We start from the raw sequence: 106,611 nt of genomic DNA, 5'->3' as shown, positions 1-106,611 counted from the left end.
AGCCAACGTCAACGGCGCCATCGCCGATGCGCTGAAGGGTTTCGACGCGGCCGACCAAAAAGGCCTGGACGGCAAGCTGATCGCGCTGGACGGCACCCCGAACAAGGGCAAGCTCGGCGCCAATGCGCTGCTCGGCGTCTCCATGGCCGCAGCGCACGCGGTGGCCGCCTCGCGCGGCGAGCCGCTGTGGAAGTACCTCTGCGGCTTCAACAAGAATGGCGGCAAGCCGGGCAGCCTGCCGGTGCCGATGATGAACATCGTCAACGGCGGCGCGCATGCCGACAACAACGTCGACGTGCAGGAGTTCATGGTCCTGCCGGTGGGCGTGCCGAGCTTCGCCGAGGCGCTGCGCGCCGGCGCGGAGATCTTCCATGCGCTCAAGAGCGTGCTCAAGGGCAAGGGCCTGAACACCGCCGTAGGCGACGAGGGCGGCTTCGCGCCGAACCTGCGTTCCAACATCGAGGCGCTGGACACCATCCTGGAGGCGGTCGGCAAGGCCGGCTACAAGGTCGGCAGCGAGATCCTGCTGGGCCTGGACGTGGCCAGCTCCGAGTTCTTCAAGAACGGCAAGTACGACCTGGAAGGCGAGGGCAAGGCGTACGCGCCCGAGCAGTTCGTCGACCTGCTCGCCAGCTGGGCCAAGCAGTACCCGATCGTCACCATCGAGGACGGCATGGCCGAGGGCGACTGGGACGGCTGGAAGCTGCTCACCGACAGGATCGGCAAGGAGGTGCAGCTGGTCGGCGACGACCTGTTCGTCACCAATCCGGCGATCTTCCGCGAGGGCATCCAGAAGCACATCGCCAACGCGATCCTGATCAAGGTCAACCAGATCGGCACGCTGTCCGAGACGCTGGAAGCCATCGCGATGGCCGATGCGGCCAAGTACGCGGCGGTCGTGTCGCATCGCTCGGGCGAGACCGAGGACACCACGATTTCCGATATCGCCGTGGCGACGACCGCGACCCAGATCAAGACCGGCTCGCTCTGCCGTACCGACCGCGTGGCCAAGTACAACCAGCTGCTGCGCATCGAGGAACAGCTGGGCAGCGCCGCCCGCTACGCCGGCCGCGACGCCTTCCCCAACCTCGCCCGCCTGCCGGGCTGACCGGAGTCCGTCTCGCCCATGCTGCGCTGGATCGCCCTGATCCTCCTCGTGATCCTGATCGGCCTGCAGCTGAAGCTGTGGGCCGGCAGCGGCGGCATGCACGAAGTGCAGGCGTTGCGCACCGCGGTGCAGAAGCAGGCCGGCGAGAACGACCGGCTGGTCCAGCGCAACCAGGCGTTGGCAGCCGACGTCAGCGACCTCAAGCACGGCGAGCAGGCGGTCGAGGCGCGCGCCCGTGCGGAGCTGGGTCTGATCAAGCCGGGTGAGACGTTCTACCAGGTGGTCGAGCAGCCGGCCGGCGCCGCGAGTGCGCCAGCGCCGGGCAACGGCGGCGGGCACTGACATGACCGCGCTCTGGTGCGTGGTGCCGGCCGCCGGGCGCGGCACCCGGGTCGGCGGCGATTGTCCCAAGCAGTACCTGCCGCTGGCCGGGCGTCCCTTGATGCTGCACACGCTGGAGCGGCTGGCGGCGCATCCGCGCATTGCCGGCCTGCTGGTGGCGCTGGCGGCGGATGACGGGCGCTGGCCGGGCATCGGCACGCTGGGCGGCAAGCCGGTGCTCACCGCGGTGGGTGGCGGCGAACGGGCCGATTCGGTGCTCGCCGGCCTGCGTGCGCTGCCGTCCGGTGTGGGCGAGGACGAGTTCGTGCTGGTGCACGACGCCGCACGCCCCTGCGTGCGTTCGGGCGACATCGATCGGCTGATCGACGCCGCGCTCGCCGGCGACGGCGGCCTGCTCGGTGCGCCGTTGCGCGACACCCTGAAGCGCGCCGATGCGCACGGCCGCAGCACCCTCACCGAGCCGCGCGAGCAGCGCTGGCGCGCCTTCACGCCGCAGATGTTCCGGCGCGGGCAACTTGCGGCTGCGCTCGAGGCGGCCGCACGCGAGGGCGTTGCGGTCAGCGACGAGGCCATGGCGATGGAGCGGGCGGGGTTCGCGCCGCTGCTGGTGGAAGGCGCGGAGGACAATATAAAGGTGACCACGGCGGCGGACTTCGCGTTGGCGGAGTTCCTGCTGTCGAGGACGAAATAGAGTTTGTTCGTCATCCCCGCTCTCGCGGGACGACGTCAGCTGGGTTTGGATGATCAGGCGGCACCTATGCGCATAGGCCAGGGTTTCGACGTGCACGCATTCGGCGAGGGCGACTTCGTCGTGCTCGGCGGCGTGCGTGTTCCCCACCATCGCGGCGTAGTCGCGCACTCGGACGGCGACGTGGTGATCCACGCGCTGTGCGACGCCATCTTCGGCGCGCTGGCGCTGGGCGACATCGGCCGGCACTTCCCGCCTTCGGACGAGCGCTGGCGTGGCGCGGACAGCCGCCAGTTCCTGCGCCACGCAGCCATGTTGATGGCGCAGCACAACTACACGCTGGGCAACGCCGACGTCACGGTCATCTGCGAGGCGCCCAAGGTTGGCCCGTACGCCGAGGCGATGCGCGCGAACCTGGCCGAGGACCTCGCCTGCGAGGTCGGCCGCATCAGCGTCAAGGCCACCACGACCGAGAAACTCGGCTTCAGCGGCCGCGGCGAAGGCATCGCCGCGCAGGCCTGCGTCCTGCTGGAACGGGCGTGAGCGACGAGGCGCGCGGCGCGCACGGCTGCACGATCAAATGAAGGCCGCCACTGCGCTGCTGCAGCTTGCCGAAGAAGCCACGCCAGCGCGCCAGGCCGTGGCACTTGGCCTGGTGATGCCCGCGGCGATGATGCGAGCTGCCGGTGGCCGCCTTCGCGGGCATCGACTTCCCGATGCGTGAATTCCCGCTTCCGCGGGAATGACGTCCACACAGACAGACCCTCCGCCATGCATGAACTTCCCTACGCCCACGGCAACCCGCCGCTTACCGCCCGCCTGCGCGCCGCGCCGGAGGACTTCCTGGTCGAGGAAATCCTCGGCTACGACGCCGACGGCGCCGGCGAGCACGCCTTGTTGTGGGTCGAAAAGCGCGGCGCCAATACCGACTGGGTGGCGCGCGAGCTGGCGCGCTTCGCCGGAGTGCCGCCCGTGGCCGTGGGCTATGCCGGCCTGAAGGACCGCCACGCGGTCACCCGCCAGGCCTTCAGCGTGCAGCTGGCCGGCAAGCCGGACCCGGACTGGTCGGCATTCCCCCACGCGGAAGTAAAGGTGCTCGCCGCCACCCGGCACGGCCGCAAGCTCAAGCGCGGCGCGTTGCGCGGCAACCGCTTCGTGCTGGTGCTGCGCGAAGCGCAGGGCGACCGTGCCGCCGCCGAGCGGGTGCTCGCCGCCATCGCCGCGCGCGGCGTGCCCAACTACTTCGGCGAGCAGCGCTTCGGCCGCGAGGGCGGCAACGTGGCGCAGGCGCGGGCCATGTTCGGCGGCCGGCGCGTCGACCGCGACCAGCGATCCTTCCTGCTGTCGGCGGCCCGCTCGCATATCTTCAACGGCGTGCTCGCCGCGCGGGTGGAGCAGGGCGCCTGGGATACGCCGCTGGAGGGCGAGATCTGGTCGCTGGCCGGTTCTCGCTCGTGGTTTGGCCCGGAGCCTTTCGACGCTGCGCTGGCCGGCCGGCTGGCCAGCGGTGACATTCACCCGTCGGGCCCGCTGTGGGGCCAGGGCGAACCGCCCACCACCGCGGCGGCCGGCGCGCTGGAGCGTGAAGTCGCTGGCCGCGACAGGGACCTGGCCGACGGCCTGGCCGCCGCGCGCATGGACCAGGAACGCCGGCCCCTGCGCCTGCTTCCCGGCCGACTGGCCTGGCGCTGGCTGGCTGGCGACACGCTGGAACTGGCCTTCGAACTGCCGGCCGGCGCCTACGCCACCGTGGTGGTGCGCGAACTGGCGCAGACCTGACGCCTTCCCCCCCGCAAGCGCCCGCTCGCGGGTGATGCGCCGCCCTGATACCACTCCGGCCGCTGCCTCGTTAAAGTTCCCGCGGGAGTTCAGGGGAAACGGTGATGCTGCGCTATTACTTGGACCTGGCCTTGCGCAGTTGTCGGCGCAGCAGAGCCTTGACCATGCTCGTGGTCATGCTGATGGGCTTCGGCGTCGCCGCGTGCACGCTGAGCTATGCGGTACTGCGGGTGGCGGCCAAGGATCCGATCCCCGCCAAGTCCAGCCGCCTGTTCGTGCCGCAGATCGATAGCCTCGGGCCGGTCCACAACGGCAATGGCCAGCCGCCTGACCAGCTCGGCTACACCGATGCGATGGCCCTGCTGCACGCGGGCCGCGCGTTCCGGCAGACGCTGCTCTATCCGACGAACTTCGGGGTCGTGCCCGCAGATCCGGCGCGCCAGCCGTTCCCGCAGGTGGGCGAGGCGGTAACCGGCGATTTCTTCGCGATGTTCGACGTGCCGTTCCGCTACGGGCACGGCTGGGACGCCGCGGCGGACCAGAAGCGCGCGCCGGTCGCGGTGATCACCGATGCCCTGAACCGCAAGCTGTTCGGCGACATCGACAGCACCGGCCGCACGCTGACGCTGGACGGCCACGACTATCGCATCAGCGGCGTGCTCGGCGACTTCGACCCGTTGCCGCGCTACATCGACATCGCAAGCACGTGGAACGGCTTTGGCAAGCTGGCGCAAATCTATGTTCCGTTTGCACGCGCGGTGGACCAGCACAAGCCGCCGCTCACTGACTACTGCAGCAGCACGAGCGCGGCGCCCTACATGTCCGACTGGAACAGCTTCCTCAGCGGATGCGTCTGGATCGACGGCTGGGTCGAGCTGCCGGATGCCGCCAGCGCCGCCGGTTACCAGCGGTTTCTCGTCAATTACGCCACCGAACAGCAGCGGCTGGGACGGTTTGCGTGGCCGGCCAACGTGCGGCTGCCCAACCTGATGCAGATGCTCACCGACCATCGCGCGGTGCCGCGGGAATCGAAGCTGTCGGCGTGGGTGTCGCTCGGCTTTCTCATCGTGTGCCTGGTCAACGTGGTCGGCCTGCTGCTGGCGCGCTTCAGCCGCCGTGGTCTTGAGATCGGCGTGCGCCGCGCGCTCGGCGCACCACGGCGCGAGATCGTGCGCCAGTTCCTCGTCGAGGCGGCGGTCATCGGCACGGCGGGCGGCGCGCTGGGGGTATTGCTCACCGCACTGGGCATGATGGGCCTGGACCGGGTGTTCGTGCCGGAGATCGCACGCGCGGCGCGGCTGGATGGCGCTTTGATGTCGTTGACCCTGCTGGCGGCCGTGGCCGCAACGTTGGCCGCGGCGCTATGGCCCACCTGGCGCATCGCGCAGGTACGGCCTGCGTGGCAACTGGCCCAGGGATGAGGAGATGATGATGCAGCTCCGCCCGATTCTCGCCGCCTTGCGCCGGCACAAGGCAGCCACCGTGCTGATCGTGCTGCAGGTCGCCTTGACGCTCGCGGTGGTGAGCAACGCGTTGTTCGTGCTGCGCACGCGCCTGGTGCACCTGGCGCGACCGACCGGCACCGACGAGGCCAACCTGTTCGTGATCCGCAATGGCTGGCTGGGCCATCGCGACAGTGAACAGGTCGACGCGCGGATGCGCGCCGACCTGGCGACCCTGCGTGGCCTGCCTGGCGTGCGCGACGCGTTCGCGAGCGAGGCCTACCCGCTGCAGGGCGGCGGCGGCCTGCCGGTCCGTCTCAAGCGCGATCCGGCACAGACCACGCGCCCACCGTTGGCCATCAGCTATTTCGCTGACGAGCATGCGCTGGAAACGCTGGGCGTGCGGCTGCTCGCCGGGCGCAACTTCCACGCCGACGAGATCGCGCATGCGGGGTCGTTCGACAAGATCGCGCCGGCCTCGATCATCATCACCCGCGACCTGGCGCGGAAGCTCTTCCCGGATGGTTCGCCGGCACTGGGCCGCACCGTCTATCTCGATGGGCCGAGCGCGATCGTCGGCATCATCGACAGGCTGCAGGGGGCGTACGCCGGTAGCTCCGTGCGCAGCATCGACGAAGACACGGTGCTGATCCCGGCGCGGCTGGACGACCCGGATGGCACGGTCTATCTGGTTCGCGCGCGTCCCGGCCAGCGCGCGGCAGCCATGCGATCGTCGGTCGCCGCACTGCTGGCACAGGACCGCATGCGCCTGATCGACCCCGACGAAGGCGTGCTGGCGCTGACGCAGGCGCGCGAGCTCGGTTATGCGATCGATCGCGGCGCGGCTACCGCGATGGTGGTGCTCAGCCTGTTGCTGCTGCTGGCGACAGCAGGCGGGATCGTCGGCCTCAGCAGTTTCTGGGTCAGCCAGCGGCGTCGGCAGATCGGCATGCGCCGCGCGCTGGGCGCCACGCGGAGCGACATCCTTGCCTATTTCCGAACCGAGAATTTCCTCATTGTCGGCGCCGGCGTGATGCTTGGCGTGGTGCTCGCCATCGGCGCCAACCTGTGGCTGATGGAGCGCGGCGAGCTGCCGCGGATGCCGCCCTGGTTCGCACTGATCGGCGCCGCGGTGCTGTGGCTGCTCGGCCAGATCGCCGTACTGGGACCGGCGCGCCGCGCCGCCGCCGTGGCGCCAGTGGCCGCCATACGCGCCGACTGACCGGGCGCTACGCGCCCCTGAGCAGGACCACCACCGCCCCGGTGCCGCCCTGCGCGGGGCGCGCCGAGGCGTAGGCGATCACGTCGTCGCGACGGCGTAGCATGCGGTCGGTGAGTACCTTCAGGACCGGGCCGGCGGCCTTGGAGCGCAGGCCCTTGCCGTGCACGATGCGCACGCAGCGCAGGCCGTGCTGGCGGGCCTCGGCGAGGAAGCTGGCGATGCTCGATTGCGCGGCGGCGGCGTTCATGTGGTGCAGGTCCAGCTCGTCCTGGATGCTGAACTGGCCGCGCTTGAGCTGGCGCAGCAGGCGGGGCGGGTAGCCGTCGCGCAGATAGCTCAGTTCCTCGCCGATTTCCATCAGCGCCGGATCGAAGGCGAGCTCCAGCAGTTCGCTGGGCACGGCCGCTTCGTCCGCTTCGAGCATGTGCGCGCGTGGCTCGGGGCGCGGCGCGGGCGGCGGTGGCGCGTCGGCATGCAGTTCGCGCACCGGGCCGATGGCGTCGCGGAACAGGCGGATGTCGTCCTCGTCGGGCTCGGTGGGGGCGTGGCGCTTCTTCATTGGGGCATGCTAGCAAGGAGCGCGATGGGGTTTTCCGCGGGCCCGGCCCCTCACCCAACCCTCTCCCCAAAGGGCAGAGGGCTTCGGATCGCGTGGCCGTGAAAGCGGTGGGCCGCTCCGGTAGACTCGCATGGATCGGAGCGCGGCCTCTTGCAGTGCGCGCTCGTGCACTTCTTGATGGAATCCCATGCGAGTCCTGGTAAGCAACGATGACGGCGTGGATGCTCCCGGCATCCGCGTGTTGGCCGAATGTCTGGCGGCGGTGGGGCAGGTGACGGTGGTGGCGCCCGATCGCGACCGTTCCGGCGCCAGCAATTCGCTCACCCTCGACGCGCCGATCCGCGCACTGAAGATGGACGATGGCCGCTACCGGGTCGCCGGCACGCCGACCGACTGCGTGCACCTGGCGCTGGCCGGCCTGCTCGATCACGAGCCGGACATCGTGGTGTCGGGCATCAACAATTCGTCCAACCTCGGCGACGACGTGATCTATTCGGGCACGGTGTCGGCGGCGATGGAGGGGCGGTTCCTGGGCTTGCCGGCGATCGCGGTATCGCTGGTCAGCCGCGACCACAAGGGCGAGCACTACGCCTCGGCCGCGCAGGCGGTGCTGCTCCTGACGAAGCGGCTGCTGGTCGACCCGCTGCCGGCCGACACCATCCTCAACGTCAACGTGCCGGACCGGCCCTGGCATGAGATCCAGGGCTTCGAGGTGACCCGGCTGGGCAAGCGCCACCGCTCGGCGCCGTGCATCGCGCAGACCGACCCGCGCGGCAAGCCGATCTGGTGGATCGGCCCGGCCGGCGGCGCCGAGGACGACGGCCCCGGCACCGATTTCGACGCGGTGCGCCGCGGCTACGTGTCGGTGACGCCTATCCACGTCGATCTCACCCGTTACCAGGCGCTGGAGAAGATCAGCGGCTGGATGCAGGCGATGAGCGAGGCGATGGACGAGAAGGTGGCCTGACGCGATGACGATGAACATCCATCCGCTGCCGCCGTCCGCATTCAAGGGCGAGGGGATGACCTCGCAGCGCGCGCGCGACCGCCTGGCCGCCACGCTCAAGGAAAGCGGCATCCGCGACCCGCGCGTGATCGAGGTGATCCGCAATACGCCGCGCCACCATTTCATCGACCAGGCGCTGCACTCGCGCGCCTACGAGAACACCGCGCTGCCGATCGGCCACGGCCAGACCATCTCGCAGCCCTGGGTGGTGGCGCGCATGACCGAGGCGCTGCTGGAGCATTTCAACGGCGGCCTGCCGCAGAAGGTGCTGGAGATCGGCACCGGATCGGGCTACCAGGCGGTGGTGCTGGCCGCGCTGGTCGGCCAGGTGTTCACCGTCGAGCGCATCGAGGAGCTGCTGCGCCAGGCGCGCCGGCGCTTCCGGCAACTGGGTCTGGCCAACGTGCGCTCGCGCCACGACGACGGCAAGCTGGGCTGGCCGGACGAGGCGCCGTTCGACGCGATCATCCTCACCGCGGCCGGCGATGCGATTCCCAGCCAGGTGCTGGAGCAGCTCTCGCCCGCCGGCGTGCTGGTGGCGCCGGTGGGCTCGCCCAGCAGCCAGATGCTGCTGCGCATCCGCGGCGACGGCCAGGGCGACTTCATCCAGGAAGAGCTCGGCGCCGTCAGCTTCGTCCCCCTGCTCGGCGGCATCGGCTGATGCGCTGCCTCCCGCGAGAAGGAAACTCTTAAGATGCGGCTGTTCGGAACGCTTTACTCGCGTGCGATCACCTGGGCGCGCGATCCGCGGGCGCTCTACTACCTGTGCGGCTTGAGCTTCGTCGAGGCCTTCATCTTTCCGGTCATGCCGGAGGTGATGCTGGCGCCGATGATGCTGGGCAAGCGGCAGAAGGCTTTCTTCTACGCCAACCTCAGCCTGCTGTTCTCGCTGCTGGGCTCGCTGGTCGGTTATGCGCTGGGGCACTGGGCGTTCCAGGCCCTGCAGCCGCTGCTCGCCTCGCTGCACCTGCTCGCGCCGATCGAGCAGGGCGTGGCCAGCCTTCGCGCGCAGATGAACCAGCATTGGCTGGGCCTCCTGCTGGTGCTGACGCTGGCGGCGTTGCAACCGGTGGTGCCGATGAAGTTCGTGACCTGGGCGTCGGGCATCGTCGGCGTGCCGGTGGTCCCGTTCCTGATCTGCATGGCGGTCGGGCGTGGCAAGCGGGTGTGGCTGCTGGCGCTGTTGATCCGCCTGTTCGGCGAGCGTGCCGAGCGGGTGCTGCACAAGCACATCGAGCGCATCGGCTGGGCGGCGATCGTCGTGCTGGCGCTGCTGCTCGCATGGTGGATCTGGCTGCGTTGAACGGCATCGCGGCGCAGGGTGCCTTCGTGAAATTGCCGTGTCGGCTGGGTATGCTGGGCGGCATGATGAAATGGATGCGTCTTTCCGCGGCCCTGCTGGCCGTACTGCTCTTGAGTGCCTGCGGCGCAACGCGGCGTGCGGTGATCGTCCAGCCGAGCGACGGCGCCGTCCCGTCGCGGACGTCCGCGACGGCACCCGCCCATGCGTCCGGCAGCTACCACGTGGCGCGGGGAGACACGCTGTATTCGATCGCCTTTCGCCACGGCGTGGACTTCCGCGACCTGGCCGCTTGGAACCATATCGCTGCGCCGTACAGGATCTGGCCCGGCCAGACGTTGCGGCTGTCGGCCGCCGGAGGCAGGACCAGTGCCGTCGCGCGATCGAACACGCCCGTGGCGGCGGCCGGCCGCCATCCGGCGGCGGCGCCGGTCTTCGAGCAGGTGACACCCCAGGCACCCCCGCGCGCGCCGGCGCCCGTGGCCGAAACGGCCAAGTCGTCCAGTGCGACGTCGCCGGCGGCCACCGCCGCCGCGCCGGTGCCGCCCCGACCGGCCGTCGCCGCGGAGCCGTCACCCAAGGGCGCGACCCGGAACAGCGGCGGCGTGGACTGGCGCTGGCCGGCCGACGGTCCGCTTATCAAGCGCTTCCAGGCCGGCGACGCGATCCCGGGCATCGAGCTCGGCGGCAAGGCCGGCGATCCGGTGCGTGCCGCCGCCGATGGCGTGGTGGTCTACAGCGGCAACGGGCTGGTCGGCTACGGCGAACTGATCATCATCAAGCACAACGACAGTTTCCTGTCGGCCTATGGCCACAACCGCAAGCGCCTGGTGAAGGAGGGCCAGCGGGTCACCGCAGGCCAGCTGATCGCCGAAATGGGCGCGACCGGGGCCTCGCGCGACGAACTGCAGTTCCAGATCCGGCGGGATGGCAACCCGGTGGACCCGCTGGAGTACCTGCCGGCGCGCTGATGCGCCGAAGGAACGGGCGTCAGCCGGCCGCGGCGCGCGAGGGCGGCAGAATGAAGGCGGCCACCACGCGCCGGCCCTCGCCGGTCAGCAGGTCGTAGGTACGCGCGGCGGCGGCGTTGTCCATCACCTCGATGCCGACGCCGCGGCGCAGGAAGCCGGCCATGAACGCAGCGGCGGGAAAGCGTTGGCGGCTGCCGGTGCCGAGCAGCACCACTTCCGGCTGCAGCGCCAGCACGGCCTCGACGGCGCCCTCGTCGAGGGCGGCCACTTCCGCCACCGGCCAGTCCTCGACCAGCCGGTCCGGCGCCAGCAGGAAACTCGCGGACAATTCCCGATCGACCACGGTGATCGCCCCGTCGGCCACGCGACGGATGAACAGGTAGCCCTCGGGCCGTTCGAGCGAAAGGTCCATCAGCGTGGCAAGGCGAGTTTGGGCTCGTCCTCGTTGCGGCGGAACAAGGTCACCGTATGGCCGATCTGCTGCACGTTTTCCGCGCCGCTGCCTTCGGCCAGGTAGGCGATCTGCGCCTCGCGCTCTTCCTTGTCGCCGCCGGAGAGCTTGACCTTGACCAGCTCGTGGTGGCTGAGCGCCAGGTCCAGCTCCTTGAGCACGGCCGGCGTCGCGCCCTTGGCGCCCAGCAGGATCACCGGGTGCAGGTCGTGTGCGAGGCTGCGCAGGTAGCGGCGCTGGGAAGGGGAGATCGGCATGCGGGAAGGGTCCACGATTCGCGGTCAGGGAGCCGTAAAGGGTATCATGCGGCCGTCCGTCCCCATCGGTGGCCCCGCCGCATGTCCCGCAGCAAGAGCAGTTCCCGCTGGCTTCGGGAGCATTTCGACGACGTCTACGTGAAAAAGGCCCAGGCCGAGGGCCTGCGCTCGCGCGCCGTGTTCAAGCTGGAGGAACTGATCGAGCGCGACCGTCTGCTCAAGCCGGGCATGCGGGTGGTCGATCTGGGCGCGGCGCCGGGTGGCTGGTCGCAGCTGGTGCGCCAGCGGCTGGGCGACAGCGGCACGGTGATCGCCCTGGACATCCTGCCGATGCAGGGCATCGCGGGGGTCGATTTCATCGAGGGCGATTTCCGCGAGGAGGCCGTGCTGCGCCAACTGGAAGAGCGTCTGGGTGGTCAACCCGTCGATCTTGTACTGTCGGACATGGCCCCCAATATGAGCGGAGTGGCGCTGGCCGACCAGATCCGCGCGATGGACCTGGCCGAGTTGGCCCTGGATTTTTCCCGGCAATGGCTCAAGCCGGGCGGCGCGTTCCTGATCAAGCTTTTTCAGGGAGCCGGCTTCGACGAATATCTGCGCAACTTGCGCGCGCAGTTCGAGCGCGTAACCATGCGTAAACCCAAGGCCTCCCGCGCGCGTTCGCGCGAGGTGTATGCGCTCGCCACGGGCCGGAAACCCGGCGGCGGGCAAACGGACGAGAACCGCGCATGAACGAAATGGCGAAAAACCTGTTGCTGTGGCTGATCATCGCGGTGGTCCTGCTGACGGTGTTCCAGAGCTTCAACCCGCACGGCGGCTCCTCCTCCGACCTGCCGTACTCGAGCTTCGTGCAGAGCGTGGACAGCGGCAACGTCGCCAGCGCCACGATCAGCGCGGACAATCCGGCCACCATCAGCGGCAAGCTGAAGGACGGCAGCGCGTTCCGCACGGTGGCGCCGGTGCTGGGCTTCTCCACCAACGGCATCGTCAAGCAGATGCAGGACAAGAACGTGGTGGTGACCCAGGAGCCGTCCAACAACGGCTTCTCGCTGCTGGGCCTGCTGGTCAACTGGCTGCCGATCATCCTGATCGTGGGCGTGTTCATCTGGTTCATGCGCCAGATGCAGGCGGGTGCGGGCGGGCGCGGGGCGATGAGCTTCGGCCGCTCGCGCGCCAAGCTGCAGGGCGAGGACCAGGTCAAGGTCAACTTCAGCGACGTCGCCGGCTGCGACGAGGCCAAGGAGGAAGTCGGCGAACTGGTCGAGTTCCTGCGCGACCCGGGCAAGTTCCAGAAGCTGGGCGGCAAGATTCCGCGCGGCGTGCTGATGGTCGGCCCGCCCGGTACCGGCAAGACGCTGCTGGCCAAGGCCATCGCCGGCGAGGCCAAGGTGCCGTTCTTCTCGATCTCCGGCTCGGACTTCGTGGAGATGTTCGTGGGCGTGGGCGCCAGCCGCGTGCGCGACATGTTCGAACAGGCCAAGAAGCACGCGCCGTGCATCATCTTCATCGACGAGATCGACGCGGTCGGCCGCCATCGCGGCGCGGGCCTGGGCGGCGGCCACGACGAGCGCGAGCAGACGCTCAACCAGTTGCTGGTGGAGATGGACGGTTTCGAGGGCACCGAAGGCATCATCGTGATTGCGGCGACCAACCGCCCCGACGTGCTCGATCCGGCGCTGCTGCGTCCGGGCCGTTTCGATCGCCAGGTGGTGGTCGGCCTGCCCGACGTGAAGGGCAGGGAGCAGATCCTCAAGGTGCACCTGCGCAAGGTGCCGACCGCAAGCGACGTCAACTCGATGGTCATCGCTCGCGGTACGCCGGGTTTCTCGGGTGCGGACCTGGCCAACCTGGTCAACGAAGCGGCGCTGTTCGCCGCGCGCGAGAACGCGCGCGAAGTGCGCATGAGCCATCTGGACAAGGCGCGCGACAAGATCCTGATGGGCACCGAGCGCCGCTCGATGGCCATGAGCGAGGACGAAAAGCGCCTGACCGCCTACCACGAGGCCGGCCACGCCATCATCGGCCGCCTGGTGCCGGAGCACGACCCGGTCTACAAGGTCACCATCATCCCGCGCGGCCGCGCGCTGGGCGTGACCATGTACCTGCCGGAGGCCGACAAGTACTCGATCAACCGCGTGGCCATCCAGTCGCAACTGTGTTCGCTCTACGGCGGCCGCGTGGCCGAGGAGCTGATCTTCGGTGCGGACAAGGTCACCACGGGCGCTTCCAACGACATCGAGCGTGCCACCAAGATGGCACGCAACATGGTCACCAAGTGGGGCCTGTCCGACGAGCTGGGACCGGTCACCTACGGCGAAGACGAGGACGAGGTCTTCCTCGGCCGTTCCGTGACCCAGCACAAGAACGTTTCCAACGAGACGGCGCGCCGCATCGACGAGGTGGTGCGCGACATCCTCGACCGGGCCTACGCGCGCAGCAAGCAGCTGTTGACCGCCAACCTCGACAAGCTGCACGTGATGGCCGATGCGTTGCTGCAGTACGAAACCATCGATGCGCGCCAGATCGACGACATCATGGCCGGTCGCCAGCCGGGCGAGCCTGCCGACTGGTCCAAGCCGACTTCCGGCGGCTCCGTCCCGCCGAATCTGCCGCCGCGCGGAGATGCCGGTTCGACCAAGCTGGGCGACCCCGCCACGCAGCCGCACGGCTGAGCAGGGCGTTGGCGTGCTGTTCCGTTTGGACATCCAAACGCCAAGCTGCCCAGGGATGCGACCGACTTTCGCGACGAGAAAAGCGAAGAAATTTTGAAAAAGGTGTTGACGCCATCGCGTCCGTTCTGAATAATTCCGCTTCTTGCTTCGGCGCCCCTCACTCTGGTGAGGAATCGTCACGGCAAACCAGTTTCACCGCGCGCCCGTAGCTCAGTTGGATAGAGTACCAGGCTACGAACTTGGTGGTCGGGAGTTCGAATCTCTCCGGGCGCGCCATTACATCGCAAGGCATGTTGTTCGCACCATGACTTGTCCGTCTGCGCCAAAGCGTCGACGGGGCCGGAAAGGAAGCCGGTGCGCTGGATACGGATTGACGAGGTGAAGCGTCGCCCGTAGCATTCGAGGGCTTCGGTACGCGATAAGCGTCCTACAGGTTTGCTACGGGGTATAGCTCAGTCTGGTAGAGCGCCAGCTTTGGGAGCTGGATGTCGGGGGTTCGAATCCCTCTGCCCCGACCAGCAGGCGTTATGCTTTCGGACATGCGCCTGTAGCTCAACCGGATAGAGCATCGGCCTTCTAAGCCGACGGTTGCAGGTTCGATTCCTGTCGGGCGCGCCAGCTTCACACTGTTTTATGGTGGGCGTAGCTCAGCTGGTTAGAGTACCGGATTGTGATTCCGGTTGTCGTGGGTTCGAATCCCATCGTCCACCCCATTCAAAACAAGAAAAACGGGCCGTTAGCTCAGCTGGTAGAGCAGTTGACTCTTAATCAATTGGTCGTAGGTTCGAATCCTACACGGCCCACCAATACAGACAGGCGCTCGGGAAACCGGGCGCCTGTTTTCTTTTGAACCTGGCCTGTCCCCCCTCCAGGAAGAGGACAGGCTGAAGCAGAAGGATTGCAGGCGCCCCTGGATGTTCTCCACCCGCCGGCCTTTCATCCACGGCGGGAAACGGGGCGCGCCGCCCTGGCGGATGAGCGCCATCATCCAAAGGCCTGCTTGTGTTGCCCCGTCGCGCAACCGTAAAATGTGCCGCTTTGGCACAAGGGAATCATCGACTTAGCGGGCGGGCGCTGGCCGAATTCCGTTTGGAATCCGACGCGTCAGCTTCGCGGGCCCGACGCGAAAGTGGCGGAACTGGTAGACGCACTGGATTTAGGTTCCAGCGGTTCACACCGTGCGGGTTCGAGTCCCGCCTTTCGCACCATCCCTGTTCGTTTTTTTGCAAAGGCCGGCGAGCGCGCCAGCCACCACGAGAGTTACCAGGAGTCGTCATGCAGTTTTCGGTTGAGAACGTCGGCAAGCTCGAGCGCAAGCTTACGGTGCGGTTCCCGGCGGAGCGATTCGAGTCGCAGGTCAGCGCGCGCATCGCCGAGATGGGCCGTACGGTACGCCTGAAGGGTTTCCGCCCGGGCAAGGTGCCGGCTGCCGTGATCCAGCAGCGCTTCGGCTCCCAGGTGCGCGGCGAGGTGCTCTCCGACCTGATCGGCGCCACCCTCCGCGAGGCGTTCGAGAAGGAGAACCTGCGCCCTGTCGCCAACCCTTCGATCGACACCACCGGCAGGCCGGAGAACGGCGAGATCGCCTACACCGCCACCTTCGAGGTGATGCCGGAGTTCCCGGAGATCGACGTGGCCTCGTTGGAGATCTCCCGTCCCACCGCCGAGGTGACCGATGCCGACATCGAGAAGATGATCGAGACCCTGCGCCTGCAGCGCCGCAGCTTCGACCCGGTCGAGCGCGCCTCGGCCGAGGGCGATTTCGTCATGTTCGAATATGCCGCTACCGCCGGCGACTACCGCTTCCCGGCCGAGGGCCTGGAGCGCGCGGGCAGCGTGCTTGGCTCGGGCACGCTGTTCAAGGCGCTGGACGAGACGCTCGCCGGCCGCACCGCCGGCGACGAGTTCGACAGCGAGATCAGCTTCCCGGAAGACTTCGGCAACCCGCAACTGGCCGGCAAGACCGCCCAGGTCAGCTTCAAGATCGTGAAAGTGCAGGCGCCGCAACTGCCCGAGGTGAACGAGGAGTTCGCCAAGCTGTTCGGCATCACCGACGGCAACCTGGAAACCTTCCGCAAGGAAGTGCGCGCCAACCTCGAACGGGAGCTCAAGGCGACTCTGATGGGCCGTCTCAAAGGCGAGGTCGCCGAGAAGCTGGCCAATGCGCATCCCGACTTGGAAGTGCCCAACATGATGGTGCAGGCCGAGGCACACAACCTTGCCGCCGGCAGCGTGCCGCGCGGCCAGCAGCCGCCGCCGCAGCTCGTCGAAGCGGCTGCTCCGATGGCCCGCAAGCGGGTGATCGCGGGCCTGCTGATGGGCGAGATCGCCCGCAAGCAGGAACTCAAGATCGACCGCAAGCGCGTCGCCGAGCAACTGGCCGCCATCGCCTCGACCTACGAGGAGCCGGAGAAGGTCGTTGAACTCTACAATGCCGACCCCCAATTGATGTCTGGGCTGCAGAACCGCGTGATGGAAGACCAGGTGGCCGAGTGGGTGGCCGAGCACGCCAAGACCACCGAAAAGCACCTGGCTTTCGACGAAGTGATGCGCCCGGCCGGCGCCTGAGCGACACTGCCAGGCACCATCATCAGGCCCGCCTGACCGCGGGCCTCATCCGGAGAACAAGCACGCATGGCCATGGCCCCGATCCAGAACCTCAACCTGGTGCCGATCGTCGTCGAGCAGACCGCTCGCGGCGAGCGCTCCTACGACATCTACTCGCGCCTGCTGAAGGAGCGGGTGATCTTCCTGGTGGGCGAGGTCAACGACCAGGTCGCCAACGTGCTGATCGCGCAGATGCTGTTCCTCGAGTCGGAGAACCCCGACAAGGACATCCACCTGTACATCAACAGCCCCGGCGGTGCGGTCACCGCGGGCCTGGCGATCTACGACACCATGCAATTCATCAAGCCCGACGTCAGCACCATGTGCATCGGCCAGGCGTGCAGCGCCGGCTCGCTGCTCCTGATGGCAGGCGCCAAGGGCAAGCGCTTCTCGCTGCCCAACTCTCGCATCATGATCCACCAGCCTTCCGGTGGTGCGCAGGGCCAGGCCACCGACATCGAGATCCAGGCACGCGAGATCCTGTACATCCGCCAGCGCCTGAACCAGCTCTACGTCGACCACACCGGCCAGCCGCTGGAGAAGATCGAACGCGACATGGAGCGCGACCGCTTCATGAACCCGATCGAGGCCCGCGACTATGGCCTGATCGACCAGGTCCTCGACCGTCGCGGCGTCGAAACGGTCAAGTCGGCCTGATCCCCCGTCTGGTCCAGACCTACCTAATCCGCCAGAAAGCATGCTCTGCGCCGGCGCCAAGCAGGCGCGGAGCCCTGTGCTATTCTGACGGCGCAACCGAAACACAGCAGGACCTGATATGAGCGACGAGCGGCAGGGCCGTTCCAACGACAGCGGCAAGATTCTCTACTGCTCCTTCTGCGGCAAGAGCCAGCATGAAGTGCGCAAGCTGATCGCGGGTCCCTCCGTGTTCATCTGCGATGAGTGCGTAGAACTGTGCAACGACATCATCCGCGAGGAGCTGGAAGAGAAGGCAGCCTCCGGGCGCAGCCATCTGCCCAAGCCCCGCGAGATCATGGAAACCCTCGACCAGTACGTGGTCGGCCAGACCCGCGCCAAGAAGGCGCTGGCGGTGGCCGTATACAACCACTACAAGCGCATGGAATCGCGCCAGAAGAGCGATGAGGTCGAGCTCGGCAAGTCCAACATCCTCCTGATCGGTCCGACCGGCTCGGGCAAGACGCTGCTGGCCGAGACGCTGGCCCGCCTGCTCAACGTGCCGTTCACCATCGCCGACGCCACCACGCTGACCGAAGCGGGCTACGTGGGCGAGGATGTCGAGAACATCATCCAGAAGCTGCTGCAGAAGTGCGACTACGACGTCGACAAGGCGCAGTCGGGCATCGTCTACATCGACGAGATCGACAAGATCTCGCGCAAGAGCGAGAACCCGTCGATCACGCGTGACGTGTCGGGCGAGGGCGTGCAGCAGGCGCTGCTCAAGCTGATCGAGGGCACGCTGGCCTCCGTACCGCCGCAGGGCGGACGCAAGCATCCGCAGCAGGAATTCCTGCAGGTGGACACCAAGAACATCCTGTTCATCTGCGGCGGCGCCTTCGCGGGCCTGGAGAAGGTCATCCAGCAACGCTCGGAGACCACCGGCATCGGCTTCTCGGCCGAGGTCCGCTCCAAGGAGCGCACCGAGAATCTGGGCAAGGTGCTGGCCGAGGTCGAACCGTCGGACCTGGTCAAGTTCGGCCTGATCCCGGAGTTCGTGGGCCGACTGCCCGTCGTGGCGACGCTGGACGAACTCGACGAGCCGGCGCTGGTGAAGATCCTCACCGAGCCGAAGAACGCCGTCACCAAGCAGTTCAAGCGCCTGTTCGAAATGGAGGGCGTGGAGCTGGAGTTCCGCCCGGAAGCCCTGCAGGCGATCGCCAAGAAGGCGCTCAAGCGCAAGACCGGCGCCCGCGGCCTGCGCACCATCCTGGAGCAGGTGTTGCTGGACACCATGTACGAGCTGCCTTCGTTGGAGCACGTCAGCAAGGTGGTGGTCGACGACGCGGTGATCGAAGGCCAGGCCGAACCCTACCTGATCTACCGCGGCAACCTGCAGCAGCAGCGCGTCGCAGGCGAGGGTGGTGACGCTGCCTGACCGGTACGCGGTGCGTCAAAAAACAGCGGCCTCGGCAATTGCCGGGGCCGTTTGCTTTTTGGCGCAAGCAGGCAGGCGCCAGCTTCCGATGGAGCCGCCACGAGCGCAGGGCCGCGCCGGGCTGCCGCCCGACGCGCTTTTGCCGGCCTTGGCTTGAAACCTGCAGGCTACCGGTCTAGCCGCTTCGACGAGTCGCGCGCGACTTGAGGGCGGCGCAGGTTGGCTCCACTTGACCTACCGAAAGCCCTGGCTCAGTGTCGGGGTAAACCTTACAAATCATCGGGGACCTTTTTCGATGGCCAAACACGCCTCCGTTTCCACCACCGGCGCCTCGCTCGACGCACTGCCCGTGCTGCCGTTGCGCGACGTGGTGGTCTACCCCCACATGGTCATCCCGCTGTTCGTGGGGCGTGACAAGTCGATGCGTGCCCTGGAGCATGCGATGGAGGGCGAGCGGCAGATCCTGCTGGCGGCGCAGAAGAGCCCCGATATCGACGATCCCGCGGCGGACGACCTGCACGAAGTCGGCACCCTGGCTGGCGTGCTGCAACTTCTCAAGCTGCCCGACGGCACCGTCAAGGTGCTGGTCGAGGGACAGGCGCGCGTGTCCATAGAGGAATACCGCACCGAAGGCGGCATGCTGACCGCCCGCTCGCGCGTGATCGAGCCGATCTACAGCGCGAAGGAACGGGAGCTGGACGTGATCTCGCGCACGCTCGTTTCGCTGTTCGAGCAGTTGGTCAAGCAGAGCCGCAAGCTGCCGCCGGAAGTGCTCGCGACGCTTTCGGGTATCGATGACCCGTCGCGCCTCGCCGATTCGATCGCGGCGCACCTGTCCGTGCGCATGTCCGACAAGCAGAAGGTGCTGGAGACGGCGGACGTCGGCCAGCGCCTCGAGTTGCTGATCGGCCTCGTCGACGGTGAGATGGATCTGCAGCAGGTGGAGAAGCGCATCCGCGGCCGCGTCAAGTCGCAGATGGAAAAGAGCCAGCGCGAGTACTACCTCAACGAGCAGATGAAGGCGATCCAGAAGGAGCTGGGCGAAGGCGAGGAGGGCGTCAACGAGATCGAGGAACTGCAGAAGAAGATCGAGAACGCCGGCATGCCCAAGCCGGTGTTGGCCAAGGCCAAGCAGGAGTTCTCCAAGCTCAAGCAGATGTCGCCGATGTCCGCGGAGGCGACCGTCGTGCGCAACTACCTGGATTGGCTGATCGGCGTGCCATGGAAAGCCAAGACCAAGGTGCGCAAGGACCTGGCCATGGCACAGCAGGTGCTCGATGCCGACCACTTCGGCCTGGAGCGGGTCAAGGACCGCATCCTCGAATACCTTGCCGTGCAGCAGCGCGTGAACACGATGAAGGGCCCGATCCTGTGCCTGGTCGGCCCGCCCGGCGTGGGCAAGACCTCGCTCGGCCAGTCGATCGCCAAGGCGACCAACCGCAAGTTCGTCCGCATGAGCCTGGGCGGCGTGCGCGACGAAGCGGAGATCCGCGGCCATCGACGCACCTATATCGGTTCCATGCCCGGCCGCATCGTGCAGAACCTCAACAAGGTCGGCACGCGCAATCCGCTGTTCGTGCTCGACGAGATCGACAAGATGTCGATGGATTTCCGCGGCGATCCGTCTTCGGCTCTGCTGGAGGTGCTCGACCCGGAGCAGAACCATGCCTTCAACGACCACTACCTCGAAGTCGACCTCGATCTTTCCGAGGTGATGTGGATCGCCACCGCCAACTCGCTCAACATCCCCGGTCCGTTGCTCGACCGCATGGAAGTGATCCGCGTACCGGGCTACACCGAGGACGAGAAGCTGGCGATCGCGCAGCGCTACCTGCTGCCCAAGCAGCTGAAGGCCAATGGCCTCAAGCTGGAAGAGCTGAGCATCGAGCCGGAGGCGGTGCGCGACATCGTCCGCTACTACACGCGCGAATCGGGCGTGCGCAACCTCGAGCGCGAGATCGCCAAGATCTGCCGCAAGGTCGTCAAGGAGATCACGCTGGGCCAGGTCAAGCAGGCCAAGGCCAAGTCCGCGGCAAAGGCCGCCGCCAAGGCGACCGTCAAGGCGAAGAAGAAGGCGGCGGCCACGCAGGTCACCGTCACCACGGACAATATCGAGCACTACCTGGGCGTGCGCCGCTTCGACTTCGGCCGCAAGGAGCTGGAGAACGAGGTCGGACTCGTGACCGGGCTGGCGTGGACTTCGGTCGGTGGCGACCTGCTCAGCATCGAGGCCTCGGTGGTGCAGGGCAAGGGGCGGCTGGTGCACACCGGCCAGCTCGGCGACGTCATGAAGGAGTCGATCCAGGCCGCCATGTCGGTCGTGCGCGCACGTGCGGACCAGCTGGGCATCGATCCGGACTTCTACCAGAACCTCGACGTGCACATCCACGTGCCCGAAGGCGCCACCCCCAAGGATGGTCCGAGTGCGGGCATCGCCATGTGCACCGCGCTGGTGTCGGTGCTGACCAAGGTGCCGGTGCGTTCGGAAGTGGCGATGACCGGCGAGATCACGTTGCGTGGTCGCGTGCTGCCGATCGGCGGCCTCAAGGAGAAGCTGCTCGCGGCGCACCGCGGCGGCATCACCACCGTGATCATTCCCGAAGAGAACAAGAAAGATCTGGCCGACATCCCCGCCAACGTCACCTCCTCGCTGGATATCCACGCGGTGCGCTGGATCGACGAGGTGCTCGACATCGCGTTGGAGCACCCGCTGCGCCCGGCCAAGCCGGCGGTCGAGACGGCAGCCGAGGAACACGCGCCGGTCGAGCCGGTAGCCGAGGAAACGGCTGAGAACCGCACCCGCGCGCACTGATACGCAAGGGGTTTTTCTCGAAAAGGCCGCCCGCTCCGGGCGGCCTTTTCGTGTTCGCGCAGGCAGGCACGCAAGGGCCCTCGCCGTAACGGTTATGGCGTCGGTTTGCAAGTGATTGCAGTTGGCCCAGAACCGCCGGAAGCCTTGGTATTGCTTGTATTGCGGACCGCCGTGACGCGCTGGTATAAAGGCGGCACCGCAGTCAAAGCGCCGTGCATATGGCGCAGCGATGCGGGGTTGCGGGGGGTTCGGTCATCCGATTTCGTGGCAGTCCTCTCGTCCCAGACCGATCACGCGGGCAGCAAACCGTTTAAGGGAGTGTCTCAATGAATAAAACCGATCTGATCAATGCCATCGCCGAAAAGGCCGAGCTGACCAAGGCCGATGCCGGCCGCGCCATCGAAGCCTTCTTCGAGACCGTGCAGAAGGCCCTTAAGAAGGGCGACGACGTGTCGGTCGTCGGCTTTGGCACCTTCACCGTGCGCAAGCGCGCGGCTCGTACCGGTCGCAACCCGCGCACCAACGAGACGATCAAGATCAAGGCTTCCAAGGTGCCGGCGTTCAAGGCTGGCAAGACGCTCAAGGATGCCCTAAACTGAGCGGCTAGTTCGCTCGGTTTCGGGTGCTTAGCTCAGCGGTAGAGCGTCGCCCTTACAAGGCGAGGGTCGTAGGTTCGATCCCTACAGCACCCACCAGAATCGCGGAGTGGTAGTTCAGTCGGTTAGAATGCTGGCCTGTCACGCCGGAGATCGCGGGTTCGAGTCCCGTCCACTCCGCCAGTAGTTCCAAGGGCGCCCGCGTGGCGCCCTTGTCATTTATGCTTCGCCTCTTGCAAAGCGGGAACAAGCGGGAATCCACATATGCTGCAGTCGTTGAGAGACAAGATGCACGGCTGGCCGTCCATCGTCGTGCTGGGCGTGGCGGTGTTCGCCATGTCCTTCTTCGGCATCGAGGGCTACTTCACTTCCCGCACCGAGACCTTCGTGGCCAAGGTCGGCAAGCAGGAGATCAGCCAGCAGGATTTCCAGAACCGCCTGAACGAGCTGCGCCAGCAGGGCAGTGCGCAGATGGGCGATCAGTTCGATCCGAGTGTGTACGAGCAGCCGGCGATGAAGGAGCGCGTGCTCGATGCGATGATCGATCAGCAGTTGCTGCTCAAGGCCAATACCGATCTGGGCTTGCGCGTGTCCGACGGTGCGCTGCGCGAGGCGATCGCCACGATTCCTGCGTTCCAGGTGAACGGCCAGTTCGATCCGGCGACCTACCGCGCCGTGCTCGCCGGCGAACGCAAGACACCCGCGATGTTCGAGGACGAGGTCCGCTCCTCCCTGGCGGTCCGCCTTTTGCCTGATGCCTTGTCGGCCAGCACCATCGTCACCGAGGGGGAGATCGACCGCTTCCTCAAGCTGCGCATGCAGCGGCGCGACCTGCGCTACGCGATGTTGCCGCGCCCCGCATTGACCGACAGCGCGGTCACCGACGCGCAGGTCCAGGCCTACTACAAGCAGCACCAGGGCGAGTTCATGGCGCCCGAGCAAGTCGCCATCCAGTACGTCGAGGTCAATGCGGCCGACCTCAAGCCCGACGCCGCGCCCAGCGACGAAGACCTGCACAAGCGCTACGAGGAGGAGAAGCAGCGCTTCGTGCAGCCCGAGCAGCGGCTCGTTTCCCACATCCTGATCGACGTGCCGAAGAACGCCACGCCGGAGCAGCAGAAGGCTGCCCTGGCCAAGGCCCAGAAGATCGCCGCCGAGGCCACCCCGCAGGACTTCGCCAAGCTCGCCGAACAGGATTCGGCGGACCTGGGCTCCCGCCGCCAGGGCGGCGACCTGGGCTGGCTGGAAAAGGGCGTGACCAACAAGGCCTTCGACGACGCCTTGTTCGCGCTGCAGAAGGGCCAGATTTCCAAGCCGGTGCTGTCCGACGAGGGCTACCACATCCTGTGGCTCCGCGATGTCCGCAGCGGCCAGGCCAAGCCGTTCGAGGAAGTGCGCGGCCAGCTGGAGCAGGAAGCATTGGCCGCCGAGCGCGAGCGCAAGTACAACGACATCGCCGGCAAGCTGGCCGACAAGAGCTACCAGAGCCCCTCCTCGCTGGAGCCGGCGGCGCAGGCCCTTGGCCTGCCGGTCAAGGACTCGGAACCGTTCACGCGCGACGGCGGCAAGGGCATCGCGGCCGATCCCAAGGTGGTCAAGGCCGCTTTTTCCGACGACGTGCTCGTGCAGGGCAACAACTCCAGCCTGATCGACCTGGGCAACGACCACTCGGTGGTGATCCACGTCGCCAAGCACGTGCCCGCGGCGGTGCGTCCGCTGGCCGAAGTACGCGACGCGATCAAGAAGGACATCCTCGATCAGCGCGTCGCCGCCGCCGCCGGCAAGCGGGCGGACGATCTGCTTGCACGCTTGCGCAAGGGCGAGCCGATGGACGTGGTGGCGGCCTCGGCCGGCGCTGCCGTGCAGAGCGTGCCGGAAGCCGTGCGCGTGCAGGATGGGCTGCCCGAGCAGTTGCGCGACGAGGCCTTCCTGCTGCCGCACCCGCAGGACGGCAAGCCGCAGTTCGCCGCGGTGGCGCTGCCCGAAGGCGCCTATGCGCTGCTCGCGGTGGACAAGGTGCAGGACGGCGACCTCTCGAAGGTGACTGCCGACCAGCGCAAGATGCTTCGCCAGAGCATGGTTGCGGCGTATGGCAGTGTCGTCACCCAGGGCTTCATCGAAGCGCTGAGGGCGAAGACCGAGATCAAGATCGCCAGGGACCGGATGTAGGTCGCAGGGAGCTAACCCCTCCCGCAGCCCGGTCTCTTGCGCAGGAACAAAAAAGGCGGCCGACCGGCCGCCTTTTTTGTTCCCGGATGGGCCGGCTCAGATGCCTGTCATGCCCAGGATGTTGTAGCCGGCGTCCACGTAAGTGATCTCGCCGGTGATGCCCGAAGCCAGGTCCGAGCACAGGAAGGCGCCGACGTTGCCGACCTCGTCGATGGTGACGCTGCGGCGCAGCGGCGCGTTCTCGTCCACGTGGTCGAGCATCTTGCGGAAGTTGGCGATGCCGGCGGCCGCCAGGGTCTTGATCGGACCGGCCGAGATCGCGTTCACGCGCGTGCCCTCGGGACCCAGGTTGAAGGCCAGGTAGCGCACGTTCGCTTCCAGGCTGGCCTTGGCCAGGCCCATCACGTTGTAGTTGTTGAGCGCACGCTCGGCGCCGAGGTAAGTGAGGGTGAGGATGGCGCCGCCGCGGCCGGCCATCATCGGACGGCCCGCCTTGGCCAGCGCGGCCAGGCTGTAGCTGGAGATGTCGTGCGCGATGGCGAAGTTCTCGCGCGTGAGATTGTCCAGATACTGCCCCTGCAGCGCCTCGCGCGGGGCGAAGCCCACCGAGTGCACCAGGATGTCGAAGCCGTCCCAGTGCTTGCCGAGCTCGGCGTACATCTGCTCGATCTGGCCGTCCTCGGCCACGTCGCAGGGCAGCGCGATGTTCGAGCCGAACGCATTGGCCGCTTCGTCGACGCGGTCCTTCAGCCGCTCGTTCTGATAGGTGAAGGCCAGTTGCGCGCCCTCGCGATGCATCGCGTTGGCAATGCCCCAGGCGATCGAGCGCTGGCTGGCGATGCCGACGATCAGGGCACGCTTGCCGTGCAGGAATCCCATGCGTCCTCCAAAAGGTTGATGGCGCGCCTGATGGCGCAGCCGGGGGATTTTAGCAGGCCCGCCACCCTTGGCCCCAAGGCTTGCGTCGGAAGCCCCGAGCGAACGCTGCCGTGACGATGCCCGCCATGCCCGGATCCGCCACGCGGCATCGACCTGACGAGCCTGCGCTGGCAGGCGCAGGCAGTCGTGCTGCTGCACGAGGAGGCGGGCATGGGTGGCGTGGTGGAGGAGGCCAGGCCTGCGTGCGGGTGCCATGCCCCCGAGCCTGCCTGCCAAGAGGACTCGAGTTGATCCGCATGAGAACCCGGGCATCCGGCCGCGGGCAATATGAGATGGCCGCTGGGCGATGGAGTTCGTACGAGCGCAACGGCGGCCGTTGCGAAGGCAGGGCCCAGCCCCAATCTGCGCTTGGGATACCTGGCCCAAGGAGCCCGACGTGCCTGACTTGTCCGCCTTCCCGATCACCGCGCGCTGGCCGGCCCGGCATCCGGAACGCATCCAGCTCTATTCGCTCAACACGCCCAACGGGGTGAAGGTGTCGATCATGCTGGAGGAAACCGGGCTGCCCTACGAGCCGCACCTGGTCGACATCATGCGCGACGAAAACAAGACGCCCGAGTTCCTTTCGCTCAATCCCAACGGCAAGATCCCCGCGATCATCGATCCGGACGGTCCGGGCGGCGAGCCCATCGGCCTGTTCGAATCCGGCGCCATCCTGCTCTACCTCGCCGAGAAGAGCGGCATGTTCCTCTCGCCCGATCCGGCGTTGCGCTGGGAGACCATCCAGTGGGTGTTCTTCCAGATGGCATCGATCGGCCCGATGTTCGGCCAGGTGGGCTTCTTCCACAAATTCGCCGGCCGCGAGTACGAGGACAAGCGCCCGCTCAGGCGCTACGTGGACGAATCCCGCCGCCTGCTCGGCGTGCTGGAGGCACGCCTGGACGGTCGGCCCTGGCTGATGGGCGAGGACTACAGCATCGCCGACATCGCCACGCTGGGCTGGGTGCGCAACCTGGTGGAATACTACGGGGCACGCGACCTGGTCCATTTCGACGAACTCACCAACGTGCCGGCGTGGCTGGAACGCGGGCTGCAACGCCCGGCGGTCGAGCGGGGTCTGCAGATCCCAGGTAGAGGCTAGGCTGGCATTTCGAGACGAGCGGGGCTGCTCCCGCTCGGGTCAGCCCGCCGCGGACGCGGCGATCTCGCGCAGCGCCCGCTCGAAGATCTCCGGCGGCTGGCCGCCCGGGATCAGATGCGTGCCGTTGACGATGGTCGCCGGCACCGAATGGATGCCGCGCTCCTGGAAGAAGCGTTCCTGCGTGCGCACCTCATCCGCATAGCTGCCGCTTTCCAGCAGTCGGCGCGCCCGCACGGGATCGAGCCCGGCCTCTCCGGCCAGGCGGACCAGCACCTCATGCGAGGCGACGTCTTCGCCATCGCTGAAATAGGCGCGCAGCAAGGCCTTCTTCAGCGCCAGGTGGCGTCCTTCCAGCTCGGCCCAGTGCAGCAGCCGATGGGCGTCGAAGGTGTTGTACACGCGGCTGCCCCGGCGCATGTTGAACGCGAAGCCCAGCGCCGCCGCACGCTCGCGGATCATCGCGCGGTTGGCGTCCACCTGTGCTTCGTCGATGCCGTACTTGCGCATCAGGTGGTCGGTGGCGTCCTCGCCTTCGGCCGGCAACTGCGGGTTGAGTTCGAACGGCTGCAGGTGGATGTCCGCCTGTACGGTGCCGTCGAGCCGTGCCAGCGCCTGTTCGAGCGACGCCAGGCCGATGGCGCACCAGGGGCAGGAGACGTCGGAGACGAAGTCGATACGAAGCGGGGCAGGGGTGCTCATGGGAATTCCGAGGGAGGTGCCGGCCCGTCCTAGATGGAGGCGGCGGACGCCGTGTCAATCGTGCGCGGGCAGCCCAGGCTGGTGCGCCCAAGAGGCCTGGTGCCCGTGGCGACGATTGCTCACGGGCGCCCGATGACCTTCCCTCAGGGGCGGGCGGCCTCGCCCGGGTGATAGACCTTCTCGGTGTGCCCCTTCAACTGCTCGGGCCAGAAATACACCTCGCGCAGGTTGCCGGTGGTGTAGCGCTCGGCCTCGTCGTTGAAGTGCGGCGAGTCCGGATGGCCGCTTTCGCCGCCGGCGGTGATCGCACGCGCGCTCACCTTGGGCCCGAACTCGACCACGGCCACGAAGCTGTTGCCGCTGGTGCCGTAGTAGCGCCTGGTGCCCGGCCAGCGGTGCGCGCCGAAGGAGGCCAGCGAGCCCCAGCGCGAGGAGGTGAAGGGCACCGGGATGCTCGGCTTGCCGTCGTCGAAGGGCTGCACCAGGTCGCCGTTGAGGCGCTGGAAGCGGTTTATCTCGCCCCACGGCACGCCCCAGTGGCCGAAGTCCTTCTCCAATCGGTCGACGGCTTCGACCAGCGCATGCAGGCGCGCCTTCGAGCCGGCCTTCTCGGCCATGGCGTCGTAGATCGACAGGCCTTCGGCGGTGTCGGCGCGGCTCACCTCGTCCCACAGCGTGTCGCCCCAGAACACCGCCAGCGAGGTCGGCATCGAGGCGATGCCCCAGCGGTAGTCCCAGTGGCGCAGCATGGCGATGGGGCCGGCCAGCTTCTGCTTCAGCGGATCGTTCGCGGGCAGCGCGTCGTAGTCGGCCACCAGGATCGGGATCTGCCGCGCGAACGCCGGCAGGTAGGAATCGAACGCCGCGTCGATCAGCGAGGCGCGGGTGAAATCCTTCTTGCCGGTCAGCACGCGGATGGCGTGCAGCCCGCGCGGGTTCTCGCCGAAGGTGTCCATGTAGCGCGGGAAGTCTTCCTTCTTTGGGCTGTATTTGCCGGCGGCGGAATAGGGCCAGTCGTTGGTGTTGAACACCCAGCCATTGGGCGGGTTGAGCACGTGCGGCGCCTGGTCCAGCGGCGTCAGGCCCTGCCAATCGGTGGCCGGGTCGGAGCCGTCGACGGGCTTGGTGTAGTCGAACCGATCATCGCGCTTGGGTATGAACTGCGGGTGCAGGTAGGCGATCTCGCCCTTGTCGTCGGCGAACAGCGTGTTGTTGGAGGAGTTGGCCTTAAGCTCGGCGACCTTCATGTAGCTGGCGTAGTCGCTCGCCTTGGTGCGCAGCCAGCTCTGCTCCAGCGCCGGGATCGGCTTGTTCATCAGCGCCATGGCGATCCACTTGGATTGGCCTCGGCTGTCATGGGCCTCGCGCACGATCGGTCCGTGGTGGGTGAAGTAGGCGGTGAAGCTGCGCTTGGCCATCGAGCCGTCCGCGGCCCGGTAGTCGATGGTGATCTGTCGTTCGGTCACCGGCCGCAGTTCCTTGCCGTAGCGGTAGTAGGGCTTGCCGTCCTTGTGCTCGATGGTCTCGGCGAACTCGTCCACCACGTCGGCGCCGGTGGAGGTATGCATCCAGCCGATGTGGTGGTTGAAGCCCTGGTAGACGAAGAACTGGCCCCAGGTGGCCGCGCCGTAGGCGTCGAGCCCGGCGTCGGAGGTCATCTGCAGTTCGGAGCGGAAGAAGAATGAGGTGTGCGGGTTGATCAGCAGCAGCGCGTGGCCGTCGGCGGTGAGCTTGGGCGCGATCGCGATGCCGTTGGAGCCGGTCGGCTCCACCCAGCTCGGGTGCGCCTGGGCCATCGCCACCGGCGCCGGCGCGTCGCCCGGCTTGCCATAGAAGGCCCGCAACTGCTTGAGCGAGACCCGCTCGATGTCGCCACCGATGCTGCCCTCGGTGAAGCTCAAGGCCATCCACGGCTCGAAGCGGGTGATCACGCGCGGGCGCACGGCCGGGTGCGTGGCCAGGTAGTAGTTGAGGCCGTCGGCCCAGGCGTCCATCAGCGACTTCAGCCACGAGGGGCTCTGCGCATAGAGTTTCTTCAGCTGCACCGGATCGATGAACAACTGTTGGCGCAGGTCCGACCAGATCGCCTTTTCGCCCTCGGCCTGCGCCAGCCGGCCCAGCGAATTGAGATAGTTGGTCTCGACCCGGTTGAAGTCGTCCTCGGCCTGCGCGTAGACCATGCCGAACACGGCGTCCGCGTCGGTTTTGCCGTGCACGTGGGCTATACCGAAGTCATCGCGTGTGATCGTCACGGCCTGCGCTTCCTGCTTCCAGCGCGCCTGCTCCCGGGTGGCCGCCTGGGCCGTGCCCAGCAGGCCAAAAGCGAGCAGCGTGGCGATCGGCAGTGCGCTGCGGAAAGAGGTTGCAGGCATCGTGGTGGCTCCCTTGAAGGTTGGCTGGTGCCTACGGCGCCGGGCATCGCGGGCAACCATAACAGGCATGAGCGTCCTGCCAGAACAGCGGCGTACGCACGCGCCGCCGTCCTTGACGCATCTCCCGTCGCTGCGGCAGGTTCGATGCTTTCAAAGCGAGGGGATCGCCGTGTACCGTTTTCCCCTGCTGTCCCGCAGGGGCCGATTGCCGTTGCTGGCGCTGGTGCTCGCCGGCATGGCGGCCTGCGGCCCGGTACGCAATCCGATGGCGCGCTGGGTGCCATCGCCCAACTACGATCAGCGCCGGCCGGTGGCCATCGTGATCCACTTCACCGACCAGCATTCGGTGCAGGAGAGCCTCGATACCCTGCGCACGGCCAACAGTGGCGGCCCGGTGAGCGCGCACTACCTGGTGGGAAGCGACGGGACGATCTACCAGCTGGTGGCCGACAGTGACCGCGCCTGGCAGGCCGGCCCCGGGCGCTGGGGCACGATCAGCGACCTCAATTCCGCCTCGATCGGCATCGAGCTGGACAACGACGGCCACTCGCCGTTCGCGCAGGCGCAGATCGACAGCCTGCTGCGGCTCCTGGCCGACCTCACCACGCGCCTGCACATCCCGCCCACGCAGATCATCGGGCACGAGGACCTGGCGCCCGGCCGCAAGGACGACCCCGGCCCGTTGTTCCCCTGGCAGCGCCTGGCCGCCGCCGGCTATGGCCTGTGGCCGCGCGGGCCGCTGGTCGACCCGCCGCCCGGCTTCGACCCGTGGATGGCGCTGGCGCTGGTCGGCTATCCGCTGGATGACCGCGCCGCCGCGGTGCGCTCCTTCCACCACCATTTCCGCGGCATGCAAGGCAACACGCTGGACGCGCAGGACCTGCGCGTGCTGTATGCGCTGGCCTGCCAGCTGACCGGCGCGCCAGCGAACCCGGCGGTAGACGCCGGCACGCAGGCGCAGCCGCATCCCTGAGGCCGGTTGCTCGTGGACAGGCGGCCTGGGCCGTTGCCGGCATCGGCGCGGTTGTCGATCCGCCGATGTCACGTTCGTCATGATCGTGGAAGCCCGCGGGGCTCCGCTTTCCCACACGACGAGGTCATTCCCATGCAGGTCCAGCCCTATCTGTTCTTCGACGGCCGCTGCGAGGAGGCGGTCGCCTTCTACCGCCAGGCGCTCGGCGCGCAGGTACTCATGCTCATGCACTACAGCGATGCGCCCGCGGGCGACGCGGGCTGCCCGGGCGGCACGCCGCCGCCGGCGGACAAGGTCATGCACGCCTGCCTGCAGATCGGCCAGACGCAGGTGATGGCTTCGGACGGCTTTGCGGCCGGACATCCGGAGTTCAAGGGCGTGTCGCTTTCCGTCACCGCCGACGATGACGCCCAGGCGCGGCGGCTGTTCGAGGCACTGGCCGACGGCGGCCAAGTGCAGCAACCGCTGGGCCCGAGCTTCTTCGCCTCCAGCTTCGGCATGGTGGCCGACCGTTTCGGCGTGTCGTGGATGGTGGTCGCGGGAACGCAGGGGAAAGGCTGAGCCGGCACGAGCCCTCCCCGGCGGGGAGGGCTCCGGCCGCCATCAAGCTTCCTCCTCGAAGTAGAGCAGGGTCATCCCTTCGCCCGGACGGGTGTCCCTTCCGGTCAGCGTGGCGATGCCGTTGTTGGAAAGCCTGAGGATCCATGCCATCACCCACGGCGGCTGCCCATCGCGCAGGCCGAGCATGCAGCGCAGTTCGCCGAACAGCGGCTGCCCGGTGACCGGATGCTGGCCGATGGGCAATTGGCGGAAGCGGTTCTGCACGATCCACCGGCGCGGCGTCGGCAAGGCCTCCAGGTCCTCCGGCGTGGGCGCCAGCAGCAAACCGCTGCCGGAATGGCCGCCGACCGACTTGGCCACCCAGCGGCCGGCGTCGGCATAGCCGCCCGCGCGCAGCGGGCTTTCCTCGATCCAGTGGCAGGCCTCGTGGGGTGCCAGGGGCAGGCTGGCCAAGGTGCCCTTGTGGATGCCCTCGTACCAGGCCGGATGGCTGTGCCAGCCGACCTTGTCGGCGGCGCGCAGCACCGACTCGGCGCGGCGGCGATCGAGGGCGTCCAGGTCGTCGAGGATCAGGCGGTTCCAGACGTGGCCGTAACGGCGCCGGCTGACCGGGCAGCAAAGCTCGCCCTGCATCGGCACCAGGTCGCGCCAGTCGTGCACGTCGACCTGCCACCAGTGCCGCGCGGCATCCAGGTCCGGCCAGGTCACGCGGCGGCGCGGCTGGTCCTCGATCAGCGCGGTGTCCGCCCGCGGCGCCACCCAGTGGCGCATGTGCTCCACCCAGCCGGCGCCAGGGGGCAGGGCGTCGTGCGGCAGCCAATGGGGCGCCAGACCGTGCAGGCGGCGCTGCGCCAGGTGCAGGGTGTGGAAGGTCGGCAGCATCGAGGTGAACGCCTGGATCTCCACCCAGGCCAGCTCGAAGGGCTGCCGAGGATGCTCGACGAAGGCCAGGTCCAGCGCCAGCACGTCCGCGCGCGCGCCGGACCAGCCTGCGCGCGAGGGATGCAGGTGCGGCCCGAGCGCGCGCACCAGCCGCGCGATCTTGTCCTTGAGCGCCTGGCGCAGGGCCGCGTTGCCGATGGCGTAGTGGTCCGACATCATCGACAGCGGCAGGTGCGGCGCATCGACGGCGGCCAGGGCGAGCGCGAGCCGGTCGATGCCCAGGACGTCCAGACGGATGGATGGCTGCATGTTCATGCCCAGCCCTCCGCATGAGCGAGTGCGGGCAGCTCCTCTTCGGCCTGCTCGACCATCCATTGCAGCGTGGTGGTCCAGTCCGCATCGCGGGCCGCGTGCGCGCGCAGCGCGTCGGCGTAGCTGCCCTCGTCCAGGGCATCGGCCAGGCGGCGTTCCCAGTGCGCGCGTTCGGCATGGCTGGTGGCGCATCGCGCCAGGCGCCGCCACCAGCGCTCGAAGTGCGCCGCGGTGCCGCAGACCTCGTCCCGGTCCCATTCGATCCACTGCGCGGCCAGTCCGTAGCGGCGGGCGCGCCACTTGTTCTCGTCGATGCAGGCGCGCTCCCACACCAGTCCCTGGCGGCCTTCGCGCAATTCCTGCTCCAGCGTCTGCGCCTCCCACTTGAGCAGGGTGGCGATCAAGCCGATGCGCTCCAGGTGCGGGTGGGCGTCCATGATGCGCACCTCCAGCGTGCCGTAGCGGTGATGCAGGCGCAGGTCCTGCCACAGCCCCTGCTCGGGATGGATGCAGCCGACCCGGCGCAGGCGGTCGACGTGGGCCTGGTAATGGCGCTCGCTGGTCCAGACATCGGGCGTGCCCATGCGCGGGTAGCGGTCGAGCAGGCTGTGCCGCCAGGAATGCAGGCCGGTGTCGCGGCCCTCGAGGAACGGCGAACTGGCCGACAGCGCCAGCACCTCCGGCAGCACGTGGCGCAGGCGGTTCATGATCGCCATGCGCGGCGCGCCGTCGGGAAAGCCCAGGTGCAGATGCATGCCGAAGCTGAAGGCGGCGCGCGCCACGTCCTGGTATTCGGCGATCAGCCGGTGGTAGTGCGGATACTCCGGCCCCTCGTGCATCGGCTGCTGCTGCCATCGCGCGGTCGGGTGGAGGCCGGCGATCAGGATGCGCTGTTGCTGCGCCGCCGCCTTGCGCCGCGCCACCGCGCGTACCGCGCGCAATGCGTCGACGAGTTCGTCGACACCGCGGCAGACGCGGGTCTTGAGCTCGATGACGCAGCGATGGATTTCCTTGTCGAGCAGGCCCTCCGGCGTGGCGTATTCGGCCTGGCCGGAGCCCAGGTCATGCGTGACCAGCCGCCCCTGCTCGTCGACCACTTGCACTTCTTCTTCGATACCCAGCGTGATCATGGCAACCCCCTTGCGTTGGTGGAGTGCAGATCAGACCACCGTTACCTCCCCGCCGGACGGCTGCCGCCGCTGTGCTGGCGCCAGCAGCCGCCCTGGTGCGGGGATGGGCCAAGGGACGGCGCGTCCTGCCGCTGCAGGCGCCGGTGTGTCGACCGGGCAAGGGCAGCAGCGGCTCAGCCGAGCCGCTCACGCACCAGGTAGAAGGCGAACGCCAGCACCGCCGCGCCGGTGAGCGCCAGGAACACGATTGGGATGTCCAGCACCGAACCGCGACGCAACAGGCTCATGGCCACCGTGCCCAGCGCGGCCACGCCCATCCGCACGAAGCCCAGCAGCGAGGCCGCGTTGCCGGCGGTGCGCCGGAACGGCGCCATCGCTCTGGCCGTAGTCACGGGCACGAGCAACCCCACGCCGCAGAAGCACACGCTGATCGGCAGCAGGAACATCGCCAGGCTGCCGTGTGCGCCCAGCCGCAGCGCCACCGCCAGCAGGGCGAGCGACCCGGCAAGCAGCAGGCCCAGGCCGCCAGCGACGATCAGGCCGTGGGCGACCCGCCGCGTCAGCACCACGCAGAGCCAGGCGCCGGCGACGAAGGCCACCAGGATGGAGCCGGCCACGATGGCGAAAGCGTCGCTGCCTTCGCCCAGCAGATTGATCACCAGGTCCGGCGCGCCGATCAGCGCGGTATAGACCACGCCGACCGCGCAGCCGCCGAGCAGCGTGAACAGCAGAAAGCGCGGCGTGCCCAGGATGCGCCGCCAGGTACGCCACAGCCGGCGGGGCCTGATCGCCCGGCGATCCGGGTGCAGGTGGGTTTCCGGCAACCAGCGCCACACCGCGTACCACAGCAGGGATGCCAGCGCCGCGAGCACCGCGAAGTTCGCGCGCCAGTCCAGCGCGCGCGCCAGGTACGCGCCGGCGACCGGGCCGATCGCCGGGGCCAGCGCGAAGGCGGCGTTCAACTTGGCGTAGATGCGCTGGCGCCGATCGGCGGGAAAGGCGTCGCGCACCGCCGCGTCCGCCACCACGCCGCCGGCGCTGGCGCCCAGGCCCTGCACCAGCCGGCTGCCGAGCAACGGCCAGATCGCAAAGCTCACCAGGGCAAGCAGGAAGCCGGCCGTAAGCAACGCGGTGCCGCCGAGCATCACCGGGCGCCGCCCGTAGCGATCGGCCAGCGGCCCGTAAACGAGCTGGCTGACCGCCGAGCCGGCCAGGTAGAAGGTCATCGTCAGCTGCACGGTGCCATAGTCGGCCTGCAGCGAGTGCGCGATGGCCGGCATGGCCGGCGTGTATTCGGTATCGCCGAAGGGCGCCAGCGCCATCATGAAGACCAGCAGCGCCAGCGCCGGCTGCGGCACGCGCGCGCGCGCCGCTGGCGTCCTTGACGCGCTGTTGGCAGCGCAGGTGCCGGAATCGGCTCGCAAGAAAGACATGCGGCGGCCTCGCGCAGGTCGGGCCGCCACGATTGACGGTCGCCCGAGAATGTTTCGTGAGGCGCGCGGCGGCACCATGCCGACCGCCATGCACAGGACCCGCCATGGACTCTCCGCACACCGACGCCCACGCGGCTGCCCGGATGGGCTGGTGGCGTCGCCGGCTGCGCCGTAACGTCGAGCGCCCGCTGGAGGAACTGGCCGGCGGCCCGGCGCGGCTGAAGGTGATCGCACTGCTGGCCTGCGTGCTGGCGCTGGACGCGGCGGACAAGGCGACCGTCGGCGCCGTGGCCGCCCAGATCGAAGCGGGGCTCCACGTGGGCAACCTGCAGATCGGCTGGCTGGTGACCGCCTCCACCGCGGTGGCCGCGCTGATGACCTTGCCCTTCGGCGCGCTGGTCGACCGCGTGCCGCGCGTGCGCCTGCTGGCCGTCGCGCTGGCGGTCTGGTCGATGACCATGCTGGTGAGCGGCGCGGCGGCGTCCTACCCGATGCTGTTGCTCAGCCGGCTGGCGCTGGGCGTGATCGCTGCGGTGGCCTCACCGGCGGTGACTTCGTTGACCGGCGATTTCTTCCGGCCGGGCGAGCGCGGGCGGATCTTCGGCTACGTGCTGGCGGGCGAGCTGGTGGGCGTGGCGCTCGGCTTCCTGGTCTGCGGCAACGTGGCGGCCTGGCTGTCCTGGCGCGCCTCGTTCTGGGTGCTCGCGGCGTTCGGTATCGCGCTTGCGCTGGTGCTGTGGCGCTCCCTGCCGGAGCCGGCGCGCGGGGGACAGAGCCGCATCCCGGTGGGGGCGCGCCGGGTGCCGTCCGGGGATGAGCGCGGACGGGACGGAACGGACGCGCCGGCCGGCAGCGGCGCGCTTCGCCAGGTCATCCGCTGGCGCGGGGTGCGCCCACGCCACGCCCTGATGAGCATGAACCCGGCCAGCACCTCGTTGTGGCACGCGGTGCGCTACGTGCTGGCGGTGCCTACCTACCGCACGCTGGTCGCCGCCTCGGCGCTCGGTTATTTCTATTTCACCGGCCTGCGTACCTTCGCCATCGTGTACCTGCGCGGGCGCTTCGACCTGGGCCAGACGGCGGCGAGCAGCCTGGCGGTGCTGCTGGGTCTGGGCGCCATCGTCGGCGTGCTGCTGGCCGGACGGCTGGGCGACCGGCTGATCGACCGCGGCCGGCTCACCGGACGCGTGCTGGTGGCGGCGACCGCGTACCTGACTGCGGCGGCCGCCTTCCTGCCCGCCCTCTGGCTTGGTTCCTTGTGGCTGGCCGGGCCGTTCTTCTTCCTCGCCGCAGCGGGCCTGGGAGGCGCCAACCCGGCGGTGGATGCGGCGCGGCTGGACGTGATGCCTTCGGCCCTGTGGGGGCGCGCCGAGGGCGTGCGGGCGACTTTCCGCTTCACGCTGGAGGCGGTCGCGCCACCGCTGTTCGGCTACGTTTCGGCGCGCTTTGCCGGCGACATCGGTACCGCCGGCGCCTCGGCGGTCGCGGCGAGAGGCCGCTTGGCGGCGCATGCGGGGGCGGCTGGGCTGGGCGATACCTTTCTTGCGATGCTGGCGCCGCTTGCCCTCGCCGGCGTGCTGCTGCTCGTGCGCAGCCGCCGCACCTATGCGCGCGACGTGGCCTCCGCCCTTGCCGCCGAGCGGCGTACACGGCGCGGCTAGGGCCGCCGAGGCCGGTGCTCCTGGGGATCCTGCCGGGCGCGGCCGGCAGGCACGCGCATATTCGCCCCCCATGAGACAGCCTGTTGGAACCATGGATGTCTCCGGCGCGCTGCGGGCCGGAGACGCGGGCGCATCTTCTTGGGCCCGTTCGATACGCAGCGAACCCAAAGAGGAGAATGTAATGAACCATCGATTCGAACGCACCGGCCCGTTGACCGAACTGGGCAGCTACCCGCAATGGGCCCAGGACATGGTGGACGCCTGCGAGGCGACCCGGCAGGGCGTGATCCGGCACGAACTGTGGGACCTGATGCGCGAGCTGCGGCTCGACCGCCAGGGCACGCGCGACTTCATGGTCGGCATCTGGCCGCTGATCGAGCGCTTCCCCGCCTACATGGCGCGCAACCTGCTCAAGACGCAGTACGGGCGCAGCCCGGGCGACAACCTCGCGCGCCGCTGGCTGGTGCGCAACATCCGCGTCGAGCAGAACCATGCCGACTATTGGCTCAACTGGGCGCAGGGCGCCGGCGTGGCGCGCGAGGACGTGCTCTACGGCGAACGCGCCCAGGGCACCCAGGCGCTGGCCGACTGGTGCGAGGAGGTGAGCCGGCACGACAGCCTGGCGGCCGGCATCATCGCCACCAACTACGCGGTGGAGGGCGCCACCGGGGAGTGGTCGCGGCTGATCTACGACAGCGCCAGCTACGCCCAGAGCCTGCCGGAGCACACCCGGGCGCAGAGCCTGCGCTGGCTGCAGCTCCACGCCGCCTACGACGACACCCATCCCTGGGAGGCGCTGGAGATCGTGTGTACCCTCAAGGGAACCGCACCCGCTGCCGATGAGGTCGATCACCTTATCGAATGCATCAAGCGCAGCTACGTGGGCATGCGCATCCTGGCAGACCGCTGCGTGGGCAGGGTTCACGTTTACGGAACCGTGAACGAGGCGGCGGCTTGATAGGCCCCAAACGTGCAACGTAGCCCCGTAGAATCCCATCGGACAGCCAAAGGACAAGGGACGCAATGCCTGCTGCCGTGCCCAGCGCGCATTCACTGCCACGGCGCTTGCTGCCATTGGCCTATGGCTTGGCCGCCGTCATCGGGCTGATCCTGGTGTTCATCTGGGGCGCGTTGCAGATCCAGGTCGCTCTCGCCGGCTTTCTCAACGGCGAGAGCATCTGGTCCAAGGCGCAGAAGCAGGCGGTGATCGACCTCAGGGTCTATGCCGCCAGCGGCGATCCCGCCGACCTGGCCGGCTTCCGCCGCAACTACGAGATCCTGCGCACCGACCGCTGGATCCGCGACGCCATTGCCGCCGGCCACTACGACCGGGCGGAGGTGACCGCGGCGCTCGATCGGGTCAACACGATGCCTGCGGCGGTGCCTGGCGTGATCTTCATGCTGGATCACTTCGCCACCGCGCCATACATGCGCCAGGCGCTGGCCGCGTGGCGCTCGACCGACGCACAGTTGGCCGAACTCGACGCGATCGCCGGCCAGTTGCAGGCCGGCCATGCGCACGGCCCCATGGACCCGGCCGAAGTCGGTCGGCAGCAGGCGCGGATACGGGCGTTGAACGACCTCATCGAGCCGCGCTCGCTGGTGTTCTCGCTTCAGATCGCCCGCGGCGCCAGCTGGATGGGGCGGGTGCTGTTCGGCACCATCTTCGCCGCCGCCTGCCTGGCCTCCTTGTTGTGGCTGCGCATGGCCCGCCGCATCCTGGCCGGCATCCGCGGCACGGAAGAGCGCTACCGCCTGCTGTTCGACCGTGCGCCCGATGCCATCGTGATGGTGGACGAGCAGGGCGGGCGGATCCTGGACGTCAACGACAAGGCCTGCGAATGGATCGGCCGGTCCCCGCGCGAACTCGTCGGCACGCCGTTCGCGGCCTTGTTCAAAGGCGGGACACCCCATGCCGAGGGCATCACCCACGGCTTGCTGCGTGGCCGGGAGGGCGAAGCCCGACCGGTCGAGACGCAGAGCAGCCTGGTCAGCTGGCGCGAACGCGCGGTGCGCCAGGCGATCGTCCGCGACATTTCCGAACGGCTGAGCCTGGAGCAGGAACGGCGCATCGCCGCGGAGGCCCTGGCCAGCATCGCCGAAGGCGTGATCATCGCCGACGCCCGGCGGCGCGTGGTTTCGGTCAACGCCGCGCACATGGCCATCACCGGGCTGTCGCTGCAGGAGATGCAGGGCCGGCGGTTCGACGAATTGCGTTGCCTGCCGGACCAGTCGCCGCTGCCGCCGTCGGTGTGGGAGACCTTGCACAACGGCGGCAACTGGCTGGGGGAAGTGCACAGCCAGCGCGCCGACGGCAGCGTCTATCCGGAATTGCTCAGCATCAGCGTGATCCGCGATGCGCAGGACCGCGTGCAGCACTACGTGGCGGTGTTCACCAACATCAGCACCACCAAGAGCAACCAGCGGCGGCTGGAGCACCTGGCCACGCACGACCCGCTGACCGGGCTGCCCAACCGCGCCGAGTTCGAGCGTCGCTGCGCGCTGGCCATCGCGACGGCCGATCGCGAGCATGGCGCGGTCGCGGTGCTGTTCATCGACCTGGACGCCTTCAAGGTCGTCAACGACAGCTACAGCCACGCCATCGGCGACCGCCTGCTGGTGCAGGTGGCCGAGCGGATCAACCGCGGCCTGGGCGAACACGATGTGGCCGGCCGCATCGGCGGCGACGAGTTCACCGTGCTGATCGGCCGGCTGGTTTCGCGCGAGCAGGCCGGCGTACTCGCGCAGCGGCTGCTGGCGCTGCTGGGCGAGCCGATGAAGGTGGGCGAGTACGAGGTGGCGTTGAGCGCGAGCATCGGCATCGCCGGCTATCCGCTGGACGGCTCCGAGCCAGTCACGCTGATCGCCAACGCCGATGCCGCCATGTACGCGGCCAAGACGCAGGAGCGCAACACCTACCGCTTCTACTCGCCGATGATGCAGGCCGATGCGCGCAAGCGCCTCGCGCTTGCCGCCGAGCTGCGCCAGGCCCTGGCGCGAGGCGAGTTCCGGCTGGTCTACCAGCCGAGCGTGGACATGCGCAGCGGGCGCGTGGTCGCGGTGGAGGCGCTGCTGCGCTGGCGCCATCCCGCGCGCGGTGAAGTCTCCCCGGGCGAATTCATCCCGATGGCCGAGAAGCTGGGCCTGATCCGCCATGTCGACGATTGGGTGCTGCAGGCCGTCGCCCGGCAGATGCGGCGCTGGGACGAGGAGAACCTGCCGCCGATCCGCGTCGCGGTGAACATTTCGGCCGGTTCCTATGGCGCGCCGCATTTTGTCGAGGACGTGCGTCGCCGCCTGGTGGCCGAGCGCGTCGCACCGCAGCGGCTGCTGCTGGAGATCACCGAAGGGGCGATCCTGCGGCTGGGCGACGAGATGGAGCGCACCATGAACGCGCTGCACGCGCTAGGCGTCGGGGTCGCCATCGACGACTTCGGCACCGGCTACTCCTCGATGTCCTACCTCAAGCTGCCGGCGATCGCCTTCCTCAAGATCGACAAGAGCTTCGTCGATGGCCTGCCCGGCAGCTCGCACGACGCGGCCATCGTCGAGGCCATGCTCGCTCTGTCCAAGCGGCTGGGCCTGTGCGCCATCGCCGAGGGCATCGAGACCGAGGCACAGCACGAATTCCTGCTGCGCGCCGGCTGCACCGAGGGCCAGGGTTATCTCTACGCTCGCGCGCTCGAGGTGCCGGAAATCGAGCGCATGCTGCGTCCCGGCCAGCGTTCCGGCGGCCCCAAGCTGCGGCTGGTGCCGCCGACACGCTGATCCCCTGGTGGTCCGCAGGGAACGCGGTGCTCAGTGCAACCGCACCTCCAACGGCTGTTCCTGGGGACGATAGAGTGTCGGCAGCCATTGCTTCAGGTGAGCCACCTTGGGGGCATCGTTGTAGGCGATGTAGGCGTCGTCCGGATGGAGCGCGGCGAAATTCTGGTGGTACGCCTCCGCCACGTAGAAGCCCTTGAGCGGCTCGACGCGGGTCACGATGGGACCGTCGAATGCGTGCGCCGCCCCGAGCTGGGCGATGTAGGCCGCGGCCACGCGCTGCTGTTGCGCCGTGGTGTAGAAGATCTCCGAACGGTACTGGCTACCCACGTCCGGCCCCTGGCGGTCGAGCTGCGTGGGGTCGTGGGCGACCGCGAAGAACACCTTGAGCAACTGGCCGTAGCTGACCTGACGCGGGTCGTAGAGCAGCCTGACCGATTCGGCGTGGCCGGTGTCGCCGCCGCTGACCTGTTCATAGGTGGCGGTCGCGGCTTCGCCGCCGGCGTAGCCGGACCAGGCCTTGCGCACGCCCTTGACGTGGTCGAACACCGCTTCCACGCCCCAGAAGCAACCTCCGGCGAACACCGCCACCTGCTCGCCCGGCGTGGTCGGCGGCGGATCCAGCCGCGGGTCCGGCAGGCTGACCTTGCCGTCGGCCGAGGCCGCGCCGGACGCGCCGCAGCCGGCCAGCAGCGCGCCGGCCAGGGAAAGCAGTGAAAGCCATCGAGCGGCCATGGGAACCTCCAGTGAGCCAAGGAACCAAGCGTGCGGGAATGCACGCGTCGTTCAATGTTTCGCTGGCGGAAGCTTCCCGGTTACCTCGCGGCCTGATTCGCCTTTGCAGGCAGCGTGCCTGCCGCCGGTCAGTCCACCCGGATCTCGACGTCGTTCAGCCGCACCGTCTGGCCTGCGTGGATCTTGCAGGTCTTTCGCAGCTCGCGTTGCCCGTCCACGTAGACTTCGCCGCTGGCGACCAGCGCCTTCCCGGCGCCGCCGCTGTCGCACAGTCCCACCAGTTTCAGCAGCTGGTTGAGCTCGACGTGATCGCGGTCGAGCTGGAAGGAGAGCTGGCGCATGGGCGAAAGACGCATCGGGCGGTGCGCCAGTGTATCGGAGTGCCGACCTGACGCCCGCCCATGCGTTCACGCCTCAGTGGTAGTAATTGCTGATGCGGTTGGTGAAGGTGGTATCGGCGAAGTCCGGCCAGTGGTCCTTGTCGAACCCCGGCGCATCCTTCAGCCGTTCCTTGGGCACGTCGAGCACCAGGCAATGGTTGGCGGTATCCAGCCGCATGGAGTTCCACGGCACCGCGAACAGCTTGTCGCCCATGCCGAGCCAGCCGCCGAAGGAAAGCACGGCGTACTGGATGGTGCCGCTGGCGGTGTCGATCATGAGGTCCTTGATCTCGCCCAGGTCCTCGCCCGAAGCGTTGCGCACGTTCTCGCCACTGAGCGTGCTGGAGGCGAGCACCGGGCCGTTGCCCATGCCGGCGCGGTTGGCGTTGGGGGCGTTGTAGCCGGTCGATTGGATGGTCATGGCGAATCTCCTTGCGGCAGTGGAGGGAGCGTCGTCGTTGCGACGTTTTCCAGCCTGCCTCATGCACCGTGACGTCCGGGGCAAATGGCCGTAAACATCGTCTCAGGCAGGCTTTTCGACGCGGTCGACGCGCGCCTGCAGTGCCATGGCGGCCGCAGGATTGCGCGCCTTGGCGCTGCTGATGAAGAAGATGAACACTTCGCGCGCCGCGTCGTCCGGCTGCAGCGCGCTGGCGTGTGGCAGCTCGGCCAGGTCCTTGCCCTGCGCCCAGGCGCGCGCGCGCTCGGCCCAGGCGTCCAGTGCGGCGGGCGGATAGCCATGCGGTTCGTCGGCGGCGCTGCGCATCAGCCGCGCGTAGACAAAAGACCCGGTGAGGTCGGCGAAGGACGGATATTGCTCGGCGTCGGTGAAGACGGTGGGCACGCCGTGCGCGCGTGCGAGCGCGACGTAGCGCTCGCTGGCGAAGCTCTGGTGGCGCACTTCCAGCACGTGGCGCAGCGGCTGGCCATTGAGCTCGCGCGGCAGCGCATCGAGGAAGCCCGCGATGTCGTCCGGATCGAACGGGCGCGAGGGGCCCAGTTGCCAGTTGATCGGCCCGAGCCGGTCGCCGAGCGCCTCCAGCCCGCCGTACACGAAGGCCTCGATGCCCTTGCCGGCCTCTGCCAGGCGCTTGCTCTCCACCACGTAGCGCGGCGCCTTCAACGCGAACACGAAACCGGCCGGCGTCTCGGCGGCCCACTTGGCATAGGTGGTCGGCTTCTGCGCGCCATAGAAGGTGCCGTTGACCTCGATCGCGCGCAGCTGGCGGCTGGCGTATTCCAGCTCGCGCCGCTGCACCAGCCCGGCAGGATAGAAATTGTTGCGCCAGGGCGCGAAGGTCCAGCCGCCGATGCCGGCGCGGATGGGGGAGGGCGAATGCTTGCTGGACATGGCCGGCTCCGCGCAAAGAACGGATCTTGGCACGCCGGCGCCCGCCGGCGCGTGAGCGTTACTTGCGGCACGTGCCGGGCGGCGGTGGGCTGGCCTATCTGTGTGCTTCCCCCGGAGTCGAGGATCCCTGATGCGCGTGATCGCCCGCATGACCGTCGCCCTGCTGGCCCTGGGTGTCGCCGCTTTTTCCGCCGAGGCCACGCCTGCCGCGCAGCCGACGATCTTCGCGCCGGGGGTCATCTCCGGCCCCGCGGCGGAGGATTCGGCGGCGTTCACGCCTGACGGCCGCACGGTGTTCTTCGACCGCATCCGCTGGCCGAACGCGGCCATCCTCGTTTCGCACCGGACGGCCAGCGGCTGGTCCGTCCCCACGGTCGCGCCGTTCTCCGGCCGCTGGCTGGACCACGACCCGGCGATGGCGCCGGATGGGTCGTTCCTGGTGTTCACCTCCAACCGTCCGGACCGGCCCGGCGGCAAGCCGCTGGATGCCGTGTTCGCCGGCGGCAAGGTGGCGCCCGGTTCCGGCGGGCACCTGTGGCGGGTGGACCGCAAGGGCGAGGGATGGGGCGAGCCGGTGCGCCTGCCCGACGCGGTCAACGCCAGCACGCGCACCTATGCGCCCAGTGTGGCGGCCGACGGCAGCGTGTATTTCCAGCGGCCTGGCGCAGACGACGATTTCCGGCTGTTCCGCTCGCAATACCGCGATGGCCGTTACCAGGCGCCGGTGGAGGTGTCGCTGGGCGATGCCTCCGCGCACGAGCTCGACCCCGCGGTGGCGCCGGACGAGTCCTTCATCGTGTTCGACGCCAACTACGCCGGCAAGGACCGGCCCGACCGCCTGTACATCGCCTTCCGCGAGGGCGGGCACTGGGGCGCGCCGATCGACTTGGGCGACGAAGTGAACAAGGGCGGCCCATGGGGATCGCACCTGGGTCCGGACCATCGCACGCTGTATTTCTCCAGCACCCGCGCGGTGCCGGTGCACTACCCGCGCACCGCGGCGCAGGAGCGGCAGGACCTGGCGCGCATGGCGTCCTGGGACAACGGCCTGGAGAACCTGTGGTCGATCCCGCTGGCGCCGTGGCTGGACGCGCACGCGCACCATGGCGGTTGAAGCGGATAGGTTGAGGGGGATGGATGGACGGCTGGCGCCGAGCCCGCTTTGCCGCGATAGTGGCGCGTCCCCTTGAGCGGAGCCTTGCGATGACCCGACCCGTCTTCTCCACGCGCCTGGCCGTGGCCTGTGCCCTGTTGTTCGCCACGACCGGCGTGCTGGCGCAGGCGCCGGCGCGGCGGCCGCTGCCGCCGCCGGTCTCCACCGGCGACACCGCGCGCCCGATGCTGCCCTCGCAGCTGGCCGACTTCGGCGCCTACGTCGACAGCGCGCGCAAGACCTTCGACGTGCCGGGCATCGCGGTGGCCATCGTCAAGGACGGCCAGGTGGTGATGGAGCAGGGCTTCGGCCTGCGCGAGCTGGGCAAGGCCGACAAGGTCGATGCGCGCACGCTGTTCGCGATCGCGTCCAACACCAAGGCCTTCACCGCCGCCGCGCTCGAGCAGCTGGCCGAGCAGGGCAAGCTCAACATGGACGACCGCGTCGTCGACCATCTGCCGTGGTTCCGCATGTCCGACGCGTACGTGACTCACGAGATGCGCATCCGCGACCTGCTGGCGCACCGCAGCGGCCTGTCGCTGGGCGCCGGCGACCTCTTGTACTGGCCACCGACCAGCTATACCACCAAGGAAGTGGTCGAGCGGCTGGCCAAGGTGCCGATCAAGAACGGCTTCCGCAGCGGCTACGCCTACGACAACATCCTGTTCGCGGTGGCCACGCTGGTGATCGAGCAGGCCTCCGGCCAGAGCTATGCCGACTACGTGCGCGAGCACATCTTCAAGCCGGTCGGCATGGACGAGTCGCTGATCGACAAGACGTATCTCAAGCCCGGCATGGACGTCGCCACCGGCCACGCCAAGGCCGATTTCAAGGACCTGAAGCCGGTGCCGCCAATGGCCTGGCTCAACGACCCGGGCGCGGGCGGCATCTACTCCAGCGTGCACGACCTGGCCAAGTGGATGAACGTGCAGCTGGCCGGCGGCGTGCTGGCGACCGCCGGTGGGGACGGCAAGCCGCAGCGGCTCTTCTCCGAGCAGAGCCAGCACGAGATGTGGTCGGTGCTCACGCCGATCAAAATCGGCAAGCCGCCGATCCCCGAACTGGCGCCGCTGACGCCGCAGTTCTCCGGCTACGGCGAGAGCTGGTTCCTGTCCGACTACCAGGGCCGGAAGCTGGTCTGGCACACCGGCGGCTGGCCGGGCATGGTCTCGCGCCTGACCCTGGTGCCGCAGCTCAAGCTCGGCGTGGTGGTGCTGACCAATGCCGAGTCGGGCGCCGCCTTCAACGCCATCACCTATCGGGTGCTCGACGCCTACCTCAACCCCGACAAGCAGACCGACTGGGTCGCCGTCTACGACAAGGCGGTGAAGAAGGCCCAGGCCAAGGCCGACGACAGCTTCGCCAAGCACGAGGCTGCCCGGGCCAGGGACAGCAAGCCCTCGCTGCCGCTGGCCGGCTACGTGGGCACCTACCGCGATCCGTGGTATGGCGACATCGCCATCAGCCAGGAAGGCGGCAAGCTGCGCCTGCGCTTCAGCCATACGCCGCAGCTGGTCGGCACGATGAGCCCGTGGCAGCACGACAGCTTCACCGTGCGCTGGGACGACCGCACGCTCAACGCCGATGCCTTCATCACCTTCGCGCTGGACCAGGACGGCCACATCCGCGAGGCCCGGATGGAACCGATCTCGCCGATGACCGACTTCAGCTTCGACTTCCAGGACCTGCGCCTGGCGCCGGTGGAGAAGGGCGCCAGAGGCTCGGACGACTGACCATCACGGGGCCGGGCGACCGGCCCCTTCGCTTGTAAGGAGCGCTTGCCATGTTGAACCCCGTCCGCGGCGCGCTGGCGCTGCTCTTCACCGGGCTGCTGGCCACCGGCGCCTGCGCGCGCGAAGCGGCACCGGTCGCGCACCAGTTCTTCCAGGTCAGCCTGCCGGCCTCGGCGGCCAAGCCGGCGGCCGGCCGGTTGCTGCTGTTCGCCACCGAGGCGAAGGCCGCCAGGGCGGCGGCCAGGGACGGCAAGGTCACCGAGGTGGAGGCCAGCCCGTTCGCGCCGGAGCAGACCGCGGTCGCCGCGCGCGAGGTCGAGCGCCTGGCGCCCGGCGGCGGGGTGCTGCTGGACGCCGACGCTCAGGCCTTTCCTTCGGCGTTCTCGAAGCTGCCGCCGGGCGATTACCTCGTGCAGGCCGTGCTCGATACCCAGCACGACTACAACTACCACGGGCGCAACGGCGGCGACCTGGTCAGCCCGGTGGTGGAAGTGCACCTGCCCAGCACCGCCGCACCCACGCTGGCCCTCACCCAGACCCTGTCCACGACGGCGCTGTGGGATCTGCCCGAGCGCTACCTGAGTGAGACGACCAGGAAGCACCTGGCGCAGGCGCGCGAGCAGGTGCGTCCGATCGATGTCGTCAGCCCCGCGCTCAGCGCCTTCTGGGGCCGGCCGATCCACATGCGCGGCTGGGTGGTGCTGCCGCCCGGCTACGACGCGTCCGCCGGTGCCACGTATCCGACCGTCTACCAGACGCACGGCTTCGGCGGCGACCTGCACACCCAGGCCGGCACCGCGGCGATGGTGTTCGGCGCCATGGCCGAGAAACAGCTGCCGCCGATGATCTGGGTCGTGCTGGACGAATCGGGCCCCACCGGCACGCACGAATTCGCCGACTCGGTGAACAACGGCCCGTGGGGCCAGGCGCTCACCACCGAGCTGATCCCGTCGCTGGAAGGCGAGTACCGCATGGACGCGCGGCCCTCGGGCCGCTTCCTCACCGGGCACTCCTCCGGCGGCTGGGCCACGCTGTGGCTGCAGACGCGCTATCCGAAGGTGTTCGGCGGCACCTGGTCGACCTCGCCCGACCCGAGCGACTTCCACGATTTCACCGGCGTCGACCTCTATGCTCCGCACGCCAACGTCTACCACCGCGCCGACGGCACGCCGTACCCGCTGGTGCGCGACAAGGGCAAGGTGATCGCCAGCTTCGAGACCTTCGCCCGGATGGAGCGCGTGCTCGGCCCCTACGGCGGCCAGATGGCCTCGTTCGACTGGGTGTTCTCGCCGCGCGGCAAGGACGGCCGCCCGTTGCCGATGTTCGACCGCGACACCGGCGACGTCGACCCGGCGGTGGTCGCCTACTGGAGCGAGCACTACGACATCGCCCGCCGCCTCAAGGAACACTGGCCCGAGCTCAAGCCCGACCTGGAGGGCAAGATCCATCTGGTGGTCGGCACCGCCGACACGTTCTACCTGGACGGCGCCGCGCACAAGCTCAAGGCGGTGCTCGACGGACTGGGCGCGAAGTCCGACTTCCGCTTCCTGCCCGGCCGCACGCACATGGACCTGTACGTGCAGGGCAAGGATCGCCAGGGCCTGCTCAAGCAGATGGCGTGGGAGATGTACGCGCTGGCCCGGCCGGAATCGAAGCTGCGCCGCGTGGCGGCGCGCTGAGCCCGCCGGCGCCCGCTGGCCGCCTCGGCGATTTCGGCGAGGCGGCTCAGCCCGTCCAGGGATCGTAGCTGCCGAACCACCACAGGTGGCCTTCCGGGTCGCGGCAGGCGTAACCGGCGCCGCCGTAATCCTTCTCGGCGTAGTCCTCCACGATCTGCGCGCCGGCCGCCGTGGCCCGCTCGTAGTGGGCGCGGCAGTCGCGCACGATCACGCAGACGCACTGGGTTTCGCGCCCGCCCACGGCGTCGGGCTGGGCCAGGAAGCTTCCGAACCCGTCCTCGCGCACGCTGCCCAGCATCACCATGCCGCCGCCATAGGTGAGCTGGGCATGCGCCACGGCGCCCTGCGCGTCCTCATAGACCGCCTGCTTCTCGAAGCCGAAGGCGCGGCAAAGCCACTCGATCATAGTGTGGGCGTCGCGGTAGCGCAGGCAGGGAACGATGCTGCTGGGACCCCGGTTCATGGCGCTCTCCTCCGGTGCGTCAAGGCGGACCTGCGGCGGCGTGTCCTTTGAGTTCAGCCGGTCTCGCCCGTGTCGGGCAAGCGGTATACGCGCATGTCCTGCGGGCGGGTGAGCGGCAGCCGTTCATTGCGCAGGCGCTCCAGGATCGACAGCAGCAGGTCGCTGCGCACGCCACCGACCTCGCGCGGGCTGTGCACGTAGCCGGTGCCGACGAAATGGACGCCCTGCGTGTCGATCCGTTCGATCTGCACGTTCGGCGCCGGTGTCTCCAGCATGGCGGTGTGGTCGAGGAAGGCCTCCAGGATGATCTCGCGGGCGCGCTTGGCGTCGGTGTCCAGCGGCATCGGCAGCTTGACCTGCACGCGGCCCTGCGCGTTGGCCAGGGTCACGTTGCGTACGTTCTGCGTGATCAGGTGCGAGTTGGGCACGATCACGGTGGAGCGGTCCCACAGCTGGATCTCGGTGGCGCGCACGTTGATGCGGCGGATGTCGCCCTCCACGTCGGAAAGGCTGACCCAGTCGCCCACCTTGACCGGCCGTTCGGCCAGCAGGATCAGGCCGGAGATGAAGTTCTGCACGATCGCCTGCAGGCCGAAGCCGATGCCCACCGACAGGGCGCTGGCGATCCAGGCGATGCTCTGCAGGCTCACGTTGAGCGCGGCCAGCGCCAGCGCGAAGGCGCCCACGCCGCCGACGTAGCCGAGCAGGGTGACCACCGAGTTCTGCATGCCCGGCTCGAGCGTGGTCTTGGGCAGCAATTGCTCGCCCAGCCAGTGCTTGACCACGCGCACGGCGACCAGGCCCAGCACGAACACCACCAGCGCCTCGAACACCGTGCCCGGATGGATGTGCAGCTCGCCGAGGCTGAGGTTGCCGAACAACTGGCCGATGCGTTCGGTGAGATCCTGTGGATTGGTGCCGAACGGCGCCAGCAGGGCACCGAACGCCGGCAGCAGGATCAGCACGCGGCTGATTCCCGAGAGCACCGTCGCCGATTGTTCCAGCATGCGCGGCGCCAGGCCGAAGGTGGATTGCAGCCGGCGCCCGCTGCGTCCGTCCGGCAGGAGCAGGGCCATGATGAGGTCGTGCACCAGGTGCATCAGCAGATAGACGCCGCAGACGAGCACGCCGATCCACAGCATCCGCGTGGCGATGTAGAAGGCCAGCGCGATGTAGCCGAGCGCGATGGCGAGCAGGCTCAGGGCCACGCCGAGCACGGCGCCCCCGACCAGCAGGCCCACCCACAGCGGCCGCTGCACCGGCGTGTGGCCGCCGGCCAGCAGTGCGCGCCGCGCCTGGCCCAGGCGCAGCAGCGCGGCGCCGATCAGGCCGCTGATGACCAGCGCGACCAGGCCGCGCGTGGCGACCGTGGCAGGCAGACTCGCCCCGATGGCGCTGTTGATCCGCTCGATCAGGCCCAGCAGCAGCGCCGCCGCCGCGAGCAGCCAGGGGAACGGGCGCAGCCGCGCCGCCGCCGCATCGGACAGCGCCGGCAACCGCCACGAGGGACGCGCCGCCGAGAGCAGCGCGCGCCCGACGCCGCTGACGAAGGCGCAGAAACACACCAGCCGCACCAGCGCATGGGCCAGCTCGTCCAGCTCCGGATCGAGCGTGTCGCCCCAGTCCAGCCCCACGCGCACCAGTTGCGCGGCCAGCCCGAACACGAGCATCGTAGCGAGGGCGGTGGCCGCCGCCATGGCGCTGCGGCGCAGATGGCTGTCCGGCATGAAGCGCACGGCGAGCGCGAGCAACACGCGCTCCAGCAAGCCGCGAGCGGCGACCAGCAGCAGCGCCGCGCCCAGGCAGAGCAGCAGCGGCAGGCGGCCGGGCGGCCGCCAGGCATCGGCCCATGCCGCGGCCAGGCGGGTCTCCAGGCGCCTCAGGCGCGCCAGGTCGTCCGGGAAGGCGCGTGCCGGGTCGGCCCAGAACGCGCTGCTCAGCGGCGTGGCCGTGCGCGAGGCGAGCTGGGCCTGGAACTGGTCGCGGCGCACGCCGGCCACCTGCGCCGCCAGCTGCGCACCATCCTCGCTCAGCAGTTGAGCCTGCTTGATCTGTGCGTCGAGGCTGGCCTTGGCCTTGTCCAGCTGCTTCCGTTGCGCGGCGACCTCCGCCGCTTCGGGCGGTGCGCCCTTGGCCGGCGCAGGACCGAGCACCGCAAGCCGCGCATTCAGGCTGTCCATCTGCGGGGCTAGCGTGGCGGCGAGCTGGTCGGCCTGGTCCTGCACGGCCAGGGCGCTCGTGCGCAGGTCCGCCAGCGCGTGGTCGTCCGGTTTGGCGCCGAGCGTCTTTTTGATCGTGTCGAGCTGGTCGCGCAGCTGATCGAGCGTTTGCCCCGGCGAGGGCGCGGAGGCGGCGGAGGCGGGGGAGGCGTCCTGGGCATGCAGCGCGCAAGCGCCAAACAGCATCAGGCAGAGCAGGAGGCATCGCAGGATAGGCATCCGGGCATGATCGGGTGGCTGCCGCGGGCGGTCAATCGCCACCGCAGCCTCGTTGCCCGCCCTTTCACGTTGCGTTGCCCAGCATCGCAACGTCCCCCGGAGAGAACTATCCCATGGTCGCAAAAGCCAGCCCCGTGCCTGCCGGCTCGTCCGCGCCAGGGCGCACGCAGACGTCCGACCGCATCCACCGCGCCGCCGCCGCACGCACGCGGCCGGCAGGTGATGCGCGCTGCGGCACGCTCGCGACCATGCGGGCCTCGGCCCGCCGGAGCGATGCCGCACGCGCCGCCGAGGCCAGGCCGCGCAAGGCCAAGCGCGCCAAGCGCGCGCGCAGTCTCGGCGGCCGCCTGGCGGCGGCCATCCGCATGGCTCGCCTGCGTGCCCACCGTGCGGCCGAAGAACACCACGGCGCGAAGCCATAAGCCTCGGTCGCACCCGGCGCCCGTGCCTTCCGGCGGTGTACGCGCCGCCGTCCAGGCACTAGAGTGCGCTGCGCGGCCGGCAGGCCGCTTCCCCTGGACCGCACAACTCCCCGATGAACGCCCGCGCCGAACCGCTTGCCGCCGCCGCATCCCCGGCGGCTCCGCCGAGCACGGCCTTTGCCGTGCTCGGCGCCATCAGCTTCGCCCATCTGCTCAACGACATGATCCAGTCGTTGATCCTGGCGATCTATCCGATCCTGAAGAGCGGCTTCGACCTGAGCTTCGGCCAGGTCGGCCTGATCACGCTCACCTATCAGCTCACCGCCTCGCTGCTGCAACCGCTGGTAGGCGTGGCGACCGACAAGCGGCCGATGCCGTATTCGCTGCCGACGGGCATGGGTTTCACTCTGTGCGGCCTGCTGCTGCTCGCGATGGCGCCGAACTTCCCGCTGCTGCTGGTGGCCGCGGCGCTGGTCGGCACCGGCTCCTCGGTGTTCCACCCGGAATCCTCGCGGGTGGCGCGGATGGCCTCCGGCGGGCGGCACGGGCTGGCGCAGTCGCTGTTCCAGGTGGGCGGCAACACCGGCGCCTCGCTGGGGCCGCTGCTGGCGGCGTGGATCATCGTGCCGCACGGGCGCGGCAGCGTGGCCTGGTTCTCGCTGGCGGCGCTGCTGGCGATCGCGGTGCTGCTCAATGTCAGCCGCTGGTACCGCGCGCACCACGCGAGCCGCGGTACGGCGCGCCGCCACCATGCGGCGGTGGCGCTCTCGCGCAACCGCGTGCTGCTGTCGCTGCTGGTGCTGGGCCTGCTGATCTTCTCCAAGTACTTCTACCTGGCGAGCCTCTCCAGCTACTACACCTTTTACCTGATCCACCATTTCGGCGTGTCGGTGCAGAACGCCCAGGCGCACCTGTTCGTGTTCCTGTTCGCGGTGGCGGTCGGCTCGCTGATCGGCGGCCCGGTGGGCGACCGGATCGGGCGCAAGTCGGTGATCTGGATCTCGATCCTCGGCGTGGCGCCGTTCTCGCTGCTGCTGCCGCACGCGGACCTGTTCTGGACCGGCGTGCTGAGCGTAGTGATCGGCCTGATCCTCTCCTCGGCCTTCTCGGCGATCCTGGTCTATGCGCAGGAACTGCTGCCGGGGCGCGTGGGCATGGTGTCGGGGCTGTTCTTCGGCTTCGCCTTCGGCATGGGCGGCATCGGCGCGGCGGTGCTGGGGCAACTGGCCGACGCGCACGGCATCGAATACGTCTACCGGCTGTGCGCGTTCCTGCCGCTGATGGGATTGATCACGGTGTTCCTGCCGGAACTGGACCGGCCGCGCAAACCCTGAGCCCCGCGCCTCAAGAGCGCCCCGATCCGCCGGTCGGCACCTTCCCCCGTGGAACGGGGGAAGGCCCGGTAGGCGGATGCTCGGGGCCTTGCCTCAGACCACCACCGGCTCCGGCTCCAGCCGCACGCCGAACTTCGCCTCCACGCCCGCGATCACCCGTTGCGCCAGCGCCCACAGCTCACTGCCGCTGGCATGGCCGTGGTTGACCAGCACCAGCGCGTGGCGGTTGGAGATGCCGGCATCGCCTTCGCGATGACCCTTGAAGCCCGACGCCTCGATCAGCCAGGCGGCCGAGAGCTTCCAGCGGCCGTCGCTGCCCGGCCAGGCGACCAGTTCCGGGTGCTGGCGCTTGAGCGATTCACCCAGCGCCGCCTCGACGATCGGATTCTTGAAGAAGCTGCCGGCATTGCCGATCACCGCCGGGTCGGGCAGCTTGCGGGTGCGCAGGTGCACCACGGCCTCGGCCACGTGGAACGGGGCGGGCCTGTCCACGCCCATCCGCGCCAGTTCCTCGGCGATGCCGGCGTAGCCGGTGCGCAGTTCGCGCTGGCGGGGCAGGGCGAAGCGCACCGCGGTGACGATGTAGCGGCCCGGCTCGCGCTTGAACAGCGAATGGCGGTAGGCGAAGGCGCAGGCGGCGTTGCCCAGCGAAACCACCCGGCGTTCGTGGAGATCCCAGGCTTCCACGCTCTCGATGAACTCGGCGACCTCGGTGCCGTAGGCGCCGATGTTCTGGATCGGCGCGGCGCCGACCGTGCCGGGGATCAGGATCAGGTTCTCCAGTCCGGCGTAGCCCTGGCCCAGCGTCCAGCGCACGAAATCGTCCCAGCGCTCGCCCGCGGCCACCGCGATGCGGGCGAGTTCGCCATTCTGCTCGACCTGCACGCCGCGGGTGGCCATCGCCACCACGGTGCCGTCGAAGTCGCCAGTGAGCAACAGGTTGCTGCCTTCGCCCAGCACCAGCAGCGGACGATCGCGCACGGCGGGGAAGTCGAGCAGCTCGGGCAGCTTGGAGGCATCGCGCACCTCGGCCAGCAGCCGGGCGCGGGCGGCCACGCGCAGCGTGTTGCGCGCGCCCAGCGGCGCGTTCTCGATCAGCGTGTAGCCGCCCATGTCGACCCGCTCAACCACCACGGGCCGCCCCGCGCTGGCGGCGGATTTCCTCGACGCATTCGCCGATGAGGTGCGGGCCGCGGTAGATCATCCCCGAATAGATCTGCACCAGGTCGGCACCGGCGTCGAGTTTCTCGGCCGCGTCGCTGCCCTCGAGGATGCCGCCGACGCCGATGATCGGCGTCGCCCTGCCCAGCCGCGCGCGCATGCCGCGCAACACCTCGGTGGAGCGTGCGAACAGCGGCTTGCCCGAGAGGCCGCCGACCTCGCTCCCCTGCGGATCGGCGGCCACCGCCGCGTGGTCGATCGTCGTGTTGGTGCAGATCAGGCCGTCGATGCCGCTGCTGCGCAGCACGTCGGCGATGCCGTCGAGCTCCGCCTCGGACAGGTCAGGCGCGATCTTCAGCAGCATCGGCTTGCGCGCGCCGGCCTGCGATCCCAGCCGTTCCTGCGCCTCGCGCAGCGTTTCGATGAAGCGGCGCAGCGTCTCCTCTTCCTGCAGGTCGCGCAGGCCCTGGGTATTGGGCGAGGAGATGTTCACCGTGACGTAGCTGGCCTGCGCGTAGACGCGCTCAAGGCAGAACAGGTAATCGTCCACCGCGCGCTCGTTGGGCGTGTCCTTGTTCTTGCCGATGTTGATGCCGAGCACGCCGCGGTAGCTGGACGCGGCCACGTTGCGCACCAGCGCGTCGACGCCCTCGTTGTTGAAACCCAGCCGGTTGATGATCGCCTCGTGCGCCGGCAGGCGGAACATGCGCGGCTTCGGGTTGCCCGGCTGCGGGCGCGGCGTGACCGTGCCGACCTCGACGAAACCGAAGCCGAGCGCGCCCAGCTCGTCCAGGTGCGCCGCGTTCTTGTCCAGCCCGGCGGCGAGGCCGACCGGGTTGGGGAAGCGGATGCCGAACGCCTCGACCGGTAAATCCGCCGGCGGCTGTGCGACGAAGCGGCCCAGGTTGCTGCGATGGGCCACGCCCAGCGCGTACAGGGTGAGCCGGTGCGCCGTCTCGGCGTCGAGCGCGAACAGCAGCGGGCGGACGTAGTCGTACATGGTTTATCCATTGAGGCCCTGGCCGCCGTCGACGCACAGCGTCTGGCCGGTGATCCAGGCGGCGTAGGGTGAGGCGAGGAACAGCGCCGCGTGCGCGATCTCCTCCGGCGCGCCGAAGCGGCCGAACGGGATCTTCATCAGCGTGGCTTCGTAGAGCGCCGGCTCCTCGCGGCGGCGACGGTCCCACAGGCCGCCGGGGAATTCGACGGAACCGGGCGCGATGGCGTTGACGCGGATGCCCTGCGTGGCCAGGGCCAGCGCCTGCGAGGTCGTGTAGTGGCTGAGCGCCGCCTTCACCGCGGCATACGGCGCGCCGTGGCGGCGTGGATGGAAGGCGGCGATCGAACTGGTATGCAGGATGCACGCGTGCGGCGAGGAAGCCAGATGTGGCAGCGCCTCGCGCGAGGCGCGCACGGCCGCCATCAGGTCGACCTCGAAGCCAGCCAGCCAGCCGGCATCGTCGTCGCCGAAACCGTAGCCGCTGGCGTTGTTCACCAGCACGTCGATGCCGCCCAGCGCCTGCGCGGCCTCGGCGACGTAGCGGGCGATGGCCGGGGCGTCAGCCAGATCGCAGGCAGCCGCATGCGCGATCTGGCCCCAGGCGGCCAGCTCCTGCCGCGTGGCCTCCAGCGCCTGCGCGCCACGTGCGCAGATCGACACCGCCGCGCCGGCCTGCGCGAAGGCCAGCGCGATCGCACGCCCGATGCCCTTGCTGCCGCCGGCGACGACGACGCGGTAGCCGTAGAGGTCGAAGACCGCGCCGCTTGCCATGTCAGTGGAAGAGGGAGGAACCGAAGCCGATCGACAGACCCAGCAGGACGGCGGCGATGGCGAACAGCAACACGACCATCCCGAAGGCCAGCTGCACGTAGCCGAGCACGAGGCCCGCGATCGCCAGCCCGTCGCCTTCCTGCTGGCCCTGCGCGCGGCGGATCTCGCCGCGCGCGAGGTGGCCGCAGACGATCGCCACGATGGCGCCCACCACCGGCAGCATGCACCAGGCGGCGATGCCGAAGACCAGGCTCACCACGGCCATGGCGCTGGTGGTGCGATAGGCGGGAGGCGGTACGTTCATCACGGCGGTCCTTGGCTGTTGTTCCGGCTTGCCAGAACGGGTTCCCCCCCGGAGCATCCTGAAGCCCTCGGGGCGTCATTCCCGCGAAAGCGGGAATCCATTGTGCTCCGAAACCAAAAGACGAAGGGATTCCCGCTTTCGCGGGAATGAGGTCCTGTGTCGATGGAGCTTTCCGGGCGAGCGAATAAGTACGAGGAGCCGGCCCTTTCCCCGGCTGTGCCGGGGGAGGGCGAGCCTTGTTTACACCGTGAACTTGATGCCCTGCGCCAGCGGCAGCGCGTCGGAGTAGTTGATGGTGTTGGTCTGGCGGCGCATGTAGACCTTCCATGCGTCCGAACCCGACTCGCGGCCGCCGCCGGTTTCCTTCTCGCCACCGAAGGCGCCGCCGATCTCCGCACCGGAGGTGCCGATGTTGACGTTGGCGATGCCGCAGTCCGAACCGGCCGCCGACAGGAACTGCTCGGCCGCGCGCAGGTTGTTGGTGAAGATCGAGGAGGACAGGCCCTGCGGCACGTCGTTCTGCATCTCGATGGCTTCGTCCAGGGTCTTGAACGGCATCACGTAGAGGATCGGCGCGAAAGTCTCGGTCTGCACCACCTCGTCGGTGTTCTTCACGCCGGTGATGATGGTCGGCAGCACGAAGTTGCCCTTGCGGTCGGTCAGCGCCGCGCCGCCGGTGCGCACGGTGCCGCCGGCGGCCTTGGCCTTCTCGATGGCGGCCAGATAGCCCTGCACCGCCTCGGGGCTGTTGAGCGGGCCCATCAGCGTGGTGGCCAGGGTCGGATCGCCGATCTTGCCCTCGACCTGCTTGTACGCGCCGATCAGGGTATCGAGCACATTGTCGAAGATCGACTCGTGCACGAACAGGCGGCGGGTGGTGGTGCAGCGCTGGCCGGCGGTGCCGACGGCGCCGAACACGATGCCCGGGATGGCGAGCTTGAGGTCCGCGGTTTCGTCCAGGATGATCGCGTTGTTGCCGCCCAGCTCCAGCAGCGAGCGGCCCATGCGGTGGGCGACGCGCTCGCCGACCATGCGGCCGACCCTGGTCGAACCGGTGAAGCTGATCAGCGGGATGCGCTTGTCGTCCACGAACGCCTGCGAGAGCTCGGTGCCGGCGTCGTTGAACAGGAAGAAGATGTCCGGGAAGCCGCCGGCCTTCAGCGCTTCGTTGCAGATGCGCATGGTCGCCACCGCCGACAGCGGGGTCTTGGGCGAAGGTTTCCAGATGCAGATGTCGCCGCAGATCGCGGCCAGGAAGGCGTTCCAGCTCCACACCGCGACGGGGAAGTTGAACGCGCTGATGATGCCGACCAGGCCCAGCGGCTGGTACTGCTCGTACATGCGGTGGCCGGGACGCTCCGAATGCATCGTGTAGCCGTGCAGCATGCGGCTCTGACCCACCGCGAAGTCGGCGATGTCGATCATTTCCTGCACTTCGCCGTCGCCCTCGGGCTTGATCTTGCCCATCTCCAGGGCGACCAGGCTGCCCAGCGCGTCCTTGTGCTTGCGCAGCGCCTCGCCGCACAGGCGCACGGCTTCGCCGCGCTTGGGCGCCGGCGTGGTGCGCCAGACCTTGAAGGCCTCCTGCGCACGCTTGACGATGGTCTCGTAGTCGGCCTTGCTCGAGGCATGCACGCTGCCAAGCACGTCGCCCGTTGCAGGATTCAGCGGCTTGATCGTGCCGGCGTCGGTGGTCGTGGACCATTCGCCGTTGCCGAGGTAGGTGCCGGACTGCGACTCGCCAAGGCCGAGCGCCTTGAGGATTTCGTGGGACATGCATGACTCCTTGGGGACCGGCGCCGGAGGCGCCCGACTATTTGCGAAACGCACATTCTAGCAGGGGCGCTCGGACTGGCCCGGCCGGGCGGTTCGAGGCAAGGGCCATCGGAGCGCGATCCATCGGGGAATCGCACCAGCGCCCGCATCCATGCCAAAATCCGCGGGTTGCCCCCGTAGCTCAGTTGGATAGAGCGGCCCCCTCCTAAGGGGCAGGTCGGACGTTCGAATCGTCTCGGGGGCACCATAAAAAAGGCCGGCAATGCCGGCCTTTTTCTTTGCGCAACACCGCGCCTTTAGGTCGTCATGTCCTCGAGCTCGATGCCCTTGGTCTCGCGTACTGCATAGATCACGAACAGCAGCGAGATCAGCGCGAACGCCGCATACAGGCCGTAGGCAAAGCTCAGCCCCATCTCCGCCAGGGTCGGGAAGCTGTAGCTGATCAGGAAGTTGGCGATCCATTGCGCCGCCGCCGCGACGGCGAGCGCCACCGCGCGGATGCGGTTGGGGAACATCTCGCCCAGCAGCACCCACACCACCGGGCCCCAGCTGACGCCGAAGAACACCACGTAGGCGTTGGCCGCGACCAGCGCGACCATGTTCCATGGCGCCGGCAGGCTGAGCGCCGCGCCGCTGCCGGTGGCCTGCGAGAAACACCAGGCCATCAGCGCCAGCGTGACGGTCATGCCGGCCGAACCGATCGCCAGCAGCGGCTTGCGCCCGATCTTGTCGACCAAGCCGATCGCCACTAGCGTCACCAGCACGTTGACGATCGAGGTCACCACGGTGATGGAGAAGGAATCCGCCTCGCTGAAGCCGACCGAATGCCACAGCGCGGAGGAGTAATAGAAGATCACGTTGATGCCTACGAACTGCTGGAACACCGACAGCAGGATGCCGATCCAGACCACCGGCAGCAGTCCCAGGCGCGGGCCGCGCAGGTCGCGCAGGGTCGGGCGGTATTCGGACTTGAGGCTGCGCTCGATCTCGCCGAGCTTGAAGTCCAGCGCCGCGTCGCTGCGCATCGCCAGCACCTCGCGCAACACCACGCGCGCCTCGGCCAGCCGGCCCTTGGCGACCAGGTGGCGGGGCGATTCGGGGACGCCGAGCACCAGGCCGCCGTAGACCAGCGCCGGGACCACCGCCACCAGGAACATCCAGCGCCACGCCGCCAACCCGAACCAGAGCGGCTGCGAAGCGCCGCCAGCCGTGCTGGCGAGCCAGGCGTCGCTCATCAGTGCGGCGAAAATGCCCAGCACGATGGCCAGCTGCTGCATCGAGCCCAGCCGCCCGCGCACCTGGGCCGGCGAGACTTCGGCGATGTAGGTCGGCGCGATCACCGAAGCCATGCCCACGCCGGTGCCGCCGATCACCCGCCAAAGGATCAGGTGCCCCATGCCCGAGGCCAGCCCCGATCCGATGGCGCTGACCGCCAGCAGCAGGGCGGCCACCTGCATCGAGCGCACGCGGCCCAGGCGGTCGGCCAGTGGGCCTGCATACCAGGCGCCCAGCGCCGAACCGAGCAGCGCGCAGGACACCGTGATGCCGATCTGCCCGGCGTTCAATGCGAAACCGCCACGGACGGCCTCGACGGCGCCGTTGATGACGGCCGTGTCGAAACCGAACAGGAAGCCGCCCAGCGCCGCTGCGGCGGCGATCAGGACGATCCTCGCGGTCGCCCGCTGTTCGTGTGCCAGGTCGACTGGCATCTCCCGCGTACTCATCCGTTCTTCCCCCTAGGCCCCAGAAGTCATGCGAGTCTGCGCCGTGGTCGCGCGTGCCGTCCGCCTGAATACGTATGCAAGACGCCGGGCACGCGGCGGCCGGCCGATGGTAATGTTGTCCGAGCCGGTAGTACCAGAGGTTTGCAACGCGTGAGCAAGGCCAAAGCGACGTCGATCGACATCGCCCACCTGGCTGGGGTGTCCCAGGCGACGGTGTCGCGCGCGCTGCGCGGCAGCCCGCTGGTCAGCGAGGAGACCCGCGAGCGCATCCGGGCCGCCGCCGAACAGTTGCGCTACAAGGTCGACAAGAACGCATCCAACCTGCGCCTGCAGCATTCGGGCACGCTGGCGCTGCTCCTGTTCGAGGACCCGACCACCGACGGCTCCAACATCAACCCGTTCTTCCTTTCGATGCTGGGTTCGATCACGCGGGCCTGCGCGCAGCAGGGCTACGACCTGCTGATCTCCTTCCAGCAATTCTCCACCGACTGGCACGCCGACTACGCCGACAGCAAGAAGGCCGACGGCATCATCCTGCTCGGCTACGGCGACTACCTCGCCTACCTCGACCGGCTGGAGAAGCTGGTGGCGATCGGCACGCGCTTCGTGCGCTGGGGCGCGGTGCTGCCGGACCAGCCGGGCGTGTCGGTCGGCTGCGACAATTTCAGTGGCGGGCAGGCGGTGGCGCGGCACTTCATCGAGCAGGGCTGCCGGCGGATCGCCTTCCTGGGCGACGCCTCCAGCCACTATCCGGAGTTCTTCGAGCGCTACCGCGGCTATGCCGAAGCGCTGGCGCAGGCCGGGCTGCCCGTTGACCGGGCGCTGCAGGTCGACGCCGAGAGCACGCAGTTGTGCGGGCACGAAGCCATGTCGGAACTGATCGCCCGCGGCGAGGCGTTCGACGCGGTATTCGCCGCCAGCGACCTGATCGCCATGGGCGCCATGCGCGCGCTGGCCGAGCACGGCTACAAGGTGCCGGGCGACATACCGGTGGCCGGCTTCGACGACATCCCGATGGCGAGCTTCGCCAACCCGCCGCTGACCACCGTGCTGCAGGACACCCGCCGCGCCGGCGAAGTGCTGGTGGACAACCTGCTGCGCATGATCCGCGGCGAGCCGGCGCAGAGCATGATGCTGCCGGTCAAGCTGATGGTGCGGCAGTCCAGCGTGCGGCCCGCATAGCGCTGCCCCTGGGAGCGCGGGCAGGGGCGAGGGACGGAAGCCCGCGGAAGCTACGGGCGGGCAGTCGCCGGAAACGCCCAGCGCAGAAACACCGGCAGCATCTTCGCCCACGAGGCCTGCTGGTGGCGTCCGCCAGGCAGCAGGAATACGGTCACGTCCGCATCCGCACCCGAGGTCGAATAGCCGAGCTGGCGCAGGCCGCGCCGCTGCACGCCGCTGCCGCGGTAGCCATCGACCAGGTCGTGGAGGTCGTCGATCACGTCGATGACGCCGTCGTGGTCGCGATCGTTGGTCTCTTCGGCCGTTCCCGCGGCGAACCAGAACTGCAGACCGTCGCGCTTGGGACCACGGTCGACCATCGCCTGCGCCAGCCGGCTGCGCTGCACCGCGGCCGCGTTGCTGCGATCGCCCGCCAGCCAGAACGACGGCGACATGGCGCCGACCTTGCCGAACACCTCCGGGTACTGCCAGCCCAGGTTGAAGGCGTTGAGCGCGCCCAGCGACCAGCCCATCACGGCGCGCTGGCGGGCATCGGCGCGGGTGCGGTAGTGCGCGTCGACGTAAGGCACCAGCGAAGTGGCCACCCAGGACGAATAGTCCGCCGCCCTCAGGCCGATCGGCCCGATCACCGAGCCGCCGACCACGCTCTGCCCGCGTCGGCGATCGGAGAGCCCGTAGCCGCTGGCGCGGTCGTGCAGCATGTCGATGGCGACGACGATGATCGGCTCGATCGCGTGCTCGCCATAAAGTTGCGCGAGCGTCGCCTGGAGTCCCACGGCCGCCATGTCCTGGCCGTCGTTGGCGTACAGCACGGGATAGCGTGCGTTCGAGCGAGCGTAGTCCGGCGGCAGGTACACGCTGACGTGGATGCGCTCCGGCGCGAAGGCCGGGGCGGACAGTTGCAGTTCCTGCACCGCCGCGCGCGATGGGAAGGGCACGAGCGCAAGCAGGGCGGGCAAGGCGAGCAGGAGCGCCAGCCGGCGCGTGCGGGCGACCAGCCGCTTCAGGCGCCGTGGAATGGGCGCCCCTTGGAGGCGATGGAGAAGCTCAGTCATCCGGGTGGCCCTTGTCGCGCATCAGCCGTGCGAGCTCCGCCACCAGGTCGCCACGGGTGGCCGGCGCATCGAGCAGGTAGACCGCCACGTCGTGCGGGCCCACGCTGGCCGCGAGCTCACCGCCCTCGGCCACCTCGATCGCCTCGCCGTCCAGCGCCGCCAGCCAACGGCCCGGCTGCAGGTAGTTGGTCACGTGGAACGATGCGGTCTTGTCGCCCTTGTTGAGCAGCACCAGCGCGATCTGGTGTGCGCTGTCCTTCTGGTAGACGCGGTAGAACGCCGCCTGGTCGCCCGCCATGCGCTCCACCAGCATCAGCCCGCGCTGCAGCGCCGGCGTCCGGGCGCGCAGGTTGGCGACGCGCTTGAGCTGGCGATAGATCGGGCTCTTGCCCGCCGCGTCGATGCGCGCCTGGCCGTAGTAGTTGCGGTTGCCCTCGTGCTCGGCGCGGCCGCGTTCGAAGCCGGTCTCCGAGCCGTAGTAGATCGCCGGGATGCCACGCGCGGTGAACAGCCAGTTGTCGGCGTCGATGAAGCCGGCATCGCTGGCGTCCAGGCGCGCCATGTCGTGGTTGTCGTAGAAGGTCACCAGCTCGTAAGGGTTGGCATACGGTCCGTTCGTGAGATACAGCTTCGACCGCAGCAGTCCGTAGTCGCTGCCCGGGTGCTCGAACACCGCCTTGATCGCCTGCTGCTGCGGGAAGTCGAGCAGGCTGATGCCGCCGCTCGATGCCCAGGTGTACTTGCCGATGTCGTCCGGGCTGTAATCGAACGCCTCGCCGTACATGAAGAAGCCCGGGTGTCTGGTTCGGATGCGTGCGGAGAACTGGCGCCAGAACTCCGTCGACATGTGGTTGAGGGTGTCGATGCGGAAGGCGTCCGCGCCCTGGCCGATCCATTGGAGGTAGGCGCCGGTGAAGTAGTCCAGCACCGCCGGGTTGAACTCGTCGTTGTTGGACAGCTGCGCCAGGTCCTCGTAGGCGTGGTAGAAGCGGTGCAGCGGGTTGTGGCGCGGGTCCAGCCGCCAGGGCGGCAGGTTCTGCTCGTCGGCGACGAGCTTGCCCTGAGCGTCGAAGATCTGCCCGAACTGCGGCTGACGCACCGGCATAGTGAAGGCGGGCGAGCCGTGGTTGAGCACGATGTCCTGCACCACCTTCAGGCCCGCCTCGTGCATCCCCGCGGTGAACTGCGCGTAGTCCAGGTCCTTGCTCGGCAGGTGTTCGTCGACCTTGTAGAAGTTGACGCCCCAGTAGCCGTGAAAGCCGGTCTTGCCGCGGTCGGTGAACTTCGAGCCCCAATGCACCGGGTCGCCGCCGGTGAAGGCTTCGTCCGGGTTGTCCACGATCGGCGTGATCCACACCGCGCCGAAGCCCATGCCGCGGATGTAGCCGGCGTTCTCCAGCACGCCCTTGAAGTCGCCGCCCAGGTAGCCGATGTTCGCGCTCTCGCCTTTGGGCGCGCCCGGCACGGGGATGTCGAAGGTGCGATGGGCGCCGCCCTGGTCGCGATGGTCGTTGGACGGATCGCCGTTGACGAAGCGGTCGGTCAGCACGAAGTAGATCGCGTTGGAGGCGAACGGCGTCTCGGTGCCGTAGAACTCGGGCGGGCGCGTATCCGCGCGGGCGGCGCCGAGGGTGAGGGCCAAGGCCAGGCAGGCAGTGACTGTCTTTGGCTTCATGCTGGGTCCTTGGAGTGAAGCGGTAACACCGTCCAGGGCTACGCGGCCTGCAACGTGGTTGCGGTTTCAGGCTCGTGCACGCGCAGCGTGAACAGGCCGGCGACCAGCAGGCAGGCGCCGCCCAGCGCCAGCGCCCAGATCGGCTGGTTGCCGAAGCACAGGCGCAGCAGCAGACCCAGCACGCTGGCGGCCAGCAGCTGCGGAATCACGATGAAGAAATTGAAGATGCCCATGTACACGCCCATCTTCGACGCCGGCAGGTTGTCCGACAGCAGCGCGTAGGGCAGCGACAGGATCGAGGCCCAGGCGAAGCCCACGCCGACCATCGAAGCCAGCAGCCAGCGCGGATCGCGGATCAGCAGGAACGACAGCAGCCCCGCGCCGCCCAGGCCCAGATTGACCAGGTGGCTGACGCGCAGTCCCCAGCGACGCACCATCAGCGGGATCACCAGCGCGGCCAGCGCGGCGAAGCCGTTGTACGCGGCGAACAGCATGCCGACCCAGTTGGCGCCTTCGTTGTAGAGCGCCGAGCCGACGTCGGTGGTGCCATAGATCGTCTGGGTGACGCCGGCGGTGGTGTAGATCCACATCGCGAACAGCGCGAACCAGGAGAACAACTGCACCCAGGCCAGGCGCCGCATCGAGACCGGCATGCCGTACAGGTCGCCCATCACCTCGCGCAGCATGCCGTGGCTGCGAGTGAAGCTCAGCCAGATGAAAAGCAGTCCCGAAGCGACCAGTCCGCCGGCCAGCAGGTAGAGCTCCTTCTCCAGTGCGAAGTGGCCGATCGCATAGAGCACGCCGCAGCCGACCAGCGACAGCACCAAGCCCGGCCGCCACGCACGCGAGGCGTCCGGCGGCGCGTCCTGCGCTGCGCTGTCGGCGAACGCGCGCAACTGCGCCGGCGGGTACTCGCGCGTGCGCAGGATCGTCCACAGCACCGCGCCGAGCAGCACCGCGCCGCCGGCGTAGAAGGCGTACCTGACCGTGTCGGGAATGCCGCCGCCGGGCGCCACGTTGGCCACGCCCAGGTGCGCCAGCAGCCACGGCAGCATGGAGGCGACCACCGCGCCCACGCCGATGAAGAAGCTCTGCATCGCGTAGCCGGCCGGACGTTGCTGCGTCGGCAGCTGATCGCCGACAAAGGCGCGGAACGGCTCCATCGATACGTTGATCGACGCATCCAGGATCCACAACAGCCCGGCGGCGATCCACAGTGCGGGCGCGTTGGGCAGCCACAGCAGCGCCAGCGAGGCGAGCACGGCGCCGGCGAGGAAATAGGGGCGCCGCCGGCCCAGCCGGTTCCAGGTGCGGTCGGAAACGTGGCCGATGATCGGCTGCACGATCAGCCCGGTCAGCGGGGCGGCGATCCACAAGGCCGGGATGTCGTTCAGGTTCGCGCCGAGGGTCTGGAAGATCCGGCTGACGTTGGCGTTCTGCAGCGCGAAGCCGAACTGCAGGCCGAGGAAGCCGAAGCACATGTTCCAGATCTGCCAGAAGGACAGCGCCGGTTTGCGGGTCGGAAGCTGCGTCATGGCGTGGCGTGGCCGGCGATCGGGGCGATCACCAGGTCATGCAGCCGCGCCTCGTTCAATGGCCCGCTGCCGCCGCCGCTGCCGCCGGTGTACTGCGCGAAGTGGGCGAGGTAGCTCATGTTGAATCCGTCCTCCAGCGTGAAGCGGCAGCGCGCGCCCGCGTGCGCCTCGAAACGGCCCCAGGTCGAGGGCTGGATCGCGACGCTGTGCGGCATCACCAGCGGCAGGCGCTGCTCCGGCGCGTCGTCGCAGCGGATCACCAGCATCTTCACTGCCGCGGTGATGCCGGTGTTGATCGGGCCGTGGCCGTTCTCGTAATCAAGCGCGACGCGGTAGCTGCCGCTGGCCGGCGCCTTCCATGTCCGCGGCCAGTCGCCGGCGACTCGCGTCTGGTCGCCCACGCAGACCGCAGGGGAGTGCAGCGATTCGAGGCCTTGCGCATCGGTCCGCGTGGCGCTGAGGCAGGCCAGGCCCGGCCGCGCGGGCAGCTGCGTGGCGCCGTCGATCTCGCCGTGCAGCCGGCCATCGAGGTAAAGCCGCTGGCGCCCGTCGACCTCGACGCGCCAGCCATCGCCCGTGGCCTGCACGCGGGGTGCGGCGGGGGCGATGGGAGCACTGAGCGGCGCATCGGTACGCAACGGTGGATCGTCCACTTCGATCGCCTTCAGCGCCACCGTGGTGGCCGTGCCCTGGGTCCGGACAGCGCCGGCGACGAGCAGGTTGCCGGTCAGGTGCGCAGGCCGCTCCAGCGTAATGCGGCTGTCCTTCAGGTCGAGCGAGATCGACCGCCGGTCACCGAACAGCATCGGCACCAGCGACACGGGAAGCAGCGGCTCTACGCGTCCATCTTCGGTCAGGCCGAACACGCCTTCGGTGACCATCGCCAGGTAGCCGGCCACCGACCACAACTGGCGGGGCGAGTTGACCACCGGACCGCTGAGCGGGCCCGCGTCCACGTGCCGGGCCTGGGTCAGCAGCTCGTAGTTCTCCATGTTGGAGCCGCTAAGGGCCGCGCCGCGCATCAGCGACGCGATTTCGTGCGCGATGCGCGAGGGCTGCCGGGTCACTCGCGCGGCGCGCAGCGCGTAGGCGCTGACGAAGGGCCAGATCGCACGGTTGTGGTAGATCGGCTGGTCGGCGCGCTCGGGCCAGATCACCGGGCTTCCGGCCGGCCACGTGGGATAGCTGGAGAGCGCCTGGCCTGCGCGCTCGCGATCGGCCACGCCGCTGTCGATCGCCAGCGCGATGCCGAGCAGGTCGTAGCTGTCGTAGGGCGTGCCGTCGCCGCCGATGTAGCTCATGTACGTGCCGCGGTCACCGCGCCAGAAGCGGGTGTTGATCGCGGCCTTGAGCGCCTGTGCCTGCGCCCGGTAGGCCGCTGCTGCGGGCATGTCGTGGCGTTGGCTCGCCATGCTGGCGGCCAGTTGCAGCGCCTGGTAGTGCAATACGTTGGTCGAGAGCGCAAAGGACTGCGCGATGAAAGTCACCCGGTCGGCCGTCCAGGCCGGGTAGCTCTGCTCGCGCCAGTCCAGGAACGAGGTCTCGCCGCGATACAGCCCCATCGCATCGTCGAAGGCGTACTGGCGGTCCTGGGCCAGGGTGGCACGCAGCGCCGGGTAGACCTTGCCGGCGAACGCCGGGTCGCCGAGCAGGTGGCGTGCGGCCAGGAACCACACCACGCGGTCGGTGCTGACCGGCCAGCTGCCGCCCGAACCGGTGTCCTGCATCGGGTACGGGCCCGCTGGCGCGGAGGGAACGCGCACGTCCGAGAGCTTGAACTCCAATCCGTTGCGCGAGCGCGAGGGATCGAAGCGCCACAGCCCCAGGTCGACCGCGTAGGACAGGTCGCGCGTCCACACGTAGGGCCACTTCAGGCCGGTTTCGAAACAGTGGCAGGGGATGGGCTGGCCGTGGGCGAAGGCGCCGTCGCGGATCTGCTCCACCGAGTCCTGGCGCAGGTCGTCCTGGGCCATCGCGAACAGGCCGTCGAACAGGTCGCTGGCCGTTTCGCTGCGCAGCGGCTGCGCGGGGACGGTGCGCTGCCCGGAGGACGACGCCAGCGTGAAGCTGCCCCCGGCGCCGCGCTGGATGGCGGCGTGCTCGCCGCGCCAGTCCAGTCCCTGGTGCCAGGTCGTGGTGGCGGTCGCGGCCATCGCCACAAGCAGCAGGCTCAGCACGGCCGGGCCGGATCGGGAGAGAGGCGGGTCATCGGCAGGGGTCCTCTAGGTGGCCTGTTTATGTCATGCCATGGCGCATCGCGCATGCTGCGGCTGCAACATCCACACCGCGGCTGCCTGGTCACCGAGCCTCCTGGCGGTCGGCAAGACCACGCTCCACGGGGCGACGCCTTACGTACGCGCGCCTGTGGCCGTCGCGGCCGCTAGTGCGCCAGGGCGACCGATTGTGCCCGGCCAGCCGCCACGCGCACCCAGGTCACCGGACCGAACCGATCGTGCCCCGTGGCCCAGCCATCGTCCTGCGAGGCGCGCAGGGCGTCCACGCTGGCGAACGCCTCCAGCGCGCGGCCGTTGCTGCTCACCGCCTTGGCCGCGTCGCCGTGGAACTTGAGCAGCCACGAGCGCAGCGCCGGCTGGTAGCTGCCTTGCGCTGCATCCAGGATCAGGTTCGCGGCGCCGTCCTGCGCCTGCAGCTGCATCGACTGCAGGAAGTAGGCGCCCTGTTCGTAGCCGTAGGTCGTGCCGTCGTCGTCGTAGTAGTCGAAACGGCTGGCACGGGACGCGGGGAACAGCTCCACTTCCAGTTCGGTAAGCGGATGCTGGCCGACATAGTCCATCGGCGGTGCGAGCGGAATGATCGCGCCTTCGCGTACGTACAGCGGGATGTCGCTCCAGCCCTTCGCGTCGGCCGGGTGCTGGATCGTCTGGCCGCCGGCGTAGTGCTTGCCGCTGAACCAGTCGATCCATTCGCCCGCGGGCAGGTAGACCGGCTTGACGGTCTGGCCTTCCTCGACCACCGGCGCCACCAGCAGGCTGTCGCCGAACAGCCAGGCGTCGTAGTCGTTGCGCAGGTTCGGGTCGTTCGGCCAGTCGAACAGCAGCGGACGGACCAGGCCGATGCCGGTGGCGCGCCGCCGGTGCTCGTAGCTGTAGATGTAGGGAATCAGCGACTGCCGCAGCCGGATCGCGTCGGTGGCCGCCTTCTCGGCGATGGGGCCGTAGACCCAGGGCTGGCGGTGCTGGCCCAGCTCGCCATGTACGCGGAACACCGGCGTGAAGGCGCCGAACTGGATCCAGCGCGCGTAGTTTTCCGGCGTCGGCGTGCCGCCCTTGAAGCCGCCGCCGTCCATGCCCCACTGCATGGCGCCGACGTTGATCGCGCTCAGCATGCGCTGGCGCTGGCCGGCCATGCTGGCAAAGCCCGTGCGGATGTCGCCCGACCACAGGCCGTAGGCGTAGCGCTGCGCGCCCAGGTAGAAGTTGCGGTTGAGAGACCACACGCGCAGGTCGAAAATGGCGCGCTGGCCATCGTAGAGCGCGCGCTGCATGTCCATGTGCTGCAGGTCGACGGCGACGTCGTCGGCCTCGTCGTTCCACCAGCCGGCCATGCCGGTGGCGAAGGAGTGCTTGAGAGCGGCGTTGAAGAACCAGGCGCGCGCCGCCGGGTTGGCGAAGTCGATCTCGCGCACGGGTTTGCCGGAGAAATAGTCCGGCGCCGGGTCGCTCTGCGCCAGCCAGTAGCCGTGCTCGCTGGCTTCGCGTCCTTCGACGGTATGGAGATGGATGCGCGGCTTCATGATGCCGGTCAGGTGCACGCCCTGGGCGTCGAGCAGGGACTTGAGCCGGCCGCTGTCGCCGTCGGGGAACTTGTGCTCGTTCCAGCGGAACTCGCCGTAGTCGTCTTCGCCCCAGGCTTTCCAGTCGAAGTCGAGGGTGAAATTGTCCAGCGGAATGTGGCGTTCGCGGTAGCCGTGGACGATGTCCAGCAGCTCCTTCTGGTCGATGCCCCACTGGCTGTTGGTGAAACCCATCGCCCACTTCGGGAACAGCGGACTGCGGCCGCTGACCTGCGCCAGCGCGCCGAAGATCGCGTGCGGGTCGCCGACCAACACGTAGTAGTCCAGGCCGCCGTCGAACATGCGCGCGTCGATGCGCGTGTCGCCCAGCGCGATCTGCCCGCCGACGCCGTCGACCAGCACGCCGTAGCCGGCGGTGGTCCACACGAACGGCGCGCCGGCATGACCCTGCTCGCCGGCGGTGACGGTGCGATAGCCGTCGCGCAGCAGGCCGGCGGTGGCCGGCTCGACCGCGTCGAAGCCGCCGATGCCGTACATCGGCTCGCCCTTGGTGTGGATCAGGCTCAGCCGCCCATGCGCCAGCGAGCCCGGCGCGAACTGGCGCAGCAGCGGCGGCTGGCCGGGCAGGCCGATGCGCAGGTCGCCTTCCTGTTTGTCCCACACCGCTTCCAGCTGCGGGGAATGCAGGCGCAAGGCGGCGGCGTCCTCGGCGACTTCGGCAGCGGGCCGATGTGCCGACGCCAACGCCGGGTCGATCACCACCGTCGGCGCGGGAGCATGGCCAGCGCGGCGGTATTGGACGTGCAGGATGTTCGGCGCCGTGAGCTCCACGCGCAGCGTGTCGGCGCCCAGCGGAACGTCGAAGCCGGGCGCGGCCGGCGCGAGGGATGTTGGCCCGGCCAGCGCGGCGTGCGCGCGGGCCTTGGAAAGCGATGCAGCGGAGGAAGGGGACACCAGCAGTACTCCAACGACAAACCACGTGATCGGCCCGATTGACGCGCTCTTGAACTTCGTGAAGAGCGCGTGGAGACGAACACGGCGGCGCCCATGGTAGGGCTCCACATGCCGGGTGCAACACCCGTGTGCATACGTATTCATGTGCGGCATGGCGCGGTTTCCCGATGGTGCGGCGCACGAAGCGCGGCGGTGTGCGTGAACTTGAAAAACGGACTCGGCCGTACCCCGGTTCAGGCCGATGGAGCCGCTGTCCGTGTTCACTCCAGAATCACCGACCCGTAGGCGGGCAGGTGCAGTCGCTCCGGCGTGATCAGGGCTCCCGGCAGGCTGGCCAGGCGAATGCGGGCGAAGCGGCGTGACGACGCGTCGAGCGCGAGCGTCTGCGGTTGGCGCGACAGGTTGTGCACCACCAGCACGTCGCTGCCCGCGTCGGACAATTCCCAAGCGGCCACCTGCGGATGGGTGACCGGCGGCACGCGCAGGTCGCCATCGCGCAACACCGCCAGCTCGCGTCGCCAGCCGATCAGCATGCGGTACCAGGCCAGCAGCGAATGGGCGTCCTGCTGCTCGGCGTCCACCGATACGGCCGGGCCGTCACCCGCGCTGAAGTCCTTCCAGCGGCTCTCGCCTGCGCCGTGCGGATCACGATGCCAGCGCATCGGTTCACGCAGATCCGGGTCGGGCTTGGTGCCGCGCATGCCCAGCTCCTCTCCGTAGTAGAGGAACGGGCGGCCGGGCAGGGTGAGCAGCATGGCCGCCGCCACGCGCATGTGCCGCGCATCGCCGGCGAGCTGGCTCATCACCCGCTCCTGGTCGTGGTTGGACAGGAAGGGCGCATCCTTCCCGGCGGGAATCGCGGCGGCGATGCGCGCGAGCAGCCCGCCCAGCTTGCCGGCGCGCTCCGTGCGGGCGCTTTCGATCAGCTGGCTGGCCAGAGGGAAGTCGAACACCGCATCGAGCGGGCCGAACCAGGGCTCGAGCTGCCGCGGGTCCTCGCGGGTGACTTCGCCGACCAGGTACACGTCCGGCCGCACCGCGCTCATGGCCCGGTGGAACTGGCTCCACCAGGCCAGGTTCTTGCGCAGGACCTGGGGATCGTCCGCCTGCGTGGCGAAGTCGTAATAGATGTGCTGGGCCGCATCGAGACGGAACCCGTCCGCGCCCTGCGCGAGCCAGTAGCGGCCGATGTCGGTGACCGCCGTGCGCACGGCGGGGGTGTCGAAATCCAGATCCGGCATCTGGCCAGTGAAGGTGCCCAGGTAGTGCTGCGTGCCCAGCGCATGCCAGGCCGGACCGCCCGTGGCGCTGGTCGCGTGCAGGTCGGTCCGGGGCGTGGACCAGGTGTACCAGTCGTGGTGCGGGTCGTCCTGATCGGCGGCGGCGCGGAACCACGGATGCCGGTCGCTGGTGTGGTTCACCACCAGGTCGATGATCACGCGGATGCCGCGCTTGTGCGCTTCGTCGATCAGCCGGTGGAAATCGTCAAGATTGCCGTATTGCGGATTGACCGCGCGGTAGTCGGTGACGTCGTAGCCGTGGTAGCTCGATGAAGGATGGATCGGCATCAGCCAGATGCCGTCGATGCCGAGCGTCTTGAGGTAATCGAGCTTCGCCGTGACGCCGTTGAGGTCGCCGACGCCGTCGCCGTCGGTGTCGTACCAGGCGCGCACGAAGATCTCGTACCAGACGCCGCTGGGTGCGCCGGCGGGGAACGTCCGGGAGTGGCTGGCGACAGGGCTGGCAGCGCCGCCTGTCATCGGCGCTGTGGCGCATCCGGCAGCAAGCAGGGCGATACAGAGGGGTGCGGCGAGGGTGGTACGTATCACAGAAGACTCCGGATGCGTTCGGGCGGTCTGTCGCCCCGGGGAGGCTTTTCGGAGGCCGCGGGACGCGGCGGCAGTTTTCCGGATGTGATGCAAAACGGCCTGCCGGCAAGGCTGCCGGCAGGCAAGGGGAGAGTGTTGCGTATCAGAACTTGTAGGTGGCACCCAGCAGGTAGGTCCGGCCCCATTCGATGTACTCGAGCGGACGGTCCTTGGAGCCGGCGTAAGTACGGTACGGCGCGTTGGTCAGGTTGCTTGCCTGCAATTGCACGCTGAATCCGCGCAATTTGCTGCTGTCGCTGAAGGTATAGCCGACCTCGGCGTCAAAGATGTTTTCGCCGACCACGTAGCGCAGCGTCCGGTTGCCTGCGAAGTTGCCGATCTCGCCGATGAAGTCCGAACGCTTGCGTTCGCTGACGCGCGCCTCGAAGCCGTTTTTCTCGTAGTACGCGGTCAGGTTGTACACGCGCTTGGACAGGCCGGGCAGGCTGATCGGACCGTTGCCGACACTGGTGGCGTTCTCGGGCGAGAGGATCTTGATGCTGCTGTCGTTGAAGCTGGCGCTGGCCAGGACTCCGAAGCCGTCGAGCGCCGGCGTGATCAGGTTCAGCGGCACCGACGTGGACAACTCCAGACCTCGCAGCGTGCCGCCCTTGCCGTTGAACGGCGCACTGTAGGTGCCGGTCGTGAGCGCCGGCGGCGAGCCCGGCGGCGGGGTGTAGCCGGCGACCAACGCGGAGAAGTCGTAGTTGTCGCGCGTCTGCGTGTAGATGTAGCTCGTCAGTTCCTTGTAGAAGAAGGCGGCCGCCACGTAACCATTGCTGCCGAAGTACTTCTCCCACGACAGATCGAACGCATTGGCGCGCCACGGGTCGAGCTTGGGATTGCCGCCGCTGGCGCCCGGCTTGCCGGTCGCCGTGTCGATCCCGAAGTCCAGCGAGGCACGCATATCGTCCATGCGCGGCCGCGCCACCTGCTTGGCCAACGCCACGCGCAGCACCTGGCTGTCGGTCAGAGAGAAAGCCAGGTTCAGACTTGGCAGCACGTCGGTGTAGGACTTGCCGCTCGTGAGGCGCTGGATCTGCATGCCGGCCGGTTGCGTGCCGTTGTAGATGTTGGCCGACGAGGACTGGTTGGCATGCTGCAACTGCACGCCGACGTTGCCCCGGACCGGCACGCCCCACGTCGTGTCGATGTCCGCCATCGCGTACGCCGTGGAAATTTTCTCCGACAGCGACCAGGCCTTCGCCACGAGGTAGGACGCGTTCTCGTTGGGCTGGAACGTCATATAGCGCGCGACGGCGGCGGGGACGTTCCACGCGGGCACATACCCCACGCCGGCAAAGCCGAGGTCGACCAGGCCGTACTGCAGGTCCGGCGCGATGGTGGTGTCGCCCTGCGCGCCGACGGTGATGTTGCCTTCCGGCTGGTGCTTGGTCTTCTGGCGATCGGCGTAATTGATGCCGAACTCCACATCGGGGATCACGTTGCTGAGCGCGTCCGGCATCGGCACCGTCGCGCCCAGCCGGGCGCTCTTGAGTTCATCGTGGATGCTCGGCGTCTTGCCGTAGCCGGAACCATAGATGGTGTTGCGCAGGTACAACTTGGACGGATCGGCGTAATTGAGCGTTGGCGACAGTTGCGAGAAGCCGTTGCCGGTGTAAGCCAGCGTGAGAGTGTCCAGCTGCGGCGCGGGCTCAAGCTGGGTGTTGTTTTCCAGATTGATCTCTCGACGATTGGCCTTGGAGTAGCTCACATCGGCCACCAGGCTCACGTCGCCGGCGGAGAATTCGTTGTTCCAGCCGGCTGCGTCGATGGTGTCGTGGCGGCTGTTGTACATGCCGCGCACCAGCGGGTAGAGGTTGCTCGCGGTGCCGCCGGTGAACGTGCCGTTGCCGTTGATGGTGGGGTTGGTTACCTGGAGCCGGCCGTAGCCGCCGTTGTAGTCGCCCAGGTTGACCTCGAACTGGTTGGCGGTGTCTTTCTGGGTCGACTTGGTATGGAACAGGTCGAGCGTGCTCGTCCACCAGTTCGATGGCCGCCATTCGACCGTGGCCATGACGCCGTCGCGCTTGGTGTAGCCGGTGCGACGCAGTGCCTTGATGCCGTCGGAGTAATAAGTGCCGGCCGGCACGCCCGGGCGCGATCCATCACTGACCTGCTGCCACGGCTCATACAGGCCGACCTGGTTCTCCTGCGTGGGCGTCTGGGAGTGCGCATAGCCCACCGCGATACCCAGGGTGTGATTCAGGAACTGCCCGATGTAACTGGCGTTGAGGCGATCGCCGAAGGCCCGTACGCCGGCGGCCGCGCCCAGCGAGTTGTGCTGTCCCCGGATACCCAGCACGGTCACCGATTTCTGGTAATCCAGTGGACGGACCGTATGCATGTCCAGCGTGCCGGACAACCCCTGTCCGATCAGGCCGGCTTTGGGCGTCTTGTAAACGGTGACGCCGCTGATCAACTCGGAGGGGTATTGATCGAACTCGACGCTGCGATTGTCGCCCGTGCTCACCATCTCGCGGCCGTTGAGCAACGTGGTGGCGAAGTCCGGCGAGAGGCCACGCACGCTGATCACCTGCGCCCGGCCCGCGACGCGCTGCGCCGAAACACCGGGCAGGCGGGCAATCGACTCGGCGATGCTGACGTCGGGCAGCTTGCCGATGTCTTCGGCAGACACCGCCTCGATGATCTCATCGGACGATTGCTTGGCCGCCACGGCGCTCTGGATGCTTTGCGCGAAGCCGCTGACCTTCACCACGCCAAGCTCGGTGGCCTGCTGCTTCTTGACCTTGTCTTTCTTGACGGACTGCGCTTGTGCGTTTGGACCGGAAGTCTGCTGCTCCTGACCCGTCGCGCCCGCCGCAGTGGATGCCAGCATCAGTACGGCAGAGGCCAGCGCCAGCGTCAGCACATTATGTTTCAGTTCCACGGTTCCCCCTCCCAAGTGACTCTATGAAGCCGCAAGTGGCGCCCAGGCAACTGGACTCTTGCAAGCCGTTGCTGGTGCTGCAGCGTTGACCGGCCATGCCCCTGCCGGTAGTGGCGGCATGGTAGGGCGCAGTGAGAAGGCCAGACACGTTCGTGCATACGTATTCATCCTGTTGCACTGCAACCGGCAAGCGGCTTTTCGTAGGGCGGACGTGTATGCGCGTCGAGCGGTCGGCTCTGCCATGGCCGGCAGCCTCGAATGTCGTGTCTGCTTGCCCGGGCTCGTATCGAACCGTTCGAACCCCACGGCTGCCGACGCCGCGGAGCACGGAAAAAAGGCCATCGCTGCGGCGCAATAACCCGCCTGCATGAATACGTATGCACGGACGGATGGCCAGGCAAAGACCGCCGCTAAGCTGCTGGCACGCCGATAGTGGTCCGTGTTGCGCGGTCCGGGCGCAATCCACGGGGACCCAGGATGAGTGATGCACCTTGGTGGCGCGGCGCCGTCACCTACCAGATCTATCCGCGTAGTTTTCTGGATACCGACGGCGACGGCGTAGGCGATCTGCCGGGCATCATCGAGAAGCTCGACTACGTGGCGAGCCTCGGTGTGGACGCGATCTGGATCTCGCCGTTCTTCAAATCGCCGATGGCCGACTACGGCTACGACATCGCCGACTACTGCGACGTCGACCCGCTGTTCGGCACCCTGGAGGATTTCGACCGGCTGCTGGCCAAGGCGCATGGCCTGGGGCTGCGCGTGATGATCGACCAGGTGCTCAGCCACACCTCGATCGAACACGCCTGGTTCCAGGAAAGCCGGCAGAGCCGCGACAACGCCAAGGCCGACTGGTACGTCTGGGCCGATGCGAAGGAGGACGGCACGCCGCCCAACAACTGGCTGTCGATCTTCGGCGGCAGCGCCTGGCAGTGGGAGCCGCGGCGCGGGCAGTACTACCTGCACAACTTCCTGGCCTCGCAGCCGGACCTCAACTTCCACCAGCCCGAGGTGCGCGCGGCGATCCTGGGCTGCGTGCGCTTTTGGCTGGAGCGCGGCGTCGATGGCCTGCGCCTGGACGCGATCAACTTCTGCTTCCACGACGCGCAGCTGCGCGACAACCCGCCCAAGCCCAAGGCGCAGCGCACGGGCCGCGGCTTCAGCCCGGACAACCCCTACGCCTTCCAGTACCACTGGTACAACAACACCCAGCCGGAAAACCTGGCCTTCCTCGCCGAGCTGCGCGCGCTGCTGGACCGCTATCCCGGCACGGTGGCGCTGGGCGAGATCTCCTCGGAGGACTCGCTGGCGACCACGGCCCAATACACCCAGGCCGGCCGCCTGCACATGGGCTACAGCTTCGAGCTGCTCACCGACGATTTCAGCGCCGCGCACATCCGCGGCACCGTCGAGCAGTTGGAGGCACAGATGCGCGAAGGCTGGCCCTGCTGGGCGATCTCCAACCACGACGTCGAACGCGTGCTCAGCCGCTGGGGTGGCGAACGGCCCGCGCCGGCGCTGGCCAACCTCTTTACCGCGCTGGTCTGCTCGCTGCGCGGCTCGGTGTGCGTCTATCAGGGCGAGGAGCTGGGCCTGACCGAGGTCGATGTGCCTTACGAGGCGCTCAAGGATCCCTACGGCATCGCGTTCTGGCCGCAGTTCAAGGGCCGCGACGGTTGCCGTACGCCGATACCGTGGAGCGATGGCGAGCATGCCGGGTTCAGCGCCAGCGTCCCATGGCTGCCGGTGCCGCCCGAACACCGCACGCTCGCCGTGGCGCGGCAGGATGCCGACCCGGTCTCGGTGCTGCAGGGCTTCCGCCGCATCATGCATTGGCGCCGCGGACAGTCCGCATTGCGCTGGGGCGACATCCGCTTTCTGGACACGCCCGAGCCCGTGCTCGCTTTCCTTCGTTGCCACGCCGGCGAGACGCTGCTGATCGCCTTCAATCTGGACGGCAAGTCGGCGCAGGCCGAACTTTCACTGGATGGACAGTGGCGGCCGGTCGAGGGACACGGCCTCGCCCAGGGCACCTTCGACGGAGGCCGACTGAGCCTGCCGGGTCACGGCGTGCTGTTCGCGCGCCAGGCATGACGGCCTCGCCCGCCGGCATCACACGCTGGTGAATCGGCCCGTCGTACGGTCGTGGCTCCCCGTGAGGAGTCCGCCCCATGCCCAAGCCCCCCGCCCAACGCAAGCACGGCACCGGTGACCGCAACGACAAGGATGTCGCGCGGCTCGATCGCCGGTTGCAGGAAGAGCGCAATGCGCAGCAAACCCGCGACGCCAAGGAGGCCAACCGCGACGCCAGGCACGACGAAGGCATCGATCACCGCTGAGGTTGTCCTATTTATTTTGCGCAGGCCGATGTTTGCGCACGTCCGGCGATTGATTTGCAGGCATGGGCGCACTGCAGCGCAGTCATTCGCAAGAAAAAGCTCAATGGTTTGCAAAGGTTTTCTGTCGCTCCATTGATGCCTTGTTCGCCGGCGCTATGACACCGTCGCGCTTCCCGTCCGGACGCGCGTCGAAAACCCAATGAAACAGATCATCAAGGGCATGCCGCTCATCGGCACGGTCGCGACCCAGCTGTGGCGGGGCATCAGGCCGCCCAGGCCGTTTCTGGGTTCCACCGACTATTGGGTGAGCCGGTACAAGGCGGGCGGCACCTCGGGCGACGGTTCCCGCAATCGGCTGGCGGAGTTCAAGGCGGAGGTGGTGAACGGCTTCGTCCTCTCCAACCGCGTGGAGGCGGTCATCGAATACGGCAGCGGCGACGGCTACCAGCTCGGGCTCGCGAACTATCCGTTCTACCTCGGGTTCGACGTCAGCCCGAAGGCCGTCGAGCGGTGCAGGAAAATGTTTTCCGGCGATGCCACCAAGCGGTTCAAGCTGGTTTCCGAATATGCCGGCGAAACCGCTCCGCTGACCTTGTCCCTGAACGTGATCTTCCATCTGGTCGAAGACCACGTGTTCGACGCCTACATGCAGCGCCTGTTCGATTCGTCGACGCGCTTCGTCGTCATCTATTCGTCCAACCATGATGGCGAAGCGGAGGATGCCGCCCGGCACGTCAGGCACCGGATGTTTTCCCGCTGGATAGACGAGCACCGGCCGCAGTGGCGCCTGCTGGCCCATGTTCCCAACCGGTATCCCTATGCCGGCGACACCCGGACCGGCTCGTTCTGCGACTTCTACATCTACGGCTGCCAAGCGCCGGGTTGAGCGCGGCCGATGCGGCAAGGCACGTGGCGCGTGGCAGGCCTGGGGCGGCATGGGACGCAAAAAGAAAAGGCCGGTACGCGACGTACCGGCCTTTTGATGCTGGAGGTTTGGTGGAGCGGAGGAGGATCGAACTCCCGACCTTCGCATTGCGAACGCGACGCTCTCCCAGCTGAGCTACCGCCCCACGCGAGCCGCGAATGTTAGCAGCGTCGCGCAGCCCTCGCCAAGGGGGCGGCGGCCATTGGGGACCAAGGGACCTGCGGCGTGGCGTGGCAGGATCGCTTCAGCCATCCGGCAGCAGGGTCGCCAATCGCTGGTGCAGCACCTCGTGCCGCCAGCCTTCGAGAAATTCCGGCCACTCGCCCGTGCTCACGTACTCCTCCAGCACCTTGCGCGGGCACAGCAGGCCTGGCGGCAGGTCGAGGTCGGCGGCGAGGCGGTCGACGCTGTCCTTCATCGCCGCCAGCGCCTTCTTGGCCGCGCCGGACACGGGCGCGGCGATCGCGGCGGTGGCCGCCACTTCCTGCGGATCCGGGCCGGAGGCGAGCAGGTCGAACAATTCCGCACGCTGGGGTGAGCGCAGGGCACGCTGGCCGCGGCAGCGCTGTTCCAGCTCGGCCAGGCTGGAGGGCGGGTTCTGCGCGAGGCTGAGCGCCAGCGCATCCTCCAGCAGCCACGAGCGTGGACGGTCCAGGGTGCGCGCGCTGCGGTCGCGCCACAGCAGCAGACGGCGCAGCAGCGCCTGTTGCGCGCGCGGCCAGTCGGCGGCGGCGCGGAAGCCGCGCTGTGGCTGCGCATCCCCATGGTGCGCGTTGGCCCGGCGCTTGAGCCGCTCGCAATCCTCGGCGTGCCAGGCGATGCGCCCGCGCTCGGCCAGGCGCGCCACGAGTTGCGCGTGCAACGGTTCCAGATGCACCACGTCGAGCGTCGCATAGAGCCGCTGCGAGTCGGTGAGGGGGCGCTGCAGCCAGTCCGAGCGGGTTTCGCCCTTGTCCAGCTCCGCTCCCACCAGTTCGGCCACCAGCGCGCGATAGCTCAGGCCCAGGCCCATGCCGACGAAGGCGGCGGCGATCTGGGTGTCGAACAGCGTGCCCGGCCCGTCGGGCAGGAGCGGCGCCAGTGCCTCCAGGTCTTCGCCGGCACTGTGCATCACGGTGATGGCGGGGCCGCTGGCCAGGCGAGGACGCAGCGCGTCGCCGATGTCGAAGGCCAGCGGGTCGACCAGGGCGTAGCGGCCGTTCCAGCCCAGCTGCAGCAGCGCCAGTTGCGGGTAAAAGGTGCTGCGCCGCATGAACTCGGTATCCACGCCCAGCGCGGCGCCGGCCGGCAGCGTGGCGAGCCACGCTTCCAGCGCGTCGCGACGATCGATCCATGCGGCTGACGCCGCCTCGGGTACGGACATGGAACTTCCTCGAACGGACCTGGCGCGGTGGGGCGGCGCGTTGCGCATTGCCCTGTCATCGGCGCTGCCATATGGTGAGCGGCGCACGATAGCAGCCCATCCAAGAGTCCACCATGCCGAGCACCGAAACCGTCCGCCGTCAGCGCGCCATGGGTGGCGCACTTGGCGTGATCGTGCTCGGCGCGGCGCTGGTCTACCATTTCTTTCCGCGGGTGTTCCACGTCAACCCTGCGGAACTGGCGCCGCGGCAGGCCTCCCCGATCGGCTACGCCAATGCGCCGGGCAGGCGGCCGGCGCAGTCTGCGCAGGGTTCCGAACTGGATGCCGGGCCGCCGCTCACGCTGGCGCCGGCGGCCGTGATCGCCGCGCGGATGAGCAAGGGCCATCCCAACCTGCCCGAGCAGCTGAGCGCGGATACGCCCGAAATCCAGGCGTTGCTGGCGCGTGCCGGCAAGGCCTTGCGGGAAGGGCGGTTGGCCGGTACGGACGGTGCCGCCCAGCTCTACGCCAAGGCGCTGCACGACAAGCCGGACAGCCGCGCCGCGGCCGAGGGCGTCAACCAGGTACGTGCGCAGCTGGTGGCGCTGATCGGCCAGAACATCGCCGTGGGCGATGCCGATTCGGCGCAGGAACTGCTCACCGACCTGCGCGGCCTGCCCAACAGCGGCGCCGACGTGGCGCAGCTGGAGCAGCACCTCAAGACCCTGGCCAAGGTCCGGCCGATGCTGGCGCAGGCCGCCGCGCTGCTGCAGCAGGGCAAGGCCGACCAGCCGCAGGGCGCCAGCGCGCTGGACCTGTACCGCCAGGTGCAGGTGCTCGACCCCCCGAACGCGATGGCCGAGCAGGGCATCTTCCAGGTGCAGCGGGCCGTGCTGGACCGTGCGCTGGCGGCCGTGGCGCAGAACGACTTCGCCGCCGCCGACAAGGCGCTCGCCGAAGCGGCCACGATCCGTCCGGGCTCGCAGCAACTGGCCGACGTGCACAACCGCGTCGAGGGCATCCGCCAGCAGCGCGCCGGCGGGCTGCTGGCCCAGGCCCGTTCGGCGCTGGACGCCGGCAACCTAGACCTGGCGCAGCGGCTGGCCGGGCAGGCGCAGGCATTGCAGCCGGGCCTGAAGGGCATCGACGAATTCCAGCAGCAGCTCACCAACGCCCGCCTGTACGCCAGCTACAAGCCGGGGCAGGTGTTCAGCGACCGCTTCGTCGACCTGCCGGGCCAGGCGCCGGCGATGGTGGTCATTCCCACCGGCAGCTTCCAGATGGGCGCGGCCGATGCCGAGGGCGACCATAGCGACGCCGAAACGCCGCGCCACCAGGTGACCATCGCCAAGGGCTACGCCATGGCCCGCAGCGCGGTCACCGTGGGCCAGTTCCGCGAATTCGTGCGTGCCAGCGGCTACCAGCCCGACTCGGTCAAGCTCGGCGGCGCCAGCGTGTACGACGAGCGCAGCGGCGCGCTGCGCGACGATCCCCGGGCGACCTGGCAGGACGACTACGCCGGGCACCCGGCGCAGGACGATCTGCCGGTGGTCAATGTCTCCTGGCGCGATGCCAGCGCCTATGCCGACTGGCTCAGCCAGCGCACCGGCAAGCGTTACCGCCTGCCGAGCGAGGCCGAATTCGAATACGCCCTGCGCGGCGGCACCCAGACCCGCTACTGGTGGGGTTCGCAGGCGCCCACCCGCAAGGTCGAGAACCTCACCGGCAGCGGTGACCGCTCGCCCAGCGGACGGCGCTGGAGCAACGCCTTCCCGGGCTACCACGACGGCTACTGGGGACCCGCGCCGGTGATGAGCTTCGAGGCCAACCCGTTCGGGCTCTACGACATGGACGGCAACGTTTCGGAGTGGACCACCGATTGCTGGCACGACAGCTACATGCGCGCGCCGGTCGACGGCAGCGCCTGGCTCAACCCCGGCTGCAGCGTGCGCGTGGTGCGCGGCGGTTCCTGGGGAAGCTCGCCCGACCAGGTGCGCTCGGCCTACCGGCAGGGAGCGGACGGCCACGTGCGCAGCGCGCGCGTGGGCTTCCGCGTTGTTCGCGAACTGTAGACGCGCTCCTGACGAGGATGGGCGCCAAGTTGGAACGCAGCTCATACGCTCCGTCCGCGACCTATCCAAGCCATCGGACATCTGCGAGACTGCAACGCCCGGTCAGCGGTTCGTGCCGCTCGCCGATGCCACGGTGGGCCAGCCACCCGAGGGGGGAGGCAGCAATGAATCCCGAAGCCGTTCGCCTGTTCATTCCCTTCAGCGCCGAGGCGCCCTGGATCGTGCGGGATGACGCCTCCCGGGTGGGCACCTATCCGACGCGCGCCGAGGCGATCTCGGCGGCCGTGCGGGTGCGTGCCAAACTGGCGCGCGCCTGGGGCCTGGAGCACCCGCCGGTGCGGGTGCAGGAAAGCGACGGCAGCTGGCGCGAATTGTCCGACCCCGATCCCGCAGCCCTGGTGCACTAGGTAATTCACGCATGGAAAAGACCTCCGGCCCACGGCGCATCCTGCTGGTCGAAGACGAGATGCTGGTGGCGATGCTGCTGGAAGACATGCTCAGCGAAGCCGGCCATACCATCGTCGGGCCGATGGCCCGGATCGACCAGGCGCTGCAGGCGGCCCGCAACGAGCCGATCGATCTGGCCATCCTCGACGTGAACGTCGGCGGCGAGGAGGTCTATCCGGTCGCTGAGGCGCTCGCCGCACGCGAGATCCCGTTCGCCTTCGCCACCGGCTACGGCGCCCACGGCCTGCGCGAGCCCTGGCAGGAGCGGCCCACGTTGCAAAAGCCTTTCCATCGCGACGACCTGTTCCGCATGGTCGCCGAACTGGCGTCTTCCTGTTCCTGCTGACCCAGGTCGGCAGGCGAAAAAAAAGCCCGCTTCGGCGGGCTTTTTTTTGCTGGCGTTGCGCCGTCTTGTGGTACCGGTGATAGGACTCGAACCTACACTCTGTCGCCAGAAGCGGATTTTGAGTCCAACTGAGATTTCGAGTCCGATCAGTCGCTTGCACTGCGAGCGCGGTCCGCAAAATCGTTCGTTTCGATGGCTCGGAACCGTTGAGCCAGCTAGAGGCTATGCGGATTGCGGACCAGATATCAGCGCGTCGGCGTGACCTTCGCGCCGCGGCGGTTGCGCACGTATTGCTCGGTCATCACGACCGACGTATGCCCCAGCTGCTGCTGCGCCTGGCGGATGTCGCCCGCGTCGGTCTTGTCGGTGCCGGCCTTCGCGCGAAGGTCGCGGAACTGGAAGGCCTTCGGCTCGATGCCGGCTGCCTCGCGTGCCTGAGCGAAGCGCTCCTGCAGCTGGCGATGCGTTAGCGGCTGGCCATCCTCGCGCACGACCAGGCGAGTGGCATGAACGGTCATCTGCGACTTGCGCGCGGCGATGCGATCGAGCAGGGTAGCCAGATCCCCGACCACCTCGATGCGCCGCTTGGCCGCCGTCTTGTTCTGCTGGACGTGCAGGAAGCCGTCGCGCACGTCGCGCAGGTCCATCTTGAGCGTGTCGGCCACGCGCTGGCCGGTCAGGTAGGCCAGGTCCATCGCATCGCGTAGCGGCCGGCAGGCCTCCTTCCAGACGGCTTCGAACATGTCGTCCTCGACGTAGACGTCCCGCCCCGTCTCCTTGAAGCCCTTCACGCCGGCGCAGGGGTTGGCCAGCGCCGTGTAGCCTGTCGCGCGCGCCCAGTTCCAAATATGCGAGAGCAGCGCCTTCTCGCGGTTGGCGCGCACCTTGGCCTTCTCCCCGCGCCACTGCAGGTACTGCCTGACGTGCTGCGGCTGGATCGCCTCCAGCGGGCAGGGCGGGTCGTCGAAGAAGGTGATCAGCTGCTTGAGCTCCTTGGCGTTGTCGCGCTGCGTGCGCGGCGCCTTCGTCGGGATGACCTCGGCGCGGTAGCGATCCGCCACATACCGGAAGGTGATCACCGCCGCCGGCTTCTCCGCGCCGGCGTGCTCGATCTCGGCCCAGCGCTTGATGGCCATGCCGTAGTCGCAGCCCAGCGGCTCCTCGTGGCGCTTCCCGTCGACCAGGCCATGGTCGTAGTAGTAGAAGGTCTTGCTGCCCTTCTTGCGCGGGCGAAGGCGCGGAATCGCGCCGGGTGACGACGGTCGGCGTCCCATGGTCAGGCGACCTTCTTGCTCGGCTTCCAGGTCGGCACAGCTTGCGCCGTGTCCTCTTTGCCTTCAACCGCGGCCCGGGTGACCACGGGCCAGCCGTGGGCGTCCACGTAGTGACGGATGCCGTTCTTGCAAAGGAACGCGACCTGGCCGGCCTTGAGCTTGGTGCGGGTCAGCTCGGCCAGTTCGTCGCGAGTGAGGCAGAGGGAGTTGCTCATGCCGTGGTTGCCTCTTCGAATGCTTTCTGGATCTGGTGGAACCGACCGGCGTCGCCGCCGCGGTCGGGGTGGTGCTGGGACCGCAGGCGCCGGTAGGCCGCCTCGATCTCATCCCGGGTCGCTGTCGCCGGCACGCCCAGCACGTCGCGCCAGTGCATGGTGGCGCCGGCGCCGGGCAACGCGGTGAAGCCGGTGAACGCGCGGTTGAGGATCTCGGCGCCGCCGTGGCGCTCGATCGCGCGCATGGCATCGAGCGTGGCAGCGATTGCGGCCAGGTTGTCCGCGATGCGGTCGTAGCGGTCGATGGCCATGCAGCGGGTCTCGCCGGTGCTGGTGGTCCAGTACACGGCCACGCCCGGGTCTTCCGGCTCGCGCTGGCCGGAGCGCGGCAGCCCGTCGTTGCGCAGCTGCAGGTTGGTGCTGATCACCAGAGTGTCCGGATCGATCACCCAGCGTTTGCCCGGGGGCGTGAATGCGCTGATCTCGCGCAGCACGCGCCTCGTTCCCTCGGCGATCGTGACCTCGCTGGCGGACTTGAATCGGCCGTTGTCCCAGCCGGACTTGCCGGATCGAAAGTTGGCGCGCTTGCGCTGCTTCGCCTCGGTGCGCTTCCAGCCGGTAGGCCACTGCAGGGGATAGGCGGGGATGCTCATGCGGCCTTCGCCTCCTGTTCGATGCGGCGAAACTCGACCACCCGGACCCACGGATTGGCGTCCCAGCTGCCGTCGCCGTTGATCGACTCCCATAGGCTGCGGTAGGCCGCCAACGGCGATGCGAACCACGGAAGATCAGGGGCACCGCGCCAGCCTTCCCGATCGCGCAGAAGGCCCTCGGCGATCGAATCGGCCTCGCTGATCGCCTGCAGCCGCTCCACGCGCACGCCGGTCACCTCCAGGGTGATGCGGCTGGCCCAGCGCGGCATGAACCGCGCGTGCCGGTAGCGGCCAGGGGCGGTGGTGGAGGGATGCGGACCAAACTCGCGCCAGTCCTTCTCGCTGGTGCGCGCACCGTCAGCCTCGTACTGAGTCGGGCACCACGGTGACCGATAGCCGGCTTGGAGACACTTCTCAGCGATCCGCTTGCCCGACAGGTCGTCGAGGCTAACCGGCACGCGCCATGCCTCTCGCACCCACAGCCGGTCGCCGGGCTTGCCGTAGGGGCACTCCAACAAAGACGGCTTGTGCCCGGGCAGGTGCTGGTCCTTGCAGACCCGCCGCGTCTGCGTCTTGCGGCCGTCGAGGATGGCGCGGACCATGGGGGCACTGAACAGGATGGGGAGCTCACGCATGGCGAAGCCTCCGAAAAAGAAGGTGCCGGGTTCGCATGTGTCGCTGTCGCTCAGGCAGCCGTGCGACCTTCTGGCCAAGCTGGAATGGGAAGCCGACGCGTTGCGGCGTTACTGGGACACGGACCTGCTGGGTCCGTCCTACTGCCTGCTCAATGGGGCGATCACCGCTTGGCAATTGGGTGATTGGGTGGCAGGTACGCTGGATGATGCAAAGCGCTGGGACTTGGCCGATGCCCACTTCGGTGTCGAGGTCCGGTCGCTGTTTGACCTGCAGACGCGCATGCGCGAATGCCGCGCCCTGGTCGCATGCCAGCAGATGGCCGCCGTCGCCAAGCACATGAAAATCAACGACGACGGAACCTACCGGCCTGGCTTCCGCGCCTATGAGATGTTCGACATCTACGCTCTCGAGATGCCGGACCCGTCGGACGGTCCCCAATTGAAGACCGTGCGGGTGCTTGAAGTCCGCTTCCCCGTTGAAGAGGAGAACGATCGCCCGACCCACCTTGTGTACAGCGCCCGGCTGGTGCTGGATGAGGCAATCGCGTGGTGGCAGGCGGCCTTGGAAGGGATGGGCCTCGATGTGGGCGCGCCGGCGATCGACGTTCGCTGACGAAATCATGCGGCCATCGCCTCCTTCTTCGCCTGCTTGATGAGCCGGCGCAGATCGTCGCGGCAGGAGCGGTAGGCATCGGCCGACGCCGCGAGGCCTTCGCTGTGGCGATCGCGCGCCTGCTCGTCCCAGTCGATGGCGAGTTCTTCGAGTTGCTGTAGTAGGGCGCTCACGGCGTCACCTTGTCCGGCTCGATCCCGAACGCCTTGTTGTAGTCGGCGCGGGTAGTGATTCGTACACGGTCGATACGCGCCTCTAGGCTGCGGATCGCCCGCTGCTTGCCATCCTCGAACGCGTCGTCCAGGTCGGGAAGCTCGGACGCCACAAAGAACGGGTGAAGAAAGCTGCAAGTCGCGGTGTCGCTCACAACCCCTCCCGCGCGCTGTTGTGCTGGGTCTTCAGGATTGGCTCGATCCGATTGATTACGCGGACCACTCGCTTCGACTGAATCTCATCGAACGACGTTTCATGCGTCATGCTTCGATGGGAGCAGACAAGTTCATCTTGGGCTTGTGCCAGCAACTCGATTAGCGCATCCCGCTTCTTCACCGCCTCCGCTATCTCGGCGTGGTGGGTGCGGTACCAGTTCACCAGCGCGACGACGAATTGCGCGTTCTCGGCGCTGTCCATGTTCTGGTGACGGTCGGGGTCGATAGTCGGCACGAGGAACGCCCGGTTACGCTCGGCAATGATTCGCCGCCATGAGCAACTGGTGTGCAACTCAACTTGGCCCGGCGTAGCCCGCGCATCGAGCAACACCAACGCCTCCAGTTCCTTGAGCAGGTCAGGGGTAGTCACGGGCTCGCCTCCTTGATGGCGCGTTGCAGATCGGAAATGCGGAAGGCCACGTACAGCCGTTCCTCACCATGGGTGAAGCCGATTTCCGCATGACCTTCGCCGGCTTCCGTTACTTCGGCCAGCAGCACGCCGGTGAAGGTTTCATCGCCATTCTCGTCAGTAGCAAAAGCCATCAGGCGCACGGGGAATTGCAAGCTCACTGGGTTATCCATGCCCGTTCTCCGAAAGGTGGGCGGTGATCCATTGCTGGCGTTTTGCCTGAATGGCGTCAATGTCGCTCTGCGTGCCGCTGCGTGTGCCTTTGCCATCCGGCATGAATCGGCAAGGGATGCACTCGCCGAACAGTTCGATGCTGGCGTGTTGGTCGCAGTGCGGTTCCCACGACTGGCGGCAATACGGACACGCCACCGCCTGCGCAGGCTGGGTGAGGTGGGCGTCACACGCTGAAACCATTGACTCAAGCAGCGCGACATTGCAGGTATCTAGGCAGGCCTCCGATCCGCCGAGCCAACTTGCCAGCGTGTCCCGAACCTGCTGCAAACTCATCATCTCGGCCATCTCACTCTCCTGCTGCGGGTTGGGTGGGCTGTTGGGCGGAAGCGCGCTCATTCAGAGCCTTGAGCGCCTCCATTAGCCGTGCCTTGTCTGCGTCCGTCCACCTGTACTCGCTGCCGTCAGATAGTCCGCGGCGCTGCATTTCGCACGGGCAGTAAGGCTGGCCGAATCGCGGCCCCATGCAGGCGCATGCGTTGAGCAAGCTCACCCCTCACCCCCATCACCCTCGGGCGCGGACGGGGCGGCGAGCAAGCGGCGTGCAGTGGCGACCTCGGGAGCGTCTTCGTGTGGCTTGAAGCCGCCGCGATCATCAGCCCACTTCTGCCCGCAGTCATCGCAGATCGTCCAGATTGCCCCTCCGCGATGCGTGTTTTCGTGGGCGCAGGTTTCGTGGTCCACGTACCTGAGCAGGCCCGCGAGAGCTTCCCGCCACCCCTCCGGCACCCCGGCGGGCGCGGACGGGGCGGCGGCGAGTAGAGTCCTGCGCGCCACGATCAGCGAGGGATCGGTGCGCTCCATGTCCTCTACCGAATCACAGTCACCACCTAAGCTCGTTATGCGATCCCTGCCGGCTTCGAGCACGCGGACGTATGCGCGGTAGAGGTCACGATAAGCCTTGGTCGGCACCCACCCATCCGGCACCCCGGCGGGCGAGGCTGCGGGGGCGGGGCGAAGGAATACCGGGATCGTCATGTTCCCGTAAGGCACTGCGCTGATTCGACCTTCATAGGAGCCGAACCCGTGGGCGCGCGCCTCGTCGGAGTACGTCGCCAAGTGCGTGAGGTCGTCCTGTGCGACGTAACCGCAGGCTGCCACAGCCTCACCCTGGCCCTGCGCGGCGAGGGCGGCAGTTACGACGCGCCGGTGATGATCGCGGCGCGGCGATCCAACCTGGCTCCAATCGCTCGTTTCGCAACTGAACTTGGCGATAGCCCACGAGGCTGCGCACGCCCGCTCCACCACCTCATCCCCCACCCGCCCGCTGCCGGCATGCTTTGGCCACGCCTTCTTGCCTTCGCGGGCTTCCTCGTAGAAGTCGCGAGCGAAGAACTCGCGCTCTGCTTCCAACCCGCTGTCGGCGGACTGGCGCAGGGTGTCGGCGTAGGCGCGGAGCATGTCGGTCGCATCGGCAGCAGCTTGCGGGACGCGGTATTCGCTACGGTGGTCATCAAGCACCGAGTCAACTGCGTTAGCTGCGCGGATGACTTCTTCCGGCGTGTACTGGCTCATGCGAGCTCGCGCTCGTCCTGTGCGGACTCGCCGAAGCCATTCAGGCTCGGCTGATCCGGATCGGCCTGCACCTGGTCGGCCCCGCCGCTGTACGGCGCGCGCCCCGCGACCACCAGAAGCACCGCCTGGCCGGCGGCGTCGAACAGGTCGTGTCGCTGCTGGTCGGACTTCGGCAGCGTCAGCACGGCCTTGATGCCTTCCTTGACGGTCACGCTCTCCACGGTCGCCACGATGGTCGGTCGGTTGTCGCTGGCGATGATGTTGACGGCCTGCGCAATGGCGCTCTGCACGCGTTCCTGCGCGCGGTAGATCACGTCCTGCTGGTCCTGCTCCGACATGGCCGGCCACGGGCGAGGCATGGTCTTCATTTCGTCGATGAGGGCAGCCATCAGGTCGCCGGTCATGGTTTCGGCGGCGATCGCGGCGGCGGAGGCCGTTTCCTGCGGGATCGCGGTGTCGGTGTGCGGGTGGGTCATGGAGGGCTCCGGGTTGGGATTGGGTGCGGGTTACGGGTCCCGCGCTGGTGCTGGTCCTCGCCGCTACCTGGACCGGGCCAGGGCTTCGTCGAGGGGCAGAGCAGCCGGCTCTCGCTGGGGTGTTCGGTTACGCCGCGATCTGCTGGCAGCGCTCGTTCCAAAGCTCCAGCAGCGGCTTGCGCTCGGGCTCCGGCAACAGGTTCGCGAGGTCGGCCGCGGCATCGAGTTGGTCGCGGTCCGTGGCGGCGTTGAGGGCGTCACGAATCTCTTCGGACGTGATGCCGTCCTGCTCGGCCTGCGAACCCGGCTCGGCGCCATCGCCCGCGCGATCGACGGCGTGGTAATCGCCCTCGATCACCAGCGGGTTGTCCTGGGGAAGGCCGGCGTCCGCCTGCTCGTCCAGTCCCACGGCGCGCTGGATCTCGATCGACACGGGCAGGTACTTGAAGAGGCGGCGGATGACGGTCTTCTTGGCCATCTCCTCGAAATGCGAGGCCCACGGGGTGTTCGGTTCCTGCCCGGGTTTGGCGAAGCGCACGGCGGTCTTGTAGCCCTGCGATTCGTTGCGCACGCGCTCGATGTCCGCGCGGCTCATCACCTCGAACTGCGTGCCGCCGTCCTTGAGCTTGGCCACGGCGTAGACGAACGTGACCGGGCCGCGGTCGGCGGCGTGCCAGTCGGGACGGTGGATCAGCTTGGAGTCGAGGCCCAGCTCGACGTCGAACTGGTCCTTCGCGTGGACCGTGCGCGCCTCCAGGCTGACGATCTGGCCGGAGCGGCGGGCCAGGTCGAGCATGCCGCGGTAGCCGATGATGAACTGCACTTCCGTGCGGTTGGCCCGGCGGTTCTCGAACGGGATCATGTAGCAGTGGCCGAGCGCGCCGCCGGGCTCCAGACCGAGCGCTGCGCACTGCATGATTGCGCCGAGGAAGGAGGTCTGGTCGCACTGCGCCAGCTTCGGCACCTTGCGCACTTCGGTGAGCGCGATACGCGCGAGGCGCTCGGCGGTCATGTGCTTGGGCAGCGCCAGCTGCATCTGCTGTTTGATCGCCGGATCGGTCAGCAGGCCGGCGATCGTCTTGGGCTTCTCGTGCTTGGCTACCTCGGTGCCGGGCTTCGCCGCCTGGTCCTGCAGATGGTTCTGGAGTGCGTTGCGTGCTGCCATGGTGGTGCTCCTCGTGGGGTTTACTTCAGGCGGAAGACGCGCACGCCATCGGCGCGGGCTTTCCAGGTGAGTGCGGGCTGGCCGGCGACCAGCAGCGTCGTGGCGTCGCGCATGAACGCCTTGATGCGGAAGGCAGCGGCGTCGTGCTCGGCCTCCAGCAGCTGCCGCTGGCTGCGCGCGCGCGTCAGCGTTTCGAGCGCCGCGCGGATCTCGGCGTCGGCCTCGACGGCTCGGCCGCTGTCGCGCGCGTACAGGCGCAGCACGTCGTCGGCGTTCACCGGCTGCGGCGGTCGGCGCGGCTCGATGTGGTATTTCCAGAACCGGGCCGCGTGCGCGCGGATGTTCGCGATCAGGGTCTCGTCGCGCTCGATGCGATAGATCCGGTCGTCATCGAGGCCCACCAGCGCGTGCACGTAGGCGTGCGATCGACCGGTGACGCCCAAGCCCCACATCACCTGGGCGGTGACGTACATCGGCGGCTCTTCGTCGAGGTCGGGATCGCCCCAGTCGCGCACTGCGTTCGGGTGCACGGTCTTGCACTCGCCACTGGCGCCGTCTTCCGTTTCGAAGTCCAGCTCCGCGCGCATCCACGGATAATGGGCATCCGTGTACCGTTCATTGCGCTTGATAATCCGAAGCCCGGTCGCTTCCTCGAAGCACGCGGCCGCGAACGGTTCCAGCGCCTTGCGGCGCTCGAAGAAGCGGCGCTGTGCCGGGCTGATCTCCTCCGCCTGCTCCGAGGTGATCGTCAGGTACTCGTCGAGCGGCGACTTGAACGGCGACACGCCGAGAATGCCGGCCACGTTACCGCCGCCCAGGTAGCCGCGGGTCGGGCTGAGGGGCGCGAGCTGGGCGTTCATGGCGCGGAGGCAGCGAAGCTGATGAGTACGCATGCGGCACACACCGCCAGCGCGATGGCCAGCATCGTCGGATTGTTGTCCGGGTTCATCAGCCACTTCATCCGTTGGCGGCCTTCTTGCCGCGCGCCGGCGCCTGGCCAGCGGCCTCGCGCTTGAGCACCTTGCCCAGCCGCACCGTCGCCGCGTTGGTCGGCGCCAGCGTGCACAGCAGGACGTGCGCGTCGTTTGCAGCCTCGACCAGCGACATCTTCGCGACGCGCTCGGCCTCGGCGCGCACGGCCGCTTCCTCGCGCTCGCGCTGCAGGCGCTGGGCTTCCTCGTCCAGACGCCGCTGCTCGGCGGCCTGGCGCTCGCGCTCGGCCTGCAGCTCGGCTTCCTGCTGCTGGCGGACCCGCTCCTGTTCCTCGCGCTCGGCGCGCTCCTGCTCCTCGCGGGCAGCGCGGGCCTCGTCTTCCTGCCGCTGGCGCTCGGCGCGCTCGGCTTCTTCGCGCTCGCGCTGGGCTGCGGCCTCACGCTCGCGCTGCTCGCGGGCCAGCCGGTCCTGCTCGGCACGCTCGGCCGCCGCCTTCTCCTCGTCGGCGCGGCGCCGGGCTTCGGCTTCCTCGCGCAGCCGGGCCAGCTCGGCGCGCTCGGCCTCGATGCGCTTCTGCTCGGCCTCGTGGTCGCGCTGGGCGTCGAGCAGCTGCTTCACGCGCCCGATCGTGGCGTCCAGCGCATCGCGGCCGATGTCGAAGAATTCGGCGAACTCCTCCTCGTCCAGCTGCTCGGCCTCCAGCTTCGCGAGCTGCCCGGCGATGATCACGCTGGGCTTGCCCACCAGGCCGGCGGGCACGTCGCGGATCGCCTGGATCTTCTGTTGGATCGCCTCCACGCGCAGGCGCTCGGCCTCCAGCTTCTGCAGGCGTTCGGACTCGGCGCGCGCTTCCTCGGCCTTGATCTGGATGTCGATCGGCTCCTCGAGCGCGACGATCTCGGCGGTGATGCGCTTGGCCTCCTCGTCGATCATCCGGCAGCGCTCCAGCGCCGGCGCCTTGATCTCCTTGCGGGTCTTTTCCAGCGTTGTGCGCAGGGTGCGCAACTCGGCGCGCGCCTCCTTGGCGGCCTTCATCTGCTTCGGGACCGTCACGTCGTAGACGACGCCCTGGTGCTTCTGGCGCAATTCGGCCAGGCCCGCCGCGGTGTCGGTGTACTCGGCGATCGCGGTGAGGTTGCTGCCGGCGTTCTTTTCGATGGGTTGGGCGTTCATGGGAATCCTTTGCCGGCTTCCCGCCGGCGTGTTGAAAGAAGGGGTTACGGGAGCCGGCCGGCCCAGCGCAGGACGTCGAGCGCCTGGTCGAGCGTCAGAGGCGGGCACTGGCCCAGCTCGGGACCGGAGAGGACCGATTGCGCGAGGTAGCGGATCCGCGTTTCCTCCGGATTGACCGGCGGCGACAACGGGCCCCACGGAACGAACGGCTGCGGCTTTTCAGCGACGACGGCATTCATGCGGCGGCTCCTCGCGTAGAAGGGATGCCGGCGACGGCTTCGGCGCAGGGAGGGGTGTACGCCTCCGCCGCCGCCGGCAAGCTGGAAAGAGGGACCACCCGCAACAGGCGCGCCATTTCGTCGAGCACGGGCGCGAGCTCGGAGGCCGGGATACCGGAAAGGTCGAGGCCGGACATCACGCGGTCCTCATGGCGGCGACCGCCTTGTCGTCGCGCCACTGCGGCAGGATCTGGTCGTAGTAGGCGACGTTGCGCTCCAGCAGAGCCAACTCGCCCTGGGTGTACTTCCACGGCCGGCGGCGCGCCTGGAACAAGCGCCACTTCGCCTGCAGCCGCGAACGGTGGGCCGACGCGATGAAGTCGTAGGGCTTGGACGTGACGGTGGGGCGCCACATCACAGCACGCCCGCCGCGACCAGGACGCGCGCCACGAAGGGCGCCAGCAGCCAGCCGAAGGCGAGCATGACGGTGATGGCCAGCAGACCCACGGACACGATGCGGACGACCTCGGCCAGGGCCAGCTCACGCTCGGTCGGCTCCGCGCACCCCGTCTGGCCAGCCGCGCGCACCCGGTCCAGCAAGGCCTGGGCCTGCAGCTCGGCATCGATCCGCGCGGCGCGCTCCTGCTCGTAACGCAGGGCGCCCAGCTGGTCCTCGTAGTGCGCCCGCTGGGTCTGCTGGTAGGCCCGCACGCTCGGGTGCTGGGCGACCAGGTGCAGCGCGCGGCGCTGGCGGAGGGTCGGGGCGCTCATTTGGCACCGCCGATGCGGGCGAGGGCGGCTTTCCGAGCGGCCTTGGCGCCGACACCATCCAGCGCATCAGCGAGCGCGATCAGATCAGGCTCTTTCCCGTCGCGGCAGGCCGCGTGCACACCGATGCCCGCCTCGATCAGCTCGGCCACGGCACCTTTGGCGGCATGCAACGCATCTGCATAACGGCGGGTGTCCGCGCCATCGTCGGCCGTTCCGTGCAGCACGCTCACCGCATGCTGCATCACGCGCAGCACATCAACCGGCGCGCTCATGCAGCCCACCGCTTGCGCGCCAGCCCGATGAAGAACCGGGCGCTGGCCAGGCTCAGGCGGCACTGCTCAAGGTTGCCGCCGCGCTTGAACCACGCCGCATTGGCGATGGAAACCCGAGCCATGGACAGGCACGAGACGGGTGTGCGGAGGGCGGTGACTTCCTGCGGCATGACGTTCTCCCCGGCCTGTGAAGGCGATGGGGAGATTAAACACCACGTGTACTACGGAGTCAACACCATGTTTAGAGAAATGTGTAATTTCGGTTCGCCCGTGGTAGCAAACCTTGCCCCAGGGCCGTCGCAACCCCTGCAACAGCCGCCCGCCACCATGCCCTCCACCAGGCTGGAGCAGGGCAATGAGAGAGACGATCCACATCGTGCAGCCGTTCGATCGCATCAAGCGCGGGCTAATGCCGCGGCAGGCGCTGCAGTACAAGACAGGGCAGGAGGCTTCGCGGCGAGCTGAGTTGTTGGCCAGCGCCCATGCGGGCGTGGTGGCCTACAGCATGGACGTGGACGAGGAGGGCGGGGACTATGGGCAACCGCGGGTGCTGTTCACGGCGGGCGAGGTGCCGGAGCTGGCGTAAATACGCACGCATCATGCTTGCAATGCGTGCGTGCTTCATGCAAGCATGTCTGCACCTTCACGAGAGAGGTGTTGCATGGACATTGAAAGCCCTAAGGGTCGCGCCAAGGGTGGCGTCGCTCGCGCTAAGAGCTTGGCGCCCCAGACGAGAAGCGAGATATCTAGAAAGGCCGCTGTCGCAAGGTGGAGCGCTAAGAAGCAGCCTCCTATCGAGCCGCCGGAAGATCCGCCGTTCGCGCAATGGCCTGGTCAGATCGACCTGTCAGGTGAGCCGATCGAATGCTATGTTCTCAACACCGGGCAGCGAGTCATCGCACTGCGCTCGGCTGTGAAATCCATAGCGGACGCTGACAGCGGCGACCTGGCCAAATTCATTGGCGTATCGTCCCTAAGACCTTTTATAGACAAGGACTTGGTCCTGGCCGAACTGGTCGAGTTTTCGATCCCGGGAACCCAGTTCAAAGGTAGTGGACTGACCACCGAGAACTTTGAGCTGATCTTGCGCGCCTATGTCCGCGCACTGCACGAGGGCGCCGACCTCACTGATCGCCAGCGCGCCATCGCCATTCGGTGTGCGGTCATCAGTGCAGGCCTTATTCGCAGCGGCCTGGACGCGTTGATCGATGAGGCTACCGGGTATCAATACGAGCGCCCGCAAGACGCTCTGCAGGTCAAATTGCGGGCCTTCATTGCCGAGGAGTTGCGCGCCTGGGAAAAGACGTTCCCGGACGAGCTATGGCAGGAGTTTGGGCGCCTCACAAAATGGGCTGGCCCCCTGCATAGTCGTCCGCGGTGGTGGGGAAAGCTAGTGATCGAACTGGTGTATGACACGCTCGATAAGGACGTAGCCAAGTACCTCAAGGAGAACAAGCCGCCACAAGGCATACATTGGCATCGTCAGCTAACCGATAACCTGGGCGTGCGACAGCTCGTTTCTAGGTGCTTCGAGGTGGTCGGCATGGCCAAGACCTGCGGTAGCATTGCTGAGCTTCGGCAGCGTGTTGCTGAGCACTATGGAAAGCGGACCGTGCAGTTCACACTCACTCTTCCGGCAAAGCCTGCCTCCAAGTAATTCTAAGCCCCGCTCCGGCGGGGCTTTTGCTTTTGGCCTATGCGTGCTGCTTGTCGCTCGCTGGCGCCGTGCCTGCGTAAGCATGCACATGCTCGATCTGTGACGTCTCGAGCGAGACGCGCCGGCCGCCGCTCTGCAGGGCAGTGAACGTGTAGAGGTTGCCGTCCTGCCGCAGGAATTCCAGGATCGTGCTGCGACCATCGCGCAGCTGCACCAGGGCATACTCGTTGAACGCCAGCTCCTTGCGGGGCGAGAAGATCACCAACGCGCCGCGGCGGATCTCCGGATGGAACCGATCCGATTTGATCTCGATCGCGTACTCGTCCCCATGCCGCGTCCGCCACTCGACGTAGGCGTTACCCACGTCCTCCAGCTCCCGCCAAAACCCTTCTTCGTCAACCATCGCCGCTCCCCGCACTATCACCCGCTCTACGCGGCGGAGTGAAGGATGGGTGATGGTCTCTCCATATTGTGAGATTGGCTCTGGAATCCGCATTGAGAGCGGGATACCTAGGTCCTCGCCGAGGATAGCGTTGGCGTCACATCCGTAGGCGAGTTGAGCTAGGCGAGCACCTTCTTGCGATACGCCTCGCTTCCTCCAGTTCGTCACGGTCTGGGGCGAGACCCCGAGACGCTTCACTAGATCCGTCGGACGCGTATCTCCATGCGGCTTGGCCGCGTCCAAGAGCCGCGAAAAGGATGGATGGGTTTCGTCAACGGCTTGCATGGGCGCCATTGTGGGCGGACTAAACAAGGCGTTGTTACACGGTGCGTTGACTTGTGGATTAAACATGGTGTGTAATCACGCCATGACCAAGAAACATGCCGATGCAGCTCTGATCCAAGCCCTTGGCGGTCCTGCCGAGGTGGCCCGCTTGCTCGACCTCGACCCCGCAAACGGCGGCGTCCAGCGCGTGCAGAACTGGACGTCGCGGGGCATTCCGCCTGCTGTACGGCTGCAGCACCTGGACATCTTCGGCCAGCCCCAGACCGCAGGGCAGGGCGAGGCGGTCCAGCAGCAGAGGGCGGGGTGACTCATGGCCAAGGCCGCCCCGAAGCCGGAGCCTGCCAACCCGATCGCCTGGACCTTGCGCGACGAGATCGCTATGCGCATGGGCGCTGCCCTGGTCGTCAAAGGCGGCTGGGGCACTACGCAGCCCGATGGCAAGCATCGCTCCTACTCGAACATGCGCGAGTACGCCGAGGCGGCCTATTCCTTCGCCGATTACATGCTGCGGGCGCGGGAGGCGGCCTGAGATGGACGAGACGCGAATCCGCGAGATCGTCCGCGAGGAGATCGCGGCCAGCTTGCGCCAGCGCGACACGCCGACAGAGCGTGACTTGACCCGAGAGGAGATCTTCCGGCGGCTCTTCGATAGGCAGAGCGACCAGTCCAGCTTCCCACTCCTGGAATACATCGGAGTTTGCGATGGCGTCGCGCTGGATATGGCGCGCACCTTCGCGCCTACGGCGCCAGCTTGGCCGCCTCGGCCAACCAGCGGTGAATCTGCTCGTCGGCCAAGGTCGCGAGCTGGTCGTTTCCTCCGAGCGATGCGAGGCCAAGCGCAACGTTTGCGCCTATGGCGGAAAGCCTGTCCTGCATCGCGGCCCGTAGTGCAACCGGATCGGGCTGGCTCTGTATGAGAGCCAGCAGCACGCCTTGCATGGCCAGCTCGGAGGCGTACGCGAGCAACACCACGTTGCGCAGCTGGTCGTCGGTCAATTTTTCCACGAAGTCCCCCGGTGTGTTGGTCGGTTGCCTGGCAGCGCCAGCTTACCGCCGGGTGGGCTTCGCCTTTTCGTGTGGTGTCCATCCCCTTTTTTTGGCCTGAAACCGACCTTCAACGGAAGGCAATTCTCATGAGCGCCGTTTCAACCGACCTCAACCTTAGGGTTCGCCGCCCGCTCCGGACCATCCCGGAGCCCGACCTGGCCAAGCTGTCCAGCGAAGCGCGCGCGGTGCAGTACGCCTGCGAGAACAGCGGCCTGCAGGACAAGTCGATCGCCATCGAGATCGGCGTGGACCCGGCCGTGCTGTCCAAGGCGAAGGCCGGGCAGGCGAGGCTCAACGACGAGGCGCTGGACGCCCTGATGGACGCCACCGGCATCGAGGCGCCGCTGTTCGCGCTGCTGCTGCGCCGCGGCTACGACCCGCGCAGCCTGCGCCGCTTCGAGACGGACGTGGAGCGCGAGAACCGCCAGCTGCGCGAGCGCCTTTCCTCCCTTGAGACCGAGCGCGAGATCGAGCGCCGGACCATCCGCGAACTGATGGGAGCGCGCGCATGACCCTCCTCTTTCCGAAGCGCAAACCGCGCGCCCGCATGCACCCGCAGGATCTACCTACGCCCGTAGGCGTCAACGTGACGCTGACCCGGCGTGAAGCCGAGCTCGAGCGTGGAATCGACCTGGACCTGGCCGGCTGCGACGTCGACCACATCCGCAAGCACCTGCCCAGCCAGCCCGTCAGCGCCAACCTGCGCGCCCGCCGCTTCGCTGCGGTGCTGGACCGGGAGGCTGCGTTCCTGGCCGACAAGACCGGCACCGTCGAGCCGCCCGAGCGCTGGGAGGTGGTCGACGCCTGCCGGTTCGCGGCCGAGTTCATCCGGGACTCGCTGGTGATCGCATGACGCGCCGCCGCGGAACCCATGAGCACGTCGCGGCCGTGCTGGCCGATGGCCCCAAGACTGCCTACGAGATCGCCGAGCAGCTGAACAGCACCTTCGACGGCATCACGGCCTGCCTGCGCGGCATGCGCAACCGCAAGGAGGTCGTGCGGCTCAAGCCCGCCGCGCTCGGCAAGCCGTGCCGCTACCGGCTGCGGGAGGGCGCGTGCAACTGATCCCCATCGCCCAACTGGCCGACTACCTGCGCCGCCCAGGCGTACCGGCGCGCGTCTCTGCAGAGGACGCCGAGTGGTTCCGTTGCCCCCGGTGCGCGCGCCGCGGCTACGACGTTGACGCTTGGTTGCCGATGACCGACGAGTTCTGGGCGACCCATCGCGGTCGCCTGATCCTGAGCGCCTGCAAGGCGTGCCGCGCCGACGTCTCCCGCAAGGCCCGCGGCATCGTGCCGGCCGGCCGGAGGGCGATGGCCACATGAACTACTTCGAGTTCCACATCGGGGACTACGAGAAGGGCACGGCGCACCTGACGGCCTGCGAGGACGGCATCTACGGACGCCTGATCCGCCGGTATTACGACACTGAAGCCCCGCTGCCCTTGGACCTCAAGGCTCTGCAGCGGCTGGTCCGCGCCCGTACCCGTGATGAGAAGGCCGCCGTGGAAACCGTGCTGGAGGAGTTTTTCCAGCAGCAGGAGGACGGCTGGCACCACAAGCGTTGCGACGAGGAAATCGCCCGCTTCGCAGAGAAGCGCGAGAAGGCAAAGCGCAGTGCGGAAGCTCGCTGGTCCAACCGTGCCGAGCATACCGAACGCAATGCGAACGCATCAGCGAACGCAATGCGAACGCATTGCGATGGCAATGCTCTCCAATCACCAGACACCAGTAACCAAGATCAAGAGCAAAAGCTTTCGGCACGCACACAGATCCCTCAGGGCGACGGGACCGAAGCCGGGCGCGCGTGCCTGCTGTTGAAGCAAGCCGGCTGTGCCAGGGCCAGCGCCAGCCATCCCGATCTCCTCGCCGCGTTGTCCGAGGGCGTCACGCCCGAGGCAATCCGCGACACCTACCTCGAATTCCCCGACGCGCGGAACCCGTTCGCCTACGCGATCAGCACCGCGCGGGGACGGCATGCCGACGGCGCCAAGCCGATCGCGACCGGACCACCGCGGCGCACGAATGGCCAGCAACCCCTCGGCAAGACCGCCCAAGCACTGCACACCCTGGAGGCCATGAAACATGGATCAGACCTGGATCAAGAACGAAATCCTCACGGGCTTCCAGAAGCTCCTCACGCTCGGCTTGGATCGGACACCCGCCGGTGAAGTCCTCCCTGGCACGGCCATGACCTGGCTGGAAACGATCACGGACGGGCGCAAGTTCGAGCAGGAGCGCGACACTCCGCGCTTCCGCGCAGCCTTCCGCTCGCTGGCCGCTCGCTGCACGCACTGGCCAGCCCCCCGCGAGTTCCTCGAAGCCCTGCCGCGGATGGAAGGCGAGCCCCGGCTCAAGCGGCTGGAACGGCCCGAAGCCCGTGCTGCTGGTGCGCGCGCCATCGCCGAGATCACCGAGCTGCTCGGCCTGAACGAGCCGCCGCAGGCGTTCCAGACGCCCGAGGGGGAAGCCGATGACTTCCTTGGCTGATCGCGTGCTCTCCCAGCGCATGCCGCGCCAGGTGCTGCGCGCTCGCATGGGCCTGTTCCTCGCCGGTCCCATGCCGACCATCGCGGAACTGCGCCGGCGCTTCCAGCTCGGCCTGTCTGCCGGGTGCTACTGGCACGCGCTGATCGCAAGGGCACGACGGGAGTTCGCCGCATGAGCGCCGATCCCGCCAGCTTCGCGTGCGCGCGAGAGGACGGTTCCGCTTTTTCGACTTCGGCGGAGGCGCCGGGTTGGCCGACATGCGTCGTGAGCCCCTACGCCAAAAACGCCGCCGGATACGGCGTGAAGCGTGTCGGCGGAACCCTCCATCGCCACCACCGCCTGGTGTACGCGGAATCCCGCGGTGTCTCGATCGACAGTCTGCGCGGCTTAGAGGTGATGCACCTCTGCGACAACCCTGCCTGCGTGAATCCTTGCCACCTGCAACTCGGCACGCATACCGACAACATGCGGGACATGTTTGCCAAAGGTCGGCGAGTGGCCGCAGTGGGGGAAAGCAACGGCCGGGCGCGACTTACCGAAGCGCAGGTGAAAGAGATTCGCGCCAGCGGAGGGAGCCAACGCCAAATTGCCGCTCGTTTCGGCATCGCAAATTCGCAGGTAAGTCTGATCAAGCGCCGCAAGATATGGAGGCACCTGTGAGGCTCGTGCTGCCATATCCCGTGAGTGCCAATAGGTACTGGAGGAGCTTCGTCCCGCGTGGCGGGAGTCGAGCCATTGTCTGCGTAAGCGACGAGGCGAAAGCCTACAAGCGCGAAGTTGCGCAATTGGCGGCATTGGCTGGGATACGAGAACCGATCGCCGGCCGCGTGCGCGTGGACATAAGGCTTTTCCCGAATCGCCCTAAGGACTACGCGAAGCGCGCCCGCAAGGATCCGGACGGCTGGGCCGACACGGTGCAGTGCCTGGACCTGGACAACGCCCGCAAGGTGCTCAACGACGCGCTCAAAGGCATCGCGTTCGAGGATGACAAGTGGATCAAGGCCGACAGCGGCGCGATCTGCGAGCCCGACGAGCACGGCGCGCGCGTGGTGGTCGAGATCACGCCGATCGTGCGCAAGGCGATCGCGCCGGGGCTGTTCGGGGTGACGGCGTGACGGTGACGCGCCCCATCGTTCGCTACCACGGTGGCAAGTGGAAGCTGGCGCCGTGGATCATCGCCAATCTGCCCCCGCACCGCATCTACGTCGAGCCTTTCGGTGGCGGTGGCTCCGTGCTGCTGCGCAAGCCGCGCAGCTATGCCGAGGTCTACAACGACTTGGACGGCGAAATCGTCAACGTGTTTCGCGTGATGCGCGATCGGGGCGCGGAACTGCGTGAGGCCATCCGCCTTACGCCGTTCAGCCGCGCCGAGTTTGCCGCGTCGTACATCGCTGACTGCAATCCGCTTGAACAGGCCCGCCGCACCATCTTGCGCAGCTTCCAAGGGTTCGGCAGCGCAGCGGCATGCGGCGAGTTGTCCGGATTCCGTGCCAACAGCAACCGGTCTGGCACTACGCCTGCGCACGACTGGGCGAACTATGCCGACGCAGTCGAGGCGCTGATCGAGCGGTTGCGTGGCGTGGTGATCGAGCAGCGCGACGCGATGGCCGTGATGGTGCACCAGGACGGCCCCGAGACCTTGCATTACGTCGACCCGCCCTACGTGCATTCGACGCGATCAACGAAGGTCAACCACGATCTTGCCCGCAAGTCGTACAAGCACGAACTCACCGACCAGCAGCACGAGGCGCTGGCGTCCGGGCTGAAGTTGCTCGATGGCGCGGTGGTGTTGTCTGGCTATGCCTCCGAGTTGTACTGCGACCTCTACGCGGGCTGGCGGCGCGTCGAACGCGTGGCGCATGCCGATGGCGCCCGAGAGCGCATCGAATGTCTGTGGCTGAACGAACGCGCCAGCGATGGGCAGAAGCAGCAAAGGCTGATCGCATGACCCCGATCCACTGCGCCACCTGCCAGCACTTCCGCCCCGACGCGAGCAACCCACCCGCCGCGATGGGCGAGTGCGCCAAGGGCCTCGGCTGGAACTTCCCGATGGCGCCGCACTGGTGCAAGAAGCACGAGGCCGTGCCGGAGCCGGCGCATGGCTGAGTGCGTGCACTTCCTCGAGCTGGCCATCGCCATCCAGTCCGAGCGCGACGCCGCGCGCCGCCTGCAGCTGCTGCGCGAGCTGCCCGTGCTGGCGCGCGAGCCGGTGCTGGCCTGGCTCTGGGCCGACGTGGAGCGGCCCTACAGCAACGCCGACCACGCGCTGGCCGGTGCCCTGACGAGGGCGGCGAACGATGGTTGAGACGCTCACGCGCCCCGAACTCGCCACCGAACGCGCCCTGGCCCGGCGTCTGCGCCTGAAGGTCACCGCCGCCGGCGGCTGCGCCTACTGCATCCACCGACTCACGAACTGGGGCGGCTGCACCGCGGGCCGCGCCTTCCCGCTGTGCATGAAGACCAAGGGCATCGCGTTTGAGCCTGATTACGATCGACTGAAGGGGGAATCCACATGCACATCGGGAAGCTGATGGCACGACTCAACGCCAAGAACGTCCGCTTCGACGTCGGCTCCGGTGGCATCCCGGAGCTCACCAGCACGGACATTGCCGCAGCCCTAGGCATGGTGCCCGCCGGCCTGGGGCGCGAGCTGCTCTGCCGGATGTGGTGGCCCGATGGCGCCGCGCTCAACGCGCATGAACTGCGCGGCCTGCTGGATGGTGCCCTGTTTGGCGAATGGCGGGAGCGAGCCGACGCGATGGTCACGGCGCAGATCCGTATCGTGACGGCGGGCAACAACGCCGAGCGCCAGCGGCTGGCCCGATCTGCGCTGGATGCCGCCCGGGCGCGCATGTGGCCCAGCCTCTGCGAGACCTACGCGAAGCTGCGCGATGCCGTGGTCGAGGAACTATGCGATCCGCGGCTCTGCCCGGACTGCGCAGGGCGGGGCGAGCTAAGCCGCGGCGGGGTGGTGCGAACCTGCGAGCGGTGCGAGGGCACGGGGCGCACGGCGCGCGGGACGAACTGGCGCGCCGAACGCCTGGGCATGCTGCACCAGTCCTACCCGCGGTGGGATGACGTGTACCAGTGGCTCCTGGCCCGCTGCTCGGACGAAGTGCAGGCGGCCGGCAGGGCGATGGCTGACGCGGTGGATTCGGCAGTTTCCTGACTGCCGATTGCCCCTCTACAATGCCTCTGCCGCTTCGGCCCACTGAAGCGAACGTGACCCCAAGCCCGCCCCTCCCAGGCGGGCTTTTTTGTTGCCCTTTTGCCGCATCGCTTCACCGGGACAACGCCCACAAAGGCCCGAGGGGCGGCGATGGGCTGCGGCAAACCAACTGGAGCAGACCATGCACTACCGCAACGGCCGCGAGGCCCACAACGGCGACAAAATCGTCATGCTCGGCAGCAACGGCGCCATCGTCGCGTGCGGCATCCTGTTCGACGCTAAGCCGGGCAACGACTACTGCAACGGCAGCATCGCTCCCATGTTCGGCGGCCAGGTGAGCTACGCCTGCATGTGCGACTGCCTGCACCAGGACGACCTGGCAGCGGTCCTCGCCGAGAAGGGCCTCGACAAGCGCCCCCCTGGCAAATAACCCGGCCATCAACCCGCCTTCCCAGTCAGCCCGCCTTGAGCGGGCTTTTTGTTGCACGGAGCCTCCCATGCCACCCATCAATACCGGCTCCGGCATCGTCGAGAAGACGATGGCGCACCTGCTGCCGGCCAAGTTCGACGGCGTCGTGTCGCGCATCCTGCTGCTGGCGGTTGGCCTACAGGAGTCGCGCTTCGAGCACCGCCTGCAGCAGGGCGGTCCGGCCCGCAGCTACTGGCAGTTCGAGCAGGCCGGTGGCATCACCGGGGTGCTCAAGCACCCGGCCAGCTCCGGGTATGCGCGCGCCTTCTGCGGCCTGCGTGCGGTCGCGCCGGTGGCCAGCGACGTCTATGCGGCGTTCCTGAGCGACGATCTGCTGGCCTGCGCGTTCGCGCGCCTGCTCCTCTGGACCGACCCCGCGCCGCTGCCGGCGCTCGGCGATCGCCAAGCCGCGTGGGAGTACTACCACCGCACCTGGAGGCCGGGCGCCTTCGATCATGGCGACGAGGCTCAGCGCAAGGAAATTCGCGAGCGCTGGGACGAGAGCTACGTCGATGCAACGAACGCGGTCCTCGCGACCTGGCGGACCACCGTATGACTGAGCCAGTCACCTCGGCGCTCGGCATCAAGCTGAGCAGCACAATTGCCGGGTTTGCCGGTGGCGTGGTCTCGCTCGCCTTCGTGCAAGGCCTCTCCCGCATGCAGGCGATCATGGCGGTGGTGGTCGGCTCGCTCACCGCGGCCTACCTGACGCCTGCCGTTGTGGCCAAGCTGAGCATCAGCCCGGAGCTGCAGAGCGGCGCTGCCTTCGTGATCGGCCTGTGCGCCATGAGCATCATCCCGGCGATCAAGCGCGCCGTCGCGCGCCGCGCGGAGGCGCTGCCGGGCACCGACAACCAAGGCGCCCCGAAATGAGCGCGCTCGTGGTGCTGGACGTGATCCTGCTGGTGCTCGCCCTGCTGGCCGCCGGTGATGCGCTGCGCCAGCTGCAGGCGCTTCATTACCCCGCGCACGCGGCGGTGCTGGTGCTGATTGTCGTGGGGGCGTTCATCGACATCGTCCTCGCCATGCACGGTCGTCAGGTGCACGGCTGGGCGATCGCCTGGCATGCCGGCATGGCGGCTGCGGGCGTGATGGCGCTGCTCTACCCGCCGGAGGCGCATCGATGGGAACGGTACTGAAAGCCCTCCTGGGCGCCCTGGTCAACGTCCTCGTCGGCTGGTGGACGAACCGGCAGGCGGCCCGCGCGCAGCAGCGCGCCGCCGATGACCAGGCGTTTGCCGACACCGACACCGCCGCCATCCGCGAGCACGCGTCGGTGGCGATCGAACACGCAAGGGAGAGGACCGATGCCGCGATGGCCACTGCTGGTGCTGCTGCTGATCCCGTGCAGCTGCGCGACGACGTACAAGCCGCGGTCGACCGAGCCAACGCCGTCGATCCAGTGCGATGAGCATGCCCCGTTCGAGCCTCTTCCAGCGTATCCGCGCATGGCTGGGGATCTCGCTGCCTACAGCCACGCCCAGTCCCTCTGGGCGATCGAGGTCGCCGGTATCACCGAGCGCAACGCCCTCAAGCGCCGCGCAACCGCCGATTGCCTCGACGCCTACCGCAGGCGCGGCGTCATCCTTTAACCCAACGGAGTCGACCATGAACCTCAAGGCCCTGATCACCGCGCTGACGCTGATCCCCTCGTTCCTCACCCTCGTCAACCAGACCGTGCAGGCCGTCGAGCAGGCGCTGTCCGGCCTCTCCGGCGCCGACAAGCTCAAGGCGGCCGAGGCGCAGATCAACGCGTTCCTGGCTGCGGCCATCGCCGATACCAAGGTGCTCACCGACGTGCAGGCCATCCTTGCGCCGGTGATCGGCTCGGCGGTGGCGGCGTTCAATGCGGCCGGGCTGTTCAAGCACGGGCCCAAGGCCGTGGCCGATCCGGCCCCCGTGCTCTGACACGGCGATGACAGCCGAGCACTTATTCGCGGGGCTGGCCATCGCCAGCCTCGCGGGCCTGGTGCTGCTGATCGTCTGGTGCGAGTGGCCGCGCAAGCCCAGGCCGACGTACCGCGCCACCGTCCCGGCCAGCCGCTGGCCGCCGCATAGTGAACCCTGATCCATGGCCAAGCAGCCCACGGCCAAGAAGATCACGAAGCGCAATGGCAAGCCCGCCGGCGTGCGGGGGGCGGACCGCAAGTACGACCGCGCCAAGCTGGTGCCGAAGATCTGCGCGCGCCTGGCCACCGGCAAAGAGCCGATGGCCGTGATCTGCCGCGACCTGAAGGTGCCGGTGCGCACGGTCAACGACTGGCGCGCCGCTGACCCGGACATCGCGGCCCAGTTCGACGAGGCGCGCGACCTGGGCTACGACGCGATCGCGCACGACACGCTGGTGATCGCTGACACGCCGCTGGTGGGCGTGGTCGAAAAGCTCGAGCTGGTCAAGTCGAAGAACGGCCGTTCCAAGCTGGTCGTCACCGAGCGTCGAAACGAGGACATGCTCGGCCACCGCAAGCTGCAGGTGGAGACGCGCCTCAAGCTGCTGGCGAAGTGGGATCCGCGCCGCTACGGCGACAAGCAGCAGCTGGATCACACCTCCAGCGACAGGAGCATGACCCCGGCGCCGGCGATGTCGAAGCAGGAGCTGCGTGAGGTGGTGCAGGCCGTCACCGAGAAGTTCTGACGTGCTGGCGCTGACGCCGAAGGAGCGCGCCGCGGCCGTGTACGCGGCCGGCGCCGACCTCTACACGTTCGCCCGCTGGATGTTCCTTCAGCGCAAGGGCTTCGCCTGGCAGCGGGCCCGGCACCACGCGATCGTCTGCGACGCGCTGATGCGGGTGTTCTCGGGTGAGTGCACGCGCCTGATCATCAATATCCCGCCGCGCTACTCCAAGACGGAGCTGGCGGTGGTCAACTTCATGGCCTGGGCGCTGGGGCAGGTGCCGGACGCGGAGTTCATCCACACCAGCTACTCGGGCAAGCTCGCCACCGGCAACGCCTGGCAGACCCGCGAGCTGGTGCAGTCGTCGGCCTACCGGGAGATTTTCCCGGAGACGGTGCTGCGCCAGGACAGCGCCGCGAAGGACGAGTGGCGCACCACGGCCGGTGGCTGCGTCTACGCGGTCGGCGACGGCGGCACGATCACCGGCTACGGCGCGGGCAAGCACCGGGAGGGCTTCGGCGGCGCCATCATCATTGACGACCCGCACAAGGCCGACGAGGCGCGCAGCGACACTGTCCGAAACGGCGTGATCGAGTGGTTCCAGAACACGCTGGAGAGCCGCCAGAACTACCCGGGCAAGACGCCCATCATCCTGATCATGCAGCGCCTGCACGAGCGCGACCTGGCGGGGTGGTTGCTGGACGGCGGCAACGGCGAGACGTGGGAGCATGTCTGCCTGCCGGCGATCACGGCGGAGGGCAATGCGCTGTGGCCGGAGAAGCACGACCTGGCCATGCTGCAGCGCATGCAGACCGCGGCGCCCTACACGTTCGCCGGGCAGTACCAGCAGGCGCCCTCCGCACCCGAGGGCAACATCATCAAGCCCGACCGCCTGGAGGTGGTCGACGCGCTGCCGGCGGAGGGCATCCGCTGGGTGCGGGCCTGGGACCTCGCCTCGAGCGCGCCCAAGGCGGGCAGCGATCCGGACTGGACCGTGGGCAAGAAGTGGGGCAAGGACGCGGCCGGCCGGTTCTACATCGCCGACGTGGTGCGCATGCGCGGCACGCCCGACGAGGTGGAGGCCTGCATCGTCAACACCGCCGCGCGCGACGGCAAGGCGGTGCGAATCTCGATCCCGCAGGACCCGGGGCAGGCCGGCAAATCGCAGGTGCTCTACCTGACGAAGAAGCTGGCCGGCTACAGGGTGACCTCCAGTCCGGAGACGGGCGACAAGGTGACCCGCGCCGAGCCGATGGCCGCGCAGATCAACGTGGGGAACGTGAGCATGCTCAAGGCGCCGTGGAATGACGCGCTGGTCGCAGAGATGCGGGTGTTCCCCAACGGCGCGCACGACGACCAGGTAGACGCCGGCAGTCGCGCCTTCAACCAGCTGACCGCGAAGGCGGGGCCGCTGTCCATCTCTGACGAACTGCTCAGGCGAGCCTGATGACCGCACGCAAGGCAAAAACGGGCGCCAACAAGCGGCCGGCGGGGAAGGGTGCGCCCAAGGCGACCGAGAAGAAGGCGCTCCGCATCAGCCCGACCCTGCTGGCTTCCCTGCTGGCGCAACCGGCGCCAACCGCCCCGGCGCGCGAGCTGGTGACGTACCAGCCGGCGCCTGGCGTTGTGCCGGCCGACCGCCTGGAGGCGACGATGGCGCAGGACGCCACGCCCTATGGCTATGTCGGCGGCCTGGGCGCGTTCGGCTGCCAGAACCACTTCCCCGGCTACCCGTACCTCGCGCAGATGGCGCAGCGGCCCGAGTACCGCAAGATGGTGGCCACACTGGCCGAGGAGATGACCCGCAAGTGGATCTGCCTGCGGGCGAGCGGTGAGGAGGACAAGTCCGAGCGGATCCAGCAGCTGGACGCCGCCATCCGCCGCTTCAAGCTGCGCGAGCACTTCCGCCAGGCCGTAGAGCACGACGGCTACTTCGGCCGCGGACAGCTCTACGTCGAGGTCAAGAAGCCCGGCGGTGCGCTGGCCAGCGACGACGATGCCGAGCTTCAAACGCTGCTCTCCCTGTCGAACAAGAAGCTTCCCAAGGGATCGCTGGTCGCCTTCCGACTGGTCGAGCCCATGTGGACCTATCCGGGCCTCTACAACTCGACCAACCCGCTGGCCAAGGACTTCTACCAGCCATTCAGCTGGTATGTGATGGGCAAGACGGTGCACGCCAGCCGGATGCTGATGTTCATCTCGCGCCCGGTGCCGGATCTGCTGAAGGCGGCCTACAGTTTCGGCGGCCTGAGCATGTCCCAGCTGGCCGAGCCCTACGTCGAGCACTGGATCCGCACGCGCAACAGCGTGTCCGACATCGTGCACTCGTTTTCGGTGTCGGGCCTGAAGACCAGCCTCGATTCGACCCTGGCCGGCGAATCCGGCACGCAACTGATCAACCGCGCGGAGCTGTTCAACCGCGTGCGCGATAACCGCGGCCTGATGCTGCTGGACATGGAGTCCGAGGACTTCTTCCAGTTCAACACGCCGCTGTCCGGCCTGGACGCCCTGCAGGCTCAGGCGCAGGAGCAGATGGCGTCGGTGTCCAATATCCCGCTGGTCAAGCTGCTGGGCATCACGCCCACCGGCCTGAACGCCTCCAGCGAGGGTGAGATCCGGGTGTTCTACGACTACGTGCACTCCCAGCAAGAGCTGCACCGCGAGCCGCTCAAGCGCGCGATCGACCTGATCCAGCTGTCGGAGTTCGGCGAGATTGATCCGGACATCGACTTCATGTTCGAGCCGCTGCATCAGCTGAGCGACCTCGAGCAGGCGCAGGTGCGCAAGGCG

General features: G+C 68.2%; 118 protein-coding genes and 10 tRNA genes (2 of these 128 cut by a window edge). 76 read left to right on the top strand and 52 right to left on the bottom strand.

Annotation, left to right across the window (positions count from 1 at the left end; genetic code table 11):
• From eno to VGU03_RS11515, 7 genes are all read left to right on the top strand, one after another.
• Nucleotides 1-1,108 carry the 3' portion of a phosphopyruvate hydratase gene (gene eno, locus VGU03_RS11545; protein ID WP_327480629.1) on the top strand. The gene continues 206 nt to the left of window position 1, outside the view, so the window shows 1,108 of its 1,314 coding nt (coding positions 207-1,314); its start codon lies beyond the left edge, outside the window; its stop codon occupies nt 1,106-1,108.
• 18 nt (nt 1,109-1,126) lie between these two features.
• Nucleotides 1,127-1,450 carry a cell division protein FtsB gene (ftsB, locus tag VGU03_RS11540; protein ID WP_327480627.1) on the top strand — a complete coding sequence of 108 codons (324 nt, stop codon included), beginning with the start codon at nt 1,127-1,129 and terminating at the stop codon, nt 1,448-1,450.
• Nucleotide 1,451: 1 nt separating this feature from the next.
• Complete coding sequence (gene ispD, locus VGU03_RS11535) at nt 1,452-2,141, top strand: 2-C-methyl-D-erythritol 4-phosphate cytidylyltransferase (protein ID WP_327480625.1); 690 nt, start codon at nt 1,452-1,454, stop codon at nt 2,139-2,141.
• Nucleotides 2,142-2,207: 66 nt separating this feature from the next.
• Entirely contained in the window at nt 2,208-2,681 is a 474-nt protein-coding gene (gene ispF, locus VGU03_RS11530) for a 2-C-methyl-D-erythritol 2,4-cyclodiphosphate synthase (RefSeq protein WP_327480623.1), read from the top strand.
• A 228-nt stretch (nt 2,682-2,909) separates the two neighbouring features.
• Nucleotides 2,910-3,917 (top strand): tRNA pseudouridine(13) synthase TruD, encoded by a 1,008-nt coding sequence (gene truD, locus VGU03_RS11525; protein WP_327480621.1) that lies wholly within the window; start codon nt 2,910-2,912, stop codon nt 3,915-3,917.
• A 104-nt stretch (nt 3,918-4,021) separates the two neighbouring features.
• On the top strand, nt 4,022-5,338 hold the full coding sequence (locus VGU03_RS11520) for an ABC transporter permease (protein WP_327480620.1): 1,317 nt from the start codon (nt 4,022-4,024) through the stop codon (nt 5,336-5,338).
• A 4-nt stretch (nt 5,339-5,342) separates the two neighbouring features.
• Nucleotides 5,343-6,581: an ABC transporter permease gene (locus VGU03_RS11515; RefSeq protein ID WP_327480619.1), complete on the top strand. Its 1,239-nt coding sequence runs from the start codon at nt 5,343-5,345 to the stop codon at nt 6,579-6,581.
• Nucleotides 6,582-6,588: 7 nt separating this feature from the next.
• Here VGU03_RS11515 and VGU03_RS11510 read toward each other — a convergent pair whose 3' ends face one another.
• Nucleotides 6,589-7,140: a Smr/MutS family protein gene (locus tag VGU03_RS11510; RefSeq protein ID WP_327480618.1), complete on the bottom strand. Its 552-nt coding sequence runs from the start codon at nt 7,138-7,140 to the stop codon at nt 6,589-6,591.
• Nucleotides 7,141-7,327: 187 nt separating this feature from the next.
• On the opposite strand from VGU03_RS11510, the gene surE reads away from it, so the two are divergent.
• From surE to VGU03_RS11490, 4 genes are read left to right on the top strand one after another with little or no spacing between them, the layout of a single operon-like run.
• Nucleotides 7,328-8,107, top strand: coding sequence for a 5'/3'-nucleotidase SurE (surE, locus tag VGU03_RS11505; RefSeq protein WP_327480617.1), 780 nt, complete (start codon nt 7,328-7,330; stop codon nt 8,105-8,107).
• Between the two features lie 10 nt (nt 8,108-8,117).
• Complete coding sequence (locus tag VGU03_RS11500) at nt 8,118-8,807, top strand: protein-L-isoaspartate(D-aspartate) O-methyltransferase (RefSeq protein WP_327480990.1); 690 nt, start codon at nt 8,118-8,120, stop codon at nt 8,805-8,807.
• 33 nt (nt 8,808-8,840) lie between these two features.
• Nucleotides 8,841-9,449: a DedA family protein gene (locus VGU03_RS11495; protein ID WP_327480616.1), complete on the top strand. Its 609-nt coding sequence runs from the start codon at nt 8,841-8,843 to the stop codon at nt 9,447-9,449.
• 50 nt (nt 9,450-9,499) lie between these two features.
• On the top strand, nt 9,500-10,417 hold the full coding sequence (locus VGU03_RS11490; protein WP_327480988.1) for a peptidoglycan DD-metalloendopeptidase family protein: 918 nt from the start codon (nt 9,500-9,502) through the stop codon (nt 10,415-10,417).
• Between the two features lie 19 nt (nt 10,418-10,436).
• On the opposite strand, the gene VGU03_RS11485 is transcribed toward VGU03_RS11490, so the two are convergent.
• The gene (locus VGU03_RS11485) at nt 10,437-10,829 is read right to left on the bottom strand and encodes an Mth938-like domain-containing protein (RefSeq protein ID WP_327480614.1); all 393 of its coding nucleotides are present in this window, start codon (nt 10,827-10,829) and stop codon (nt 10,437-10,439) included.
• Complete coding sequence (gene yhbY / locus VGU03_RS11480; protein WP_327473833.1) at nt 10,829-11,125, bottom strand: ribosome assembly RNA-binding protein YhbY; 297 nt, start codon at nt 11,123-11,125, stop codon at nt 10,829-10,831. Before yhbY ends, VGU03_RS11485 begins: the two co-directional genes overlap by 1 nt.
• Nucleotides 11,126-11,206: 81 nt before the next feature.
• Between yhbY and rlmE the strand changes: the two genes are divergently transcribed.
• From rlmE to VGU03_RS11400, 16 genes are all read left to right on the top strand, one after another.
• Complete coding sequence (gene rlmE, locus VGU03_RS11475; RefSeq protein ID WP_327480612.1) at nt 11,207-11,857, top strand: 23S rRNA (uridine(2552)-2'-O)-methyltransferase RlmE; 651 nt, start codon at nt 11,207-11,209, stop codon at nt 11,855-11,857.
• A complete protein-coding gene (gene ftsH, locus VGU03_RS11470; RefSeq protein WP_327480611.1) occupies nt 11,854-13,797 on the top strand; it encodes an ATP-dependent zinc metalloprotease FtsH in 1,944 nt (647 codons plus the stop codon). Before rlmE ends, ftsH begins: the two co-directional genes overlap by 4 nt.
• A gap of 199 nt (nt 13,798-13,996) precedes the next feature.
• Nucleotides 13,997-14,073 (top strand) — tRNA-Arg (locus VGU03_RS11465).
• A gap of 165 nt (nt 14,074-14,238) precedes the next feature.
• A tRNA-Pro gene (locus VGU03_RS11460) sits at nt 14,239-14,315 on the top strand.
• A 23-nt stretch (nt 14,316-14,338) separates the two neighbouring features.
• Nucleotides 14,339-14,415: transfer RNA gene (locus tag VGU03_RS11455), tRNA-Arg, on the top strand.
• An 18-nt stretch (nt 14,416-14,433) separates the two neighbouring features.
• Nucleotides 14,434-14,510: transfer RNA gene (locus tag VGU03_RS11450), tRNA-His, on the top strand.
• Between the two features lie 17 nt (nt 14,511-14,527).
• Nucleotides 14,528-14,603, top strand: a tRNA-Lys gene (locus VGU03_RS11445).
• A 317-nt stretch (nt 14,604-14,920) separates the two neighbouring features.
• Nucleotides 14,921-15,005 (top strand) — tRNA-Leu (locus VGU03_RS11440).
• Between the two features lie 67 nt (nt 15,006-15,072).
• Nucleotides 15,073-16,365 (top strand): trigger factor, encoded by a 1,293-nt coding sequence (gene tig / locus VGU03_RS11435; protein WP_327480610.1) that lies wholly within the window; start codon nt 15,073-15,075, stop codon nt 16,363-16,365.
• A 66-nt stretch (nt 16,366-16,431) separates the two neighbouring features.
• Complete coding sequence (gene clpP, locus VGU03_RS11430; RefSeq protein ID WP_245188233.1) at nt 16,432-17,061, top strand: ATP-dependent Clp endopeptidase proteolytic subunit ClpP; 630 nt, start codon at nt 16,432-16,434, stop codon at nt 17,059-17,061.
• A 118-nt stretch (nt 17,062-17,179) separates the two neighbouring features.
• Nucleotides 17,180-18,475, top strand: coding sequence for an ATP-dependent Clp protease ATP-binding subunit ClpX (clpX, locus tag VGU03_RS11425; RefSeq protein WP_327480609.1), 1,296 nt, complete (start codon nt 17,180-17,182; stop codon nt 18,473-18,475).
• Nucleotides 18,476-18,770: 295 nt separating this feature from the next.
• The gene (gene lon, locus VGU03_RS11420; protein ID WP_327480608.1) at nt 18,771-21,287 is read left to right on the top strand and encodes an endopeptidase La; all 2,517 of its coding nucleotides are present in this window, start codon (nt 18,771-18,773) and stop codon (nt 21,285-21,287) included.
• A 326-nt stretch (nt 21,288-21,613) separates the two neighbouring features.
• Complete coding sequence (locus VGU03_RS11415) at nt 21,614-21,886, top strand: HU family DNA-binding protein (RefSeq protein ID WP_091336270.1); 273 nt, start codon at nt 21,614-21,616, stop codon at nt 21,884-21,886.
• Between the two features lie 21 nt (nt 21,887-21,907).
• Nucleotides 21,908-21,982 (top strand) — tRNA-Val (locus VGU03_RS11410).
• Between the two features lie 7 nt (nt 21,983-21,989).
• Nucleotides 21,990-22,066, top strand: a tRNA-Asp gene (locus tag VGU03_RS11405).
• Between the two features lie 81 nt (nt 22,067-22,147).
• Nucleotides 22,148-24,052, top strand: a complete 1,905-nt coding sequence (locus VGU03_RS11400; RefSeq protein ID WP_327480607.1) for a SurA N-terminal domain-containing protein — start codon at nt 22,148-22,150, stop codon at nt 24,050-24,052.
• A gap of 96 nt (nt 24,053-24,148) precedes the next feature.
• Here VGU03_RS11400 and VGU03_RS11395 read toward each other — a convergent pair whose 3' ends face one another.
• Nucleotides 24,149-24,931: an enoyl-ACP reductase gene (locus VGU03_RS11395; RefSeq protein ID WP_327480606.1), complete on the bottom strand. Its 783-nt coding sequence runs from the start codon at nt 24,929-24,931 to the stop codon at nt 24,149-24,151.
• Nucleotides 24,932-25,367: 436 nt separating this feature from the next.
• Between VGU03_RS11395 and VGU03_RS11390 the strand changes: the two genes are divergently transcribed.
• The gene (locus tag VGU03_RS11390) at nt 25,368-26,072 is read left to right on the top strand and encodes a glutathione S-transferase N-terminal domain-containing protein (RefSeq protein ID WP_327480604.1); all 705 of its coding nucleotides are present in this window, start codon (nt 25,368-25,370) and stop codon (nt 26,070-26,072) included.
• Between the two features lie 39 nt (nt 26,073-26,111).
• On the opposite strand, the gene VGU03_RS11385 is transcribed toward VGU03_RS11390, so the two are convergent.
• On the bottom strand, nt 26,112-26,771 hold the full coding sequence (locus VGU03_RS11385; protein ID WP_327480602.1) for a DsbA family oxidoreductase: 660 nt from the start codon (nt 26,769-26,771) through the stop codon (nt 26,112-26,114).
• A gap of 143 nt (nt 26,772-26,914) precedes the next feature.
• Entirely contained in the window at nt 26,915-29,143 is a 2,229-nt protein-coding gene (locus tag VGU03_RS11380; RefSeq protein WP_327480600.1) for a penicillin acylase family protein, read from the bottom strand.
• Nucleotides 29,144-29,378: 235 nt separating this feature from the next.
• On the opposite strand from VGU03_RS11380, the gene VGU03_RS11375 reads away from it, so the two are divergent.
• Entirely contained in the window at nt 29,379-30,116 is a 738-nt protein-coding gene (locus VGU03_RS11375) for an N-acetylmuramoyl-L-alanine amidase (RefSeq protein WP_327480986.1), read from the top strand.
• A 132-nt stretch (nt 30,117-30,248) separates the two neighbouring features.
• On the top strand, nt 30,249-30,677 hold the full coding sequence (locus VGU03_RS11370; protein WP_327480599.1) for a VOC family protein: 429 nt from the start codon (nt 30,249-30,251) through the stop codon (nt 30,675-30,677).
• Nucleotides 30,678-30,719: 42 nt separating this feature from the next.
• Here VGU03_RS11370 and VGU03_RS11365 read toward each other — a convergent pair whose 3' ends face one another.
• The 3 genes from VGU03_RS11365 to VGU03_RS11355 all read right to left on the bottom strand — a co-directional run bounded on the left by VGU03_RS11365 (nt 30,720) and on the right by VGU03_RS11355 (nt 34,434).
• On the bottom strand, nt 30,720-31,874 hold the full coding sequence (locus tag VGU03_RS11365; protein WP_327480597.1) for a hypothetical protein: 1,155 nt from the start codon (nt 31,872-31,874) through the stop codon (nt 30,720-30,722).
• Nucleotides 31,871-33,001: a carboxylate-amine ligase gene (locus VGU03_RS11360; RefSeq protein ID WP_327480596.1), complete on the bottom strand. Its 1,131-nt coding sequence runs from the start codon at nt 32,999-33,001 to the stop codon at nt 31,871-31,873. The genes VGU03_RS11365 and VGU03_RS11360 overlap by 4 nt, the downstream gene beginning before the upstream one ends.
• Before the next feature lie 173 nt (nt 33,002-33,174).
• The gene (locus tag VGU03_RS11355; protein ID WP_327480595.1) at nt 33,175-34,434 is read right to left on the bottom strand and encodes a multidrug effflux MFS transporter; all 1,260 of its coding nucleotides are present in this window, start codon (nt 34,432-34,434) and stop codon (nt 33,175-33,177) included.
• 104 nt (nt 34,435-34,538) lie between these two features.
• Between VGU03_RS11355 and VGU03_RS11350 the strand changes: the two genes are divergently transcribed.
• The 3 genes from VGU03_RS11350 to VGU03_RS11340 all read left to right on the top strand — a co-directional run bounded on the left by VGU03_RS11350 (nt 34,539) and on the right by VGU03_RS11340 (nt 39,863).
• The gene (locus VGU03_RS11350) at nt 34,539-36,095 is read left to right on the top strand and encodes an MFS transporter (RefSeq protein ID WP_327480593.1); all 1,557 of its coding nucleotides are present in this window, start codon (nt 34,539-34,541) and stop codon (nt 36,093-36,095) included.
• A gap of 181 nt (nt 36,096-36,276) precedes the next feature.
• Nucleotides 36,277-37,053: a TenA family transcriptional regulator gene (locus tag VGU03_RS11345; protein WP_327480591.1), complete on the top strand. Its 777-nt coding sequence runs from the start codon at nt 36,277-36,279 to the stop codon at nt 37,051-37,053.
• A 65-nt stretch (nt 37,054-37,118) separates the two neighbouring features.
• Nucleotides 37,119-39,863 carry a putative bifunctional diguanylate cyclase/phosphodiesterase gene (locus VGU03_RS11340; RefSeq protein WP_414655962.1) on the top strand — a complete coding sequence of 915 codons (2,745 nt, stop codon included), beginning with the start codon at nt 37,119-37,121 and terminating at the stop codon, nt 39,861-39,863.
• Nucleotides 39,864-39,893: 30 nt separating this feature from the next.
• Here VGU03_RS11340 and msrA read toward each other — a convergent pair whose 3' ends face one another.
• The 4 genes from msrA to VGU03_RS11320 all read right to left on the bottom strand — a co-directional run bounded on the left by msrA (nt 39,894) and on the right by VGU03_RS11320 (nt 42,326).
• Nucleotides 39,894-40,595: a peptide-methionine (S)-S-oxide reductase MsrA gene (gene msrA / locus VGU03_RS11335; protein WP_327480589.1), complete on the bottom strand. Its 702-nt coding sequence runs from the start codon at nt 40,593-40,595 to the stop codon at nt 39,894-39,896.
• A 128-nt stretch (nt 40,596-40,723) separates the two neighbouring features.
• Complete coding sequence (locus VGU03_RS11330) at nt 40,724-40,936, bottom strand: RNA-binding S4 domain-containing protein (RefSeq protein WP_327480984.1); 213 nt, start codon at nt 40,934-40,936, stop codon at nt 40,724-40,726.
• Nucleotides 40,937-41,009: 73 nt separating this feature from the next.
• On the bottom strand, nt 41,010-41,396 hold the full coding sequence (locus VGU03_RS11325) for a PRC-barrel domain-containing protein (RefSeq protein WP_327480588.1): 387 nt from the start codon (nt 41,394-41,396) through the stop codon (nt 41,010-41,012).
• 102 nt (nt 41,397-41,498) lie between these two features.
• Nucleotides 41,499-42,326, bottom strand: coding sequence for a DUF72 domain-containing protein (locus VGU03_RS11320; protein WP_327480586.1), 828 nt, complete (start codon nt 42,324-42,326; stop codon nt 41,499-41,501).
• Nucleotides 42,327-42,456: 130 nt separating this feature from the next.
• Here VGU03_RS11320 and VGU03_RS11315 point away from each other — a divergent pair, with 130 nt between their 5' ends.
• The 3 genes from VGU03_RS11315 to VGU03_RS11305 all read left to right on the top strand — a co-directional run bounded on the left by VGU03_RS11315 (nt 42,457) and on the right by VGU03_RS11305 (nt 46,891).
• Nucleotides 42,457-43,440, top strand: coding sequence for a hypothetical protein (locus VGU03_RS11315; RefSeq protein ID WP_327480584.1), 984 nt, complete (start codon nt 42,457-42,459; stop codon nt 43,438-43,440).
• 89 nt (nt 43,441-43,529) lie between these two features.
• A complete protein-coding gene (locus VGU03_RS11310; protein WP_327480582.1) occupies nt 43,530-45,212 on the top strand; it encodes a serine hydrolase in 1,683 nt (560 codons plus the stop codon).
• Between the two features lie 50 nt (nt 45,213-45,262).
• Nucleotides 45,263-46,891, top strand: a complete 1,629-nt coding sequence (locus VGU03_RS11305) for an alpha/beta hydrolase (protein WP_327480580.1) — start codon at nt 45,263-45,265, stop codon at nt 46,889-46,891.
• 46 nt (nt 46,892-46,937) lie between these two features.
• Here the strand turns inward: VGU03_RS11305 and VGU03_RS11300 are convergent, their stop codons facing one another.
• Nucleotides 46,938-47,354, bottom strand: a complete 417-nt coding sequence (locus VGU03_RS11300; RefSeq protein WP_327480578.1) for a VOC family protein — start codon at nt 47,352-47,354, stop codon at nt 46,938-46,940.
• A 53-nt stretch (nt 47,355-47,407) separates the two neighbouring features.
• Nucleotides 47,408-49,792, bottom strand: coding sequence for a DUF3772 domain-containing protein (locus tag VGU03_RS11295; RefSeq protein ID WP_327480576.1), 2,385 nt, complete (start codon nt 49,790-49,792; stop codon nt 47,408-47,410).
• A gap of 113 nt (nt 49,793-49,905) precedes the next feature.
• Between VGU03_RS11295 and VGU03_RS11290 the strand changes: the two genes are divergently transcribed.
• Together VGU03_RS11290 and VGU03_RS11285 are read left to right on the top strand one after the other, a co-directional pair.
• Entirely contained in the window at nt 49,906-50,214 is a 309-nt protein-coding gene (locus VGU03_RS11290) for a hypothetical protein (RefSeq protein ID WP_327480574.1), read from the top strand.
• Nucleotides 50,215-50,327: 113 nt separating this feature from the next.
• Complete coding sequence (locus VGU03_RS11285) at nt 50,328-51,548, top strand: MFS transporter (protein WP_327480572.1); 1,221 nt, start codon at nt 50,328-50,330, stop codon at nt 51,546-51,548.
• Between the two features lie 93 nt (nt 51,549-51,641).
• On the opposite strand, the gene murB is transcribed toward VGU03_RS11285, so the two are convergent.
• The 5 genes from murB to VGU03_RS11260 all read right to left on the bottom strand — a co-directional run bounded on the left by murB (nt 51,642) and on the right by VGU03_RS11260 (nt 56,560).
• Nucleotides 51,642-52,661 carry a UDP-N-acetylmuramate dehydrogenase gene (murB, locus tag VGU03_RS11280; RefSeq protein ID WP_327480982.1) on the bottom strand — a complete coding sequence of 340 codons (1,020 nt, stop codon included), beginning with the start codon at nt 52,659-52,661 and terminating at the stop codon, nt 51,642-51,644.
• A gap of 10 nt (nt 52,662-52,671) precedes the next feature.
• Complete coding sequence (locus VGU03_RS11275; RefSeq protein WP_327480570.1) at nt 52,672-53,709, bottom strand: quinone-dependent dihydroorotate dehydrogenase; 1,038 nt, start codon at nt 53,707-53,709, stop codon at nt 52,672-52,674.
• Nucleotides 53,710-53,712: 3 nt separating this feature from the next.
• A complete protein-coding gene (locus VGU03_RS11270; RefSeq protein ID WP_327480569.1) occupies nt 53,713-54,480 on the bottom strand; it encodes an SDR family NAD(P)-dependent oxidoreductase in 768 nt (255 codons plus the stop codon).
• Between the two features lies 1 nt (nt 54,481).
• Nucleotides 54,482-54,784: a DUF4190 domain-containing protein gene (locus VGU03_RS11265; protein WP_327480566.1), complete on the bottom strand. Its 303-nt coding sequence runs from the start codon at nt 54,782-54,784 to the stop codon at nt 54,482-54,484.
• Nucleotides 54,785-55,024: 240 nt separating this feature from the next.
• Nucleotides 55,025-56,560, bottom strand: a complete 1,536-nt coding sequence (locus VGU03_RS11260; protein ID WP_327480565.1) for an aldehyde dehydrogenase family protein — start codon at nt 56,558-56,560, stop codon at nt 55,025-55,027.
• A 170-nt stretch (nt 56,561-56,730) separates the two neighbouring features.
• Here VGU03_RS11260 and VGU03_RS11255 point away from each other — a divergent pair.
• Nucleotides 56,731-56,807: transfer RNA gene (locus VGU03_RS11255), tRNA-Arg, on the top strand.
• A 49-nt stretch (nt 56,808-56,856) separates the two neighbouring features.
• Here VGU03_RS11255 and VGU03_RS11250 read toward each other — a convergent pair.
• Nucleotides 56,857-58,284 carry a sugar porter family MFS transporter gene (locus VGU03_RS11250; RefSeq protein WP_327480563.1) on the bottom strand — a complete coding sequence of 476 codons (1,428 nt, stop codon included), beginning with the start codon at nt 58,282-58,284 and terminating at the stop codon, nt 56,857-56,859.
• Nucleotides 58,285-58,434: 150 nt separating this feature from the next.
• Between VGU03_RS11250 and VGU03_RS11245 the strand changes: the two genes are divergently transcribed.
• Nucleotides 58,435-59,466: a LacI family DNA-binding transcriptional regulator gene (locus VGU03_RS11245; RefSeq protein ID WP_327480561.1), complete on the top strand. Its 1,032-nt coding sequence runs from the start codon at nt 58,435-58,437 to the stop codon at nt 59,464-59,466.
• Nucleotides 59,467-59,516: 50 nt separating this feature from the next.
• Here the strand turns inward: VGU03_RS11245 and VGU03_RS11240 are convergent, their stop codons facing one another.
• The 7 genes from VGU03_RS11240 to VGU03_RS11210 form a co-directional block, all read right to left on the bottom strand.
• The gene (locus VGU03_RS11240; protein WP_327480559.1) at nt 59,517-60,521 is read right to left on the bottom strand and encodes an alpha/beta hydrolase; all 1,005 of its coding nucleotides are present in this window, start codon (nt 60,519-60,521) and stop codon (nt 59,517-59,519) included.
• Nucleotides 60,514-62,196: an alpha-amylase family glycosyl hydrolase gene (locus VGU03_RS11235; RefSeq protein WP_327480557.1), complete on the bottom strand. Its 1,683-nt coding sequence runs from the start codon at nt 62,194-62,196 to the stop codon at nt 60,514-60,516. The genes VGU03_RS11240 and VGU03_RS11235 overlap by 8 nt, the downstream gene beginning before the upstream one ends.
• 38 nt (nt 62,197-62,234) lie before the next feature.
• Nucleotides 62,235-63,731, bottom strand: coding sequence for an MFS transporter (locus VGU03_RS11230; RefSeq protein WP_327480555.1), 1,497 nt, complete (start codon nt 63,729-63,731; stop codon nt 62,235-62,237).
• On the bottom strand, nt 63,728-65,908 hold the full coding sequence (locus tag VGU03_RS11225; protein WP_414655961.1) for a Six-hairpin glycosidase-like protein: 2,181 nt from the start codon (nt 65,906-65,908) through the stop codon (nt 63,728-63,730). The genes VGU03_RS11230 and VGU03_RS11225 overlap by 4 nt, the downstream gene beginning before the upstream one ends.
• A 203-nt stretch (nt 65,909-66,111) precedes the next feature.
• The gene (locus VGU03_RS11220; RefSeq protein ID WP_327480553.1) at nt 66,112-68,439 is read right to left on the bottom strand and encodes a TIM-barrel domain-containing protein; all 2,328 of its coding nucleotides are present in this window, start codon (nt 68,437-68,439) and stop codon (nt 66,112-66,114) included.
• 260 nt (nt 68,440-68,699) lie between these two features.
• A complete protein-coding gene (locus VGU03_RS11215) occupies nt 68,700-70,199 on the bottom strand; it encodes an alpha-amylase family glycosyl hydrolase (RefSeq protein WP_327480551.1) in 1,500 nt (499 codons plus the stop codon).
• 211 nt (nt 70,200-70,410) lie between these two features.
• Nucleotides 70,411-73,146 (bottom strand): TonB-dependent receptor, encoded by a 2,736-nt coding sequence (locus VGU03_RS11210; RefSeq protein WP_327480978.1) that lies wholly within the window; start codon nt 73,144-73,146, stop codon nt 70,411-70,413.
• A 528-nt stretch (nt 73,147-73,674) separates the two neighbouring features.
• Between VGU03_RS11210 and VGU03_RS11205 the strand changes: the two genes are divergently transcribed.
• The 3 genes from VGU03_RS11205 to VGU03_RS11195 all read left to right on the top strand — a co-directional run bounded on the left by VGU03_RS11205 (nt 73,675) and on the right by VGU03_RS11195 (nt 76,422).
• Complete coding sequence (locus VGU03_RS11205) at nt 73,675-75,291, top strand: alpha-glucosidase family protein (RefSeq protein ID WP_327480549.1); 1,617 nt, start codon at nt 73,675-73,677, stop codon at nt 75,289-75,291.
• Nucleotides 75,292-75,368: 77 nt separating this feature from the next.
• Nucleotides 75,369-75,536, top strand: a complete 168-nt coding sequence (locus tag VGU03_RS11200; protein WP_327480547.1) for a hypothetical protein — start codon at nt 75,369-75,371, stop codon at nt 75,534-75,536.
• A gap of 199 nt (nt 75,537-75,735) precedes the next feature.
• Nucleotides 75,736-76,422, top strand: coding sequence for a hypothetical protein (locus tag VGU03_RS11195; protein WP_327480545.1), 687 nt, complete (start codon nt 75,736-75,738; stop codon nt 76,420-76,422).
• Nucleotides 76,423-76,530: 108 nt separating this feature from the next.
• On the opposite strand, the gene VGU03_RS11190 is transcribed toward VGU03_RS11195, so the two are convergent.
• Both VGU03_RS11190 and VGU03_RS11185 read right to left on the bottom strand, forming a co-directional pair.
• A tRNA-Ala gene (locus VGU03_RS11190) sits at nt 76,531-76,606 on the bottom strand.
• Between the two features lie 99 nt (nt 76,607-76,705).
• Complete coding sequence (locus VGU03_RS11185) at nt 76,706-77,824, bottom strand: ribonuclease D (RefSeq protein WP_327480543.1); 1,119 nt, start codon at nt 77,822-77,824, stop codon at nt 76,706-76,708.
• 113 nt (nt 77,825-77,937) lie between these two features.
• On the opposite strand from VGU03_RS11185, the gene VGU03_RS11180 reads away from it, so the two are divergent.
• The 3 genes from VGU03_RS11180 (at nt 77,938) to VGU03_RS11170 (ending at nt 80,668) form a co-directional block, all read left to right on the top strand.
• A complete protein-coding gene (locus VGU03_RS11180) occupies nt 77,938-79,875 on the top strand; it encodes a formylglycine-generating enzyme family protein (RefSeq protein ID WP_327480541.1) in 1,938 nt (645 codons plus the stop codon).
• A gap of 164 nt (nt 79,876-80,039) precedes the next feature.
• Nucleotides 80,040-80,282, top strand: a complete 243-nt coding sequence (locus VGU03_RS11175) for a hypothetical protein (protein WP_327480539.1) — start codon at nt 80,040-80,042, stop codon at nt 80,280-80,282.
• Nucleotides 80,283-80,293: 11 nt separating this feature from the next.
• On the top strand, nt 80,294-80,668 hold the full coding sequence (locus VGU03_RS11170; RefSeq protein WP_327480537.1) for a response regulator: 375 nt from the start codon (nt 80,294-80,296) through the stop codon (nt 80,666-80,668).
• A gap of 245 nt (nt 80,669-80,913) precedes the next feature.
• Here VGU03_RS11170 and VGU03_RS11165 read toward each other — a convergent pair whose 3' ends face one another.
• The 4 genes from VGU03_RS11165 to VGU03_RS11150 are packed head-to-tail and all read right to left on the bottom strand — an operon-like array spanning nt 80,914 to nt 83,445.
• Nucleotides 80,914-81,942 carry a tyrosine-type recombinase/integrase gene (locus tag VGU03_RS11165; protein WP_327480535.1) on the bottom strand — a complete coding sequence of 343 codons (1,029 nt, stop codon included), beginning with the start codon at nt 81,940-81,942 and terminating at the stop codon, nt 80,914-80,916.
• A 2-nt stretch (nt 81,943-81,944) separates the two neighbouring features.
• Nucleotides 81,945-82,157 (bottom strand): DUF4224 domain-containing protein, encoded by a 213-nt coding sequence (locus VGU03_RS11160; RefSeq protein WP_327480533.1) that lies wholly within the window; start codon nt 82,155-82,157, stop codon nt 81,945-81,947.
• Complete coding sequence (locus VGU03_RS11155; RefSeq protein ID WP_327480532.1) at nt 82,154-82,810, bottom strand: J domain-containing protein; 657 nt, start codon at nt 82,808-82,810, stop codon at nt 82,154-82,156. Before VGU03_RS11155 ends, VGU03_RS11160 begins: the two co-directional genes overlap by 4 nt.
• Nucleotides 82,807-83,445 (bottom strand): hypothetical protein, encoded by a 639-nt coding sequence (locus VGU03_RS11150; RefSeq protein WP_327480530.1) that lies wholly within the window; start codon nt 83,443-83,445, stop codon nt 82,807-82,809. The genes VGU03_RS11155 and VGU03_RS11150 overlap by 4 nt, the downstream gene beginning before the upstream one ends.
• Here VGU03_RS11150 and VGU03_RS11145 point away from each other — a divergent pair.
• Nucleotides 83,444-84,058, top strand: a complete 615-nt coding sequence (locus tag VGU03_RS11145; RefSeq protein WP_327480528.1) for a hypothetical protein — start codon at nt 83,444-83,446, stop codon at nt 84,056-84,058. The genes VGU03_RS11150 and VGU03_RS11145 overlap by 2 nt on opposite strands.
• 5 nt (nt 84,059-84,063) lie before the next feature.
• Here VGU03_RS11145 and VGU03_RS11140 read toward each other — a convergent pair whose 3' ends face one another.
• The 16 genes from VGU03_RS11140 to VGU03_RS11065 form a co-directional block, all read right to left on the bottom strand.
• Complete coding sequence (locus VGU03_RS11140; RefSeq protein WP_327480526.1) at nt 84,064-84,231, bottom strand: hypothetical protein; 168 nt, start codon at nt 84,229-84,231, stop codon at nt 84,064-84,066.
• Nucleotides 84,228-84,425, bottom strand: coding sequence for a hypothetical protein (locus VGU03_RS11135; protein ID WP_327480525.1), 198 nt, complete (start codon nt 84,423-84,425; stop codon nt 84,228-84,230). The genes VGU03_RS11140 and VGU03_RS11135 overlap by 4 nt, the downstream gene beginning before the upstream one ends.
• Nucleotides 84,422-84,856, bottom strand: coding sequence for a hypothetical protein (locus VGU03_RS11130; protein ID WP_327480523.1), 435 nt, complete (start codon nt 84,854-84,856; stop codon nt 84,422-84,424). Before VGU03_RS11130 ends, VGU03_RS11135 begins: the two co-directional genes overlap by 4 nt.
• Nucleotides 84,853-85,068, bottom strand: a complete 216-nt coding sequence (locus tag VGU03_RS11125) for a hypothetical protein (RefSeq protein WP_327480521.1) — start codon at nt 85,066-85,068, stop codon at nt 84,853-84,855. Before VGU03_RS11125 ends, VGU03_RS11130 begins: the two co-directional genes overlap by 4 nt.
• Nucleotides 85,061-85,414: a hypothetical protein gene (locus tag VGU03_RS11120; RefSeq protein ID WP_327480519.1), complete on the bottom strand. Its 354-nt coding sequence runs from the start codon at nt 85,412-85,414 to the stop codon at nt 85,061-85,063. The genes VGU03_RS11125 and VGU03_RS11120 overlap by 8 nt, the downstream gene beginning before the upstream one ends.
• Nucleotides 85,415-85,615: 201 nt before the next feature.
• Entirely contained in the window at nt 85,616-86,641 is a 1,026-nt protein-coding gene (locus tag VGU03_RS11115) for a hypothetical protein (RefSeq protein WP_327480517.1), read from the bottom strand.
• Nucleotides 86,638-87,117, bottom strand: a complete 480-nt coding sequence (locus tag VGU03_RS11110) for a hypothetical protein (RefSeq protein WP_327480515.1) — start codon at nt 87,115-87,117, stop codon at nt 86,638-86,640. Before VGU03_RS11110 ends, VGU03_RS11115 begins: the two co-directional genes overlap by 4 nt.
• A gap of 127 nt (nt 87,118-87,244) precedes the next feature.
• Nucleotides 87,245-88,282, bottom strand: coding sequence for a recombination protein RecT (gene recT / locus VGU03_RS11105; RefSeq protein ID WP_327480514.1), 1,038 nt, complete (start codon nt 88,280-88,282; stop codon nt 87,245-87,247).
• A gap of 20 nt (nt 88,283-88,302) precedes the next feature.
• Nucleotides 88,303-89,142 carry a YqaJ viral recombinase family protein gene (locus VGU03_RS11100; RefSeq protein ID WP_327480512.1) on the bottom strand — a complete coding sequence of 280 codons (840 nt, stop codon included), beginning with the start codon at nt 89,140-89,142 and terminating at the stop codon, nt 88,303-88,305.
• 97 nt (nt 89,143-89,239) lie between these two features.
• Nucleotides 89,240-90,388, bottom strand: coding sequence for a DUF1351 domain-containing protein (locus VGU03_RS11095; RefSeq protein WP_327480510.1), 1,149 nt, complete (start codon nt 90,386-90,388; stop codon nt 89,240-89,242).
• A gap of 44 nt (nt 90,389-90,432) precedes the next feature.
• Nucleotides 90,433-90,627 (bottom strand): hypothetical protein, encoded by a 195-nt coding sequence (locus VGU03_RS11090; RefSeq protein ID WP_327480508.1) that lies wholly within the window; start codon nt 90,625-90,627, stop codon nt 90,433-90,435.
• Nucleotides 90,624-90,803: a hypothetical protein gene (locus VGU03_RS11085; RefSeq protein WP_327480506.1), complete on the bottom strand. Its 180-nt coding sequence runs from the start codon at nt 90,801-90,803 to the stop codon at nt 90,624-90,626. The genes VGU03_RS11090 and VGU03_RS11085 overlap by 4 nt, the downstream gene beginning before the upstream one ends.
• Entirely contained in the window at nt 90,803-91,021 is a 219-nt protein-coding gene (locus VGU03_RS11080; RefSeq protein ID WP_327480504.1) for a hypothetical protein, read from the bottom strand. The genes VGU03_RS11085 and VGU03_RS11080 overlap by 1 nt, the downstream gene beginning before the upstream one ends.
• On the bottom strand, nt 91,021-91,377 hold the full coding sequence (locus VGU03_RS11075; RefSeq protein WP_327480502.1) for a hypothetical protein: 357 nt from the start codon (nt 91,375-91,377) through the stop codon (nt 91,021-91,023). The genes VGU03_RS11080 and VGU03_RS11075 overlap by 1 nt, the downstream gene beginning before the upstream one ends.
• The gene (locus tag VGU03_RS11070; RefSeq protein WP_327480500.1) at nt 91,374-91,649 is read right to left on the bottom strand and encodes a hypothetical protein; all 276 of its coding nucleotides are present in this window, start codon (nt 91,647-91,649) and stop codon (nt 91,374-91,376) included. The genes VGU03_RS11075 and VGU03_RS11070 overlap by 4 nt, the downstream gene beginning before the upstream one ends.
• On the bottom strand, nt 91,646-91,819 hold the full coding sequence (locus tag VGU03_RS11065; protein ID WP_327480498.1) for a hypothetical protein: 174 nt from the start codon (nt 91,817-91,819) through the stop codon (nt 91,646-91,648). The genes VGU03_RS11070 and VGU03_RS11065 overlap by 4 nt, the downstream gene beginning before the upstream one ends.
• Before the next feature lie 185 nt (nt 91,820-92,004).
• Here VGU03_RS11065 and VGU03_RS11060 point away from each other — a divergent pair, with 185 nt between their 5' ends.
• Both VGU03_RS11060 and VGU03_RS11055 read left to right on the top strand, forming a co-directional pair.
• The gene (locus VGU03_RS11060; protein ID WP_327480496.1) at nt 92,005-92,235 is read left to right on the top strand and encodes a hypothetical protein; all 231 of its coding nucleotides are present in this window, start codon (nt 92,005-92,007) and stop codon (nt 92,233-92,235) included.
• A 75-nt stretch (nt 92,236-92,310) separates the two neighbouring features.
• A complete protein-coding gene (locus VGU03_RS11055) occupies nt 92,311-93,306 on the top strand; it encodes a P63C domain-containing protein (RefSeq protein ID WP_327480494.1) in 996 nt (331 codons plus the stop codon).
• Nucleotides 93,307-93,343: 37 nt separating this feature from the next.
• Here the strand turns inward: VGU03_RS11055 and VGU03_RS11050 are convergent, their stop codons facing one another.
• Entirely contained in the window at nt 93,344-93,709 is a 366-nt protein-coding gene (locus VGU03_RS11050) for a hypothetical protein (protein WP_327480492.1), read from the bottom strand.
• A gap of 406 nt (nt 93,710-94,115) precedes the next feature.
• On the opposite strand from VGU03_RS11050, the gene VGU03_RS11045 reads away from it, so the two are divergent.
• Both VGU03_RS11045 and VGU03_RS11040 read left to right on the top strand, forming a co-directional pair.
• Nucleotides 94,116-94,340, top strand: a complete 225-nt coding sequence (locus VGU03_RS11045; protein WP_327480491.1) for a hypothetical protein — start codon at nt 94,116-94,118, stop codon at nt 94,338-94,340.
• A 3-nt stretch (nt 94,341-94,343) separates the two neighbouring features.
• On the top strand, nt 94,344-94,562 hold the full coding sequence (locus VGU03_RS11040; protein WP_327480489.1) for a hypothetical protein: 219 nt from the start codon (nt 94,344-94,346) through the stop codon (nt 94,560-94,562).
• Between the two features lie 209 nt (nt 94,563-94,771).
• Here the strand turns inward: VGU03_RS11040 and VGU03_RS11035 are convergent, their stop codons facing one another.
• Entirely contained in the window at nt 94,772-95,038 is a 267-nt protein-coding gene (locus VGU03_RS11035) for a hypothetical protein (protein ID WP_327480487.1), read from the bottom strand.
• Nucleotides 95,039-95,166: 128 nt separating this feature from the next.
• Between VGU03_RS11035 and VGU03_RS11030 the strand changes: the two genes are divergently transcribed.
• The 25 genes from VGU03_RS11030 to VGU03_RS10910 form a co-directional block, all read left to right on the top strand.
• Nucleotides 95,167-95,592 carry a hypothetical protein gene (locus tag VGU03_RS11030; protein WP_327480485.1) on the top strand — a complete coding sequence of 142 codons (426 nt, stop codon included), beginning with the start codon at nt 95,167-95,169 and terminating at the stop codon, nt 95,590-95,592.
• A complete protein-coding gene (locus tag VGU03_RS11025; RefSeq protein WP_327480483.1) occupies nt 95,589-95,933 on the top strand; it encodes a hypothetical protein in 345 nt (114 codons plus the stop codon). The genes VGU03_RS11030 and VGU03_RS11025 overlap by 4 nt, the downstream gene beginning before the upstream one ends.
• Complete coding sequence (locus VGU03_RS11020) at nt 95,930-96,145, top strand: hypothetical protein (RefSeq protein ID WP_327480481.1); 216 nt, start codon at nt 95,930-95,932, stop codon at nt 96,143-96,145. Before VGU03_RS11025 ends, VGU03_RS11020 begins: the two co-directional genes overlap by 4 nt.
• Nucleotides 96,136-96,405 (top strand): hypothetical protein, encoded by a 270-nt coding sequence (locus VGU03_RS11015; RefSeq protein WP_327480479.1) that lies wholly within the window; start codon nt 96,136-96,138, stop codon nt 96,403-96,405. Before VGU03_RS11020 ends, VGU03_RS11015 begins: the two co-directional genes overlap by 10 nt.
• Nucleotides 96,402-97,250, top strand: coding sequence for a YdaU family protein (locus tag VGU03_RS11010; protein ID WP_327480477.1), 849 nt, complete (start codon nt 96,402-96,404; stop codon nt 97,248-97,250). The genes VGU03_RS11015 and VGU03_RS11010 overlap by 4 nt, the downstream gene beginning before the upstream one ends.
• Nucleotides 97,165-97,569: a hypothetical protein gene (locus VGU03_RS11005; RefSeq protein ID WP_327480476.1), complete on the top strand. Its 405-nt coding sequence runs from the start codon at nt 97,165-97,167 to the stop codon at nt 97,567-97,569. Before VGU03_RS11010 ends, VGU03_RS11005 begins: the two co-directional genes overlap by 86 nt.
• Nucleotides 97,553-97,744, top strand: a complete 192-nt coding sequence (locus VGU03_RS11000; protein WP_327480474.1) for a hypothetical protein — start codon at nt 97,553-97,555, stop codon at nt 97,742-97,744. Before VGU03_RS11005 ends, VGU03_RS11000 begins: the two co-directional genes overlap by 17 nt.
• On the top strand, nt 97,741-98,229 hold the full coding sequence (locus VGU03_RS10995; RefSeq protein WP_327480473.1) for an HNH endonuclease: 489 nt from the start codon (nt 97,741-97,743) through the stop codon (nt 98,227-98,229). Before VGU03_RS11000 ends, VGU03_RS10995 begins: the two co-directional genes overlap by 4 nt.
• Nucleotides 98,226-98,684 (top strand): RusA family crossover junction endodeoxyribonuclease, encoded by a 459-nt coding sequence (locus tag VGU03_RS10990; RefSeq protein ID WP_327480471.1) that lies wholly within the window; start codon nt 98,226-98,228, stop codon nt 98,682-98,684. The genes VGU03_RS10995 and VGU03_RS10990 overlap by 4 nt, the downstream gene beginning before the upstream one ends.
• Nucleotides 98,681-99,517 carry a DNA adenine methylase gene (locus VGU03_RS10985; protein ID WP_327480469.1) on the top strand — a complete coding sequence of 279 codons (837 nt, stop codon included), beginning with the start codon at nt 98,681-98,683 and terminating at the stop codon, nt 99,515-99,517. Before VGU03_RS10990 ends, VGU03_RS10985 begins: the two co-directional genes overlap by 4 nt.
• Nucleotides 99,514-99,675, top strand: coding sequence for a hypothetical protein (locus VGU03_RS10980; protein WP_327480467.1), 162 nt, complete (start codon nt 99,514-99,516; stop codon nt 99,673-99,675). The genes VGU03_RS10985 and VGU03_RS10980 overlap by 4 nt, the downstream gene beginning before the upstream one ends.
• Entirely contained in the window at nt 99,668-99,874 is a 207-nt protein-coding gene (locus VGU03_RS10975; RefSeq protein ID WP_327480465.1) for a hypothetical protein, read from the top strand. The genes VGU03_RS10980 and VGU03_RS10975 overlap by 8 nt, the downstream gene beginning before the upstream one ends.
• Nucleotides 99,867-100,100: a hypothetical protein gene (locus VGU03_RS10970; protein WP_327480463.1), complete on the top strand. Its 234-nt coding sequence runs from the start codon at nt 99,867-99,869 to the stop codon at nt 100,098-100,100. Before VGU03_RS10975 ends, VGU03_RS10970 begins: the two co-directional genes overlap by 8 nt.
• Nucleotides 100,082-100,738, top strand: a complete 657-nt coding sequence (locus tag VGU03_RS10965; RefSeq protein WP_327480461.1) for a hypothetical protein — start codon at nt 100,082-100,084, stop codon at nt 100,736-100,738. Before VGU03_RS10970 ends, VGU03_RS10965 begins: the two co-directional genes overlap by 19 nt.
• Nucleotides 100,739-100,919: 181 nt before the next feature.
• Nucleotides 100,920-101,168, top strand: coding sequence for a hypothetical protein (locus VGU03_RS10960; protein WP_327480459.1), 249 nt, complete (start codon nt 100,920-100,922; stop codon nt 101,166-101,168).
• 67 nt (nt 101,169-101,235) lie between these two features.
• Complete coding sequence (locus tag VGU03_RS10955; RefSeq protein WP_327480457.1) at nt 101,236-101,763, top strand: hypothetical protein; 528 nt, start codon at nt 101,236-101,238, stop codon at nt 101,761-101,763.
• Complete coding sequence (locus VGU03_RS10950; protein ID WP_327480455.1) at nt 101,760-102,080, top strand: peptidase M48, Ste24p; 321 nt, start codon at nt 101,760-101,762, stop codon at nt 102,078-102,080. The genes VGU03_RS10955 and VGU03_RS10950 overlap by 4 nt, the downstream gene beginning before the upstream one ends.
• Nucleotides 102,077-102,346, top strand: coding sequence for a hypothetical protein (locus tag VGU03_RS10945; RefSeq protein ID WP_327480453.1), 270 nt, complete (start codon nt 102,077-102,079; stop codon nt 102,344-102,346). Before VGU03_RS10950 ends, VGU03_RS10945 begins: the two co-directional genes overlap by 4 nt.
• On the top strand, nt 102,331-102,618 hold the full coding sequence (locus VGU03_RS10940; RefSeq protein ID WP_327480451.1) for a hypothetical protein: 288 nt from the start codon (nt 102,331-102,333) through the stop codon (nt 102,616-102,618). The genes VGU03_RS10945 and VGU03_RS10940 overlap by 16 nt, the downstream gene beginning before the upstream one ends.
• 37 nt (nt 102,619-102,655) lie before the next feature.
• Nucleotides 102,656-102,799, top strand: coding sequence for a hypothetical protein (locus VGU03_RS10935; protein WP_327480449.1), 144 nt, complete (start codon nt 102,656-102,658; stop codon nt 102,797-102,799).
• A 16-nt stretch (nt 102,800-102,815) separates the two neighbouring features.
• A complete protein-coding gene (locus VGU03_RS10930) occupies nt 102,816-103,115 on the top strand; it encodes a hypothetical protein (RefSeq protein WP_327480447.1) in 300 nt (99 codons plus the stop codon).
• A 7-nt stretch (nt 103,116-103,122) separates the two neighbouring features.
• The gene (locus VGU03_RS10925; RefSeq protein WP_327480445.1) at nt 103,123-103,275 is read left to right on the top strand and encodes a hypothetical protein; all 153 of its coding nucleotides are present in this window, start codon (nt 103,123-103,125) and stop codon (nt 103,273-103,275) included.
• 3 nt (nt 103,276-103,278) lie between these two features.
• Nucleotides 103,279-103,842, top strand: coding sequence for a hypothetical protein (locus VGU03_RS10920; protein WP_327480443.1), 564 nt, complete (start codon nt 103,279-103,281; stop codon nt 103,840-103,842).
• 1 nt (nt 103,843) lies between these two features.
• Nucleotides 103,844-105,268: a phage terminase large subunit gene (gene terL / locus VGU03_RS10915; protein ID WP_327480441.1), complete on the top strand. Its 1,425-nt coding sequence runs from the start codon at nt 103,844-103,846 to the stop codon at nt 105,266-105,268.
• On the top strand, nt 105,268-106,611 hold the 5' portion of the coding sequence (locus VGU03_RS10910) for a DUF1073 domain-containing protein (protein WP_327480439.1). Its footprint extends 165 nt past the window's final position; 1,344 of the gene's 1,509 nt are visible here — the first part of the coding sequence; the start codon lies at nt 105,268-105,270; the stop codon falls past the right edge of the window. The genes terL and VGU03_RS10910 overlap by 1 nt, the downstream gene beginning before the upstream one ends.

Origin of the sequence: Frateuria sp. (genome assembly GCF_035944355.1) — a bacterium.
Lineage (GTDB): Bacteria > Pseudomonadota > Gammaproteobacteria > Xanthomonadales > Rhodanobacteraceae > Frateuria_A.
This window is presented reverse-complemented; position numbering and strand designations above follow the sequence as displayed.

Excerpts from the sequence above, each read along its gene's own strand:
- rlmE (WP_327480612.1), top strand. The coding sequence starts at position 11,207 with ATGTCCCGCAGCAAGAGCAGTTCCCGCTGGCTTCGGGAGCATTTCGAC.
- VGU03_RS11080 (WP_327480504.1), bottom strand. The coding sequence starts at position 91,021 with ATGTGGCGCCCCACCGTCACGTCCAAGCCCTACGACTTCATCGCGTCG.
- VGU03_RS10995 (WP_327480473.1), top strand. The coding sequence starts at position 97,741 with ATGAGCGCCGATCCCGCCAGCTTCGCGTGCGCGCGAGAGGACGGTTCC.
- VGU03_RS10920 (WP_327480443.1), top strand. The coding sequence starts at position 103,279 with ATGGCCAAGCAGCCCACGGCCAAGAAGATCACGAAGCGCAATGGCAAG.
- VGU03_RS11370 (WP_327480599.1), top strand. The coding sequence starts at position 30,249 with ATGCAGGTCCAGCCCTATCTGTTCTTCGACGGCCGCTGCGAGGAGGCG.
- VGU03_RS11025 (WP_327480483.1), top strand. The coding sequence starts at position 95,589 with ATGACCCTCCTCTTTCCGAAGCGCAAACCGCGCGCCCGCATGCACCCG.
- VGU03_RS11005 (WP_327480476.1), top strand. The coding sequence starts at position 97,165 with ATGGATCAGACCTGGATCAAGAACGAAATCCTCACGGGCTTCCAGAAG.
- truD (WP_327480621.1), top strand. The coding sequence starts at position 2,910 with ATGCATGAACTTCCCTACGCCCACGGCAACCCGCCGCTTACCGCCCGC.
- VGU03_RS11300 (WP_327480578.1), bottom strand. The coding sequence starts at position 47,354 with ATGAACCGGGGTCCCAGCAGCATCGTTCCCTGCCTGCGCTACCGCGAC.
- VGU03_RS11195 (WP_327480545.1), top strand. The coding sequence starts at position 75,736 with ATGAAACAGATCATCAAGGGCATGCCGCTCATCGGCACGGTCGCGACC.
- ispF (WP_327480623.1), top strand. The coding sequence starts at position 2,208 with ATGCGCATAGGCCAGGGTTTCGACGTGCACGCATTCGGCGAGGGCGAC.
- VGU03_RS11400 (WP_327480607.1), top strand. The coding sequence starts at position 22,148 with ATGCTGCAGTCGTTGAGAGACAAGATGCACGGCTGGCCGTCCATCGTC.
- VGU03_RS11115 (WP_327480517.1), bottom strand. The coding sequence starts at position 86,641 with ATGAGCCAGTACACGCCGGAAGAAGTCATCCGCGCAGCTAACGCAGTT.
- VGU03_RS11180 (WP_327480541.1), top strand. The coding sequence starts at position 77,938 with ATGCCGAGCACCGAAACCGTCCGCCGTCAGCGCGCCATGGGTGGCGCA.
- VGU03_RS11150 (WP_327480530.1), bottom strand. The coding sequence starts at position 83,445 with ATGCGTGAGCTCCCCATCCTGTTCAGTGCCCCCATGGTCCGCGCCATC.
- VGU03_RS11210 (WP_327480978.1), bottom strand. The coding sequence starts at position 73,146 with ATGCTGGCATCCACTGCGGCGGGCGCGACGGGTCAGGAGCAGCAGACT.
- VGU03_RS11200 (WP_327480547.1), top strand. The coding sequence starts at position 75,369 with ATGCCCAAGCCCCCCGCCCAACGCAAGCACGGCACCGGTGACCGCAAC.
- VGU03_RS10945 (WP_327480453.1), top strand. The coding sequence starts at position 102,077 with ATGAGCGCGCTCGTGGTGCTGGACGTGATCCTGCTGGTGCTCGCCCTG.
- VGU03_RS11020 (WP_327480481.1), top strand. The coding sequence starts at position 95,930 with ATGACGCGCCGCCGCGGAACCCATGAGCACGTCGCGGCCGTGCTGGCC.
- VGU03_RS11265 (WP_327480566.1), bottom strand. The coding sequence starts at position 54,784 with ATGAACGTACCGCCTCCCGCCTATCGCACCACCAGCGCCATGGCCGTG.
- VGU03_RS10975 (WP_327480465.1), top strand. The coding sequence starts at position 99,668 with ATGGCTGAGTGCGTGCACTTCCTCGAGCTGGCCATCGCCATCCAGTCC.
- VGU03_RS11380 (WP_327480600.1), bottom strand. The coding sequence starts at position 29,143 with ATGCCTGCAACCTCTTTCCGCAGCGCACTGCCGATCGCCACGCTGCTC.
- VGU03_RS11030 (WP_327480485.1), top strand. The coding sequence starts at position 95,167 with ATGAGCGCCGTTTCAACCGACCTCAACCTTAGGGTTCGCCGCCCGCTC.
- VGU03_RS11125 (WP_327480521.1), bottom strand. The coding sequence starts at position 85,068 with ATGGATAACCCAGTGAGCTTGCAATTCCCCGTGCGCCTGATGGCTTTT.
- VGU03_RS11490 (WP_327480988.1), top strand. The coding sequence starts at position 9,500 with ATGCTGGGCGGCATGATGAAATGGATGCGTCTTTCCGCGGCCCTGCTG.
- VGU03_RS10955 (WP_327480457.1), top strand. The coding sequence starts at position 101,236 with ATGCCACCCATCAATACCGGCTCCGGCATCGTCGAGAAGACGATGGCG.
- VGU03_RS11040 (WP_327480489.1), top strand. The coding sequence starts at position 94,344 with ATGGCCAAGGCCGCCCCGAAGCCGGAGCCTGCCAACCCGATCGCCTGG.
- VGU03_RS11295 (WP_327480576.1), bottom strand. The coding sequence starts at position 49,792 with ATGCCTATCCTGCGATGCCTCCTGCTCTGCCTGATGCTGTTTGGCGCT.
- VGU03_RS11365 (WP_327480597.1), bottom strand. The coding sequence starts at position 31,874 with ATGAACATGCAGCCATCCATCCGTCTGGACGTCCTGGGCATCGACCGG.
- VGU03_RS10935 (WP_327480449.1), top strand. The coding sequence starts at position 102,656 with ATGGCTGGGGATCTCGCTGCCTACAGCCACGCCCAGTCCCTCTGGGCG.
- VGU03_RS11330 (WP_327480984.1), bottom strand. The coding sequence starts at position 40,936 with ATGCGCCAGCTCTCCTTCCAGCTCGACCGCGATCACGTCGAGCTCAAC.
- VGU03_RS11165 (WP_327480535.1), bottom strand. The coding sequence starts at position 81,942 with ATGGGACGCCGACCGTCGTCACCCGGCGCGATTCCGCGCCTTCGCCCG.
- VGU03_RS11500 (WP_327480990.1), top strand. The coding sequence starts at position 8,118 with ATGAACATCCATCCGCTGCCGCCGTCCGCATTCAAGGGCGAGGGGATG.
- VGU03_RS11230 (WP_327480555.1), bottom strand. The coding sequence starts at position 63,731 with ATGACGCAGCTTCCGACCCGCAAACCGGCGCTGTCCTTCTGGCAGATC.
- surE (WP_327480617.1), top strand. The coding sequence starts at position 7,328 with ATGCGAGTCCTGGTAAGCAACGATGACGGCGTGGATGCTCCCGGCATC.
- VGU03_RS11010 (WP_327480477.1), top strand. The coding sequence starts at position 96,402 with ATGAACTACTTCGAGTTCCACATCGGGGACTACGAGAAGGGCACGGCG.
- lon (WP_327480608.1), top strand. The coding sequence starts at position 18,771 with ATGGCCAAACACGCCTCCGTTTCCACCACCGGCGCCTCGCTCGACGCA.
- VGU03_RS11050 (WP_327480492.1), bottom strand. The coding sequence starts at position 93,709 with ATGGTTGACGAAGAAGGGTTTTGGCGGGAGCTGGAGGACGTGGGTAAC.
- VGU03_RS11170 (WP_327480537.1), top strand. The coding sequence starts at position 80,294 with ATGGAAAAGACCTCCGGCCCACGGCGCATCCTGCTGGTCGAAGACGAG.
- VGU03_RS11290 (WP_327480574.1), top strand. The coding sequence starts at position 49,906 with ATGGTCGCAAAAGCCAGCCCCGTGCCTGCCGGCTCGTCCGCGCCAGGG.
- VGU03_RS11250 (WP_327480563.1), bottom strand. The coding sequence starts at position 58,284 with ATGAGTACGCGGGAGATGCCAGTCGACCTGGCACACGAACAGCGGGCG.
- VGU03_RS11495 (WP_327480616.1), top strand. The coding sequence starts at position 8,841 with ATGCGGCTGTTCGGAACGCTTTACTCGCGTGCGATCACCTGGGCGCGC.
- VGU03_RS11095 (WP_327480510.1), bottom strand. The coding sequence starts at position 90,388 with ATGAACGCCCAACCCATCGAAAAGAACGCCGGCAGCAACCTCACCGCG.
- VGU03_RS11205 (WP_327480549.1), top strand. The coding sequence starts at position 73,675 with ATGAGTGATGCACCTTGGTGGCGCGGCGCCGTCACCTACCAGATCTAT.
- VGU03_RS11075 (WP_327480502.1), bottom strand. The coding sequence starts at position 91,377 with ATGAGCGCCCCGACCCTCCGCCAGCGCCGCGCGCTGCACCTGGTCGCC.
- VGU03_RS11385 (WP_327480602.1), bottom strand. The coding sequence starts at position 26,771 with ATGAGCACCCCTGCCCCGCTTCGTATCGACTTCGTCTCCGACGTCTCC.
- VGU03_RS10930 (WP_327480447.1), top strand. The coding sequence starts at position 102,816 with ATGAACCTCAAGGCCCTGATCACCGCGCTGACGCTGATCCCCTCGTTC.
- VGU03_RS11345 (WP_327480591.1), top strand. The coding sequence starts at position 36,277 with ATGAACCATCGATTCGAACGCACCGGCCCGTTGACCGAACTGGGCAGC.
- VGU03_RS11350 (WP_327480593.1), top strand. The coding sequence starts at position 34,539 with ATGGACTCTCCGCACACCGACGCCCACGCGGCTGCCCGGATGGGCTGG.
- VGU03_RS11235 (WP_327480557.1), bottom strand. The coding sequence starts at position 62,196 with ATGAAGCCAAAGACAGTCACTGCCTGCCTGGCCTTGGCCCTCACCCTC.
- VGU03_RS11240 (WP_327480559.1), bottom strand. The coding sequence starts at position 60,521 with ATGACTGAGCTTCTCCATCGCCTCCAAGGGGCGCCCATTCCACGGCGC.
- VGU03_RS10950 (WP_327480455.1), top strand. The coding sequence starts at position 101,760 with ATGACTGAGCCAGTCACCTCGGCGCTCGGCATCAAGCTGAGCAGCACA.
- VGU03_RS10925 (WP_327480445.1), top strand. The coding sequence starts at position 103,123 with ATGACAGCCGAGCACTTATTCGCGGGGCTGGCCATCGCCAGCCTCGCG.
- VGU03_RS11315 (WP_327480584.1), top strand. The coding sequence starts at position 42,457 with ATGCGCGTGATCGCCCGCATGACCGTCGCCCTGCTGGCCCTGGGTGTC.
- VGU03_RS11340 (WP_414655962.1), top strand. The coding sequence starts at position 37,119 with ATGCCTGCTGCCGTGCCCAGCGCGCATTCACTGCCACGGCGCTTGCTG.
- ftsB (WP_327480627.1), top strand. The coding sequence starts at position 1,127 with ATGCTGCGCTGGATCGCCCTGATCCTCCTCGTGATCCTGATCGGCCTG.
- VGU03_RS11270 (WP_327480569.1), bottom strand. The coding sequence starts at position 54,480 with ATGGCAAGCGGCGCGGTCTTCGACCTCTACGGCTACCGCGTCGTCGTC.
- VGU03_RS11160 (WP_327480533.1), bottom strand. The coding sequence starts at position 82,157 with ATGAGCAACTCCCTCTGCCTCACTCGCGACGAACTGGCCGAGCTGACC.
- VGU03_RS11310 (WP_327480582.1), top strand. The coding sequence starts at position 43,530 with ATGACCCGACCCGTCTTCTCCACGCGCCTGGCCGTGGCCTGTGCCCTG.
- VGU03_RS11485 (WP_327480614.1), bottom strand. The coding sequence starts at position 10,829 with ATGGACCTTTCGCTCGAACGGCCCGAGGGCTACCTGTTCATCCGTCGC.
- VGU03_RS11065 (WP_327480498.1), bottom strand. The coding sequence starts at position 91,819 with ATGCCGCAGGAAGTCACCGCCCTCCGCACACCCGTCTCGTGCCTGTCC.
- VGU03_RS10960 (WP_327480459.1), top strand. The coding sequence starts at position 100,920 with ATGCACTACCGCAACGGCCGCGAGGCCCACAACGGCGACAAAATCGTC.
- VGU03_RS10940 (WP_327480451.1), top strand. The coding sequence starts at position 102,331 with ATGGGAACGGTACTGAAAGCCCTCCTGGGCGCCCTGGTCAACGTCCTC.
- clpP (WP_245188233.1), top strand. The coding sequence starts at position 16,432 with ATGGCCATGGCCCCGATCCAGAACCTCAACCTGGTGCCGATCGTCGTC.
- VGU03_RS10965 (WP_327480461.1), top strand. The coding sequence starts at position 100,082 with ATGCACATCGGGAAGCTGATGGCACGACTCAACGCCAAGAACGTCCGC.
- VGU03_RS11415 (WP_091336270.1), top strand. The coding sequence starts at position 21,614 with ATGAATAAAACCGATCTGATCAATGCCATCGCCGAAAAGGCCGAGCTG.
- VGU03_RS11285 (WP_327480572.1), top strand. The coding sequence starts at position 50,328 with ATGAACGCCCGCGCCGAACCGCTTGCCGCCGCCGCATCCCCGGCGGCT.
- VGU03_RS11090 (WP_327480508.1), bottom strand. The coding sequence starts at position 90,627 with ATGAATGCCGTCGTCGCTGAAAAGCCGCAGCCGTTCGTTCCGTGGGGC.
- VGU03_RS10970 (WP_327480463.1), top strand. The coding sequence starts at position 99,867 with ATGGTTGAGACGCTCACGCGCCCCGAACTCGCCACCGAACGCGCCCTG.
- VGU03_RS11185 (WP_327480543.1), bottom strand. The coding sequence starts at position 77,824 with ATGTCCGTACCCGAGGCGGCGTCAGCCGCATGGATCGATCGTCGCGAC.
- recT (WP_327480514.1), bottom strand. The coding sequence starts at position 88,282 with ATGGCAGCACGCAACGCACTCCAGAACCATCTGCAGGACCAGGCGGCG.
- VGU03_RS11325 (WP_327480588.1), bottom strand. The coding sequence starts at position 41,396 with ATGACCATCCAATCGACCGGCTACAACGCCCCCAACGCCAACCGCGCC.
- VGU03_RS11070 (WP_327480500.1), bottom strand. The coding sequence starts at position 91,649 with ATGAGCGCGCCGGTTGATGTGCTGCGCGTGATGCAGCATGCGGTGAGC.
- VGU03_RS11260 (WP_327480565.1), bottom strand. The coding sequence starts at position 56,560 with ATGTCCCACGAAATCCTCAAGGCGCTCGGCCTTGGCGAGTCGCAGTCC.
- VGU03_RS11305 (WP_327480580.1), top strand. The coding sequence starts at position 45,263 with ATGTTGAACCCCGTCCGCGGCGCGCTGGCGCTGCTCTTCACCGGGCTG.
- msrA (WP_327480589.1), bottom strand. The coding sequence starts at position 40,595 with ATGGCCGCTCGATGGCTTTCACTGCTTTCCCTGGCCGGCGCGCTGCTG.
- VGU03_RS11510 (WP_327480618.1), bottom strand. The coding sequence starts at position 7,140 with ATGAAGAAGCGCCACGCCCCCACCGAGCCCGACGAGGACGACATCCGC.
- ftsH (WP_327480611.1), top strand. The coding sequence starts at position 11,854 with ATGAACGAAATGGCGAAAAACCTGTTGCTGTGGCTGATCATCGCGGTG.
- VGU03_RS11100 (WP_327480512.1), bottom strand. The coding sequence starts at position 89,142 with ATGAACGCCCAGCTCGCGCCCCTCAGCCCGACCCGCGGCTACCTGGGC.
- VGU03_RS11055 (WP_327480494.1), top strand. The coding sequence starts at position 92,311 with ATGGACATTGAAAGCCCTAAGGGTCGCGCCAAGGGTGGCGTCGCTCGC.
- clpX (WP_327480609.1), top strand. The coding sequence starts at position 17,180 with ATGAGCGACGAGCGGCAGGGCCGTTCCAACGACAGCGGCAAGATTCTC.
- VGU03_RS11355 (WP_327480595.1), bottom strand. The coding sequence starts at position 34,434 with ATGTCTTTCTTGCGAGCCGATTCCGGCACCTGCGCTGCCAACAGCGCG.
- yhbY (WP_327473833.1), bottom strand. The coding sequence starts at position 11,125 with ATGCCGATCTCCCCTTCCCAGCGCCGCTACCTGCGCAGCCTCGCACAC.
- VGU03_RS11175 (WP_327480539.1), top strand. The coding sequence starts at position 80,040 with ATGAATCCCGAAGCCGTTCGCCTGTTCATTCCCTTCAGCGCCGAGGCG.
- murB (WP_327480982.1), bottom strand. The coding sequence starts at position 52,661 with ATGGGCGGCTACACGCTGATCGAGAACGCGCCGCTGGGCGCGCGCAAC.
- VGU03_RS11060 (WP_327480496.1), top strand. The coding sequence starts at position 92,005 with ATGAGAGAGACGATCCACATCGTGCAGCCGTTCGATCGCATCAAGCGC.
- VGU03_RS11520 (WP_327480620.1), top strand. The coding sequence starts at position 4,022 with ATGCTGCGCTATTACTTGGACCTGGCCTTGCGCAGTTGTCGGCGCAGC.
- VGU03_RS11395 (WP_327480606.1), bottom strand. The coding sequence starts at position 24,931 with ATGGGATTCCTGCACGGCAAGCGTGCCCTGATCGTCGGCATCGCCAGC.
- ispD (WP_327480625.1), top strand. The coding sequence starts at position 1,452 with ATGACCGCGCTCTGGTGCGTGGTGCCGGCCGCCGGGCGCGGCACCCGG.
- VGU03_RS11110 (WP_327480515.1), bottom strand. The coding sequence starts at position 87,117 with ATGACCCACCCGCACACCGACACCGCGATCCCGCAGGAAACGGCCTCC.
- VGU03_RS11360 (WP_327480596.1), bottom strand. The coding sequence starts at position 33,001 with ATGATCACGCTGGGTATCGAAGAAGAAGTGCAAGTGGTCGACGAGCAG.
- VGU03_RS11155 (WP_327480532.1), bottom strand. The coding sequence starts at position 82,810 with ATGAGCATCCCCGCCTATCCCCTGCAGTGGCCTACCGGCTGGAAGCGC.
- VGU03_RS11275 (WP_327480570.1), bottom strand. The coding sequence starts at position 53,709 with ATGTACGACTACGTCCGCCCGCTGCTGTTCGCGCTCGACGCCGAGACG.
- VGU03_RS11320 (WP_327480586.1), bottom strand. The coding sequence starts at position 42,326 with ATGTCCAGCAAGCATTCGCCCTCCCCCATCCGCGCCGGCATCGGCGGC.
- VGU03_RS11215 (WP_327480551.1), bottom strand. The coding sequence starts at position 70,199 with ATGACAGGCGGCGCTGCCAGCCCTGTCGCCAGCCACTCCCGGACGTTC.
- VGU03_RS11045 (WP_327480491.1), top strand. The coding sequence starts at position 94,116 with ATGACCAAGAAACATGCCGATGCAGCTCTGATCCAAGCCCTTGGCGGT.
- VGU03_RS11085 (WP_327480506.1), bottom strand. The coding sequence starts at position 90,803 with ATGTCCGGCCTCGACCTTTCCGGTATCCCGGCCTCCGAGCTCGCGCCC.
- VGU03_RS11515 (WP_327480619.1), top strand. The coding sequence starts at position 5,343 with ATGATGATGCAGCTCCGCCCGATTCTCGCCGCCTTGCGCCGGCACAAG.
- VGU03_RS11000 (WP_327480474.1), top strand. The coding sequence starts at position 97,553 with ATGACTTCCTTGGCTGATCGCGTGCTCTCCCAGCGCATGCCGCGCCAG.
- VGU03_RS11145 (WP_327480528.1), top strand. The coding sequence starts at position 83,444 with ATGGCGAAGCCTCCGAAAAAGAAGGTGCCGGGTTCGCATGTGTCGCTG.
- VGU03_RS11375 (WP_327480986.1), top strand. The coding sequence starts at position 29,379 with ATGGCGGCCTGCGGCCCGGTACGCAATCCGATGGCGCGCTGGGTGCCA.
- VGU03_RS11120 (WP_327480519.1), bottom strand. The coding sequence starts at position 85,414 with ATGGCCGAGATGATGAGTTTGCAGCAGGTTCGGGACACGCTGGCAAGT.
- VGU03_RS10980 (WP_327480467.1), top strand. The coding sequence starts at position 99,514 with ATGACCCCGATCCACTGCGCCACCTGCCAGCACTTCCGCCCCGACGCG.
- tig (WP_327480610.1), top strand. The coding sequence starts at position 15,073 with ATGCAGTTTTCGGTTGAGAACGTCGGCAAGCTCGAGCGCAAGCTTACG.